This window comes from Maribacter sp. UH1 (assembly GCF_056839145.1).
In genome coordinates this window covers 3833061-3948403 of the sequence record NZ_CM166387.1, presented here as the reverse complement: position 1 = coordinate 3948403, position 115343 = coordinate 3833061, and the positions used below count along the sequence as shown (strand labels likewise).

The 115343-nt window shown below is 33.0% G+C and carries 110 protein-coding genes and 1 tRNA gene (2 of these 111 cut by a window edge); 62 read left to right on the top strand and 49 right to left on the bottom strand.

What is annotated here, in order from left to right:
• A protein-coding gene (locus tag UH1x_RS17070; protein WP_482623178.1) for a BspA family leucine-rich repeat surface protein crosses the window boundary here: on the top strand, positions 1 to 884 show its final stretch. The gene continues 1306 nt to the left of window position 1, outside the view; 884 of the gene's 2190 nt are visible here — the last part of the coding sequence; its start codon lies beyond the left edge, outside the window; it ends in the stop codon at positions 882 to 884.
• A gap of 37 nt (positions 885 to 921) precedes the next feature.
• A complete protein-coding gene (locus tag UH1x_RS17065) occupies positions 922 to 2322 on the top strand; it encodes a BspA family leucine-rich repeat surface protein (protein ID WP_482623177.1) in 1401 nt (466 codons plus the stop codon).
• Between the two features lie 191 nt (positions 2323 to 2513).
• Here UH1x_RS17065 and UH1x_RS17060 read toward each other — a convergent pair whose 3' ends face one another.
• On the bottom strand, positions 2514 to 2945 hold the full coding sequence (locus UH1x_RS17060) for a MarR family winged helix-turn-helix transcriptional regulator (protein WP_482623176.1): 432 nt from the start codon (positions 2943 to 2945) through the stop codon (positions 2514 to 2516).
• A gap of 596 nt (positions 2946 to 3541) precedes the next feature.
• Between UH1x_RS17060 and UH1x_RS17055 the strand changes: the two genes are divergently transcribed.
• The 3 genes from UH1x_RS17055 (at position 3542) to UH1x_RS17045 (ending at position 4603) form a co-directional block, all read left to right on the top strand.
• Positions 3542 to 3877 carry a single-stranded DNA-binding protein gene (locus UH1x_RS17055; protein ID WP_482623175.1) on the top strand — a complete coding sequence of 112 codons (336 nt, stop codon included), beginning with the start codon at positions 3542 to 3544 and terminating at the stop codon, positions 3875 to 3877.
• 75 nt (positions 3878 to 3952) lie between these two features.
• Positions 3953 to 4402, top strand: coding sequence for a JAB domain-containing protein (locus tag UH1x_RS17050; protein ID WP_482623174.1), 450 nt, complete (start codon positions 3953 to 3955; stop codon positions 4400 to 4402).
• Between the two features lie 3 nt (positions 4403 to 4405).
• Complete coding sequence (locus UH1x_RS17045; protein WP_482623173.1) at positions 4406 to 4603, top strand: hypothetical protein; 198 nt, start codon at positions 4406 to 4408, stop codon at positions 4601 to 4603.
• Between the two features lie 107 nt (positions 4604 to 4710).
• Here UH1x_RS17045 and UH1x_RS17040 read toward each other — a convergent pair whose 3' ends face one another.
• Positions 4711 to 5016 (bottom strand): hypothetical protein, encoded by a 306-nt coding sequence (locus tag UH1x_RS17040; RefSeq protein WP_482623172.1) that lies wholly within the window; start codon positions 5014 to 5016, stop codon positions 4711 to 4713.
• A 166-nt stretch (positions 5017 to 5182) separates the two neighbouring features.
• A complete protein-coding gene (locus tag UH1x_RS17035; RefSeq protein ID WP_482623171.1) occupies positions 5183 to 5764 on the bottom strand; it encodes a Crp/Fnr family transcriptional regulator in 582 nt (193 codons plus the stop codon).
• A 468-nt stretch (positions 5765 to 6232) separates the two neighbouring features.
• On the opposite strand from UH1x_RS17035, the gene UH1x_RS17030 reads away from it, so the two are divergent.
• From UH1x_RS17030 to UH1x_RS17020, 3 genes are read left to right on the top strand one after another with little or no spacing between them, the layout of a single operon-like run.
• On the top strand, positions 6233 to 6616 hold the full coding sequence (locus UH1x_RS17030) for a BfmA/BtgA family mobilization protein (RefSeq protein WP_482621765.1): 384 nt from the start codon (positions 6233 to 6235) through the stop codon (positions 6614 to 6616).
• A 19-nt stretch (positions 6617 to 6635) separates the two neighbouring features.
• Entirely contained in the window at positions 6636 to 7664 is a 1029-nt protein-coding gene (gene mobB / locus UH1x_RS17025) for a MobB family relaxase (RefSeq protein ID WP_482626522.1), read from the top strand.
• Between the two features lie 8 nt (positions 7665 to 7672).
• A complete protein-coding gene (locus UH1x_RS17020; RefSeq protein ID WP_482623170.1) occupies positions 7673 to 9100 on the top strand; it encodes a type IV secretory system conjugative DNA transfer family protein in 1428 nt (475 codons plus the stop codon).
• 77 nt (positions 9101 to 9177) lie between these two features.
• Here the strand turns inward: UH1x_RS17020 and UH1x_RS17015 are convergent, their stop codons facing one another.
• The 4 genes from UH1x_RS17015 to UH1x_RS17000 all read right to left on the bottom strand — a co-directional run bounded on the left by UH1x_RS17015 (position 9178) and on the right by UH1x_RS17000 (position 13402).
• On the bottom strand, positions 9178 to 10104 hold the full coding sequence (locus UH1x_RS17015; RefSeq protein ID WP_482623169.1) for a polysaccharide deacetylase family protein: 927 nt from the start codon (positions 10102 to 10104) through the stop codon (positions 9178 to 9180).
• 49 nt (positions 10105 to 10153) lie between these two features.
• Positions 10154 to 11269, bottom strand: a complete 1116-nt coding sequence (locus UH1x_RS17010; protein ID WP_482623168.1) for an alpha/beta hydrolase — start codon at positions 11267 to 11269, stop codon at positions 10154 to 10156.
• Between the two features lie 289 nt (positions 11270 to 11558).
• The gene (locus UH1x_RS17005) at positions 11559 to 12152 is read right to left on the bottom strand and encodes a hypothetical protein (RefSeq protein ID WP_482623167.1); all 594 of its coding nucleotides are present in this window, start codon (positions 12150 to 12152) and stop codon (positions 11559 to 11561) included.
• Positions 12153 to 12277: 125 nt separating this feature from the next.
• The gene (locus UH1x_RS17000) at positions 12278 to 13402 is read right to left on the bottom strand and encodes a helix-turn-helix domain-containing protein (protein ID WP_482623166.1); all 1125 of its coding nucleotides are present in this window, start codon (positions 13400 to 13402) and stop codon (positions 12278 to 12280) included.
• A 358-nt stretch (positions 13403 to 13760) separates the two neighbouring features.
• On the opposite strand from UH1x_RS17000, the gene UH1x_RS16995 reads away from it, so the two are divergent.
• The 7 genes from UH1x_RS16995 to UH1x_RS16965 all read left to right on the top strand — a co-directional run bounded on the left by UH1x_RS16995 (position 13761) and on the right by UH1x_RS16965 (position 20111).
• Entirely contained in the window at positions 13761 to 14351 is a 591-nt protein-coding gene (locus tag UH1x_RS16995; RefSeq protein ID WP_482623165.1) for a TetR/AcrR family transcriptional regulator, read from the top strand.
• Between the two features lie 50 nt (positions 14352 to 14401).
• The gene (gene fabF, locus UH1x_RS16990) at positions 14402 to 15649 is read left to right on the top strand and encodes a beta-ketoacyl-ACP synthase II (RefSeq protein WP_482626521.1); all 1248 of its coding nucleotides are present in this window, start codon (positions 14402 to 14404) and stop codon (positions 15647 to 15649) included.
• 11 nt (positions 15650 to 15660) lie between these two features.
• Complete coding sequence (locus UH1x_RS16985; protein ID WP_482623164.1) at positions 15661 to 16170, top strand: DUF6653 family protein; 510 nt, start codon at positions 15661 to 15663, stop codon at positions 16168 to 16170.
• A 154-nt stretch (positions 16171 to 16324) separates the two neighbouring features.
• Positions 16325 to 18706 carry a TonB-dependent receptor gene (locus UH1x_RS16980; RefSeq protein ID WP_482623163.1) on the top strand — a complete coding sequence of 794 codons (2382 nt, stop codon included), beginning with the start codon at positions 16325 to 16327 and terminating at the stop codon, positions 18704 to 18706.
• Positions 18707 to 18717: 11 nt separating this feature from the next.
• On the top strand, positions 18718 to 19314 hold the full coding sequence (locus UH1x_RS16975; RefSeq protein WP_482623162.1) for a Crp/Fnr family transcriptional regulator: 597 nt from the start codon (positions 18718 to 18720) through the stop codon (positions 19312 to 19314).
• 27 nt (positions 19315 to 19341) lie between these two features.
• Positions 19342 to 19710, top strand: a complete 369-nt coding sequence (locus tag UH1x_RS16970; protein WP_482623161.1) for a DHCW motif cupin fold protein — start codon at positions 19342 to 19344, stop codon at positions 19708 to 19710.
• A 5-nt stretch (positions 19711 to 19715) separates the two neighbouring features.
• Positions 19716 to 20111 carry a cupin domain-containing protein gene (locus UH1x_RS16965; protein ID WP_482623160.1) on the top strand — a complete coding sequence of 132 codons (396 nt, stop codon included), beginning with the start codon at positions 19716 to 19718 and terminating at the stop codon, positions 20109 to 20111.
• Positions 20112 to 20113: 2 nt separating this feature from the next.
• On the opposite strand, the gene UH1x_RS16960 is transcribed toward UH1x_RS16965, so the two are convergent.
• The 10 genes from UH1x_RS16960 to UH1x_RS16915 form a co-directional block, all read right to left on the bottom strand.
• Positions 20114 to 20410, bottom strand: a complete 297-nt coding sequence (locus UH1x_RS16960) for a hypothetical protein (RefSeq protein ID WP_482623159.1) — start codon at positions 20408 to 20410, stop codon at positions 20114 to 20116.
• 60 nt (positions 20411 to 20470) lie between these two features.
• Positions 20471 to 21856 carry a hypothetical protein gene (locus UH1x_RS16955; protein ID WP_482623158.1) on the bottom strand — a complete coding sequence of 462 codons (1386 nt, stop codon included), beginning with the start codon at positions 21854 to 21856 and terminating at the stop codon, positions 20471 to 20473.
• A 39-nt stretch (positions 21857 to 21895) separates the two neighbouring features.
• Complete coding sequence (locus UH1x_RS16950; RefSeq protein WP_482623157.1) at positions 21896 to 22978, bottom strand: adenylate/guanylate cyclase domain-containing protein; 1083 nt, start codon at positions 22976 to 22978, stop codon at positions 21896 to 21898.
• 126 nt (positions 22979 to 23104) lie between these two features.
• Positions 23105 to 23560, bottom strand: a complete 456-nt coding sequence (locus tag UH1x_RS16945; protein WP_482623156.1) for a DinB family protein — start codon at positions 23558 to 23560, stop codon at positions 23105 to 23107.
• Between the two features lie 360 nt (positions 23561 to 23920).
• Positions 23921 to 24262: a hypothetical protein gene (locus tag UH1x_RS16940; protein WP_482623155.1), complete on the bottom strand. Its 342-nt coding sequence runs from the start codon at positions 24260 to 24262 to the stop codon at positions 23921 to 23923.
• A gap of 12 nt (positions 24263 to 24274) precedes the next feature.
• On the bottom strand, positions 24275 to 25366 hold the full coding sequence (locus UH1x_RS16935) for an alkene reductase (RefSeq protein ID WP_482623154.1): 1092 nt from the start codon (positions 25364 to 25366) through the stop codon (positions 24275 to 24277).
• The gene (locus UH1x_RS16930; RefSeq protein ID WP_482623153.1) at positions 25363 to 26988 is read right to left on the bottom strand and encodes a DHA2 family efflux MFS transporter permease subunit; all 1626 of its coding nucleotides are present in this window, start codon (positions 26986 to 26988) and stop codon (positions 25363 to 25365) included. The genes UH1x_RS16935 and UH1x_RS16930 overlap by 4 nt, the downstream gene beginning before the upstream one ends.
• Positions 26989 to 26992: 4 nt before the next feature.
• Entirely contained in the window at positions 26993 to 28027 is a 1035-nt protein-coding gene (locus UH1x_RS16925; RefSeq protein ID WP_482623152.1) for an HlyD family secretion protein, read from the bottom strand.
• Between the two features lie 7 nt (positions 28028 to 28034).
• Positions 28035 to 29384, bottom strand: a complete 1350-nt coding sequence (locus UH1x_RS16920; RefSeq protein ID WP_482623151.1) for a TolC family protein — start codon at positions 29382 to 29384, stop codon at positions 28035 to 28037.
• Positions 29385 to 29434: 50 nt separating this feature from the next.
• A complete protein-coding gene (locus UH1x_RS16915) occupies positions 29435 to 29866 on the bottom strand; it encodes a MarR family winged helix-turn-helix transcriptional regulator (protein ID WP_482623150.1) in 432 nt (143 codons plus the stop codon).
• A gap of 149 nt (positions 29867 to 30015) precedes the next feature.
• On the opposite strand from UH1x_RS16915, the gene UH1x_RS16910 reads away from it, so the two are divergent.
• From UH1x_RS16910 to UH1x_RS16845, 14 genes are all read left to right on the top strand, one after another.
• Positions 30016 to 30948, top strand: a complete 933-nt coding sequence (locus tag UH1x_RS16910; RefSeq protein WP_482623149.1) for a nitrilase family protein — start codon at positions 30016 to 30018, stop codon at positions 30946 to 30948.
• Positions 30949 to 31013: 65 nt separating this feature from the next.
• The gene (locus UH1x_RS16905) at positions 31014 to 31595 is read left to right on the top strand and encodes an LOG family protein (protein WP_482623148.1); all 582 of its coding nucleotides are present in this window, start codon (positions 31014 to 31016) and stop codon (positions 31593 to 31595) included.
• Between the two features lie 63 nt (positions 31596 to 31658).
• Positions 31659 to 32504, top strand: a complete 846-nt coding sequence (locus UH1x_RS16900) for an RteC domain-containing protein (RefSeq protein ID WP_482623147.1) — start codon at positions 31659 to 31661, stop codon at positions 32502 to 32504.
• A gap of 28 nt (positions 32505 to 32532) precedes the next feature.
• Positions 32533 to 33369 (top strand): class D beta-lactamase, encoded by an 837-nt coding sequence (gene blaOXA / locus UH1x_RS16895; protein ID WP_482623146.1) that lies wholly within the window; start codon positions 32533 to 32535, stop codon positions 33367 to 33369.
• A 17-nt stretch (positions 33370 to 33386) separates the two neighbouring features.
• Positions 33387 to 34133 (top strand): amidohydrolase family protein, encoded by a 747-nt coding sequence (locus tag UH1x_RS16890; protein ID WP_482623145.1) that lies wholly within the window; start codon positions 33387 to 33389, stop codon positions 34131 to 34133.
• A gap of 287 nt (positions 34134 to 34420) precedes the next feature.
• Complete coding sequence (locus UH1x_RS16885) at positions 34421 to 34699, top strand: helix-turn-helix domain-containing protein (protein ID WP_482623144.1); 279 nt, start codon at positions 34421 to 34423, stop codon at positions 34697 to 34699.
• A gap of 8 nt (positions 34700 to 34707) precedes the next feature.
• A complete protein-coding gene (locus UH1x_RS16880; protein ID WP_482623143.1) occupies positions 34708 to 35247 on the top strand; it encodes a hypothetical protein in 540 nt (179 codons plus the stop codon).
• Positions 35244 to 35906, top strand: coding sequence for a P-loop NTPase family protein (locus UH1x_RS16875; protein ID WP_482623142.1), 663 nt, complete (start codon positions 35244 to 35246; stop codon positions 35904 to 35906). The genes UH1x_RS16880 and UH1x_RS16875 overlap by 4 nt, the downstream gene beginning before the upstream one ends.
• A gap of 101 nt (positions 35907 to 36007) precedes the next feature.
• Positions 36008 to 36205 (top strand): helix-turn-helix transcriptional regulator, encoded by a 198-nt coding sequence (locus tag UH1x_RS16870; protein WP_482623141.1) that lies wholly within the window; start codon positions 36008 to 36010, stop codon positions 36203 to 36205.
• Between the two features lie 3 nt (positions 36206 to 36208).
• Complete coding sequence (locus UH1x_RS16865; RefSeq protein WP_482623140.1) at positions 36209 to 38800, top strand: ATP-binding protein; 2592 nt, start codon at positions 36209 to 36211, stop codon at positions 38798 to 38800.
• Positions 38801 to 38802: 2 nt separating this feature from the next.
• Positions 38803 to 39474 carry a hypothetical protein gene (locus UH1x_RS16860; RefSeq protein WP_482623139.1) on the top strand — a complete coding sequence of 224 codons (672 nt, stop codon included), beginning with the start codon at positions 38803 to 38805 and terminating at the stop codon, positions 39472 to 39474.
• Positions 39467 to 40027 carry an HNH endonuclease family protein gene (locus UH1x_RS16855; protein WP_482623138.1) on the top strand — a complete coding sequence of 187 codons (561 nt, stop codon included), beginning with the start codon at positions 39467 to 39469 and terminating at the stop codon, positions 40025 to 40027. Before UH1x_RS16860 ends, UH1x_RS16855 begins: the two co-directional genes overlap by 8 nt.
• A 13-nt stretch (positions 40028 to 40040) precedes the next feature.
• Positions 40041 to 41870 carry an Eco57I restriction-modification methylase domain-containing protein gene (locus tag UH1x_RS16850; protein ID WP_482623137.1) on the top strand — a complete coding sequence of 610 codons (1830 nt, stop codon included), beginning with the start codon at positions 40041 to 40043 and terminating at the stop codon, positions 41868 to 41870.
• A gap of 10 nt (positions 41871 to 41880) precedes the next feature.
• Positions 41881 to 42042, top strand: a complete 162-nt coding sequence (locus tag UH1x_RS16845; RefSeq protein ID WP_482623136.1) for a hypothetical protein — start codon at positions 41881 to 41883, stop codon at positions 42040 to 42042.
• 66 nt (positions 42043 to 42108) lie between these two features.
• Here UH1x_RS16845 and UH1x_RS16840 read toward each other — a convergent pair whose 3' ends face one another.
• Complete coding sequence (locus UH1x_RS16840; protein ID WP_482623135.1) at positions 42109 to 42708, bottom strand: N-acetylmuramoyl-L-alanine amidase family protein; 600 nt, start codon at positions 42706 to 42708, stop codon at positions 42109 to 42111.
• A gap of 219 nt (positions 42709 to 42927) precedes the next feature.
• Here UH1x_RS16840 and UH1x_RS16835 point away from each other — a divergent pair, with 219 nt between their 5' ends.
• The 7 genes from UH1x_RS16835 to UH1x_RS16805 all read left to right on the top strand — a co-directional run bounded on the left by UH1x_RS16835 (position 42928) and on the right by UH1x_RS16805 (position 49679).
• A complete protein-coding gene (locus UH1x_RS16835) occupies positions 42928 to 43215 on the top strand; it encodes a hypothetical protein (protein ID WP_482621798.1) in 288 nt (95 codons plus the stop codon).
• A 272-nt stretch (positions 43216 to 43487) separates the two neighbouring features.
• On the top strand, positions 43488 to 45893 hold the full coding sequence (locus tag UH1x_RS16830; RefSeq protein WP_482623134.1) for a TraG family conjugative transposon ATPase: 2406 nt from the start codon (positions 43488 to 43490) through the stop codon (positions 45891 to 45893).
• 34 nt (positions 45894 to 45927) lie between these two features.
• A complete protein-coding gene (locus UH1x_RS16825; protein ID WP_482623133.1) occupies positions 45928 to 46509 on the top strand; it encodes a TrbJ/VirB5 family protein in 582 nt (193 codons plus the stop codon).
• A complete protein-coding gene (locus tag UH1x_RS16820) occupies positions 46509 to 47348 on the top strand; it encodes a hypothetical protein (protein WP_482623132.1) in 840 nt (279 codons plus the stop codon). The genes UH1x_RS16825 and UH1x_RS16820 overlap by 1 nt, the downstream gene beginning before the upstream one ends.
• Before the next feature lie 6 nt (positions 47349 to 47354).
• Positions 47355 to 47972 carry a conjugal transfer protein TraK gene (locus UH1x_RS16815; RefSeq protein WP_482623131.1) on the top strand — a complete coding sequence of 206 codons (618 nt, stop codon included), beginning with the start codon at positions 47355 to 47357 and terminating at the stop codon, positions 47970 to 47972.
• Entirely contained in the window at positions 47962 to 48891 is a 930-nt protein-coding gene (gene traM, locus UH1x_RS16810) for a conjugative transposon protein TraM (RefSeq protein WP_482626520.1), read from the top strand. Before UH1x_RS16815 ends, traM begins: the two co-directional genes overlap by 11 nt.
• Positions 48888 to 49679: a DUF4138 domain-containing protein gene (locus UH1x_RS16805; RefSeq protein ID WP_482623130.1), complete on the top strand. Its 792-nt coding sequence runs from the start codon at positions 48888 to 48890 to the stop codon at positions 49677 to 49679. Before traM ends, UH1x_RS16805 begins: the two co-directional genes overlap by 4 nt.
• Here UH1x_RS16805 and UH1x_RS16800 read toward each other — a convergent pair.
• Together UH1x_RS16800 and UH1x_RS16795 are read right to left on the bottom strand one after the other, a co-directional pair.
• Positions 49672 to 50910, bottom strand: a complete 1239-nt coding sequence (locus tag UH1x_RS16800) for a site-specific integrase (protein WP_482623129.1) — start codon at positions 50908 to 50910, stop codon at positions 49672 to 49674. The genes UH1x_RS16805 and UH1x_RS16800 overlap by 8 nt on opposite strands.
• A 240-nt stretch (positions 50911 to 51150) precedes the next feature.
• Positions 51151 to 51235: transfer RNA gene (locus UH1x_RS16795), tRNA-Ser, on the bottom strand.
• A 158-nt stretch (positions 51236 to 51393) separates the two neighbouring features.
• On the opposite strand from UH1x_RS16795, the gene UH1x_RS16790 reads away from it, so the two are divergent.
• From UH1x_RS16790 to UH1x_RS16770, 5 genes are all read left to right on the top strand, one after another.
• Positions 51394 to 52401, top strand: a complete 1008-nt coding sequence (locus UH1x_RS16790) for a glycosyltransferase family 2 protein (RefSeq protein WP_482623128.1) — start codon at positions 51394 to 51396, stop codon at positions 52399 to 52401.
• A gap of 83 nt (positions 52402 to 52484) precedes the next feature.
• A complete protein-coding gene (locus tag UH1x_RS16785; protein ID WP_482623127.1) occupies positions 52485 to 54401 on the top strand; it encodes a BatA domain-containing protein in 1917 nt (638 codons plus the stop codon).
• Between the two features lie 26 nt (positions 54402 to 54427).
• Positions 54428 to 55687, top strand: a complete 1260-nt coding sequence (locus UH1x_RS16780) for a dihydroorotase (RefSeq protein ID WP_482623126.1) — start codon at positions 54428 to 54430, stop codon at positions 55685 to 55687.
• Between the two features lies 1 nt (position 55688).
• Positions 55689 to 56018, top strand: coding sequence for a hypothetical protein (locus UH1x_RS16775; protein WP_396634762.1), 330 nt, complete (start codon positions 55689 to 55691; stop codon positions 56016 to 56018).
• A gap of 4 nt (positions 56019 to 56022) precedes the next feature.
• Positions 56023 to 56682 carry an alpha/beta hydrolase gene (locus UH1x_RS16770; protein ID WP_482623125.1) on the top strand — a complete coding sequence of 220 codons (660 nt, stop codon included), beginning with the start codon at positions 56023 to 56025 and terminating at the stop codon, positions 56680 to 56682.
• Here the strand turns inward: UH1x_RS16770 and UH1x_RS16765 are convergent.
• Positions 56679 to 57173: a hydrolase gene (locus tag UH1x_RS16765; RefSeq protein ID WP_482623124.1), complete on the bottom strand. Its 495-nt coding sequence runs from the start codon at positions 57171 to 57173 to the stop codon at positions 56679 to 56681. The two genes, UH1x_RS16770 and UH1x_RS16765, sit on opposite strands and share 4 nt — an antisense overlap.
• Positions 57174 to 57175: 2 nt before the next feature.
• Positions 57176 to 57952 carry an MBL fold metallo-hydrolase gene (locus UH1x_RS16760; RefSeq protein ID WP_482623123.1) on the bottom strand — a complete coding sequence of 259 codons (777 nt, stop codon included), beginning with the start codon at positions 57950 to 57952 and terminating at the stop codon, positions 57176 to 57178.
• A gap of 170 nt (positions 57953 to 58122) precedes the next feature.
• Between UH1x_RS16760 and UH1x_RS16755 the strand changes: the two genes are divergently transcribed.
• Positions 58123 to 59577 carry a nucleotidyl transferase family protein gene (locus UH1x_RS16755; RefSeq protein WP_036153740.1) on the top strand — a complete coding sequence of 485 codons (1455 nt, stop codon included), beginning with the start codon at positions 58123 to 58125 and terminating at the stop codon, positions 59575 to 59577.
• Positions 59578 to 59653: 76 nt separating this feature from the next.
• On the opposite strand, the gene bcp is transcribed toward UH1x_RS16755, so the two are convergent.
• The gene (bcp, locus tag UH1x_RS16750) at positions 59654 to 60106 is read right to left on the bottom strand and encodes a thioredoxin-dependent thiol peroxidase (RefSeq protein WP_482623122.1); all 453 of its coding nucleotides are present in this window, start codon (positions 60104 to 60106) and stop codon (positions 59654 to 59656) included.
• A gap of 55 nt (positions 60107 to 60161) precedes the next feature.
• Between bcp and UH1x_RS16745 the strand changes: the two genes are divergently transcribed.
• A complete protein-coding gene (locus UH1x_RS16745) occupies positions 60162 to 60824 on the top strand; it encodes an endonuclease III domain-containing protein (protein WP_482623121.1) in 663 nt (220 codons plus the stop codon).
• A 16-nt stretch (positions 60825 to 60840) separates the two neighbouring features.
• Here UH1x_RS16745 and UH1x_RS16740 read toward each other — a convergent pair whose 3' ends face one another.
• From UH1x_RS16740 to UH1x_RS16725, 4 genes are all read right to left on the bottom strand, one after another.
• Positions 60841 to 60984: a hypothetical protein gene (locus UH1x_RS16740; protein WP_396634769.1), complete on the bottom strand. Its 144-nt coding sequence runs from the start codon at positions 60982 to 60984 to the stop codon at positions 60841 to 60843.
• Positions 60985 to 61056: 72 nt separating this feature from the next.
• On the bottom strand, positions 61057 to 61638 hold the full coding sequence (locus UH1x_RS16735) for an RNA polymerase sigma factor (RefSeq protein WP_396634770.1): 582 nt from the start codon (positions 61636 to 61638) through the stop codon (positions 61057 to 61059).
• 402 nt (positions 61639 to 62040) lie between these two features.
• Positions 62041 to 62184: a hypothetical protein gene (locus UH1x_RS16730; protein WP_170861978.1), complete on the bottom strand. Its 144-nt coding sequence runs from the start codon at positions 62182 to 62184 to the stop codon at positions 62041 to 62043.
• Between the two features lie 74 nt (positions 62185 to 62258).
• Positions 62259 to 62840: an RNA polymerase sigma factor gene (locus UH1x_RS16725; RefSeq protein WP_036153731.1), complete on the bottom strand. Its 582-nt coding sequence runs from the start codon at positions 62838 to 62840 to the stop codon at positions 62259 to 62261.
• Between the two features lie 243 nt (positions 62841 to 63083).
• On the opposite strand from UH1x_RS16725, the gene uvrA reads away from it, so the two are divergent.
• On the top strand, positions 63084 to 65864 hold the full coding sequence (gene uvrA / locus UH1x_RS16720; protein ID WP_482623120.1) for an excinuclease ABC subunit UvrA: 2781 nt from the start codon (positions 63084 to 63086) through the stop codon (positions 65862 to 65864).
• Positions 65865 to 66027: 163 nt separating this feature from the next.
• Positions 66028 to 67239: a hypothetical protein gene (locus UH1x_RS16715; RefSeq protein WP_482623119.1), complete on the top strand. Its 1212-nt coding sequence runs from the start codon at positions 66028 to 66030 to the stop codon at positions 67237 to 67239.
• Positions 67240 to 67305: 66 nt separating this feature from the next.
• Here the strand turns inward: UH1x_RS16715 and UH1x_RS16710 are convergent, their stop codons facing one another.
• Positions 67306 to 68178: an RluA family pseudouridine synthase gene (locus UH1x_RS16710; RefSeq protein ID WP_482623118.1), complete on the bottom strand. Its 873-nt coding sequence runs from the start codon at positions 68176 to 68178 to the stop codon at positions 67306 to 67308.
• A gap of 143 nt (positions 68179 to 68321) precedes the next feature.
• Here UH1x_RS16710 and UH1x_RS16705 point away from each other — a divergent pair, with 143 nt between their 5' ends.
• Positions 68322 to 69359, top strand: a complete 1038-nt coding sequence (locus UH1x_RS16705; protein WP_482623117.1) for an AI-2E family transporter — start codon at positions 68322 to 68324, stop codon at positions 69357 to 69359.
• Here the strand turns inward: UH1x_RS16705 and UH1x_RS16700 are convergent, their stop codons facing one another.
• From UH1x_RS16700 to UH1x_RS16685, 4 genes are read right to left on the bottom strand one after another with little or no spacing between them, the layout of a single operon-like run.
• A complete protein-coding gene (locus UH1x_RS16700) occupies positions 69360 to 70814 on the bottom strand; it encodes an oligosaccharide flippase family protein (protein WP_482623116.1) in 1455 nt (484 codons plus the stop codon).
• Complete coding sequence (locus UH1x_RS16695) at positions 70814 to 72085, bottom strand: glycosyltransferase family 4 protein (RefSeq protein WP_482623115.1); 1272 nt, start codon at positions 72083 to 72085, stop codon at positions 70814 to 70816. The genes UH1x_RS16700 and UH1x_RS16695 overlap by 1 nt, the downstream gene beginning before the upstream one ends.
• A complete protein-coding gene (locus UH1x_RS16690) occupies positions 72085 to 74520 on the bottom strand; it encodes a YfhO family protein (RefSeq protein ID WP_482623114.1) in 2436 nt (811 codons plus the stop codon). The genes UH1x_RS16695 and UH1x_RS16690 overlap by 1 nt, the downstream gene beginning before the upstream one ends.
• Before the next feature lie 32 nt (positions 74521 to 74552).
• Positions 74553 to 74807, bottom strand: a complete 255-nt coding sequence (locus UH1x_RS16685; protein WP_396634779.1) for a DUF4834 domain-containing protein — start codon at positions 74805 to 74807, stop codon at positions 74553 to 74555.
• Positions 74808 to 74894: 87 nt separating this feature from the next.
• Here UH1x_RS16685 and UH1x_RS16680 point away from each other — a divergent pair, with 87 nt between their 5' ends.
• Positions 74895 to 75980 (top strand): transporter, encoded by a 1086-nt coding sequence (locus UH1x_RS16680; RefSeq protein WP_482623113.1) that lies wholly within the window; start codon positions 74895 to 74897, stop codon positions 75978 to 75980.
• An 88-nt stretch (positions 75981 to 76068) separates the two neighbouring features.
• The gene (locus UH1x_RS16675) at positions 76069 to 77187 is read left to right on the top strand and encodes a GTP cyclohydrolase (RefSeq protein WP_482623112.1); all 1119 of its coding nucleotides are present in this window, start codon (positions 76069 to 76071) and stop codon (positions 77185 to 77187) included.
• A gap of 68 nt (positions 77188 to 77255) precedes the next feature.
• On the opposite strand, the gene capB is transcribed toward UH1x_RS16675, so the two are convergent.
• The 3 genes from capB to UH1x_RS16660 form a co-directional block, all read right to left on the bottom strand.
• A complete protein-coding gene (gene capB, locus UH1x_RS16670; RefSeq protein ID WP_036153710.1) occupies positions 77256 to 78515 on the bottom strand; it encodes a cysteate-C-fatty acyltransferase in 1260 nt (419 codons plus the stop codon).
• A 117-nt stretch (positions 78516 to 78632) separates the two neighbouring features.
• Complete coding sequence (capA, locus tag UH1x_RS16665; protein ID WP_482623111.1) at positions 78633 to 79673, bottom strand: cysteate synthase; 1041 nt, start codon at positions 79671 to 79673, stop codon at positions 78633 to 78635.
• A gap of 79 nt (positions 79674 to 79752) precedes the next feature.
• Complete coding sequence (locus UH1x_RS16660) at positions 79753 to 81810, bottom strand: S9 family peptidase (protein WP_482623110.1); 2058 nt, start codon at positions 81808 to 81810, stop codon at positions 79753 to 79755.
• A 125-nt stretch (positions 81811 to 81935) separates the two neighbouring features.
• Here UH1x_RS16660 and UH1x_RS16655 point away from each other — a divergent pair, with 125 nt between their 5' ends.
• The gene (locus UH1x_RS16655; protein ID WP_482623109.1) at positions 81936 to 82262 is read left to right on the top strand and encodes a YbaB/EbfC family nucleoid-associated protein; all 327 of its coding nucleotides are present in this window, start codon (positions 81936 to 81938) and stop codon (positions 82260 to 82262) included.
• A 41-nt stretch (positions 82263 to 82303) separates the two neighbouring features.
• A complete protein-coding gene (locus UH1x_RS16650; protein ID WP_482623108.1) occupies positions 82304 to 82756 on the top strand; it encodes a thioredoxin family protein in 453 nt (150 codons plus the stop codon).
• 432 nt (positions 82757 to 83188) lie between these two features.
• Here the strand turns inward: UH1x_RS16650 and UH1x_RS16645 are convergent, their stop codons facing one another.
• Entirely contained in the window at positions 83189 to 84289 is a 1101-nt protein-coding gene (locus tag UH1x_RS16645; protein ID WP_482623107.1) for an OmpA family protein, read from the bottom strand.
• 192 nt (positions 84290 to 84481) lie between these two features.
• On the opposite strand from UH1x_RS16645, the gene UH1x_RS16640 reads away from it, so the two are divergent.
• Positions 84482 to 84796, top strand: coding sequence for a YegP family protein (locus tag UH1x_RS16640; protein WP_482623106.1), 315 nt, complete (start codon positions 84482 to 84484; stop codon positions 84794 to 84796).
• On the opposite strand, the gene UH1x_RS16635 is transcribed toward UH1x_RS16640, so the two are convergent.
• The gene (locus tag UH1x_RS16635; protein ID WP_482623105.1) at positions 84789 to 85811 is read right to left on the bottom strand and encodes a threonine aldolase family protein; all 1023 of its coding nucleotides are present in this window, start codon (positions 85809 to 85811) and stop codon (positions 84789 to 84791) included. The two genes, UH1x_RS16640 and UH1x_RS16635, sit on opposite strands and share 8 nt — an antisense overlap.
• An 18-nt stretch (positions 85812 to 85829) precedes the next feature.
• On the bottom strand, positions 85830 to 88238 hold the full coding sequence (locus UH1x_RS16630) for a zinc-dependent metalloprotease (protein WP_482623104.1): 2409 nt from the start codon (positions 88236 to 88238) through the stop codon (positions 85830 to 85832).
• Between the two features lie 194 nt (positions 88239 to 88432).
• On the opposite strand from UH1x_RS16630, the gene UH1x_RS16625 reads away from it, so the two are divergent.
• The 7 genes from UH1x_RS16625 (at position 88433) to UH1x_RS16595 (ending at position 96404) form a co-directional block, all read left to right on the top strand.
• Positions 88433 to 89896, top strand: a complete 1464-nt coding sequence (locus UH1x_RS16625) for a circularly permuted type 2 ATP-grasp protein (protein ID WP_482623103.1) — start codon at positions 88433 to 88435, stop codon at positions 89894 to 89896.
• 9 nt (positions 89897 to 89905) lie between these two features.
• Positions 89906 to 90853 (top strand): alpha-E domain-containing protein, encoded by a 948-nt coding sequence (locus UH1x_RS16620; RefSeq protein ID WP_036153684.1) that lies wholly within the window; start codon positions 89906 to 89908, stop codon positions 90851 to 90853.
• Positions 90854 to 90881: 28 nt separating this feature from the next.
• A complete protein-coding gene (locus UH1x_RS16615; protein ID WP_482623102.1) occupies positions 90882 to 91733 on the top strand; it encodes a transglutaminase-like domain-containing protein in 852 nt (283 codons plus the stop codon).
• Between the two features lie 64 nt (positions 91734 to 91797).
• Positions 91798 to 92899 (top strand): peptide chain release factor 2 gene (gene prfB, locus UH1x_RS16610; protein ID WP_482623101.1). Its coding sequence is split into 2 segments (ribosomal slippage): positions 91798 to 91863 and positions 91865 to 92899, totalling 1101 coding nucleotides; the frame shifts between segments, so codons are not numbered across the junction.
• Positions 92900 to 92963: 64 nt separating this feature from the next.
• Positions 92964 to 93308, top strand: a complete 345-nt coding sequence (gene arsC, locus UH1x_RS16605; protein WP_036153680.1) for an arsenate reductase (glutaredoxin) — start codon at positions 92964 to 92966, stop codon at positions 93306 to 93308.
• 87 nt (positions 93309 to 93395) lie between these two features.
• A complete protein-coding gene (locus UH1x_RS16600) occupies positions 93396 to 93911 on the top strand; it encodes a hypothetical protein (protein ID WP_051941757.1) in 516 nt (171 codons plus the stop codon).
• A complete protein-coding gene (locus UH1x_RS16595; protein WP_482623100.1) occupies positions 93912 to 96404 on the top strand; it encodes a TonB-dependent receptor in 2493 nt (830 codons plus the stop codon).
• A gap of 62 nt (positions 96405 to 96466) precedes the next feature.
• On the opposite strand, the gene UH1x_RS16590 is transcribed toward UH1x_RS16595, so the two are convergent.
• Positions 96467 to 96640, bottom strand: a complete 174-nt coding sequence (locus UH1x_RS16590) for a hypothetical protein (protein ID WP_167333102.1) — start codon at positions 96638 to 96640, stop codon at positions 96467 to 96469.
• Between the two features lie 172 nt (positions 96641 to 96812).
• Between UH1x_RS16590 and fumC the strand changes: the two genes are divergently transcribed.
• Positions 96813 to 98213, top strand: a complete 1401-nt coding sequence (fumC, locus tag UH1x_RS16585; RefSeq protein WP_482623099.1) for a class II fumarate hydratase — start codon at positions 96813 to 96815, stop codon at positions 98211 to 98213.
• A gap of 67 nt (positions 98214 to 98280) precedes the next feature.
• On the opposite strand, the gene UH1x_RS16580 is transcribed toward fumC, so the two are convergent.
• Positions 98281 to 99168 carry a hypothetical protein gene (locus UH1x_RS16580; protein ID WP_036153674.1) on the bottom strand — a complete coding sequence of 296 codons (888 nt, stop codon included), beginning with the start codon at positions 99166 to 99168 and terminating at the stop codon, positions 98281 to 98283.
• Positions 99169 to 99322: 154 nt separating this feature from the next.
• Between UH1x_RS16580 and UH1x_RS16575 the strand changes: the two genes are divergently transcribed.
• Positions 99323 to 99787 (top strand): GNAT family N-acetyltransferase, encoded by a 465-nt coding sequence (locus UH1x_RS16575; RefSeq protein WP_482623098.1) that lies wholly within the window; start codon positions 99323 to 99325, stop codon positions 99785 to 99787.
• A gap of 4 nt (positions 99788 to 99791) precedes the next feature.
• Entirely contained in the window at positions 99792 to 100613 is an 822-nt protein-coding gene (locus tag UH1x_RS16570; protein ID WP_482623097.1) for an MBL fold metallo-hydrolase, read from the top strand.
• A 70-nt stretch (positions 100614 to 100683) separates the two neighbouring features.
• Here UH1x_RS16570 and ettA read toward each other — a convergent pair whose 3' ends face one another.
• From ettA to UH1x_RS16555, 3 genes are all read right to left on the bottom strand, one after another.
• A complete protein-coding gene (gene ettA, locus UH1x_RS16565; RefSeq protein WP_396634801.1) occupies positions 100684 to 102375 on the bottom strand; it encodes an energy-dependent translational throttle protein EttA in 1692 nt (563 codons plus the stop codon).
• A gap of 66 nt (positions 102376 to 102441) precedes the next feature.
• Positions 102442 to 102618 carry a CAL67264 family membrane protein gene (locus UH1x_RS16560; RefSeq protein ID WP_091605214.1) on the bottom strand — a complete coding sequence of 59 codons (177 nt, stop codon included), beginning with the start codon at positions 102616 to 102618 and terminating at the stop codon, positions 102442 to 102444.
• A 76-nt stretch (positions 102619 to 102694) separates the two neighbouring features.
• Positions 102695 to 103666, bottom strand: coding sequence for a Gfo/Idh/MocA family protein (locus UH1x_RS16555; RefSeq protein ID WP_482623096.1), 972 nt, complete (start codon positions 103664 to 103666; stop codon positions 102695 to 102697).
• A gap of 72 nt (positions 103667 to 103738) precedes the next feature.
• Here UH1x_RS16555 and UH1x_RS16550 point away from each other — a divergent pair, with 72 nt between their 5' ends.
• Positions 103739 to 105367 (top strand): acyl-CoA carboxylase subunit beta, encoded by a 1629-nt coding sequence (locus tag UH1x_RS16550; RefSeq protein ID WP_482626519.1) that lies wholly within the window; start codon positions 103739 to 103741, stop codon positions 105365 to 105367.
• 176 nt (positions 105368 to 105543) lie between these two features.
• On the opposite strand, the gene UH1x_RS16545 is transcribed toward UH1x_RS16550, so the two are convergent.
• From UH1x_RS16545 to UH1x_RS16520, 6 genes are all read right to left on the bottom strand, one after another.
• Positions 105544 to 107286 carry a carboxypeptidase-like regulatory domain-containing protein gene (locus UH1x_RS16545; protein ID WP_482623095.1) on the bottom strand — a complete coding sequence of 581 codons (1743 nt, stop codon included), beginning with the start codon at positions 107284 to 107286 and terminating at the stop codon, positions 105544 to 105546.
• A 175-nt stretch (positions 107287 to 107461) separates the two neighbouring features.
• Entirely contained in the window at positions 107462 to 110137 is a 2676-nt protein-coding gene (locus UH1x_RS16540; protein WP_482623094.1) for a carboxypeptidase-like regulatory domain-containing protein, read from the bottom strand.
• Positions 110138 to 110267: 130 nt separating this feature from the next.
• The gene (locus UH1x_RS16535) at positions 110268 to 111614 is read right to left on the bottom strand and encodes a M24 family metallopeptidase (RefSeq protein ID WP_482623093.1); all 1347 of its coding nucleotides are present in this window, start codon (positions 111612 to 111614) and stop codon (positions 110268 to 110270) included.
• Positions 111615 to 111711: 97 nt separating this feature from the next.
• The gene (locus UH1x_RS16530) at positions 111712 to 113799 is read right to left on the bottom strand and encodes a vWA domain-containing protein (RefSeq protein ID WP_482623092.1); all 2088 of its coding nucleotides are present in this window, start codon (positions 113797 to 113799) and stop codon (positions 111712 to 111714) included.
• A gap of 93 nt (positions 113800 to 113892) precedes the next feature.
• Positions 113893 to 114963, bottom strand: a complete 1071-nt coding sequence (locus tag UH1x_RS16525; RefSeq protein WP_482623091.1) for an AMP-binding protein — start codon at positions 114961 to 114963, stop codon at positions 113893 to 113895.
• 4 nt (positions 114964 to 114967) lie between these two features.
• On the bottom strand, positions 114968 to 115343 hold the end of the coding sequence (locus UH1x_RS16520; protein ID WP_482623090.1) for a CPBP family intramembrane glutamic endopeptidase. Its footprint extends 545 nt past the window's final position; only the last 376 of its 921 coding nucleotides appear in the window; its start codon lies beyond the right edge, outside the window; the stop codon is at positions 114968 to 114970.

Here is a 115343-nt window from a genome sequence, read left to right as displayed (position 1 = left end):
TTGGATTAACAGATATATTTAATGGGGATATTACTGGTTGGGATATAAGTAATGTAGAAGATATGAATAGTATGTTTCAAGGAGCTAAATCCTTTAACCAAGACATTAGCGTTTGGGATGTAAGTAATGTTAAAGTAATGAAAGCGATGTTTCGTGAAGCATCTAATTTCAACCAGAATATCGGGAGTTGGAATGTGGGTAATGTAGAAGACATGTCATATATGTTTCGTGGTGCATCTGCTTTCAACCAGAATATCGGGAGTTGGAATGTGAGTAATGTAGAAGACATGTCTTATATGTTTAATGAAGCATCTTCTTTCAGCCAAGATATTGGTGATTGGGATGTAGGTAATGTGGAATATATGACATTTATGTTTTCCGGTGCTATTTCTTTTAACCAAGGTATCGGGAATTGGAATGTGGGCAAGGTACAGAACATGCAGGAGATGTTTCGTAAAGCATTTGCTTTTAATCAGAGTATAGGTAGCTGGAATGTAAGTAAAGTGGAAAACATGATAGGAATGTTTAGGGAGTCAATTGCTTTCAATCAAGATATTGGTGGTTGGGATGTAAGTAATACACGTCAAGTTTATGGGATGTTTCGTGGAGCAAGTTCTTTCAACCAAGATATTAGCAACTGGAATCTAAGTCCAACACTAAAGACGTTATCGAATATGTTTCAAGATGCAAGTTCTTTCAACCAGGATATTAGTGGTTGGGATGTGAGTAATATAACCCATATGACTTATATGTATAAAGGAGCCTCGGCATTTAGTCAAGATCTTTCCGGTTGGAATACGGAAATGGTTAGTCAGTGTGATGACTTTGCAACGGATTCTGGATTGACCCCGGAACAGTTGCCAAATGCTGGAGATTGTTTTTAAAAATAAACTATAGCCAAAGCCTTTAATCATGATAATTATGAATCTATTAAAACTGAAACAACTATTTTTTTTAATGACAATTGTCGCGGTAAACTGTGCGGATGACGAATCGGTAAAGAATGATTCCAAGCAAATTCTTGGACTGTCTTTTGCTGTTGAAGATAATGTTGAGTTGAAAGAGACGATAATTGCAACGATTGATGAGGAGAGTAAAACCATTGCTGCGACCTTTCCTTTTGGAACAGACCTGACGGCACTTATACCAAGAATAGTGTTATCGGAATCGGCAAAACTGGGTAAAAACGTGGTTAGGGAAGATTTTACTGCTCCAGTAAGCTACGGGATTGCCACACCGGATGGAAATAAGGTTGTGTATACTATCAAAGCTTCTGTAAAAACATTTTCACCTTTTGTTATGACCTGGAAAACCACTATGGCCGATGAGGACATTACCATTTATACCAATCCTGAAATTCAAACCTACAAGTATGAAGTGGATTGGGGAGATGGGAGCTTTGAAGAAAATTTAACAAGTGATGCTGCTCATCGCTATGTGGAACCAGGGATGCACACCGTTAAAATATACGGAAACTTTCCTGCTCCAATGATGCCTTCGTTAAATTATGAAGTAAAAAATGCGGCCAAATTACAGACCATAGAAAGTTGGGGGAGCATGGAGTGGGAAAGTATGAAGTTTGCGTTTGCTGGCTGTGTTAATCTTACCTACAAAGCTACTGATATTCCAAATTTACGGAAAGTTAGCGATATGATGGCCGCATTTGAAGCAGCAGAAGCTTTTAATGGAGACATCTCTGGTTGGGATGTGCATAATGTCAAAGACATGTCAAATATGTTTTATGGGGCAAGTACTTTTAATCAAGATATAGGAACTTGGGACGTGAGCAATGTAGAAAGTATGTCGGGCATGTTCAATGGAGCAAGGGTTTTTAACCAGGATATTGGTAATTGGGATGTTGGAAGCGTAAAACACATGGGGTATATGTTTCACGGAGCAAGTGCTTTTAACCAGGACATTGGTAATTGGAACGTGGGCAATGTAGAATACATGGGCAATATGTTTCACTTAGCAAGTGATTTTAATCAAAACATTGGCAATTGGGATGTTGCCAAGGTTACGACAATGTCAAGAATGTTTAAGGAGGCAAACACTTTTAATCAAGATATTGGTAGTTGGGATGTAAGCTATGTATGGTTTATGGCAGATATGTTTAATGGTGCAAGTGCTTTTAATCAAGATATAGGTAGTTGGGATGTGGGTTTTGTTAGCCGTTTGAACTTTATGTTCTATGGGGCTACGACATTTAGCCAAGACCTGTCTCGTTGGAATACGAAAGGGGTCACGAATTGTTACAATTTCGCAACAGATTCTGGATTGACCCCAGAACAATTGCCAACTTTAGGAGACTGTTTTTTTTAAGAAAAAGTTAAAAACTATTTTTCAAACTATGAATAACTTATTTTTTTTAAAAAATAATCACTTTTAGAGTTTGGTAAACAAGTAGACCTTTTGAAATATAAAATACCAATTAAATAGAGGATTAGATGGATTTAGCTAATAATTAATTTTGGTCAAATTCAATATTGGCATGATATGCTTTACTGATAAGATTACATTAGATTACTCTCGATTTGATCAAGAACATTGTGAAATTCCACTAATTTGTCTTCTGAGATACTTTTATGGGCTTCATCTAACGTTTTCTCAATAATCGGTAGAAGTTGTTTTTGAATATTCTTTCCTAGTTTAGTCAGGTGTACCAAATTTGATCTGCGATCAGTTGGATGTTGTACTCTTCTTATAAGTTTTCTTTTTTCTAAACCATCAATTAGTTTAGTAACACTTGTTTTAAACCTACCAATACTTTCAGCTAGTTCATTTTGTGTTTTTCCATCTTTATCCCATAAAACAACTAACATTTTAAGTTGATCCGCAGTGATGTCAAAACCTTCTTTTTGAAAATTCTGGTTGATTTTATTGACTAATAGAAGGGAAACATTACGTATTTTATAACCTGTAGTTTCATGTAAATTATTTATCATACTAGATTTAACTTTAGATTTTTGATAAAGATAGAATAACATTTTTAGTGTACTTAATTTAGGTTTTTTATAAGTTTAATGCCTAAGATTTTTTTATAGTTTTTTTAAGCCTAATAATTGTATTTCAAGAGGAAAGTAGTTATTGGGTGACCTTTTTTTGTTATTTGACTTCTCTAAATTTATTGAATGCTTTTTAAGAAATTCATAACTCCTTCTAATAAGAAATAATTGGGATAGTCTACCTCCTTCCATTGTGGAATTCAAATAGTCTTTTAATTCACTTACCGAGCCTCCATCGGCACCTTTTTTTTGTCAGCAAAACAACAACATTCAGTTTTGAACTACGGCATAAACCAGGCTCGTACCTCCCTCTTTTTTATACGTCTTATCAAATCTGAATATTGAATCATAAAGGGCATCAAAAAAAGGTAACAACGAAGGCTCTATGGGAAGTAAATCAAAATATCGAACTATGAAATCATCTCAAAACATCCAAAAAGGAAGTGAGACCAAAAAATCAAAAAAGGAAAACACTCTGGATATAATAAGTAAATCACTTTTAAAACAAATGAATATTAATCTTTAAATCTATAATTATGAGTTCAATTAAAAATCACGTACAGTTATTCGGAAATGTTGGACAAGAACCAACCATTACAAAACTTGAAAGCGGTAAAAAAGTAGCTCGTTTCTCTTTAGCAACAAATGAGAATTACAAAGACAGTAAAGGCGAAAAACAAACAGATACCAATTGGCATACTGTTGTGGCCTGGGGAAAGGTTTCAGAAATCATTGAAAAGTATGTAACAAAAGGTAAAGAGGTTGGAGTTAGTGGAAAACTAAAGACCCGAACCTACGAAACCGGAGATGGCAACCAACGCTATGTCACAGAAGTTGAAGCCAATGAAATTTTATTAATGGGTAGTAAATAAATTAAAAATGAAAGAGGGCATCTCTGTCGAAAGTTCTGCCCTCTTTTTCATTATCAATATCTAAAAGAAATAACAATGAAAGACAAAGTTAACGAAATACAAATTAGTTACAAGGAGCGTGTAAAATCACCTTTTTGGAAAAAGATAAATTCATCACAGGATGCTAGTGAATTAATATATGAGGGTTGGAACAAAAACACTATTGAATTACAGGAATCCTTTAAGGTTGTTCTATTGAATAACAGCAATAAGGTAAAAGGTATTTATCAACTTTCCCAGGGTGGAATTACGGGAACTTTAATTGACCTACGGATATTGTTTGCTGTGGTTTTAAAAACCTTATCTGTGGCTATTATATTAACACATAATCACCCATCAGGAAAATTAGTTCCTAGTGAAGCTGATAAAATAATAACGGAAAAGATTAAAAAAGCTGCAGAACTTTTTGATGTGAAAGTTTTAGATCATTTGATTATTGCACCAAATGGAGATTACTACAGTTTTGCAGATAATTCAATTCTTTAACCTATGGTCTATTTGAATTATAACAATCTGGATGAAGAAACTCAACAATATTTACTTTCCGCTTCTAAAGAAGATGTGGAAAGTAAAGTTGGAGAAAGTTTAAAAAAATATGCCAAAGAGAATCATATAGAATATGAAACTATCTTATATGAAGAAGCTATAAAAAACTTATACAGCTATCAATATGTTTTTAACATTTGAATAATTCATAAAAGACCTTTTGCGATTTCAAAGGTCTTTTGTATTTTAAGTATATATAATAGGTTTTATCCTTATGACAGCAGGGAGAAAAGGTCATTTCAAAAAGGTTAATTTTTAAAATCGTAAGCCCCTAGGGCTTCATAATTTTTCATTTCAAAACTTTCAGAATTAAGCAAGTTTGCAAATTTCATAGCATCTTTGTCTTTCATAAATGTTTCTTGAACTTTTTCAACATCATTTTTACTCCTCCATAGAAATATGTCCATATACCCATCATCATTTTTAACTAAACACCTATATAAAAGCCCTTTGCAACGAGAACAATAGTTTTTATTAAATTCTAAGGAAGCTTGATTAAACATTTCCTCGGTTATTCCAATTTTGAGCTTAAACTTTGTGATTTCTATAATCATAATATTGTTTTTTTATACGTATTACAAGAAAAATCACTATTAAGGATGACTAAGAGTATTAATAGTAATACATTCTCTATGGTACTAAATTTGCTTCAAATTATTATGGGTACAAAAGTACAATCAGATGTTTTGAACCAACAATAAGATAGTTTAAGAAAAAGGATTACTTACTGGCTATTTTTTTACGTACGATGCTCAAAAATTCGGGCGTAACTCCTATATATGATGCAATTTGAACATTAGAGATTCTGTTGTGTAGGTTAGGGTATTTTTTCAAGAAGTATAAATACCGTTCTTCCGCGGTGGAACTAATGGTCTGAAGTATTCTTTTTTGTTGCTCAATAAATGTATTTTCAATTACAATTCTGATATTTCTATCGAATAATGGGGAATGGTCATATAAATGGAAAACATCATTTTTACTAATTTGTAGAATATGTGAAGGCTCTAGAGTTTCTATATATAAATCACTTGGTTCATGGTTATAAAAACTACCATAATCTGTTATCCAACTGTTTTCAGTAGCAAATTGAAGATTATGTTGGTTTCCCTTTTTATCAATTTTGTACATCTTTAGACACCCCTTTACAACAAAAGTAAAATGATTACACTCCTCTCCTTGCTTTAATATAAGTTCCTTTCTTTTTGTTTTTTTTTCAATTATTCGATTATTGATAATTTCAATAGCTTTCTTATCCAAAGCCCAAAAATTTGAAAAATTTCTTATAATAGGACTACCTTTCATCCGTAATCATCTGTTTTTTCAGTAAAGATATTATATGTTGCCATATTAAAAATTTCAATTATTAAATTACTTGGCTTTGGGTAATTATTTTATAAGATTCTCTAAAATCTGACGTACGATTTAATTCGTCATTTTAAAATCATATACAATGCTATAAAAACAAAGCATTTGTCAACATTCTACGTTTCAATTTCTCACTTCAAATAGATAGATTTATAAGGTTTATTATTGATAAAAAAGCAACTGACTTTTTAGTCAGGTTGTTTGGATTTTTGTTCGCTTTTGGCGAACGAAAAGGAAAAGCAAGAGGGTAACACGCGCTGCGATGTTTCGATAAGCCTCTTGTTTTTAAATAACAGAAAATCAGTTATTTAAAAATAAAATCAAGATGAGAAATGAAAATTAAGATTGGTTTTTAGAGTAAAAAGGAATTCAGCCTAGTGAAAACAGAGAATTTTTAGAGTAAAAATGGATAACGGATACGAAAAAGAACAGTTTACTACCATTAGTTTTAAAGACTCCGTTGCTAAAAAATTCAGAATTTTTAGCAAGAAAATGGGAGCGTCCAATTCTATGACTTTATTAATGATGCTAGACTTTTTTGAAACCAATAATCTGTCGCCAAAAGAATCTATTGGTCCAACAGTTCACACATTAGAAAACTTGATAAAAAAAAGAGTAAGTGCCGTTATTGCCATTTTAAGAGATATGGAAAAGAGTCAAACGAAACCTACCGTTGCAATGATGCAGTCACTTTTTGAGGAAGTAACACCAGAACCTAAAAGCAAACCGCTTTTAGTGGAAAAGAAGAGTATTAAAAAAGAAGAGAAAATTCGTTTTCGTGAAAAATAAAATTATAGGATTATTTCATATGTATATCACCATTACACCACAGATATTAGGAGGCGCTTATTCACAAAGTGTTGCCGATTTTGTGACGTATTTAGAAAAGGAAAATCAAGGTTTGGAACAACAAGATATGGAACACTTTTTCAATCAATATGGAGATAAAATAAACACCAAAGATGTAATAAAGGAGATTGATGGAAATGGAGCGAAACTAAAAAAGACAGAACCAAAATTTTATTCCATAACAGTAAGTCCAAGTATATATGAATTAAAGCAATTACAAAATAGCAATAAAGATTTAAAAACATATACTCGTGAAGTAATGAAAAATTATGTTACGTCTTTCAATAGGGAAATCAATGGCAAGCCGATTACTATTAATGATATAAAATACTTTGCCAAAATAGAACATCAACGAAGTTATAAAGGAACAGATAAGCAGGTAAAAGAGAACCAATCTTTTGCCACAAAAATACTTCAGAACAAACAAAAAATTCGAAAGATAGAACGTGGAGAATTAACAGGAAATATTGGAATGTTAAAGCAAAAGATAAATCAATTAGAAAAAGAAGCTCCACATCAACAAAATGGAAAACGGATTATTCAAGGCTTGCAAAAAGATGGCAACCAAAGCCATATTCATATTATAGTGAGCCGAAAAGATGCTTCTAATTCGGTGAGTTTGTCACCAGGAAGTAAATACAAAGCTTCGGATGTGGTGATGAACGGTAAAAAAGTAAAACGTGGTTTTGATAGAGATCAATTTTTTGCAAATGCAGAAAAAACCTTTGATAAACAATTTGGCTACAAACGAAACTATGCGGAAACCTATCAAGCAAAAAAGGATTTTGTTAAGAATCCGAAGCTATATTTTTCTGTATTAATGGGTTTACCAAAAAATGAAAAAGCTATTGCTTTTAAAATATTAGGAAAGTCTGGTCTTCCAATGATGAATATCCCAACAAACAAAGTGCAATTGGCAATAAAAGCCATTAAACAATTGAAACGCGGTGTTGATATAGCTATTAAATCAAGTTCTATAGGGATATGAATTTGTCTATGCCATATATCATACTCTATATCATAGTTCCTGCGCTAATTTTAATTATTGTTCTGTATGTATTCTTTCATAAGGAAGGAAATAAAACTTTGGATAAAAAATATCAAATCCAATTTAAAGTCAAATCTGGTAGATTTAAAATTGACAACATCAAACGTGGAGCTTCCGTAATCGGTTCTGCGGGAAGTGGAAAAACAGAAAGTGTCGTCTTCAATTTTTTGCGACATTTTAGCAAACATGCCTTTAGTGGTGTTATTCATGATTATAAAAACTTTGAGCTTTCCGAAATGGCGTATCCTCTTTTTAAGGCTACTGAAATTCCTTTTTACATTATTTCTTTTGATACAATTTATGACCGAGTAAATCCCATTGCTCCTCGTTATTTAGAAAACGAAGAAAGTGTCAACGAGGTCTCAAGAGTATTGATAGAAAACTTATTGGAACAAAAAGAATCTGGTAGTTCAGGTGCAACTCGATTTTTTAATGATGCCGCTGAGGGTTTAATCGGTGGGCTAATTTGGAAGCTAAAAACTTCATATCCGCAGTTCTGTTCATTACCTCACTTAATCGCGATTTACCAACTTCTAGATACAGATAGTCTTATTGGGTTTTTAGAAAGCAATACCACTTCTAGAGCTATGGCAGATGCTTTTATAAGCGGAAAGGATTCTGATAGGCAAACCGCAGGAGTTAAAAGCACTTTGGCCAACGCTTTTAAAAAGATAAGTACACAACGTATTTTTATGGCTTTATGCACAGATGAAGTCCCTTTAGATATTAATAACAAAGCAAAGTCAGGTGTGATATCTGTAGTTAATAATCCAAAATATGAAACTGCCTATTCTCCAATTATAGCAACTATTATCCACACTATTACAAAACAAATGAGTGTTAGAAATTCCAATCCTTCTTTTTTAATGATGGAAGAAGCACCAACCATTCGTTTACTGAATATGCATCGCATCCCTGCTACGTTACGAAGTTATAATATTGCAACAATTTATGTAATGCAAGACAAAATTCAGAATGATATGATGTATGGTGATAAAGCAAGTAAAGCCATTCTAAGTAATTTATCGTATCAGTTCTTTGGTAAAGTGAATGATCCTGATACCGCAAAGTATTATGAGCGCTTTTTTGAAATTGTAAAAATGAAAACTACCAGTGTTAATAAGGGTTTTAATCTCAATTTTGATACTAGAGTAACTAAAGGAGAAAAAGAGGTTTCTAAGCAAAGAGCGGATGTATTTTTTAGATTGAAACAAGGTGAGTTTATTACTTTTGCAGATGGTAAGGACAAGAAAGTACAAATGATACTTCCGAAAATTGAAAAGACATTACCACAAAAAAGTGTATCTTTTTCTCAAAAGGAGCTTGAATCTAATTTTGAGAAAATATATTGCGATGTGAAGTCTATTTTTAAATAGAAAAAATTAGTTGTTATGTTATTCCCTACGATTAAAAATACCAGATTATATAGATCAAGCTGATGAAAATAATTTAGTTATTGTTTTGCTAATTCAATGATTTTTTTTGGCGTTGTCACATCCCCTTCCATAAAATCATTTCCAAGACCTTCACTAATTCCCCATCTAAAAATCCATGAAAACCCTCTTTTACTATATGTGTTAATTATTGTATTGTATTCTGTCGATTTTAACACTTCTTCTTGAGAAATAAAAGTGTAGCCGTTTTTTTGAATCATTTTAGCTAATTCCTTTAGGTAATCTGCATTCAACAAACTCGCATGGATTAGTAATGTTTGAGGGATATTATGATTGAACAATTCTATCGATTTCGATTCAAAATATAAAAGTTTCTTTTCCATATACTTTATATATTCAACCCCTATTTCTTTCATTAGAACCTTATCTTTTGCTACGAACGCATTATGATAAGATTTTGCAAATAAATAATCGTCATTATCAATAGTTACTGGTGCACTTACATAATTGTTAACTTTTAAAAACCTCTCAAGACTTTTATGAGACAGTGAGTCATATCCAGCATGCAGATAGGGATGACGAAAATATTTAAGCTGTTTTTTGAATTTTTGCAATAATGGTTTAATTATTTTTTCTCCTTTTAAAATATCATTGAAAAAAACAGAATCTGGAACTTTATTATAATCAAGATGAGAAAATGTATGGTTCCCTAAGTCATACCCATTTTCAAGCCATTTAACAAGATTTTTTACTCTACTAGAATCCAATTGATTATTACTGTAAAGTTTTCCTGCATTTACATAGCCTATAGCCGGTATGTTATATTTTTTAAAAGATTTAATCAATTTTGAAGTGATTTCCACATCTAGGTTATTTAACCCGTAGTTAACGGTAGGTAAATCATCAACTGTAATACACATTGTTTTCTCTTGACAGGTTACACTAATACAAAAAAGATATGTGATTAAAAAAAAAGCCTTTTTCATGAAAATTATTTTAGTTGTTAAGTTTTGTTATTAATAAATTATAGCCTTTTTATTTTACAATAGATTTTAAGTCTTGTAATTCTTTAGATTTTGGATAGTATTTTAATGCTAAATTCAAAACCTCTTTAGATTCCTTTATACGACCTTGTTTCTCTAACCTTTTTATGGTCCCTGATAATGTTTGAGCCGCATAGAATGAATTCTCAATTGGTACGATTTCAAATCCATAATCGAATGAAAGATTTTCATAAAATAATTTGATTTCTCTTGAGGGATTTTTTGAATTCCAAAAGTCTCTATAGGGTACATTCCATTTTTTTGAAGGGTAGATTGTTTGGAGGCCATTTTGAATTCCGGTTATTGACATTCCATAATGATTTTGATTTTCAATTACCTCAAATTTGTATTTAATTCTTGGATTTGAATCCGATACCAGTTGTTGATTTAGTTCAATAAATGCTTTTGCTTCTTCTTCGGGTCTTCTTTTTAAATCGTCATCGGCCTTACCTATATAAATTGCCGCTTTCGGATGAAGACTATCTTTAACGGATTTAAGAACCTTTTGAGCTATCGTTTCCCCAGAGATAGTGCGCAAAGATAACTCGGCAGCAAGAACAATGTAACCATTAAATAAGTCAGGTTCATTCCAAAAAGACTCGAAAACAGGACTAAATGTCGGAGACATTCCAATAATTGTTTTACCAGAATTAATTCGGTATTTACTATTAAGATTTGGGAAAAGTTCTTCTCTAAAAAACTTTAGATAATCCTTAGCATTACTATGACCTTTCCCAAAAAAATATTCTCCTTGGCTATTACTTAACTCAAATGCCATATCATAACGCTTATCTGTATTGTTCGGGATGCCCACAATAATACTCTCTGGCATTTCATTTCTTGATGCTTTTATCTTTACAATAGCGCTTGTTATTTCAAATAAATATTCAGCATCCATAACCACAATAATGGGATAACTGTGTATGCTATTATCATAATTAGATGGAAGAGAAATGTAAATATCTCTATCTTCCTTTAAAATTTGGGATGATAAACTAAATCGTTCTCCTATTTCAATTTTTTGATTATTTACTTGGTCTCTACCCTTAGATTCAGATTTGCAAGAGAAGAGGAATAGAACGATTATTAAACTAAATACTATTTTCATATAAGATTTGTAATTCCGAGTTCTGAGCTAATAAACGTTACTTTTTTTAATTAATTCTAGATTACGGATTTTGGTTTAAATATCATGATTTTTAAATGGTTCGAAATTACATGTTTCAAAGTGTATGTATTGAAAAATTGAATTTTGTAGATTACGTTTTCTCCCAGTTATATGTTGAACATTATAAATTCGTAAGTATTCTCATTAATATTTACTCAATCTAACTATTGACGTAAAATAGTAATCTACAAAACCTTTGGATTCTATTATCTATTATGGTGTTTTGATTTTAGAAACTGTATCCTAAGAAGAGCCAAGTATTGGGCACAAATTTATGCTCTCTTATTGTAGTTTCTCCCCATTCTTGCTCTGGTATTGAATTAAAATTATACCTGATTGGTATTAAAACTCTCAAATAAAGATGCTTAATTTTAAAAATATCCATTTTTTGAAAACCGAAATTAACTCCAGCCGTAAGTGTATGGTTTTTTATTTCATTATCCGAGATTAAGTGATCATACTCATCGTATACATAACCAACGTTTGCGCCATAATGCCAGAGTTTTCGTTTGCCAAAAAACCTGCTATAAGTAAGTTCATAAATTCTAAAGTAGCCCTCCACATTATCGCCATCTACGGCTGCGGCTTCATTACTAGATAAGTGCCTCTCTGTCATATCAACTTCTCCAATACTTAAGCTTAATTGGTGCTTTGGGTTAAACCTATAGCCAACTTCACCTGCAAAGTATTTGAACTCATTCATTGACATTTCTAAAAGTTCATAACCGACAAAGATTTTTTTTGTTAGATTCTCTTGTGCGTTTGAAATAATTGTACTGCCCATAAAAAATATTAGAGCAGAAATAAAACTAAGTTTTTTCATAAAAGTTATTTATTAAATTTTCGGCAAAGGTGCTTTATATTCACCCTCTAAACGACCCATATTGAAATATGACACACCTTTGTTTTAATAAATAATGAAGCTTAAAAAATTAAATTGGGAGAATTTTATTTATTCGATGATTTTATAAACTCAGTTGGAGTTTTACCTGTTATTTTTTTGAAGTTTCTATTAAAAGAAGACTTAGAGTTAAAGCCACAATCATATGCTAATGAAGAAACATTATATATTTCATGTTCCTCCTTGGCTATTTTATTTTTAAATTCTTCAATACGAAGTGAATTAATATAATCGAAAAATGAAGTTTTTAAAATTTCATTAATGTACTGGGATAAATAATTTGGATGAACACCAATTTTATTTGCTAAAATATTTAATGATAAATCTGGATCTAAATAGGCTTTTTCTTTTTTCGAATATTCTTCAAGACCAGATTTTATTAATTCTGTTTTTTCTTTATTAATGCCAGAAGTAGAATACCGAGTTGTAGTTTGTTTAGAAGAATCATTAGGTGGCACTATTTCACTTTGTTTTAACACATTGTGACTTTCTAAGACATCAATTTTAGTATTGGAATTTATTTCACCTTTTTTAATACCAAAATACCCCACTAATATAATATATATGGAAACTGTGGTAAAGATTAAGCTTTCATTAGCAAAAATTATTACAAACCAAACAATAGCTAATCCTCCAGATAAAAATTCAAGCCATTTTAAATTGATATATGGAAGTGTAGAAAATTGGTTTTGAAGCGCTTTTTTGTAAGCCTTTATCAAAAATAAACTCCAAATTATATAAGCTAGACCAGATATTATATTAAGAATGTGTTTAAAAACTATAAAATTTTCAAATCCATATCCATCATTTTTAAGAATATCTATTTTTTGTTTTCCAGGTAGAATGAAAAAATTGACAAGATAAATAATGACTAAAATAAAAGGAATGAAATGAAGCCAAGATGGAATCTTAATTCTTTTATGTGTTTTGGTCAGTTCAGAAACATAAAGAAAAAGAAAAGGCCCATGTAATAGAGGAAATGGTATCTGGATACCAGCTAAAAAAGGATATTCTTCAATTGTACCATTATTGGATAAATGAAATAAAATCAAATGAATGAAGACGATGAATAACCAAAAAGACAGAATTGTATCAACATTTTTTCTGTTTTTTTTAAAAAAAATAAGTACACTTAAGAATAATGATAGACTAATTCCAGAAACTACTAACATAACGGCTCATTTTATTACTTACACAACACGTTCATTTTAGGAATGAACTTTTCATTACAATAACCTTCTCCGTTTTCCTAGTAATTGAGTTTACAAAATAAAAATATATTAAAAGATTTCTATTAGCTTTTCAAGTTTTAAATAATTTGAATATAACTCAGGATAGTGTTCCTTGTTTACTTTGCAGATAATGTGATACTGAACAAAGTCGCTAAGTTAAAATATCTTATTCAATCTTTAAATTTTGAAACAATTAAATCTACGTAGTAAACATATTTTGTGTTTTCCAAATTGAATAATGCAATAGTAATTTTATATAAAGCTTGTTTTTTCATATACCGTAGAGTATATTAGCCGAATGATAAGATCAGATAAGACCAGACAATTTATCATTGAAAAAACAGCAAGTATATTTAACAAGAAGGGATATGTAGGCACATATTTGTCGGATATTACAAATGCTACTGGCCTAACTAAAGGTAGTATTTATGGAAATTTCAAAGATAAAAATGAAGTTGCTTTAGAAGCGTTCAGATATAATTACGCCTTTCAAAGTGAGGGTATTAATGATAAAATTAAAGGAGAGCAACGATCTGCCGACAAACTTTTCGCATTTCTAAACCATTACAAAGTAGAATATAAAATTATTTTTGAAAATGGTGGTTGTGCCATTTTAAATACGGCAATCGATGCTGATGATGGAAATGTTATACTAAAAGAGGAAGTTACAAAAGCTATCAAAAATTGGATTACGAGAATTGCTGATATTTTAGATGAGGGTATCCAAAAAAAAGAATTAAAAAAAGTTAATACTATGGAATTCGCAACAAGAATGGTTGCATTAATTGAAGGAAGTATCATGTTATCCAAAACATTAAATCAGTCCAGTATATTATTAAAAAATATTGAATATTTAGAGGGAGAAATTAATAGTTTAATTGTTAAATAAAAAAATTTACAAACCCATATACTCTACGGTATATGATAACATTAAAAAAAATGAAAAGAGTAGTGATAACTGGATTAGGTGCCATAACACCTATTGGGAATAAAGTGGAAAGCTATTGGAAAAACTTGTTGAAGGGTATTTCTGGAGCAGATAAAATCACTCGTTTTGATACCACTAATTTCAAAACGAATTTTGCTTGTGAAGTCAAAAACTATAACCCATTAGATTACTTTGATAGAAAGGAATCAAGAAAATTGGATAGATTTAACCAATATGGACTCATAGCTTGTGAAGAAGCAATTATAGATGCGGATTTACAATTTGAAAATTTAAATAAAGACAGAATTGGAGTAATATTCTCTAGTGGAATTGGTGGTTTTGAAACATTTGAAAACGAAATATTAAATTTCTTTGAAAATGCTAGCCTTCCAAGATTTAACCCTTTTTTTATTACTAAACTAATAGCAAATGGTGTTGCTGGTCTTTTATCAATACGCCATGGTTTGAGAGGGGTAAATTCGTGTCCGGTTACAGCCTGTGCTTCGTCAACCAATGGATTGATTCAGGCGTACAATTATATTAAATGGGGAAAAGCTGACATAATTATCACAGGAGGATCAGAAGCGCCGATTACAAAATCTTCTATCGGTGGTTTTAATGCTATGAAAGCTTTGTCTATGAACAATGAAAATTATAAAACGGCTTCGAGACCATTTGATAAAAGTAGAGATGGATTTGTAATTGGTGAAGGTGCTGGAACTTTAGTTGTAGAAAGTTTGGAAAGTGCCAAGAAAAGAGGAGCTAAAATATATGCTGAAATTATTGGAGGAGCTGAAACGGCTGATGCTTATCATATTACAGGAACTCATCCTGAAGGTCAAGGAGCTTACTTAGCAATGAAACAAGCCATAGAAGAGAGCGCGATATCTGCAGATAAAATCGATTATATCAACGCACATGCTACTTCTACAGGTTTAGGAGATATATCCGAAATTATGGCCATAAAAAAGCTTTTTGCAAAAAGCTTGGATAAGATTGCTATCAGTGCAACAAAGTCTATGACTGGTCATTTATTAGGAGCAACTGGAGCAATTGAAGCTATTGCAACATGTTTAACACTATCATCAAATATGATACCGCCAACTATAAACACAGCAAGTATAGATGAGCGTATTCCTACGAACCTAAACTTTTCTTTGGGTAGAAAAACTGAAAAAAATGTAAAATATGCACTTACTAATAGTTTTGGTTTTGGTGGCCATTGTGCAGCCATGGTTTTGAAAAAATATACATCATAAAATTATAGATAATGACTCTAGAAAGAAAAGTTGCCAAGGTATTTAATTTGACTGACGAAAATTGGTTAAAACATTCTAATCCATGGAGTGTATGGACCAGGTATTCGGTTTTACCCATTATAATTTTTGCGTTTTGGAGTAGGTTGTGGATTGGATGGTGGTGTGTTATTCCAGGACTTATTTCTCTGCTTTGGATGTTTTTTAATCCCATTTTTTTCAAAAAACCAAAGTCAACTAAAAATTGGGCTTCTAAGTCAGTAATGGGTGAACGCGTATATTTAAATAGAGACCAGATTTCTATTCCTAAAATTCACAATAGTCCAATTTATAAAATTCTAAATACAATTTCTTCTATGGGAATGTTATTATCTATTTGGGCTACTGTAAATTACTCAATATGGGGAGCAATACTTGGTGTAGCCCTTGCATATTTAGGTAAGAGTTGGTATTTAGATAGAATGGTTTGGCTCTTTGAAGACATGAAAAACAATAATAAAACATACAAAAATTGGGATTACTAGGTATCTTTTAAAAATTAGTGATTTTATTATTTAAATAACTAATATGGATGAAAACTTTATGATTTGTTAAAAAGAACTTTATTGATTTTGATCAACGAATTTAGGTGCTAATTGGATGTTCCTTTGCCGAAAATCAAATTAATATAAAAGAATCATGAAGAAATTCCTATTTATGCTTATTATTTTTCAAGCTTTGAGTTCATTCGGTCAAAACGGAACAATAAAAGGTAAAGTTTTAGATAAACAATCAGAGCTTCCTCTTATGGGAGCAAGTGTAGAACTATTATTGCCGGATAAACTAGTAGGTGTTATAACTGACTTTGATGGTTATTTTACACTAGATAATGTACCTATTGGAAGACAAGAGATTAGAATTAGTTATATAGGATACGAAACCAATACAATTTCTAATATAGAAGTGAATACAGGAAAAGATATAAATATTACAGTAGCATTAACGGAATCTTTTGCGAAATTGGATGAAGTAGTACTTACCAGTAGCACAAACAAAGTAAAATCCTTAAACAAATTTTCGGCAGTTTCCGCACGTCAATTTGGTGTAAAAGAAGTCGGAAGATATGCTGGAGGTAGGAATGATGTAGCACGATTAGCCAGTAATTTTGCAGGTGTAGCTTCACCAGACGATAGCCGTAATGATATCGTAGTTCGAGGGAATTCCCCAACTGGATTATTATGGCGCGTAGAGGGTATTCCTATTCCAAGCCCTAACCATTTTTCGGCTTTGGGTACAACTGGTAGCCCTGTATCTGCGTTGAATCCTAATCTTCTTAAAAATTCAGACTTCATAACCTCTGCATTTCCTGCCGAATACGGTAACGCTATTGGAGGTGTTTTTGATTTAGGTTTTAGAAATGGAAATAAAGATGAATATGAGTACTCGTTCCAAATGGGAGCATTTTCAGGCTTAGAAGGAACCGCAGAAGGGCCATTGAATAAAAAGAATAACGGTTCATTTTTAGTAGCTGCGAGATACTCCCTTATTGGACTTATTGGAGGCGCAGGTACAAGTGATACTCCAAATTATGCTGATATCTCCTATAATATCAATTTAGGAAAAAGTAAATTAGGTAGCTTTTCTCTATTTGGAATAATGGGCACTTCAAGTATCGATTTAATTGGTGAAGATTATGACGAAGATGACCTTTTTTCGGCAGAAGACGAAAACTCCTATGTTTCCTCCACTATTGGTGTTTTAGGTGCTAAACACTTACTAAGTATTGGAGAAAGTTCATATTTAAAAACGGTTATAGCGGGTGCTTTTAACAATAGTGATTACGAGGAAGATCGAATCATTGATTTAGATACTGATAATGAAAGAATTATAAGATATGCTGAAAGCAATAATGAGGAATCCAGATTAACATTTTCAACCTTATTTAACACCAAAATTAATAATAAATTCACTTTAAGAACAGGGCTTTTATTTGAGAATTTTTCAACAGATTTGAACAGAAAAGAGAGAGATGAGCAAGAGGATGGAAATAATGATGGTGATCCAGATTTAGTTACTATTAGGAATATTAATGGAAGTTATAATGTGTTTCAACCTTATGTACAGACAAAATATAGATTAACTGAAACCTTGACATTAAATGCAGGAATACACACCATGTATAGTGACCTAAATAAGCAATTCGTTATAGAACCTAGAGCATCAATGTCATGGCAGATAAAACCACAGCATACGATTAATATAGGGTATGGTATTCACCATCAAAATGTACCTACACCCTTGCTATTTTTAAGTGAGGAAGTAAATGGAGAGACCTTAAACCCTAATGAAGATTTAGATTTTGTAAGAAGTCAGCATTATGTTTTGGGATATGATTTTAAGCTAACAAGAAGTTGGAGAGCCAAAATAGAAGCTTATTATCAAAAGATAGACAATGCTGCAATTGATGAAACTCCATCTAGTTATTCTTCTTTGACTGAAGGAGCTGATTTTACGTTCTCGTCTGATAATACGAACTTGGTAAGTTCCGGAACAGGAGAAAATAAGGGATTAGAATTAACTTTAGAAAAATCATTTAGTAAAGGTTTTCATGCTTTAATAACGAGTTCTATATTTGAAAGTAAGTATGAAGGTAGTGATGGAATAAAAAGGAGTACTCCTTTTGATAATGGTTATATTGTTAATTTTTTAGCAGGTAAGGAATATAAAATCGGAAAACAAAAGAAAAATATTTTTTCAATAGATGCTCGTTTTGTGTCATCTGGAGGAAAATATTATACTCCTGTTGATTTAGAAGCATCTCAAAATGCTGGCTATGAAATTTTGCAGGATGATTTGGCGTTTAGTCAACAGTACGATGATTACATGAGACTAGATTTAAAACTAGGTTTTACATTAAATAGTAATAAAAAGAAATCATCTCACAAATTTTACATTGACCTTCAGAACATTACCAATAGAGATAATGTTTTTATAAGACAATATAACAGAATTACTAATAATGTTAATCAAATAAACCAAGCAGGTTTCTTTCCTGATTTTGGTTACCGGTTTCAATTTTAAATAAAATAATTATGCATGAACAGGTTATAGCATTTTTTAAAAAATTTATACAATTAGAAGAAAAGGATATTCTTAGAATTGAGGAATTGACAACGGTAAAGAAATTTTCAAAGAATGAATTTATTCTAACACAAGGTAAGGTGTGTTCTTTTGTTGCTTTTATAAATAGTGGGGCTTTTAGAGGGTTTTATTCTGTAGATGGTCAAGAATATAGTAAGCAATTTTTCTTTGAAGATGGTTTTTGTACAGACTATTCAAGTTTTTTAACAGGGAAAAAATCGTTGACTTATTTACAAGCTATTGAAGATAGTACAGTAATTATTTTTGAAAAAAAAGATGTAGAACATATGTATAAAACAATACCAAATTTTGTAGAATTTGGTAAGTTATTGGCAGAAAGTTTATATATAAAGGTGTGTGATATAAAAGCCTCTTTTATTCTAAATACTCCAGAGGAACGATATTCAAACGTAGCAAAAGATCGCCCTCGGGTAATACAAAGAGTGCCGCAATACATGTTAGCATCATATCTTGGCGTTACACCAGAGGCTTTAAGTAGGATAAGAAAGCGTTTAGGTAGGAACCATAGTTATAATGGAGAAGAATAGAACAAAATTGTTATATACAAATAATATATGTTAAGAAATTTAATGAATACCAATAAATTAGTTATTCCGTTTCAAGCTATAGATTGGAAAAAAATTCCAAGAATTGAACATGAAGGCCAAACAGGCGTTGCGTATTGGCAAACAAGTAATTATAATGGTCTTCGCATTCGTATAGTTGAATATTCTAAAGACTATGTTGCTGATCATTGGTGCGAAAAAGGACATATAGTACAATGCCTAGAAGGTACATTTGTTAGTGAATTACAAAATGGAAAAAAAATTGAACTAGTAAAGGGTATGACATATATTGTTTCAGATGAGTTAAGTTCTCATCGTTCAATTGCAAAAGACGGAGTAAAACTGTTAATTATTGATGGAGATTTTTTAAAAAAATGATTGACATGAAAAAAAAATTAACCCTTGGATATCTAGTATGCATAGTTTTTTGTAGTTCCTCACTTTTTGCACAAAATATAAGTAGAAAAGAACTACTTAAGGAAATAGTTAATCAAAGTTTATCATCAGTAGATATTCAAGAGATAACACTAGCAGCAGGTATTAAAGCTCCAAAACATATCCATCCATGTCCTGTGGTTGGATATGTTACTTCTGGGAGTGTTATTTTTGAAGTTGAAGGGCAAGAACAACAATTATTACACAAGGGAGATGCCTTTTACGAGCCAAAAAATAAAACAATTTTGCATTTTGATAATGCTTCCAAAGAAAAAGAGTTGACCTTTGTTGTTTTTTATTTGAAAGAAGGCAATGAAGAAAATATTAGAATGTTGAAAAATTGAAATTATTGAGTATAATCATCAATTTCCTCATATGTTTCTACAGATACTCTTTTTCCCAATTGATGCATAAACTGCATTTGCTCAGGATTTTTTGTACCCCAAAAAGCTCTCCAATCTTTCATAGCGTTCCATCGAGCAATAGTTTTTATTTCCTTGTGATTTTCAAAGTTTTTTAGCATAAAGCTTCCTCTAGCCCCTAGAACAGTTTTATGAATTTTGTTTGTAGTCACTTTCCAAGTTTCAATAAATAATTTTAAGTTTTCTGGCTCTACATGCCAAGTATATACTACTCTTATCATTATAAATTTGGAATAAAAGATTATAAAATAGTTTTATGCTAGCTCTACGATTTTGTCGATTTATTGAAAAGATAAACTCTCCATTAATATGGAAATGTCTTCTGAATGAGAATTGATGATAATCAAATATGTTTTATCCTTCAAGAATTTTATATAAGTAAATTCAGAGCTTACGTCCGGTTTCCATTCTTTTAACTCTTCAAAACTTTCTTTTATCAAATCTAACTTATGCTGGTTTTTATCTGTAACAAGGATAATCTTGGTTATTGGATGGGTCTTCATTTTTTCAATGGTAAGAGCATCTAATTTGGCTTCATATTCATTGATATTCGAGAATCTATGATTCTTCATCAAATTTTTATAAACTTCTTTATTTTCAGAAATTACGAATCGTTGCATAAATATAAAGTCAATATCTTGAATCCAGCTTGGAAATTCTTCATCCAAAACAGTGATATAATCGTTTATGAATTCTTGGTCAATTGTTTTATTTTCATTAAAATATTTTTCAATTAACGGATATATTTTCTGAGCCATATTTGAAATGAATTTGTTTTTATACCAATTTCCCTCAGGGAGTTCTCCGCTTAATTTTTGATATAGATACCCATTAGCAATAGAAGTGGTGATAGCTTCATTAAACAGAAGCTGAGCATAATTTGATGATTTTGAATTACTATTTTTAAACCAAGTTTCTATATCCTTTTTTACAAGAAGTGATTGTTCATCATATACAATATGTGAGGACTCATGAAATAGTACTGCTAAAAGTTCTTCAAAATCTTCAAACCCCTGAGGGATTCCGGCGATTGCAATATTATAAAAAGCTGTAGCACTAAAACCTCTTTTCCGTGCATTAGGTATGGGGTACATGGAAAGTTTAAAAGGAATAGAGAAATCCCAGTTGGATTTGTGAAAGTTTACTGTTTGTTTAAATAGCTTGTCAATGTCCACTTTTGAAATTAACTCACGGGTTTTCTGTATTTGTTGATTGAACTTTAATTTACAAGGTTTAAAAACTAATTCGTCATAAACTGGTTGAAACGCAAGCAAAATTTCATATAGCTTATTTAAATCATGATTAGGAATTATACCAAAGGACTTTCTTTTAAATTCTTTCAGATTATTACTTTCAATAAGGTTTCTGCCTAAAATAAAATAAGTATTGCCTCCTATCTTATTTCCATAAGGGTATTGAGGGTATTCATATTGATAAAAAATATTGATTTTCCCAAAATCAATTATAAGTTCTTTGTATTTTTCTGTGTCATACTTTGAATTATTAAATACCTCTTTGTATGGATTAGATGAATAATTGGACGAAAGGTTGTTTAAAAAATCAAGCGTAGCGTAATTTTTTGAAAACTCTACATTGAAGGTCATTTTTTGAGAAAAACAACTGAAAAAGGATAAGGTAAAACATAAGATGACAAATTGACTTTTCATATATTCTATTTTAAATTACTTAATACTTATTGATGAAATTCAAATGTTAACGGATTGATTATGCTGTTTAGAAATGTTATAGATGTGAATTTTTTTTGTTTTGCCCTTTAACATTCTGGTATCTACATAGTCTATATCTATATTGATTGGGGTACTAAATTCACTTTCAAAAAAGTGCTGAGAAACGAGAAATTTTTTTCCTAGGGTTTTACATAATCCTTCTATTCTAGCTGCAACATTTAAAACGTCTCCATGATAGGCGATCATTTTTTTTATTTCACCTACTTCACTTACCATTACGGGGCCTACATCTGCTCCAGCCTTAAATGATGGAAGTACATCATATTTATTTTGATAATACTCCTTTTTATTATTCAGAACCGTTTCGTAATAAAAAAATAACTCAACTAGATAAGATTTATTCCTAGCTGTGTTTTTCCAATGTAAAACAACTTGGTCCCCTACGTATTGATATACTTCCGCATCATATCTATAAATTACTTGCGTTAAATCTTTAAAACAATCCTGTACTAAAGAACTATATTTAAAATGCCCCATATGTTCAGCTAACGTCGTTGAGTTATCTAAGTCTAGAAACAAGAAAATACGATTATCTTCTTTAGGTTTACGGTATTTACCGATTAAAAAATTCAATAGTGTTTTATGCCCAAGATGTTGGTTGATTTGACGCAGAAAGTTCACTAAAAAGCTAATTAAATAAGAATATAATAATAACAATAGAAAACCATTTTCAGTGGTGACAAAATTAAATGCATTTGTAGTTTTAATTCCGAGTTCTATAGCTTGATTTGAAAAGTAAAATGCGACTTTGTATATAACTATTAAAAATATTATTACATGTAAAATACTCTTTGTAAAAATTTTTAAAAGATACGAATCACGTAATATGTTGTAATCAAACATTATATAATCTATAGTTTCTATAAGAATTCCAGAAATTAATGCAACAGGGAAGCTAACAATTATTAAAAATAAAAGAGAGTCAACAGGATTTTGAAAATCGTTTAAGATATACGAAAGTGAAATCTGAAATGTTATAAAAAAGGATAGCCATACCGTCACAGTTAAAAAAAGGTATTTTATATATCTTGGGCTAATCATATTTCATTTTAATAAGTTTTGCTGATAAGTTTTTATTACAAACCAATTAATGACATAATTCAATCATTTCCTGGAAAGAAAAGTAAATGTTAAAGAATACATTAGACATTATCCGCTATATTTCTTTTAAAGAAATTTTCTAATATTCATCATGTACCCTAAATGTAAGCCCTCATGATAATTATTAAATTCAAAAGCATCTTTTAATGAGCTTAAATGAAACCCTGTTCCTGTCATTCTTTCATTAAAAGAAATAAACCTTTTGGTATAAAAATCTTGTCCTGTTTTTTCAATTAAGGATATCAAAAGCTCTTTGAGTTCCATAATCTCATCTGCAGTAGTTTGTTCAGTTGGCTTTGTTCCTGGCTTATAAAGTTCAAATAATTCTTCAGAGATATATTCTTTGACATTAGACGATTTATATATTAAGGCCTGTTGTGCAACTATTATATGCCCTATATTCCATATTAGATTATTACTAAATCCTTCAGGAATTTTATTCAGTTCTTCCAAAGTATATGTGTCCAAAAATTCTAAAAACAAGTTCCTGCTTGTTTTCCAAGTTTTAAATATTGATTCCATTATATATTATTAGATTATTTGATTTTTAAAAAAGTTTTAAAATATTTTGTTGATAGCCTACCAATGAAGGGGGAACTAATCAAAGGCAGGCATTCAACTACTTTGAAACAACTATTTAAATAAGTTCAATACTTATAATTTAACATATAGGTAGTTGCAGTTAATTAGAAACACTTAAACCAAAACTTATATACATTGTTCCAAAGAAAAAAGAAGGTTCAATTTTAAATTATGTAGAACATAAGAAACATCTTTCAGGCATTTGAAAAAATTTAGTCATAACAAAAGGGTTTGAGTTTACATACATTTCACCTTTATGACAATTCAGACATCTTCCTTCTAATATGTCAAGCATCATACTCAATTTTCATTAATATTAAGCCACTTATTATCATTCATATGTGCAAAGGAAAGTTTGTTTACTCTTTCATTCCCTTCTTTTTTTAACCTAATAACTTTCATATGAGTTTCAAATTCATTTATATGTAATATTTTTATTTCATCTTCTGTTTTCAATGTTTTATTATTATTGAAAACTTCATAGATTTTCTGACATATATTGTGTATATGATTCAATTCACATTTATAGCAAATTATTTTATCATTTTGAAACAACAACTTTCCAATAGATTGGTTAAAAATTTCCAATAAAATCTCAGTATTCTTATTGTTTTTAAAATTATATACAATAATTATAGTCATCGATTAAAAGTTCTAGCCTTCTAATGTTTCATAGTCAATATAACCTGCTTTGCCCCCTACATAATATGAGCTTTCATCAGGCACATTAAAATCGGCTTCTAGCATAAACCGTTTAGGTAGGTCTGGATTAGAAATAAATAATTTGCCAAAAGCAACAACATCTACAATACCATTGAATATTTCAAAATCTGCTTTTTCTAAAGTATACCCTCCATTACCAATGATTTTCCCTTTATAATATTTACCTAATGTTGCACTTACCCCATATATAAAATCAGAGTTTTTGTAAGCTTCGCCATCTTCTATCAAATGGATATAAGCCAAATTATAATGACTAAGTTCTTGTAATAAATAAGAATATAATCCTAATGGATTACTATCACTTATGTCATTAAAAGTACTTAGAGGTGATAGTCGTACTCCGATTTTTTGTAGGCTAAAGTATTTACGGACTTCTTGAATTATTTCGACTAAAAAACGTATCCTATTTTCAAATGCACCACCATATTTATCCGTTCGTTTATTTGTGCTATCTCTTAAAAATTGATCAATCAAATATCCGTTTGCTGCATGGATTTCAATACCATCAAAACCAGCATCAAAAGCATTTTTTGCGGCAATGCCAAATTGCATAATTATGCCCTCAATTTCTTCAATTCTCAATGGTTTGGGAGAAACAAAAGCTTCCATTTTATTTTGAGCCGATGTATGTATTTGCCCTTCTGCTTTTATAGACGAAGGCGCAACAGGTATTTTTCCTCCTTGGTTATTTGGGTGAGATATTCGTCCACCATGAAATAATTGTATGAAAATTTTACTTCCTGCTTCATGTACAGCGTCTGTAACTTTATTCCAGCCAATTACTTGGTTCTTTGTGTATATGCCTGGTGTATTGGGATAGCTTGTTCCTTGCAATGATATTTGCGATGCTTCTGATATAATTAAACCTGCGCTTGCTCGTTGGGCATAATATGTAGCCATTATTGGAGTTGGAACCCCATCTTCAGCAGCTCGACTCCTTGTCATGGGTGCCATAACTATACGGTTTTTTAATTTTAAATCCCCTAAATCAGTGGATTCAAAAAGTATACTTTCTAATTTCATTTTATTTGTATTTGGTTTAAATCTCTTTTGTTTAAATAAATTTTTGTTGCAATGATTACAGGTGCAGCACATAAAAACACCATGGAAATAGCAAAAAAGGTATTTTGAAATGCTAAAACTGCAGATTGTACATTTAATGCAATATCAACAGTGCCAAGTGCTGCACTTTTAGCTTCTATAGGATTATAACCTCTAGAAATAAGTGCCTGTGTAGCTCCTTGCACCCTGTCATTAAAAAGAGTATTGTACGGGGTGGTGTGTTGTAGTAGGTTTTTCCTATGAAATGCCATTTGATGTGCTAGATAAGTGGGCAGAAAAGCCATAGCAAATGAACCTCCACACTGTCTCCCAAAATTGAACAGCCCAGTACCAGTTAATAGTTCATTGCCTTTTAATTCGTTAAAAGCAATAAAGATTATAGGAACAAATAGCAGCCCAAGACCAAGGCCTCTAAGCATCATTGCAGGAATCATATCAGGGAAACCGGATATTATAGTAACATCGGATACAAAGATCATAGAAGTTATAACGCATACCACACCTAAAGCAGCACTAGCAAAAGGAGGGATTTTTTTTGTATCTACAATAATAGCGCTAATAATCAACCCTAAAAGAATGGCAATACCACTTGGAAATAATGTGTAACCTACTGCAGCACTTTGATAACGAAGTACATTTTGAACAAATCCAGGGATAACTGCTCCGCTTCCAAATAAAGCAAAACCGGAGACAAAACTTATTAAAAATGCTAATGAGAAAGACGAATTTCTAAATACAGAAAAGTCAATTAGCTTATAGTTCAGATGATCTCTTTTATTTTGAATAAAAAATAAAGTAAATCCAATTAGTGCAGTAATTGATAATATTGATATTTTTTGTTCTTCAAACCAATCGTATCTGGATCCTTCCTCCATAACGAATTGAAATGCGCCCAGTCCTATTGATAGCCAAACAACATTCAGCCAATTGATTTTAAATTCATTTTTAGAACTTTTGGGTAAAACAAATTTTGGTATTTGATTAATTAAAGGGATTGCACATATGCCTATGATTACTGTGAATAAAAATATTAGCTGCCATATATAGTGATAAGTAAGCCAACCACTAAAGGCAGGAATAACATTAGGTCCTAAAACAATGGCTAAGCTGAAAATTGCTTGTATAGTTCCTTGTTTTTTAATTGGGAATATGGTAAACAGAACAGCCTGAGCAACGGTGTAAAAAGCGGCACTACCTGCACCTAACAACACTCGGCCAACCATAAAAACACCTAAAGATGTAGTAGTACCGCACAAAAAAGCTCCTATAATAAATATGATAAGTGAGTATAGAAATAATTTTTTCCCACCTATAATTTTAGTCAACTGAATGGAGAGTATTAAAGCAATCAACTTAGATATAAAATACCCAATATTCATCCAAACTATTTCGTCTGCTGTTGCACTTAAAAAACCAGCAATTTCATCAATAGCTACAGATGAAGAAGTAGCAACTAAAATATCTAGTGCCGCGCAAACTGTGAACCCTAAAAGTAGGAGCCACTTTTTTTTTGAACCGAGAGAAAGAGTACTCCCTAGGTTAACGGTACTACTTTTATTTTTTGTCGTAGCTAATGTATTCATAGTACTAATTGTTGATTACTTTGATAACTGCACTCATACCTGCTCGTAATTTTTCATCTTTTATTTCATTCTCATTAAAAAGAATTTTTACAGGTATTCTTTGCGTAACTTTTGTAAAATTCCCAGTTGCATTATCTGCAGGAAAAAGTGAAAATTTAGCCCCAGTTGCTGCCGCAATAGATTCTATTTTTCCTGTAAAATGCTTGTTAGAAAATGCATCGATTTTAATTTCGACGTCTTGACCTTCTACCATTTTGGAAACTTGACCTTCTTTAAAATTTGCAACAATCCATAATTCTGAAAAATCTGTTATGGCCATAAGTGGCTGTCCAGGACCAATTACTTGCCCAGCTTCAATCATTTTTCTGGATACTACACCAGAAGCTGGGGCTTTAATCTCAGTATAAGATAGTTTTAACTCTGTGTTTTGAACTTGAACCTCGGCGGCTTCAATAGCTGCATCTATACTACTGATTTTTTGAAAAGAGGCGTTATACTGACCATTGGAGGCATTATATTGTTGCTCCGCAGCTGCAACTTGTGAAGTAACGACATCAAAACTGGTGTTGATATCATCGATTTTAGATTGCGGTATGATGTCGTCATTACGAAGATTTGTAAAGCGTACTAAATCTGTGCTTAGTCTTTTTTTCTTTGCTTTTACTACAGCTATATTGGTAAATGCAGCTCTGGATGCAGATTTAGAAGCTTCTACAGCTGCTAAAGCAGCAGCTTTTTCTGCTTGTATTTGTGCTAAACCTGCTTTGGCTTGTGCGTACATTAACTCTATATCACTTTTATCGATACGTGCTAAAACCTGACCTTTTTCAACGAACTCATTGTCGTCTACTAAGACTTCTAATACTTGCCCGCCAATTTTGGGGTTAACTTGATATATGTGACCTTCAACTTGGGCATTATCAGTTTTCTCATATCTTAAATGCCCAATAAAAAGATAACAGCAGTATATTAACGCAATTAAAAGGATAGATAAAATGATTATTTTCTTCGTGTTTTTTGAATCTTTTGTGTTTTTCATTTCTTTATTACTTAAAAGTTGATTGCCAAATTTTTATTCCTTTTGCTTGTTTTACTTTATACTGAGCTATTATGCATTTGTATTCAGATTCTAATAAGGATAATTGTGCACCAGATAATACTACCTCAGTATCCAATAAATCCAAATTGGTAATTAATTGATTGTCATACTTTTTTCGAGCCTGTTTTACTGCTATTTCGGCTTGATGAATTAATATTTTATTGTTTTCATATTGTTTATAGGCGTTCTCTAAAGTTTCTATGGCAGAAGTTAATTCTGTATTAATTTTTGTATTTATTTCATTTAGATGCCATTTACTGTTCTTCTTTTTTATTTTGGCAATTTGCTGTTCATGCTTTACCTTAAAACCTTGAAATAGTGGAACCGTTACTTTAGCAAATGCAGCATAATTAAATCTGAATTCATCCAGGTCAGGTAAGTATCCATTGTGAAAACCTGTAGTGCCACCTATAGTTATAAAAGGTAGATTTCCCTTATTTGCCAAATTTTGACCACTAACTAATATGGAGTCTACGTGTTTTGCAATAGTTAGTTCACTTCGAATTTCTTTTGTTTTAAGGGTTTTTTCAGTACGTTGTTTTTCAATATTTAAAACTCCTTTTATTGCTAATTCTTTTGCATTAGGAGACCTCCCCATTAATTCTCCTAAATGATACTTTAGATTGTTTAAAGAATTTTGAAGACTTACTTTTTTATTTTGTGCAGTTGTTATTCTAACATTAGTATTCACTTGGTCAAAACTTGTTGCCAGCCCATTGTCTACAAAACCATTAATCCGTTTTAAATTTCGCTGTAAAGAAGTAATAAGTTGATTTTGAACATTAATTGCGTTCTCTGTAAATAAAATTGTTGTGAATAGTTCTGTTGCCGCATATGTAAGCTGCTTTTGTGCAGCTTCTAACCCTTCTTCTAAAATTAACTTTTCAATTTTAGATATATTGATAACCTCTTTTGTTCTTCCGAAATCATAGAGTACATACTGTACTCCGGCATATACATTATAATTGTCGTTAGGAAACAAAGGAAGGACTATGGGGTTATCTCCTATGGGTAAGGTTACCTCTGAGACAGGATCTACGTAAGTAAAAGACCCTTCTAAAATCATTTTAGGATATTTATAGCTTTTAGCGACACCTATGTTGGATTGAGCTATTTCAATTTTGCCTTCAGATTGTTTCAATATTGGATTATGCTCTAATATAATCTTCAATACATTTTGTAAAGAGAGAGAATCAGAAGTATTTTGTCCAAGTATTGTGGAGGTTCCAAAAAAGAATAAAGCCCCAAAAAGAATTTTAGTTTGAATAATTTTTAAAGTGTATTTAATATTTTTCATTTTAGTATAATAGTATTTAGTAGTATAGTGTACTATTTATTTAAATTTTTTTATTTTAAATTTTTCTCTATTTCATTTAAGACCTCATGAAAAACTATCAATTTTTCATTCGATATATTATTATGGGCTTCACTTAACGTATTTTCAATAATTGGCATGAGTTGTTTTTTAATGTTTTTGCCAACTTCAGTTAAATAAATAACATTGGCTCTACGATCTGTAGGATGTGGAGCTCTTTGAATTAACTTTCGCTTTTCAAGACCATCTACAAGTTTAGTTACACTTGTTTTAAATTTACCAACACTTTCTCCTAGTTCATTTTGTGTCTTACCATCACTCTCCCATAAAACAACTAACATTTTAAGTTGTTCTGCAGTGATATCAAAACCTTCTTTTATAAAATTCTGATTTATCTTATTTACCAAAAGCAAAGACACATTACGTATTTTGTAACCACTTGTTTCGTGTAAATTTTTTATCATAATTAAACGGGTTTAATTTATTTTAAGCAAATATAGTATAATTTAGTAGTATAGTGTACTAAATTTTAATATTTTTGACTAATACATATTATTAATGAATATTTTGACTTATTTAGTAAAAATTGTAACCATAATTTAAAGTAATGTATATGAATTTAGCTGTAGCCCAATTTCAACCCAAAGACGGGGATAAGAAGTACAACCTTTCTGTAATTAAAAGTCTCGCAGAGAAAGCCAAATCTATGGGGGCAAACGTTATAAGTTTTCATGAAATGTGTATTACTGCCTATACGTTTACTAAGGACTTAAATAAAGAACAGATATTTAATTTGGCAGAGGAAGTGCCAAATGGAGAAAGTACTCAGGCTTTAATAGAAATTGCTAAGGAATTTGACATACCCATTTTGGCTGGATTAATTGAAAAAGAAAATAATAAAATTTTCAATACTTATATATGCGTAACTAAACAGGGAGTAATTGCAAAATACAGAAAATTACATCCTTTTATAAATAAGTATATGTCATCCGGAAATGAATATTGTGTATTTGATCTTCTTGGTTGGAAATGTGGAATATTAATTTGTTATGACAACAATGTTATCGAAAATGTCAGAGCCACTAGCCTTTTGGGGGCAGAAATAATTTTTGCTCCTCATGTTACAGGTTGTACTCCATCAGCAATGCCATTAAGGGGCTACGTCGAAAAGAAGTATTGGGAGAACAGAGAAACCGACCCTGTATCTTTGAGGTTGGAGTTTGATGGCCCTAAAGGAAGGAGATGGTTAATGCGTTGGTTGCCTGCAAGGGCTTATGATAATGGTGTGTATTATGCATTTACTAACCCAATCGGTTATGATGGAGAGCACTTGAAGAATGGTAATTCTATGATAATTGACCCGTTTGGAGAGGTCTTGTCTGAAATTAAGTCTTTTGAAGATGAAATTTCAATTTCAAAACTTACTAAGGATAAAATATCACTTTCTGGAGGTTGGAGATACAAACAAGCCAGAAGACCAGATCTGTATCGTGATATTGTTGGAGCCAACCATGATTCTAAAACAATGCCAACTTGGATGAAATAAAAAGTTTAAAAAGGTAAAATGGTAGAGTTTTTTAAAACTAGGAATAGTACAATCTGATAAAGAAGATGAAGAGTATTGCTGTATTTTGTGGGTCAAGTATTGGCGCGAATGAGAATTATGGAAAAGAAGCCTTTAAATTAGGTGCACTATTAGCAAAAAAATCTATTACAATTGTTTACGGGGGTGGTTCTGTAGGTTTAATGGGTAAACTTGCCGATGGTGCGTTAAATTCTAGTGGAATTGTAATTGGTGTAATGCCAAAGTTTCTAATAGAGAAAGAAATAGCTCACAAAGGATTAACTCAATTGATTCAAGTGGATACAATGCATCAACGAAAAAGTAAGATTGAAAAAATTTCAGATGGGTTTATTGTTTTACCTGGTGGACATGGGTCTATGGAGGAATTTTTCGAAATATCAACATTTGCTCAATTAGGGCTTCACTGTAAACCAATTAGTATTTTAAATGTTAATGGTTACTATGATGAATTAATAAATTTTTCCAGAAAAACAGTATCTGAAGGATTTACTAAAAATACATATCACAATATGTTAATTGTTGATAATGATACTGAAAAATTGATTGAAAGAATGAAAAATTATGTCCCATCTATTACAGCAAAGTGGGTAACCAAGGATAATATATAATTCTATTATTTACATTAAATAATATTTATTAAAGTGCTAAAAAAATAAAATTGGTGTCTAATCATGAAATCGCACTTAGAACTAATAAAGAATTTGGAATACAAACTTGAATCCTTAGAAGCTGATTCAAGTGATATTCTTTATAAAGCTGAGCAAGGAATAAAATTGTCTAAGTATACATTAGAAAAATTAAGGGATTTAGTGATAAAAAAAACTTTTGAAAATGATTTTTCTGAAATAAACTTCTTTAAAAATTATAAGCCACAAGTTTTTAGTAAACTCATTTATTATGTTAAGCTATTTAATATTGAAACAAAAAGGCCGAGAAGCAGTAAAAAGTCCCAGATAGAATACTTAAATAACCATATCGACAAATTACAAGTATATTTTAATGATAACCTTGAATTTTATCATTATTACCGAAGAGGGGCAACACTTTTAGATGATTTATATTTTTTAAGAGATAAGGCGGATATACGGCTAAATCCTGAAACGTTTCATTTTTTTACTGATAAAGAATTCTCAACAAGTCATGACAGTGCTGTAGCAACAATTTTAGCTTATGATATGCTTATAATCCATCTAAAAAAAGAAACAGATAAATTAGATAATAGTAATGGTATGGAAACAGAAAACGCTTCAATTCAAAAGCAGTCAAGGCTCTTTTGGACCGGTAGTAAAACCGATTTGATTGAATTAATTTATGCCCTACATAGCACCGGAGCAGTTAACAATGGAACTGCTGATATAAAGGAATTGGCGACAGCTTGTGAACAGCTATTTAATGTGGAATTGGGGAATTATTATCATACTTTTATAGAACTTAGGTCTCGTAAATCAAACAATACAAAATTTTTGGATAGTCTAAAAGATGCTTTAATCAATAGAATGAGAGATTCAGATGGCTAATGAAACTTTTAAATTAATATTATTATAAATGAAAACAACTTTAACTGTAATCCTCCTAATTCTTTGCTTTTCTTGCAAAAAGCAGAAAGAATCGAAAAACACTGAAATAGTAAAATCGATTAGTAATGAAATTCAAATGCCAGAATTTCAAGTAATTATTGATTCTTCTGATGTTAACGGGGCAATTTTAATTTATGACCTAAAAAAAGACATGTATTATTCTAATGATTTTGAATGGTCCAAGAATGGCAATTTACCAGCTTCAACTTTTAAAATAGCGAACTCTATAATTGGACTAGAAACCGGTGTTATTGAAAGTGACAGTACTGTCTTTAAGTGGGATGGAAAAAAGAAGTGGTTAAAAAATTGGGAGCAAGATTTAGTGCTCAGAAAAGCTTTTCAATTTTCATGTGTTCCTTGCTATCAAGAAGTTGCAAGAAAAATTGGGGCTAAAAGGATGAATGATTATGTTCAAAAATTAAATTACGGAAATTTAAAAATCGATTCTACTAATATCGATAATTTTTGGTTGGAAGGAAAATCTCGAATTAGTCAAATACAGCAAATTAATTTTTTGAAAAGACTCTACACCTTTGAACTTCCTATTTCCAAAAGAACATATAAAATAATAAAAGATATTATGCTTATTGAAGAATCGGAACAATTTAAACTTAGTGGTAAATCTGGTTTATCAAATGATGGAGAGTACTACAATGGGTGGTTTGTTGGGTATATTGAATTAGAAAACAACACTTATATTTTTGCTACAAACTTAGAGCCCAAAAAAGAATTTAAAACTGATTTGTTCATTAAGAAAAGATTGGATTTAACGCTAGAAGCTTTTACTGCGATGAATGTTCTTTAATAAATACCTAAAAAAGTATGAAAATTTTCGATTCTCATTTCCATATTATAAATCCAAAATTTCCTTTAGTAGAAAATAATGGTTATTTACCTCCTGAATTTACTGTTAAAAACTATGTTGAGCAAGTCAAAAGTTATGGAATTGAAGGGGGTGCAATAGTTTCAGGATCATTTCAAAAATTTGATCAAGATTATTTATTGGATGCACTTAATACTTTTGGAAAAAACTATTTTGGAGTAGCAAATATTCCAATGGAAATGACAGATGATAAATTAAACAACTTAAATGAATCTAACATTCGTGCGGTTAGGTTTAATTTAAAAAGAGGAGGTTCTGAAAGATTAGAAAATATGGTTGAATTAGCAAACAAATTATATGATGCTTATAATTGGCATACAGAACTTTATGTTGACAGCAAAAACTTAAAGGAGCTGAAATCCACCCTTGAGCAAATTCCAAAATTCTCAATAGACCACTTAGGACTTTCTAAAACAGGATTAAAGGATTTATATTATTGGGCAGAAAAGGGGGTGAAAATTAAGGCTACAGGATTCGGAAGGTTAGATTTTGACCCAATTACTGCAATGAAAAAGATTTATTCAATCAACCCAGATTCATTAATGTTTGGAACAGACTTACCATCTACAAGAGCAAAAACACCGTTTACATTTAATCATTTAAAAAGCATTATTGATAATTTTTCAGATTATGAACAAGAACGCATTTTATACCAAAATGCATTTGACTGGTATATAAATAACTAGCCTCAATATCTCCCACTACAAACCCACCTTGGGGAATCATGGCATAAAGAAGCTATTCATAAAATTTGCTCAAAATTGTTAATTTGATTTTCCCTTGAATAAGTAAATTCACATTAATGTAATCTATTGAAAATGAAATTTTAAAAGAAACCCATAGTGGGTTTGTCTATTGAATAAAGTAGAATTATACTTACCAAATTTGTAGGACGAAAATCAAATCAATTCAAAGTCGTCTTTAAAAATTATAACAATTGGCGGCTTTGTTTTCTAAAACCAGTTCTACAAATATGGCAGCAACAATTATTACTACGGAAGACCTTCGAGAATTCAAAATGGAACTACTCGATGACATTAAACAACTACTCAACAATCAATCTGGTCATTCCTCTAAAAAATGGCTGAAATCTCCAGAAGTTAGAGACCTTTTGGGTATTTCTCCAGGTACATTACAGAACTTAAGAATCAATGGTACCCTACCCTATACTAAAGTCGGTGGCGTATTGTACTATGATTATCAAGAAATCATACAAGTGCTAGAAAAGAACAGGATTCACAATAAATACTAAATCGTGCTTTGGAAGATATTAACTATATCAAACACCTCAATGGTGTCTTTGTGCAATTTTCTAAAGACACGCGCTTAAATCCAACACATATTAGTTTGTATGTAGCCTTATTTCAGTTGTGGAACAATAGTTTTTTTAAAGTTGAATTCTATATCAACCGAGAGGAAGTAATGGATTATTCTAAAATTGGTTCTAAGTCTACCTACCATCGTTGTATTAAAGAATTAAGTCATTGGAAATACTTGCTGTACACACCATCCCATAACCCATTTAAGGGAAGTAGAATCAAGATGTTCGATTTTGGGACAAGTACTGAACAAGCTCAGTACCCAAGTCGTACCAATATCGAGACAAGTACTGGACAAGCATTGGTATCTATAAACAAACATATACAAACTATAGAAAACAATAAAAACTTAAACAAACGGCAAAATTTTAAAAATTTAAATTCTCAGAATTCTGAAACTGAAAGCGAACAAAACACAACCGTCCCATATCAGGACAACCTAAAGACCAGTTCGGATAAAGATTACGATGAGCCTTTATGAATAATATAAAACCACATATCATTGTTGAAGGAAGTGTACAATATTCACTTGGGAAGTTTGATGGTAAAAATGTGCTTTACGACTTTGATAAAATGCTCATCTATCTCAATGCAAAAGGGAAGCTGTTATTTGGCAAAAACTTTAAAATTTATAAAGAAGACCGAGAGATACTTTTCAAGCTGTGCAATTACTTTATCAAAGATGAAGCGAATTGTAAAAAGCTAAATATTGACCCAAACAAAGGAATCCTACTTTCTGGTCCAGTTGGTTGTGGTAAGACTAGTTTAATGAAATTATTGCGCCATATTGTTCCTCATCAAAAACAATATAAAATTATCCCCACCCGAAACATTGCATTTGGTTTCAACCACATAGGCTATAAAACCATTGAGGATTATGGCGATGGTCAATACTTCTGTTTTGATGATTTAGGTGTTGAACCCATAGGGCGGCATTATGGGAAAGATTGCAATGTAATGGGTGAAATATTACTGTCTCGCTATGAATTCTTTCTACAAACTAAAATAAAAACACACGCTACTACAAATCTTAATGCCGCTGAGTTGGAAGAGCGCTATGGTAACCGGGTACGTTCTCGAATGAGACAACTATTTAATTTGATTGCTTTTGATAGAGGGAGTAAGGATAAGAGGAAGTAACGAATGAAATAAATCTATTAATAGTGGTAGAAAATATTTAAATTGCAAAATCTTATATAGAATTAATAAATTAAACTAATTCACTAATTAAATAGCTTAAAATGACTATAAATCGTATTAAAGTTGTATTGGCAGAAAAAAACAGAAAAAATAAGTGGTTAGCTAAAGAACTTGGTAAAAGTGAATCTACAATTTCTAACTGGTGCACAAACGAAAGTCAACCATCTTTAGAGACATTGGTAGAGGTCGCAAATGTATTAGATTCAGATATTAGAGAATTATTATTTCCAACAAAATAGAATATGTCTAAAATATCATTCAAAGTATCAGCTAGAACAGCAAGACTTATTGGGAGAGAAAATATTGCTACATCAAAAGGGGCTATTATTGAACTAGTTAAGAATGGTTATGATGCTGATAGCGATATTAGTGTAGTATATTTTGATAATAGACATTCTACAATCAAAAATGAGATTGATATTGATTATTATAATATTCTACAAAAAAAAGGTATTAATGCCAGAATTTTAGAAAGTATTTACGATTCAAAAAATGGAAAATATATCATAAAAGAGGAATTAGATGATGAGTCAAAAAAACTATTTCGTAAAGCTCTTAATAAACTTAGTTCACTTTATATAATTGATTCTGGTGAGGGAATGACTCAAAATATTATCAGAGATTATTGGATGACAATAGGAACTGACCACAAAGCTATAGATGTGTTTACTAAATCAGGAAAAGTTAAATCTGGTGCAAAAGGTATAGGCAGATTCGCATTAGACAAGTTAGGTAGTAAATGTGAAATGATTACAGTTTATAATCCAGAAAATCATAATCCGGATACTGACGAAAATGGAAAGATTTCAAATTTCAGTGGATATAACTGGAAAGTGAATTGGGAAGATTTTGAAGGAAATTTTAAAACTATCGATACGGTAAAAGCTACTTTGACAGGTATAAGTTCTAAAACAATTAAAGAAGAGATTAATACAGAAATTCCTGAATTGGATTTAGATGAATTGAATACGAAAGTAAATTTTGAATTTGGTACGATTTTAAAAATAACAGATTTAAGGGATAATTGGGAAGACTATTATGTTGAACAGGTATATTCTGACCTTGAGGTATTAGTGCCTCCAAAGGAAAGTGGAGAATTTCAAATTTTCTTGTTTTCCACTTTGTATCCTGAAAAATATGGAGAAGTAGTTGGCTCTGTTTGTGATGATTTTGACTACAAGTTGATAGCATCCGCTGATGACAAGCAAATGGTAACTATAAAAATTTTGAGAGATGAATATGATTTAGATTTAATTGACCCTGACTTTTTTAAAAGAGAGGAAATGCGTTCAAAGCCATATACAAAAGCTGATTTTGTTCGAGGCTATTGGGAAAAGAAAATAACTTTTTCTCAATTATTACCAGGCTTTTCAGAAAAAGATGAGGAGAAAGTTTTTAATAACATTGGTGTTTTCAACTTTACATTTTACTATATGAAAAAGGGATATAGTAGCGCTGATATTAAAAGATTCTACTATAATTCTTTTATGACTAATAATCGAAGAGCATGGTTAGATAAGTTTGCAGGTGTAAAACTCTTTAGAGATAATTTTAGGGTTAGGCCTTATGGAGAGGTAAGAAACACATCTTTTGATTGGTTAGACTTAGGGTTACGTAAATCTCAAAATCAGGCAGGTATAGCCAAAGAAGAAGGAGGATGGAGAGTCGAACCAGAAAATGTTTCAGGTGCTATTAAAATATCCCGACTAACTAACGTAGACTTTGAAGATAAATCAAGTAGAGAAGGTTTACAAGAAAATAAAACTTTTCAAATATTTAAAAAAGTATTAGCAAATATAATTTTAATATTAGAAGAAGACCGAGCTTATATAGCAAGAGCTATGGATAGTTATTACAAAGAAAAATATGAAGATGCTATTAATAGAGAAAAAGCTGAGGCATTGGCCAAATCTATCTTAAAAAAAGAGAAAGAAAAAAAGGAAAAAGAAAAAAAAGGAGATAATAGTGGTTCTAAAGACCAAGGTGGTAATCAAAAAGCCAATGATTCGTCAAATGAATCTGTCGTATTAGCAGAACTAAATAGAGAAAAAGATGAAGAAATTGAAAAGCTTAAGGATGAACAGAAAGTCCTAAGAGGACTTGCCAGTAGTGGTATTGTCCTAGCATCATTTAGCCATGATTTAAGTAAATTAAACGATGTACTTGATTCAAGAGTTGAAAAACTAAAAAAAATTGTTTCGACTAAATTCACTGAAAAAGATTATGTGAATGTCGAAGACCGAAAAAATCCATTCGCCCGTCTTGAAAAAATGAAAAAACAAGATTTAAAACTTCAAAATTGGTTGAAATTTTCATTAGGAGCGACACGTAAAGACAAGAGGAAAAGACCACAAATTTATCTTCATAAATACTTTAAAGATTTAAAAGATGATTGGCAAATAATTTTGGAAAATAGAGCTATAAATTTTGATATTTCTAATATTGAAGAAATTGATTTAAGAGTTTTCGAAATAGAATTTGATAGTATTTTTAATAACCTATTGGTTAACTCTTTTGATGCGTTTAAAAATTCAAAAGAAGATAGAGCCAGGAAAATAAGTGTGATTACAAAGGCTACACAAAAAGAGATTGTTATTGAATATTATGACAATGGACCTGGTCTAAGTGAAGACATTGAAAATCCTGAGAAAATTTTTGAACCTTTATTTACTACTCGTAGAAATCCATTTACAGGAGAAGAAGAAGGAACTGGATTAGGGATGTGGCTAATTAAATCAATTGTAAAAGAAAATGACGGAAAAACAGCTCTGTTATTTCCCAAAACAGGTTTTGGAATACGACTAACATTTCCAGTTAAATATAAACGTAATTAATCATGTATAAACTTTTATTTATAGACGAAGAAGATGATGATATTGAGGATTTTAAAGATTATATTGAAGAAAGAGATTTAGAAAATCTATTTGAAGTAAAGTCAATTTATCCCCTAGGTGATTTAGAAGAAATGATAGATGAAGTTATCGCCTATCATCCTGATGCAATTGTCACGGACTATATGCTCAATGAAATTAAAACTAGTATAAAATATAACGTATCATATAATGGCACCCAATTGGTAAAGGCTTTTTTAGAAACGAGAGAAGAATTTCCCTGTTTTGTATTGACTTCATTTGATGATACAGCAATTGGAGAGAGCGACGATGTTAATATTGTATATATCAAAGGGATTTTACATGGCTCAGAGAAAGGTACTAAAGCTAAAGCAACTTTTTTAGACAGAATTAAGAATCAGATAATTCATTACAAATCAAAACTTGAAAACGCTGAAACTCGAATTATTGAATTACTTGAGAAATCTCAAAAAGAACCTTTAGATGCTCCTGAAAATGATGAATTAATAAAACTGGATTCTTTAATTGAAAATGCATTAGACAAAAAAAGTAATATTTCTAAAACTGCAAAACAGCAGATTAAATCAGAGCCATTATCTGAGTTATTGAAAAAGGTTGACGAATTAACTAAATCTCTTAGTAAAAAAAATGACTAAGCTTTTATTTAGAAATAAGGAGGAAACACCTTTTCGTACATACAAGGGAAGAGAGTATAAAAATTATCGTACTTACAAACCATTTCTTCGAGAGGATTTTAAAAAGAAATGTGGATATACTGGATGTATAGATGACTGGTTTGGAGGAACAACTTCATTCCAAATAGACCATTTTCAACCACAATCAATTTACCCAGATTTAAAGGTAAAATATTCAAACCTTATTTATTCCTGTTCTTATGTTAATAGAGCAAAAAGTAATGATGATGGGAATTATTTAGACCCTTGTAATTCGGACTATAATGAACATTTTTTTAGAAATGATAAAGGTGAAATTTTTGCTTTTAAATCTTCTCCTAAAGCTGTTTATATGCATAAAAAACTCAAATTATATCTGAATAGGTATAGTATAATATGGACATTGGAACGGTTAGAGAATAGTATGTATCAACTTCAAAAATTAATTGAATTAAATGATAATGAAGAAGCAAAACAATTATTTGTGGAGGTAGGGATAATGTATAATAATTACAAAAGATACTTGAGAGCTTAAGCTTTTAAAATTTATGAATAAAGAGATTTTTAAATATTTAGAAAAACATTATGAAGACCCAGAAAAGGTCAATAGATTAATTGTGTCCAATTTTATTTATTCTAATAAAATTGAAAAAACTGAAAATGAAGAATTTAAAAAATACATAATAAATGAAAAATCTCCATTATATCCTGAACTTGAAGAGTTTCTATTAGTTCATAGAATATTAAATATTGAAGAACTAATTAAGATTTTTGAGTTTGTTATTTCTCCCTTAGACAGGGTTATTACTGGGGCTATTTATACACCTGACTATATCAGAGAGTATATATTAGATAACATATTTAAAGGAGTACAAAATTTTGATAATGTCCAAATTTGCGATCCAGCTTGTGGTTGTTCAGCTTTTTTATTGAATGCATCTATTTTAATCAAAAAAAAGACTAATAAATCTTATAAATTAATATTCGAAGAGAATTTATTTGGTTTAGATATTCAGGGGCACTCTATTGAAAGGTCTAAATTAGTTCTTACCCTCTTTGCTCTTTCGGAAGGAGAAGATTTTAGCAAAATAGTATTTAATCTATTTACCGGGAATGCGCTTAATTTTGATTGGTCAGTATGTATTGAAAATTTTAATGGGTTTCAGTACGTAGTAGGAAACCCTCCATATGTTTGTTCAAGGAATTTAGATGAGGAATCTAAAGAACTTTTAAAAGATTGGTCAGTATGTTCCACTGGTCATCCAGATTTATATATTCCTTTTTTTGAAATTGGATTATCAATTCTAGATGATCATGGAAAATTAGGTTTTATTACAATGAATACTTTCTTTAAGAGTATTAATGGAAGAGCGTTGCGAGAATATTTTAAAGAGAATACTTTCCAGATTAAAATATTAGATTTTGGTAGTGAACAAGTTTTTAATTCTAAATCAACCTATACATGCATTTGTTTTATTTCTAAAGAGGAACAAGAATATATCGAATATTCAAAACTGAATTCAAAAGAATTAAAAGAAAAAATAACTTTAAGTAGAATTAAATACACCGAGCTTGATAGCTTCAATGGATGGAACTTGCAAAGTAGTGATGTAATCAATAAGATTGAATCTATTGGTACGCCTTTAGGCGATAAATTTAGAACGAGAAATGGAATAGCAACTTTAAAAAATAAAATCTACATATTCTCTCCTATTTCTGAAGATGATAATTACTATTATTTACAGAATGGACAAGTATATCCAATAGAAAAAGAAATTTGTTCGGATATAATAAACCCTAACAAACTAGCAAAAGCAGGTATTACTAAAAAAAATCGACAAAAGATTATTCTGCCTTATAAACGTTCATCTAAAGATATTGAAGTAATCGAGGAAAATTTATTCAAATTAAGTTACCCTAAAGCTTATGAATATTTAGAATCTGTCAGAGATATTTTGGCAACTAGAGATAAAGGGAAAGGAGCTGATTATAAAACGTGGTACGAATTTGGTCGTAACCAATCTTTAGAGAAGATGGAGTACAAACTCTTTTTTCCTCATATTTCTTCTACTATACCTGACTATTTAATAAACAAAAATAAAAACCTTTTGTTTTATAATGGATTAGCTCTAGTCGCTAAGAATAATAGGGATTTAGAATTTATGAAGAAAATTATGAGTTCTAGACTTTTTTGGTTTTATGTAACTAAATCTAGTAAACCGTATGGTTCCGGATATTATTCGCTAAGCAGAACGTACATAAAGAACTTTGGATTATTTGATTTTTCAGAAGAAGAAATGGATATGATTATAAATGAAAAAAATAAAAGTAAGTTAGATGAGTTTATTGAATCAAAATATGAAATAGAATTATCTTAAATAAATTATTATGGCACTAGAAAAAAAAGATTTAAAATTTATTATTGAATCACTTGAATACACAAGACTGAAATTTGAAAATTATGAACAATATCCTTCCTATGAGTATAAACAAAGTAGAGTTAACGATGTTAATGAAGTTATAGGGAAAGTTAAAGAACTTCTTAAATAGATTTTAGCATAGCTTTTATAAGCTCTTTCAAGCTCTTAACTATTTCAACAAAAAATTCTTTCATAATCAAGTATTTAAATAATTAGTAACCCCCATCAAAATAGCCAATGCCATAGCTCTAAAATTTTTAGATTTCAAAAAGTAATCAACTTCATCAATATTACTCATGAACCCCATTTCAAAAAGTACTGCTGGATAAAAAGTAGTTTCCCGAAGCACTTGAAAATTGGCAAACTTCACACCTCGCTTTTTAAATCCTAATTTCTGAGTACTTTCATTCAATATAGATAATCCTAATTCAATAGCTTCTTTGGTAAATCGCGAATCAGAATTATGCACATAAATTTCAATTCCCAAAGCATTTGGGTTCTCAGCATGGTTACAATGCAAGGAAATAAACAAATCTGCATTTAATGCTTTAGCCAACTTCGTTCTACCCTTAAGAGAAATTAAAGTGTCTTTATACCGAGTTAGATAAATATCCAATCTATCCTCAATAACGGTTTTATTAAGCTTCAATATTTCTTTGGCAATATTCAATACCACCTCTTTTTCCTGAATGTTATTTACACCAATTGCACCAGTATCTTTTCCGCCATGTCCAGGGTCAATTACAATAACTTTTTTCTGGCCAAAAATGAAACACATTTTCAGTAGTAAAATCACAAAACTGACGTTTTGGAGCATCTTTTTCCAGTTTATTTTCATAATCGCGTGGATTTTTTCTATCAATTTTCATAAGATTTAAACCCCTTTGTTTTCAATTGAAATCAAACGAATTCAAACAATATTATTTACATAAAATATTGATAATCAGTTATTTGAATTCAAATATAATGTATTTTTCATACTATAAAAATGAAGCAAAATTTAAACCATTTTAGTATGAAAAAATCACTCTTTTTAACCGCCTTGTTACTTTTTATTTCAAACACCTTATTTGCACAAATTGGAGGTATTGAAGATTCTGTAAATGATGTTTCCGATACCATAAGAACCATTTTCCCAATCATATTGGGTGTCATCTTTCTAATAGGTTTCCTATTTAATGCAGGTCATTTTTTCGGTGAAAATGCAGACCTCAAAAAAGGAATAACCAGAGTACTGGTATTTGTACTCATCGCTGGAGCTGTAGTTGGCATTTTTACCTACCTAATCGGTATCGTAGTGTAATATGAAACGCTTCGAGGTCTATAAAAATATTAGAAAGCGAGCGGTGATTATGGGCTTACCTATTTCGCTATTCGCGCTAATGATGACATCCGTTATTGGTTCATTATTACTCATCATTTTTTCTTTTAGTTTTTTTGTAATCATCTGCGTATTTCTCGTCAATACAACTTTATATGTGGCGTTAACACATCTCACTAAAAATCCAGCCCTCTTACACTTTAAAAAAGTATTTCCACAAACTATCAGTAACAAAAAAGAGACTCATTTATATTATGAATAAGATTAATCTATCCGCATATCATCCTATTTTAGATATCAAAGAACATACTATTTTCGCCAACAATGGGAATGTAATATTGGGTTATAAAGTTGATTTTCCCGAAATATATTCCTTATCGGAAAACGACTTCGAAGATATGCATGGGGTATGGTTTCAGGCTTTTAAATCATTGCCAGTAAGTACGATTATTCATAAGCAGGATATTTATCAAAAGACGGCTTATGATGCCAATGCTATACCTAACAATAGTTTCCTAGAGAAAGCAACCAATGACTATTTCAAGGGGCGAGAATATATAGAACATACCTCTTATTTATTCTTTGTACTTCCACTCAACAAAGCTTTGAATGCTTCCAAGTTTACAAATCCTTTTCGTAAGGTTGAAAAAGGCATCCATAAGAAATTAGACCATAATGTAACCGAGTTTATCGCTTCGGTGAACGATGCCATTTCCTTTATTAATAACAGTCGAAAGGTATCTCTGAAACCATTAAATCAAGATGAAATTATAGTGCTCACCAACATATATTTCAATGGTTTTAATGAGGGTTTTGATACGGATATACAACTCAAAAAATCTAATATAGAAATAGGGGAAAACTATTTTGACGTATTGGCTATAAATAACGAACTCTGTTTTGGTGATGTGGTACAGAGTAGTAAAACCAATGATAAATTTACTTCGGATGATTTTGTGTTTCATCAAGGGTTTATTGACGGATTAGGATTGAGCCTTAATGAAAACCATATTGTCAATCAAATTATCTATTTGGATGATAAGCAAAAATGGCGCAAGCTACTCGATAAGAAAATTGAAGAACTCAACAAGAGTTCCAATTTCGGAACACAGAACAAAGTCATCTTAAAGAAGATTGAGGACATTGTTGCTAAAATCAATGAAGATGATAGTTCTCGTATCATTCGTGGACATCTAAATTTCATCTTTTGGTCTAATGAAGTATCAGAGTTAAGTAGAATAGCTTCCAAAATAAAGACAGAATTCAAAGAGTTAGATATTGTTCCATACTACCCGAAAGGAGAAGAACGCAAACATTATTTCCTGAATTCCTATTGCTGTTTTACATCCAATTTTTCTAATGAAGATTTGTATGTAACCGACTTAAAACACGCCTTGTGTTTATACATCAATAATAGTAATTACAAGTCAGATGCAACAGGTATCATTTTTAATGACAGGCAGCATAATATTCCTGTTTTAAAGGATGTTTGGGATGAGCGAAAGAAACGTATTAAAGCCAGAAACTTTGCCATTTTCGCACCTACAGGCGAAGGCAAATCCTTTTTAGCGAACAATATACTTCGTCAGTATTTTGAAAGCGGCGTCCGGCTAGTCATTATCGATTTGGGTGGCTCGTATTCTAAGTTCGCAAAATTGTATCCAGATAAACATATTATTCTTCGCTACGAACAAGGAAAAAATCTAGGTATCAATCCTTTTTATATTTCTCGGGAAAGTGACCTGACACCCGAACGGTTAGAAGATTTAGGCGTTTTCCTATTGGAGCTAATGGCTTCAGGAAAAGTAGCTACAAAAGCAGAGGAAGTCGCTATCAAAAAAGTCTTGTTACATTACTATAAACACATCCGAAAAGGACATTCTTTAGCTTCGTTGTATCAATTTATCGATGATAAAAAAGATACGCTCATATCTGAACTTAAAATACAAGAAGACTACTTCAATATCTACAACTTTTTACACATCCTATCTGAATATGTAGATGGTGGTTTGTACAGTTTCCTTTTTAACGTAAGCGAAGACCAAACCTACAAGATTGAAGACAAACGGTTGATTGTTTTTGAACTCGATGAAGTCAAGGACAACAAGGAAATCCTTTCAGTTATGTTGAAGCTTATTAAATCGGCAATACAACGTACAATCTGGAGAAACAGAGCCGAAAAGGGCATCATTCTGTTTGATGAATTTGCGAAACAACTCAAATTCGGAAACGTGCTAGAAAGTGTAGAATTTTACTATCAAGCCATTAGAAAACAGAATGGAGCTATTGGCATAATTCTACAATCTATAAATCAGCTGCCTAACAATTCAACATCGGCAAGTATTCTGGAAAACACCCAAGTTGTGTATAGTCTTAATAACGAAAAAGGATATGAAGAACTTCAAAAACGATTGAACCTTTCTAGCCATGATTTAAACCAATTAAAATCCATTAGAAACAATCTTACTGGAGCAAGAAAGTACACCGAAATGTTTATCAAAATTGGAAAAGAAAGTAACATTTTCCGATTAGAAGTTCCAAAGGAGGTCTACGCAGCATATCTCACAGACGGTCAAGAAAGCGACCGCATAATGCGGATTTATGAAAAAACAAATGATATGGAAAAAGCCATAAATACATTCATAAAACAACAGCCATAGGCTGATTTAATATTAATCTTTAAAATAAATACTCATGAAGAAAAAAATCAAAATCTTAGGGATAGCGTTAACCTTTGCCCTTTTAATGCCAGCAGGCGCTGCCTGCCAGGGAATGCCAGTATATGATAATACCAACTTTATCAGTTTTGCAAAATCCTTGATTGAATCTGCAAAACAAACCTCACAGTTATTAAAATCAGTTGAGTTTTTAAAAAAACAAAAAGAGAATATCGAGAAGGTAAACAATGTCATAAAACAATTAAAGGCGGTGCGTGAATTAGCAAGGAATAATCAGAAGCTATTTGATATTGTACAAGACGATTTGCGAGAGATTCTCAATTCACCATACATCAAGCCAGATGAAGTTAATCGGGTTTCGGAATCCTTTAATTCCATTATCGAAAGTTCTTTAGAAGGTTTGGAATTTATTGACCAGGTACTATCAAGTGACAATCTAAAAATGACAGATGCCGAACGTGCCGAAGTTCTAAATGCAAAAGAACTAGAATCCAAAGAAATGGTAGCAGAAATTGAAGCTAAAACCAGACGTTACAGAGAGATTATTGCCTTTAGAAGAATGCAGGATAAAATCAACAATAGAGAAACCAATTACTAATGGCAGGTATTTTTTTAGGCATAGGGTTAGAATATATTGATGCTGTTTTTACCACCATCAAGAACAGCGATTTTTCTCAGTACGCCATTACTGGAATGAAAACGCTGGCCATTCTATTCTTTCTTATTAATATTCTAAAAAAATATAATGAAGGTGTCGCCAATGATGAGGGCTATACTTGGGGGCTTACGCCTTCGGAATTAGCAAAGAATTTTGCAGTCGTTATACTAGTTATTTTTTCTACACAGGTATTGGGTGTTTTTGATAGCGTTTTAGTCGCTATTGAAGCTCAATATCGAGACACGGCTCCTGCGCTCCTCCCGTTACAGATGCAAGACATCGATTTGGAACTAGATGTGGGCGCATTGGAAGCCGCCAAAAAAGCCTTAGCTATGTTATACGAAGCTTTGGTTACACCTTTATACGGACTTAAAGTATTGTCCTTTATTATTGGAATGTTCCTCTGGTTACTAGATTTATTCATCTATCCTTTATTTCTAGCAGAACGTTATTTCTTATTAGGAATCATGCAAGCTTTTTTTCCTTTGGTAATCAGTCTAGCCGTATTCGAAAAGTTCAGAACACTAGCCTATAACTTCTTCAAACTCTACGCAGGGGTTTATATGCTAGTACCTGCCTTTTTTCTGGTAAATGTATTTGTAAACAATCTCTACACAGAAATCAATACTAATTTCTGGTCCGATTTATTCGGAACGGATTGGGGAAGTGACTTTTTTGCTCCCTTACTGCAATTTGGCTCAATAGGATTCATCGTCTTACTCAAATTCAAACTCTATCGCAGAGCTACATCTTTTGTATTTAAACTCTTTAGCGCCTAATCAATTATGAAAACACCTTATAAAAATATTTACAACGTACTGAAGCTAAATCGTTTCATTGTACTAGCCGTCATCACAGCAGCTGCTCTTACTTGTATCATTTCTGTGCTACTAGTTGTAAAACTCCATAAAGAAACAGTTAACAACGCTTTTGTAGTCAATACCGATGGACATGTAATTCCATTAAAGCTCGTTTCTCAAAAGGAAAATTTAGAAGTAGAAATACTGGCACATTTAGAGCTTTTTCATACTTATTTCTATAACATAGATGCCAGTAATTACGAAAAGAATCTAGAGAAAGCATTATGGTTAGGAAATAGTTCTGTGGATGCTTTGTACAGACAGAAAAAAGCAGATGGGGTTTACAATCGGCTATTGCAATATTCATTGGTTCAAAAGGTGCTGAAGATTAAATCTAAAATCGATATACAAAAAGAACCGTATCGCTTTGAAACTACAACCGTTTTTGAAATTAATAGAGGTTCAATAACAGACACTTATGAATTAAACACTACAGGAAACCTTATCCATATAGATAGAAACTTCCCAAAAAACACCCACGGATTGTTGATGACCAACTTTTTTGAAAACACCCTTAAAAAAATGGAGAATTATGAAAATTGAAAAGAATAAAATTGTCTTTGCGGCAGTCATTATATGTGTGGTGCTTTTTATCGGGTCGTACTCAGTAATCATGCTTGGTGAAGATGAAGAACCGGCCATTGAGAGCAATCAAATCCCTGTTCCTGAATTGGAACGCGACCAGAAAGAATACCAATCTAAATTAGAGGCTATAGATGACCTAAAAGAAGTAAGACAGACAAATGCACCAAGCATCTACGATGAACGCTTATTTGATTCCACGGGAGTTTATGACCCTGATTTATTGGACAAACAAAAGATGCGAATTGTAGATAGCATATACAATGAAGGGCGTATCAGTTATTCCGATAGAGGTTTTAGAAAATTGAAAACCGAAGCTTCCCCAAAACAAATCATAAGAGATACTATTCCTCATATCGAGGAAAAAGAAACCATTGTTATGGCCAAGGAATTGGGATTAGAACATCAACTGTTTTTCGCTTCAAATCCCATTAAAAATGAAACACTAGAACATCAAAATACGGATGAAACCATTTATGTTCGAGTGGATGGTACGCAAACCGTAAAAAAGGATTATCGCCTACAAATGCGCCTTACTAAAGATGCAGTCATCAATGGTATATCCGTTCCCAAAAACAGTCCGGTTTATGGCTTTGTAAGCTTTAAACCCAATCGAACAATATTGACAATAGAAAACATCAATCATAAACCTGTAAAGCTAAAGGCCTTTGACCTACAAGATGGTAGTGAAGGTGTTTATATCGAGAATAGCTTTCGAGCTGAAGCTAGACAGGAAGTTGTGGGTGATTTAGTAGATGACATCAATATAGTGGGAGTTCCACAAGTAAGTGGTATCAAAACAATATTCCAACGAAACAACCGAACTGTAAAAGTTACGGTAACTGATAATTATCAACTTATTTTAAAACCAACGCTATGAAAACATACATTATAACCTTGCTAGTTATCTCCTCAAACTGGATAACAGCGCAACAATTACTAGATACAATTTACGCCAATGACAAAAAGAATGTAGCATTGTTTTTTTCAGAACCTATTCGTCAGGGAATAACAGGAACATCCAATTTTGTGTTTACATACAATAGGGAAAAAGAGCAATATTTTGGTTTGCTGCAAGCGACACCTGGAACAGAAAGCAACCTCTTGACTATTACCAATAATGGTAAAGTCTATTCTTATATCTTAAAATATAAAGAGCAGCTTTCAAAGTTAAATTATTTTATTCCTGAATTTGAAAGCATAGGAAATGAAAAGTCTGAAGAAATTAAACAGAAATCTATTGTTAAGTCTACAAATGAAAACAGAGCTAAATATTTTCAAAAGTTTAGTGATTACCTATTGAAATCAAAGTACGACCCCATTGCTACTAAACGTAAAAAGGGTATCAAATTACAATTACAGAAAAGAGTTTATAATGCTACTGAAGTATACATGGTATTTGAAATCAAGAATAAATCTGGAATTGATTTTGAAATTGATTACCTAAATGTTTACAAAGTAAATGGAAATAAAAAGAGAAAGGCATCTTTCCAGCGCCTATCTCAAGTAGTGATTTACAAATACAAGATGCCAATTATTGTCGAGACTGGAGATTATAAACGATTTGTCTACGTCCTGCCTAAATTTGTTCTTGGGGATGATGAAAAGTTGATGGTTGAATTGAAGGAATTGAAAGGTAGTAGGAAAATTATTTTGAAAACTAAATAACTTCATTTAAATCCTTATTAAAATTAAGTTTTTCTCGTAGTACTTTCATATCATCACTAACCTTTCTATCTAAAATTTTTGCATAGTGTTGTGTCGTTTTTAAAGATTTATGACCAAGCATTTTACTAACAGACTCAATAGGCACACCATTGGTAAGTGTAACTGTAGTGGCAAAAGTATGACGTGCCAAATGAAACGTTAAGTTCTTATTTATTTCACATAAATCTGCTATCTCCTTTAAATAAGCATTCATCTTTTGATTGCTCAAAACTGGTAATAATCTATCGTCAGACGATAAATGAGAGTAGTTACCATATTTTTTGATTACAGCTTCTGCTGTTGGAAGTATTGGAATATTACTACGAGTATCCGTTTTAGTTCTTTTGATTTTAATCCACTTATCACCATCAATACCAATAACTACATCATCTTTAGTTAGCTTTTTGACATCTGCATAAGCCAAACCGGTAAAGCAACAAAAGATAAAAATATCTTTAACTTGGTCTAAGCGGTCAGTATGTAATTCCTTTTCCACCATTTTCTGAATTTCTTCTTTAGTCAGAAATTCTCTATCAACGATTTTCAATTTAGCTTTCCAATGAAGGAAAGGGTCTTTATCAATCCAATCATTAGCATGAGCTATTCTTACTATTTTTTTAAAATTAGTTATGTATTTAATGGCTGTGTTATGGCTACAATTTCTTGTGGTTTTTAAATAATATTCAAATCCACAAATAAATTTATGGTCAACCATTTTAACCAGAATATCTCGAGCTTTATATTCTTTCCTTATATATTCAGATACATGTTTTTTAGCAGTTTTATAGCGTTCTGCTGTACCAGCAGCAAAGTCTTTTCCAATAAGTTTATTAACTTTTATATTATGTTCTTCAAAAATTTCCAATAACATCCGTTTGTTCGAGTCTTTACCTAAGTAGGCATCTCTAAGAAGAATAGCAGTAATAGGTTTTTCATCTGACACAAATCGCTGTTCAATAGAATATATCTTATTCCTTATAGTAGATACATAACGATTTATTTCTTGAGATTCTTGAGAATTACCTCTAACGACACTAGCTTCAGAGTTCCAGTTATCTATAAGTACTTTACGGCGAATGCTAAGTTCTGCGCGTTGACCGTCTAAAGTAATTCTAAGATAGATATTAGCTCGCCCAGAATTATCTGCTTTAAACTTTTTGATATAAAAAAGTAGAGAGAATGAATTATTCATGAGTATTTGTTGTTATTTCTTCTTCAATCTACAAAAAAAACAACAAAGCATATTACTTATAACTATCTTATTTACAGTATTTTAAAAATCATTCGGAGTCAGTTGAAGGTGTCTCCAACTGACTCCGAATTAGCCCCTTTTTCTTTACTGTTTTATACCTCTAATTGATACTTTATAAAATTTAAAAAGCCCATAAACATAATGTTTACGGGCTTTTAGTAGAATTTAGTAAATTCTCAGCGGAGAAAGAGGGATTCGAACCCCCGGAGGTGTGACCCTCAACAGTTTTCAAGACTGCCGCATTCGACCACTCTGCCATTTCTCCTGAGTGCCTCATCAGGTATTCCCTGAATGCGGGTGCAAATATATAAAGGTTTTCTTATCTAATAAAGCCTTTTCTTAATTATTTTTTATCTCTGTGATTTCAAAACTTTTTCAAAGAAATGAAAAGGTTGAATTTCAGTTATTTATTACCTTGCCACGATGACAAAACCGCTTGTAAGTATCCTTATTCCATTTAAAAATGTTGATGAATATTTTGAAGAATGCTTAAAATCCATCCAAAATCAGACCTATAAAAACTGGGAGGTTGTTGCCGTAAACGATAATTCAAGCGATGATAGTCTAGCAATTGCTAAAACTTTTGCAGCCAATGATGATCGATTTAAAATATTTTCAAATGACGAATCCGGCATTATAACGGCACTTAGAAAAGCATACGCACATAGTAGTGGCAATTTTATATCAAGAATGGATGCTGATGATCACATGAGCCCAGAACGAATAGAAGTCATGGTCAATTCTCTAGTACAACAAGGAAAAGGAAGTCTTGCTGTAGGGAAGGTAAAATATTTTTCAAAAGCAGGAGTAAATGACGGTTACGACCGATATGAGAAGTGGTTGAACAAATTAACCGCTACCGGTGATAATTTTAAAGAAATATATAAGGAATGCGTAATACCCTCCCCTTGTTGGATGGTACATAAAGAAGATTTTGAAGCTAGCGATGCTTTTAATGCTAATCGTTATCCTGAAGATTATGACCTTGCCTTCCGTTTCTATGAATTAGGCTTAAAGTGCATACCCTGCACCACTACCCTACATTATTGGCGAGATTACGACAACAGAACATCGCGAACCAGCGAGCACTACGCACAGAATTATTTCTTGGAAATTAAGTTGCACTACTTCTTAAAATTGGAATACAAAACAACAGACCATCTAGTGGTATGGGGCGCTGGTAAAAAAGGAAAAACGATTGCCAATCTGCTTGTAGAGAAAAATATTGCTTTTCAATGGGTCTGTGATAATGAAAAAAAAATTGGGAAAGATATTTACGGTATCCGCCTGAACCACTACTCTAACTTAAAAGAATCAAAAAATTCCAAAACCATTATTACCGTTGCTAATGAAGATGACCAAACTATGATCAAATCGTTTTTTAAAGAATTAAAACAAAAGCCATCGGTAGATTATTTCTTCTTTTGCTGATTATAGACGAACAAAAATATTAGTTGATTTCTCACAAGCTTCTAATTTCAAAATAATTATCTTTGCTATAATCAAAATTAGGAATGCAATTTAAATATCCAGAACTTCTTTGGGGTCTTTTACTACTACTCATTCCTATATTAATTCATCTATTTCAATTACGCAGATTTAAGAAAACACCGTTTACTAATGTAAAGTTCTTAAAACAAGTAGTTTCTGAATCTAGAAAAAGCAGCACTTTAAAAAAATGGTTACTGTTATTTACCAGAATGGGCTTACTAGCTGCATTAGTTTTTGCATTTGCCCAACCATTTATGGCTAACGATAATGCCCTACAAGAAAAGGAAAACGTTTTTTATATAGATGATTCTTTTAGCATGAACGGGCAAATTGACAATGGTAGCCTATTTAAAAATACCATTCAAGATTTTATAACCAACATACCTTCTGATCAACGTTTTACCTTATTCACCAATAAACAGGTATATAAAGATATTGATATAAAAGATATTCAAAATGACCTTCTAAATCTCTCCGTAGGTTCAGAGCAATTAGGTATTTCTGAAATTATTTTAAAAGGAAAAACCTATTTCAGTGATAATACCACTTCACAAAAAAACTTGGTGCTTATATCAGATTTTCAACAACGTCTGGGCAATTTAACTAATGTAGATTCAACCAGCACCATCAACGTGCAGTATATAAAACCTGGTAATACAATTATCAGCAATACGGCTATAGATACGGTTTTTATAGCGGAGCGTAGTAATGATAACATAGAGGTAGTAGCACAATTAACTACAAATTCTGAAGAAAAGACCATACCTGTGTCTTTATTTAATGATGCTAAGCTAATAGCAAAAACAGGCGCTAATTTTGATCAAAACAAAAAAGCGGATGTACGCTTTACCATAAATGCAAAAGACATTATCTTGGGTAAGGTAACCATTATGGATACGGGGTTGGATTATGACAATCAATTCTTCTTCAACATTGACGAAAAATCGAAAATTAAGGTTTTGGTAATTGGCAATACTTCTGCGGATTATTTAAAACGCATATATACCGATGAAGATTTTAGCTTTACCAGTAGTACGTTAGCGCAATTAAATTATAGCACTATTGAAAATCAGGATTTAGTAGTTCTAAACGAAATATCAAAATTACCAAGCTCGCTTATTACCGCGTTGAAATCTTTAAATACCAACGGAGGTAGTTTTGTATTCATACCTGCTACAAAAGGCGATATTGACTCTTACAATCAATTATCTAGTGCTTATAATGCAAGTAGGTTCTCTACTGAAATAGAACAAGAAATACCCATCGCCATTGTAAAAACTGCGCACCCGTTATTTGAGAATGTATTCGATAAGAAAGTAACGGATTTTCAATTCCCTAGTGTTCAAGAACGCTATAGAATTAGCACAAAAGCTCCGGTGGCATTGTCTTATCAAAATAACGAACCCTTTTTAATAGGGTCAAAAAACGCCTATTTCTTTACTGCGGCTTTAAGTAGTGATAATTCAAATTTCAAGAATTCGCCCTTAATTGTTCCTGCTTTTTACAATATGGGTATGAATAGTTTAAAACTTCCACCATTGTATGCAAGTATTGGTAGCAAAACGGAAATAGAATTACCCCTTACTTTGCAACAAGATGATATCATTAAAATAGCTAATGATAATAATGAGTTTATTCCTCAGCAACGGGTATTACCTAAAAAGGTTCAGGTTAATTTTATAGAAAACCCCAAAGAAGCCGGTATCTATAAAATTATACATAATGATAAAACGATAAGACACATCAGCTTTAATAATGACAGAAAAGAGAGTGAATTATTATATACTGCGCTCCCAGAAAATAACAGTAATACATCAGTATCAAATTTCTTTTTAGAAAGTCAAAAAGACAATACCATTAACGAGTTTTGGAAATGGTTTGCTATTTTAGCACTGGCTTTTGTTTTAATAGAAACGGTACTGCAAAGATTCTTAAAATAACCTATTAACATACCACCCATAACCCTATGAATATACTTTTAAAATCAGTGACTATAGTAAATGGGAGCAAGAAGAACCTTCATTTAAAAAAGAGGGATATTCTTATTAAAAATGGCGTTATAGATGCTATTGAGACTACTATTGAGCCTGCCGGTAAAACAAAAGTTATAGCCATAAAGGATTTACATGTTTCAATTGGTTGGTTTGATAGCGGAGTTAGTTTTGGAGAGCCTGGTTATGAAGAAAGAGAAACTATTGAAAACGGATTACTAACTGCTGCAAAAAGCGGATTTACAGATGTTATTTTAAATACGAGTAGTAACCCAACACCAGATTCCGCATCAGATATTGTATACTTAAAAAATGCCGCCAAGGATCAATTAACAAGGGTACACCCATTAGGGAATTTGACCGTAAAAGGTGAAGGTGAAGTACTGGCAGAGCTTTACGACATGAAAAATGCCGGCGCCTTGGGTTTTTATGATTATAAACATCCAATGGCAAATGCCAACCTTTTAAAAATCGCCCTACAATATGCTCAAAATTTTGACGGAATGGTGTTTTCTTTTCCGTTGGATAAAAGCATTTCGGGAAAAGGAATTGTCAACGAAGGTGTTACCAGCACAAAATTAGGCTTGAAAGGAATTCCTGCTCTGGCGGAAGAATTACAGATAGCACGAGATTTATTTGTTTTAGAATATACGGGAGGAAAATTATTTATACCTACCATTTCTACAGCAAATTCAGTGAAACTTATAGCCGAGGCCAAGAAAAAAGGATTACAGGTGTTTTGTAGTGTAGCAGCTCACAACCTTGTTATTACCGATAGTGCCTTAGAAAATTTTGACACACAATTTAAAGTAATGCCACCACTGAGAACGGCAGCAGATATTAAAGCACTTCAAAAAGGAGTGAAAAATGGAACAATAGATTTTGTGACATCTGACCACACTCCTCTAAATATAGAACTAAAGCATGTAGAATTTGACAATGCTGATTTTGGAACAATAGGACTAGAAAGCATATTCGGTATGCTAAATGAACTTTTTAATATTGAAGAGACCATTGCCTTGCTAACTAAAGGGCGTTCTGTTTTTGGAATGACAGAGCCACAGCTAGAAGTTGGACAAGAAGCAAACCTTTCGCTTTTTACTACAGATGACACTTATGAATTTTCACAAGATCAGATCTTTAGCTCCAGCAAAAACTCCATCGCAATTGGCAAGCAAATGAAAGGAAAAGTAGTAGGTGCCATTGCAAATAATCAATTAGTTTTAAATAAATAACATGGAGAAATCTCCCGAAATACCAGGCAGAACTACAGCAATAGTTGCCTATTTAACCATCGTTGGGGCAATAATCGCCCTATCTATGAATAACGAACCACAGTATCGTTTTGCAAGAATACATACCCGTCAAGCATTTGGTCTACACTTAATGTTTCATGGCTTTGCTATATTTTCTAGTGTATGGTTCAACCAATATGCGCTTTATGGCTTATACCTGTGCTACATTGTACTTTGGGTATATGGCTTTATTGGTGCATTGAGCAACAAAGAACAAATTGTGCCTATTGTAGGTCCGTATTTTCAAAAATGGTTCACTTTTATTAAATAATATAATGACAACAGCTCCCCTATCTTTAGAACACATTATTAGACCATCTAGTCTTACAGATAAAAAACCGCCAGTTTTATTTATGCTGCATGGTTACGGTAGTAATGAAGAAGACTTATTTTCCTTTGCACCAGAATTGCCAGAAGAACTATGCATTATTGCTGTTCGCGCTCCTTATATTTTACAACCTTATGGTTATGCATGGTATGCCATTAATTTTGATGACGAAAAAGGAAAATGGAGCGATGATGACCAAGCTATAGCATCCCGTGATAAAATCAAGACCTTTATAGAAGAGGCTTGTTCTACGTACGGTTTGGATGAAAACAATGTAAACCTTTTAGGCTTCAGTCAGGGTACAATTCTTAGCTATGCCGTTGCATTATCATATCCTGAAAAAGTAAAAAACATTATTGCATTAAGCGGATACATCAACGAATCCATTTTAGTAGATTCTTATAAGGAAAACAACTTTGACAACCTTAATTTCTACAGTTCTCACGGAGATATGGACCAAGTGATACCCGTAGATTGGGCAAGAAAGGCACCAGAACTTTTAAAGAACTTGGGCATTAAACATGTATATGAAGAATTTCCTGCAGGGCATGGTGTTGCACCGCAGAATTTCTACGCTCTTAAAAAGTGGATTTCGGATAAAATTTAATTGCTTCGCGTATATAATAAGTGATCTACCAAAGTAAAGTCTACCCCAAGATCATCTTTTAGTTCGTACTTGATCAATAGTTCTCCCCAATATTTTCCATCCGAGAAATCGGTAAGAATCCATTTGTGGTTTAGAACCTTTATTTTATTGATTTTAAAATCGCTCTGCATTCCCTCGTAAGGCACTAATGGGTTATCCCCTTTTTGCGCATTGGTTTCCAATAATTTATCGGCAACGTATCCAGCAGGGTCTTGCAAGTCTAAATGCTCAAAATAAGCTAAGGCATCATCATTGTTTTCTAATGAAAAGTACTGCATATCCAATACTTTCAAAGATGATCTTTGAACTGAGTCTTTCAACAGTTCTACCTTACTTTCCAATTTGGAAATTTTTTCTGCATTTGCTTCTGCCATATTTCCACTACTTACAAATAAGTACAGGCATATTAAAGACACAAATAAAAAAAAGTAAAGAAATATTCTGCTTTTCATAGTTAAATGCTGATTGTTAAATTATCGTAGGCCAAATGTACATTATTCGGCAATATTTTTTCTACCTCGTCATGAAAACCAAGCAAATGGCTAATGTGAGTAAGGTATGCTTTTTCTGGCTTAATTTCTTTTATGAACGCAAGGGCTTCCTCTAAATTGAAATGAGAAATATGAGGCTCTATACGCAATGCGCTAACTACAAGAACCTTAGTACCTTTTATTTTTTCTTTTTCTTCTGGCAGTACCGTTTTTACATCTGTCAAATAGGTAAAGTCTCCTATTCTATAGCCAAATACCTGTAACTTATTATGTAATACATTTATAGGAGTCACATCTTTGTTACCAATTGAAAAAGGTACATTGTTTTCTATAAGATTAATATCTACGGTAGGTGCGCCCGGATATTTGTTTTTTTCTTGAAATATGTAGTCAAATCGTTTTTTCAATGATTTTACTACTCTACTATGAGCATAAATTGGAATATTACCTTGCCTGAAGAAAAAGGGGCGAATATCATCTAACCCGGCAGTATGATCAGAATGTTCATGGGTATACAGAATACCATCTAAATGATTTACATTCTCCCTAAGCATCTGCTGACGAAAATCCGGACCACAATCAATAACATAATCGTAATCATCCCATGAAAGTAAAACCGAAACCCGCAATCTTTCATCCTTTGGGTTATCACTTAAACAAACCGGATGCTTACTGCCAATTATGGGAATACCTTGAGAAGTTCCCGTTCCTAAAAAAGTAACACGTAAATTGTTAGTCATGTATTACAAATTTAATTCCTTTTTAATAAAATTGGTTATTGAAAATTATAAGATCGCTGTATTTAAAAGGGAATAAAAACAATAACCGAAACTTATGCCATTTTTTTGCGGCTATTGCACATTGTAACAACCATTCTTTATAACTTTGTTAAAAGCTAAACAGGTAAAAAATGGCATCGGTATTAAAAAGAGATAGTGTTTTTGAAAATATTCCCTCTATTAAAGCAAAAACCCTACGCATAAATCTGAATCCGGATATATACGGAACTTTCGCAGAAATTGGCGCCGGACAAGAAACCGCACGTCATTTCTTTAGATCAGGTGGTGCTTCTGGTACCATTGCAAAAGCAATGAGTGCTTACGACAAAGATTTTAGTGATGCTATTTACGGTATTGAGTCTGATGGACGCTATGTAACACAGGCAAGATTAAAAACCATGCTACATTATGAAATGCAATTGATGGAAGAGCGTATTAGTCGTGATAACCACCCAGAAAGGTTATTCTTTTCATATGCAAATACTGTAGCCACAATTGATTTTTCTAAAAGATATAAAGGTCATGGTTGGATCGGTATTCGTTACCAACTAGACCCAAATCAAAAAGAATATGACGAGATAATTCTTCATATTCGTTTTAAGCAGAACGAAGCAAGACTACAACAAGAGACATTGGGTATTCTTGGGGTAAACTTAATTTATGGTGCTTTTTACAAGTATCATAAACCTAAAAAAATGTTGAAATATTTATATGACCATATAGATAAGGATACGCTAGAGATTGATATGATCAACTTCTCTGGACCAAACTTTAAAGAGGTTGATAACCGTTTAATGAGCTTACAGCTTATTAAGAATGACATGACAGATGCTGTAATGTTCGGTCCTGACGGCAATAACCTATTACCTGCTGCTGTACTTTACAAAAAGAACATATTGGCATTACGTGGTAGTTTTAGACCCGTTACCAAAGTGAATTTAGATATGTTTGAAAAGTCTTATGACATTTTCATTCGTGATAAAGGTGTTGATCAAAACAATACTATCGTTATTTTTGAAATAACACTATCTAACCTTAAAGCATCCGGTGAAATTGATGAGCAAGATTTCATGGACAGAGCAGAATTACTTTGTTCTCTTGGTCATTCTGTAATGATTTCAAAATTCCAGGAATATTACAAATTGGTAGAGTACTTTAATAACTATACCAAAAATAGAATTGGTTTAACCATGGGTGTAAACAACCTGGTAGACATATTCGATGAAAAATACTACCGTCATTTAAGTGGTGGCATTTTAGAGGCATTTGGTAAATTATTCTTTAAAGATTTACAGGTGTATCTATACCCAATGAAAAATGCTGATACCGGTCAAATCATGACCAGTAATAACGTTAAAGTGCACCCACGTATGAAAGAATTATATAAATTCTTTAAGTACAACGGTAAGGTAATGGACATCATAGATTACGAACCAGAGGTAATGCATATTTTCTCTAGGGATGTTCTTAAAAAATTAATGAACAACGACGAAGGTTGGGAACAAATGCTACCAGAAGGAATTGCTGAAATCATTAAACAAAAACAACTGTTCACTAGAAAAACAGAAGACCAAGAAACAGAATAAACATTTGATTTTCAATATATAAGAAACGAAAAACGCCCATTTGAGATGGGCGTTTTTTTATATAATCAACTAAATATCAATCTAATAGCTGCGCTGCATGATCTTTAGTTTTTACTTTATCAATTACTTTTGTAACTATACCTTCACCATCTACCACAAAGGTTTTTCTATGGATACCATCATACTCACGACCCATAAATTTCTTTAAGCCCCAGACACCAAATGCATTGATAACGGTATGGTCTTCATCTGCCAATAATGGAAAAGGAAACTCATATTTCTCTTTAAATTTAGCTTGTCTTTTTTCAGAATCTGCACTTACCCCTAAAAGTTCATACCCTTCAGATTGTAATTCTTTATAATTATCCCTTAAATTACATGCTTCAGCAGTGCAACCAGGAGTGCTTGCTTTTGGGTAGAAAAAAACAATTAGTTTTTTACCTGAATAGTCCTCTAATTTAATAGTATTTCCATCTTGATCTTTAGCAGAAAACGATGGCACTTTATCACCAACTTTTAACGTATTCATAAATGAAGTTTTATAAATTTGTGTTTAAATATTTGCAATCAAAATTAAACAATTAATGACGAAAGCCGAAAAAATAGCATTTACAATTTCTACTCTTAAGGAGCTATATCCAGAAATTCCTGTGCCATTGGACCATAAAGATCCGTATACTTTATTAATTGCCGTATTAATGTCTGCTCAGAGTACAGATGTTAGGGTAAATAAAATTACTCCCCTCCTATTTGCAAAGGCAGAAAACCCTTATGACATGATTAAATTAAGCGTTGATGAAATCAGGGAAATCATAAAACCGGTAGGCCTTTCACCAATGAAAGCCAAAGGAATTCATGGTTTATCGCAAATTTTAATTGATAAACATAATGGTGAAGTACCACAAGAATTAGCATATTTAGAAGAATTACCAGCTGTAGGTCATAAAACGGCAAGTGTTGTTATTTCACAAGCTTTTGGTATACCGGCTTTTCCTGTAGATACTCATATTCATAGATTATTATATAGATGGGGATTTACGAACGGGAAAAATGTGGTACAAACAGAAAAAGATGCAAAACGTTTATTTCCTAAAGAAATTTGGAATGATCTTCATTTACAAATTATCTGGTATGGTAGAGAATATTCACCTGCAAGAGGTTGGGATTTGGAAAAAGATATAATTACGAAAACAATTGGGAGAAAAACGGTACTTAACGACTACTATAAAAAGAAAAAAACCCGCTAAAAGCGGGTTTTTATTATTAATTCAAAAATACTTCGAATTCTAAATCTTCGTGTTCAAATTCATAGAGGGCTTGTGAATAGCTCAATAAGAAGTTGATTGTCTTCGGACAAACTTTGTTAAATCCGGTCTGTTCTTGGTAATCTGAGTAAATTTTTTCCATACTTCCTACGTTGTTACAATAAAATAACGCAGCAAATTTGGAAATATTGTTTATTCTATTTTCTACTCCAAATTAATTCGTAAGAACTATGTTGTTTTTTTCAATGATTTTTCTAAGATTAATTAAAGCATAACGCATTCTACCTAAAGCAGTATTAATGCTAACACCAGTGTTTTCAGAGATTTCTTTGAAACTCATATCTTTATAGATACGCATTAAAAGAACTTCTTTTTGATCATCTGGCAACTCTTCAACCAATTGTCTTAAATCAGTATCGATTTGATTTTTTATTAATTGTTTTTCGGCATTTAACTTATCATCACCAATTACAGAGAAGATATTAAAGTCATCGCTACCTTCAAACATTGGCATTCTTTTGTTTCTTCTAAAGTGATCTATGATCAAGTTATGAGAAATTCTCATTACCCAAGGTAAAAATTTACCTTCTTCACTATACTTACCTCTTTTTAAAGTTTTAATAACCTTAATAAAAGTGTCTTGAAAAATGTCTTCTGTGATATCCCTATCTAAAACCTTAGAATAGATAAAACTAGTAATACGTTGGTTGTGTCTGTTAATTAAAACTTCAAGAGCACCTTCGTTACCGTTGATGTAATCTTTAACTAATTCTGAGTCTTCAATTTGTAGTTTCATACGAGTTACTTTCTTTAATTGGTTAAGATTGGGTTAATCCTTTTAGTTAATTGGTTTGTTTTTTATTTCTGATATAAAACTAGAGAAAAGGGGGGCTGTAGGAAAAAGTATGTTGTCAAAACACGTATTTATGATGTGAAACATCGAAAAAGTATATTTCTGCACAATAAATACAATTTCAGATAGTTCAGCGGAGAAATGTAGGAAAGACAAAAATGAGCTAAAAGCCCTTTATTATTAGCCCTGCATTACTATACCTATATATAAGGTAAGACAGAAAAGCTTGTTCTCCTACAAGGAATATGACGCTCACTAGCAATAAATGACAGTACTAAACCCATTTAAAACAAAAAAAAACCCTTGGGCAATGCCCAAGGGTTTATATATAATTGTAAGATTTTTCTAATTCAAGTTACTCTCAAACTGCAATCCGTCTACTTCTGTAATATTTAAAGACTTAGAATAAGAAAGCAAAAACTGAATTGTTTCTGGCTTAGCTTTAACTAACTTGGTCTTATTCTGGTCTTTCGTGTATATTTTTTCCATGCTACGTGTTGTTTAGGTTCATCTAAAGAACGACACATCGATGAAGATAGTAGATCCACTCGACCTAAGACCTATTAATTCGTTAAAACTATATTATTGGCCTCTACCAACTTTCTAAGGTTAATTAAGGCGTAGCGCATTCTACCTAAAGCGGTATTAATACTAACACCTGTATTATCAGAAATTTCTTTGAAACTCATATCCTTATATATGCGCATCTCCAGAACTTCTTGCTGATCCTCAGGTAATTCTTTAATCATTCTAAGTAAATCAGAATCTATCTGTTCTTTGATCAATTGTTTTTCGGCATTCAATTTATCGTCTCCTAGCAATGAAAATATATTATAGCTTTCTTTACTATTATACATTGGCATTCTATTGTGCTTTCTAAAATGATCGATAACAAGGTTATGCGCAATTCGCATTACCCAAGGTAAAAATTTACCTTCTTCATTATATGCACCTCTTTTAAGGGTACGTATAACTTTCATGAATGTGTCCTGAAAAATATCTTCGGTTAACTCGCGGTCACCTACTTTAGAATAGATAAAGCCTGTAAGGCGAGAATTATGACGATTGATTAAAGCTTCTATAGCTCTTTCGTCTCCTTGAATATACTGTTTTACTAATTGGGAATCTTCAACTTGTACTACCATAACGTTACTTGTAGGGTTAAAAAGCAGCCCCAAATTCATAATGAATAAGGGTCTAATGGTTAAATTCTAACTTTTAAAAGTAATGTTGCGTTATAGGCTAATGGTATTTTAATGAGATCCCAAAGATATAAAAAAATAAATAGTCTTATAAAAATGTGAAAATTTCTTCATTATTTTTAGATAAACGGCATTTTTTAGTTCAGAAAAAAGGCAAAGCGTATCTTTGTAATCTTAGATATTTGTATGCCTACACTCGCCGAAGTAAATCCGAAAGAAAACATTATTATTAAGGGAGCAAAACTGCACAACCTTAAGGATATTGATGTCGTAATACCTAGAAATAAACTTGTTGTAATAACGGGATTATCTGGTTCTGGTAAATCTAGTTTAGCTTTTGACACCCTATATGCCGAAGGTCAAAGACGTTATGTAGAAAGTCTTTCTTCTTATGCCAGGCAGTTTTTAGGTAAGCTAGACAAGCCAAAAGTAGATTATATAAAGGGTATAGCCCCAGCAATTGCCATTGAGCAAAAGGTGAACTCTACCAACCCAAGATCTACAGTAGGTACCACTACTGAGATATATGATTATATAAAACTATTGTATGCACGTATTGGCAAGACCTTTTCTCCTATTTCTGGTAATGAAGTAAAAAAACATACTGTTACAGATGTGGTAAACCATGTAAAGAAGTATGAAGAGGGAACAAAACTTTTGCTTTTAGCGCCTATTATAATTCGTGAAGATAGAGATGCACTAAAATCCTTGGAGTTATTCTCTAAACAAGGTTATGCGCGTATAAAATATAATGATAAGGTACTACGTATAGACCAAGCTCCTGAGGATATTGGTAAAAAGTTCGATTTGGTAATTGATAGAATCATAACTAAAGATGATGAAGACTTTCATAACAGATTGGCAAATGCCATAGATACAGCCTTTTTTGAAGGTAAAGGCGAATGTATGATCGAAGAATTGGAAGATGGAAAACAAACACCTTTCAGCAATAAGTTTGAATTGGACGGTATGACGTTTTTAGAACCTAATGTTCATCTTTTCAGTTTCAATAATCCGTATGGTGCTTGTCCTAAATGTGAAGGCTATGGAGATGTCATTGGTATAGATGAAGATTTAGTAGTTCCAAATACGGCTTTATCGGTTTATGAAAATGCAATTTTTCCATGGCGAGGGGAAAGCATGAGTTTTTACCGTGATCAATTGGTAAACTCTGCTTACAAATATGACTTTCCTATTCACAAACCTTGGTTTGAGCTTACCGAAGATCAAAGACAATTAGTATGGGATGGCAATGCCCATTTTATAGGTCTGCATAAGTTCTTTGGAATGTTAGAAGAGAAAAGCTATAAGATACAGAACAGGGTGATGCTTTCTAGATATAGAGGAAAAACCAAATGTAATGTCTGTAACGGAAAACGATTACGAAAAGAAACCGATTATGTAAAAGTTGGCGGCGCTTCAATTTCTTCATTAGTAGGTTTGTCAATTGAAAAGCTAATTGTCTTCTTCAATGAGCTACAACTAAATGAAAGTGATGCCACGATTGCAAAGCGACTTTTAGTAGAAATAAACACAAGATTAGGATTTTTAGATAAAGTAGGATTAAACTACTTGACCATAAATAGAAAATCTAACACCTTATCCGGTGGGGAAAGTCAGCGTATAAATTTGGCTACTTCATTAGGTAGTAGCTTGGTGGGTTCTATGTACATATTAGATGAACCTAGTATTGGCTTGCACCCAAGAGATACTGAAAATCTTATTGACGTATTAATATCATTACGAAACTTAGGTAACACGGTAATTGTTGTTGAGCATGATGAAGATATTATGAAAGCGGCAGATATGGTTATAGATATAGGTCCTGAAGCTGGTACTCACGGTGGTGAGGTTGTTGCACAAGGAACCTTAAAAGAAATACTCAAATCAAAATCGCTTACAGCACAGTATCTAAATGGTAAGATGGAGATCAAAGTACCAAAAGAAAGAAGAACATCTAAAAATCATATCACTATAAAAGGTGTAAGAGAACATAACCTTAAAAATATCAATGTTACTTTTCCATTAGATATGTTGACCGTTGTTACAGGAGTATCCGGTAGTGGTAAAAGTACTTTGGTGAAAAAGTTGCTGTATCCTATTATATTAAAAGAGACAGGTGGTTATGGAGAGAAAGCTGGTCAGCATACATCGGTAGAAGGTAAATTCAACCATATTAAACATGTGGAGTTTGTTGATCAAAACCCTATTGGTAGATCTTCACGGTCCAACCCGGTTACCTATATAAAAGCATATGATGATATTAGACATTTATATGCCAATCAGAAACTAAGTAAAATAAGAAATTATCAAGCAAAACATTTTTCGTTCAATGTTGATGGTGGTCGTTGTGAAAAATGTAAAGGTGAAGGCGAGATTACTGTAGAAATGCAGTTTATGGCAGATGTTCACTTGGAATGTGAAACTTGTGGCGGTAAAAGATTCAAGAAAGAAGTTCTAGAAGTAACATTCAACAATGCCAACATAGATGATGTTCTTAATATGACCATTGATGATGCCATTCAGTTTTTTGAAACTGGGGAGCAAACTAGAATTGTCACCAAACTAAAACCATTGCAAGATGTAGGCTTAGGCTATGTAACTTTGGGGCAATCTTCCTCTACCCTATCCGGCGGTGAAGCACAACGTATTAAATTGGCATCTTTCTTAATTAAAGGAAGCACAAAAGATAAAGCATTGTTCATTTTTGATGAACCTACAACCGGATTACACTTTCATGATATTCAAAAATTATTGAAGTCTTTTAATGCTCTTATTAAAAAAGGACATTCAATTGTAGTAATCGAACATAATATAGATTTAATAAAATGTGCCGATTACATTATTGACCTTGGACCAGGTGGTGGAGAAAATGGGGGGCAATTATTAGCAGAAGGTACTCCAGAAGAGGTTGTAAAAAACAAAAAATCTTATACTGCGAGCTACTTAAAAGAGAAATTAACTTAATTTCCAATCCTTTAAAGGATTAACAAATCACAACTAAACCATTGATTATCAATATTATAATCGATGGTTTCTTTTTTTGGCACACTGTTTGTATACTACTAAGGGAATGTGAATAATTACATTTAGAACAACTGCCTAAGGGGCAGATTTAAAACCTTATATTATGAAGAACTTAGTACTACTTTTTACAGCGATGATTTTGAGCACCACAGGTGTTTTCGCTACAGGTATTAACGAAGATAAGGTTGCAACCAGCAATTCTTATAGATACGACAACTCATTTATTTTTATAGAAAACGGAATTACATTTTCTGTTTACCCAGATGGTGAATTTGATTTCTATATAGAAAATCAGGTTTCAGGAAGAAAAAACGGAGTAACATTTAACTCTGGTTATGATTATAGTCCGTTTGCACAATATGATGATTATGGTGCAGTAATTCAAGTTGAAAATGTACCTATCTATTATGACTATTACGGTCGTGTAAGTCAGATTGGTGATGTAGATATCAACTATAGAAACAATAGAGTTCGTAGCGTTGGTAATATGAATGTATATTATAACAACCGTGGTTTTTATGATTACCATACTGGTTACATCAACATATACAACAGAAGTTATGTATACCGTCCATTTCACAGATGGTTTGTAAGACCTGCAGTAGGATTTAGCTTTGTATATAATAGCCCTTACAGAAGATATTATACCCCTGTAAGATACTCATATTATAGTCCTTATAGAAACAATTTTAGAAAGGCTTATGTACATGTAGGTAAACAATACAGATACAACAAGGTTAGAAATAACAGAGCTACCGTATACAGAAATGATAAGAGAGTTGCGGTAAGAAACAACAACTATAGAAGTAATAGAACTGTTGCCAAAAGAGATAACGGTTTAAGAACGAACAGAACGTTGGCATCTAATAATACATCTAGAGCTAATAGAAGTTCAACTGTAAATAGGTCAACAACCGTAAGACGTAGCAATACTAATAGTGGTAGAACAACACAAAATAGAACAGTTACAAGAAGTACTAATAATGGTACGGTTAAAAGAAGTAATAGCTCTTCTGTGCGTACGTCGCCAAACAGAACGGTTACTAAAAGAGAAGTAAGCCGTACACCAAGAAGTACCACTGTAAAAAGAACTACTACTACGTATAAAAAACCGGTAAGCAGAAGTGCAAACACTAGAACTGCAACAAATACCAGAACGCAACGTAGTACTGTATCTAGAAAAGCGACTAGTAGTCCGTCTAGAAGTGCGGTAAGCAGAAGTTCTAGTTCAAGATCAAGATCTGTGAGTAAAGCTCCTGCTAGAAGCTCAAGTTCAAGAACAAGTTCAGCGACTAGAAGTAGCAGAAGAAATTAAAATAAGTTTTTAGGTTGGTTAGTTGTTAAGCGCCGTAGTGATTTAATCACTGCGGCGCTTTTTCTTTTATAGCTTATTACTTTCTGTAAATAGTTTTATGAACTTTTTAGGAAATTCAGTTTTAATATGAATTTCTTCATCAGTCATAGGATGCTTAAAACAAAGTGACCTTGCGTGCAAATATAACCCCTTACCTTTCAACTGCAGTCCATCTAAAAAGTAATCGGCATCACCTAAAATCGGGTTTCCGATAGCAAATAGATGTTTGCGCAATTGATGCCTTCTACCTGTATGCGGACTCAACCTAACCAAATTTAAAAACGAGAAGCGTTTAGAAACAACGGTTTCTATAACTTCAAAAGAAGACCTGGCAGGCTTATCATCTATTTCATAATCAATAGTTCCGTTATTTTTCATTTTGCCAATAGTAACCGCAAAATATTCCTTTTTAATATTCTTATTTTCGAATAACTGATTCAGTTTAGTAATCACACTATTTGTCTTTCCTACTAAAAGTAAACCCGTTGTGGCATAATCTAAACGGTGAACCGGTTGAGGGCTAACAGCGTCATCAGCAGGACTCTTTTGTAAATTTTGAGGAAGTGCATTGGCTACGGTCTTAAATCCGTTACCGCTTACCAATATTCCAGCAGGTTTATTGATAATTGCCAGATACTCATCTTCATAAACTACATCAAGTTTTAACACGAGTCTTGTCTTAACTTTGTTTTCTGATGGATGTTTATAAATTATTTTCTCTCCGCCAATTATCATAGTCGCAGTAGATGCAACAACACCATCAACCAATACCAATTCTTTTTTAATAGCCTTCTTTAAAGCAGATTTCGTTGATATACGCTGAAATACCCCTACTCCATACTCCTGTAATCTTAAAGGAGATATTTGTTCAGGTACAATATGTGTTTCTTTTAGATACATAATAATGCGTCAAAGTTAAATAGGATTTATCGGATATCTAAATGAATCATTTTAGGACTACTAAAAAATTGAAGTGAGTTAATGAACATGAATATATAAGATTAATTTTCGAATGACATTCAATCAACCAATAAACGTATCTCATGAAGAAAATCAATCATAAAATTCTTAGACAGCTAATTATTCTAACGTTGATTGTTTTTCTAGGTGGATTGATTATTAAATATATGCTTCCTTACATATCTGGAGTCCTTGGTGCACTTACCCTTTACGTAGTATTAAGAAAATGGATGTTGAAATTAATCAATAAAGGAGTTAAAAGAATGTGGGCGGCAATGCTACTCATTTTTGCGGCATTTGTTGGTATTTTCATTCCCTTGACAGGAGCTGGTTTTATGTTGAGCTCAGAGCTAGGCAACTTGGCTGACAAATCTGAACAGGTAACAAAAGCTTTTAAAGATCAAGTATCTAAAATAGAAAAATATATAGGTTACGATATTTCATCAACAATTGACCCCCAACAGGCATCTGGTTGGTTCACAGACAATATGCAAGGTTTTGCCAATAGCACTTTTAATATTTTTATCTCTCTAGGTATTTTACTATTCCTATTATATTATATGCTGAAAAGCCCGAAAGAACTAAAAGAATCTCTATTAGAATATATTCCATTAAGCAATAAAAATTTAGTAACATTAGGTAAAGAAATAGATAGTGTAGTACGTTCTAATGCTATTGCCATACCTCTAGTTGCTATAGCACAAGGAATTATAGCATTGATAGGATTCTATATTTTTGGAGTAGAGAATCCGCTTTTCTGGTTTGTAATTGTAACCATTGGCTCTATGATTCCTTTCATCGGAACATTTATAGGGATCTTTCCGGTATTTGTATTAAGTCTTGCTAGTGGAGAGGACTTTCAAGCTTGGGGCGTACTAATATATGGCGTTACCGTGGTAGGAATGACCGATAACTTTATTAGGCTTTTTGTTCTTAAAAAATTAGATAGCACACACCCGTTAATCACATTAATAGGCGTTTTAATAGGTATTCCCCTTTTTGGTTTTGTTGGACTGATTTTTGGTCCGTTGATAATCAACCTATTTTTAATAATCGTAAAAATATATAAACAGCAATACGGTATTCAAAAACCGAATAGGCAACGTGCACAACAAATGTAATTATCGGCGCAAGTATTTACTTAGAAAACCATAAACATCTTCAGATATTTTAAAACGATAAAGAACACCTACGTAGAATACCATCATTAAAATACTTTTAAGAACAATATTAAGTAGCGGATGAAAATCAAAGCTAAAAGCAGAAAAAATAGCCGCTTCAACAACCAATAACGCAAACACCTTTAAAGTCTCATTTGTAAATGGCAACATTTTAAATTTAGATTTCACATATCCTAATTTTAAAGTATTGTATATAAAAAAGGCGCTAAAACTAGCAATGGCAGCACCATTTATTCCATACTTGGGAATTAGCCAAAGATTAAATAAAATGGCAAGAAGAGCCAACAAAACTCCGAAAAATAAAATAGACCGATAGTAATCAGAATTGAATAGAATCGAATTATTGTTTCCCAGCAAAGCATCATACACCTTCACCAATCCAACCCAAAAGACGATCATGTATCCACCGGAATACTTTTCTGGCAGCAACTCATAAAGTTCATTCAAATTTAGTAGGATGAGAAGAAAAAGAATACCAGAAACAATGAATAAGGTCAATGAGCTTTTTTGATATAATTGTGCAAGCGCAGGCTTATCGTTATCGTTTAAATAAGTTGCCGTCAACGGGTATGTTATTTGATGCATTGCCCTAGATGGTACCGCAATGGTTGATGCAATAAACCCAGCTACAGCATAGAAAGCTACATTTTCAAGCTCAAGAAAGTTATTCAGCATCACCTTATCAACCTCCATAAGAACAATAGCAGTAGATCCACCCAAAATAATAAGAGCGCTATACTTAACTATGGTCTTCCAATTTTCAGGAAGTGTAAAATTCAATTTAGGTTTACGCACCGTGTATGCATAGAGTTTCATGATTACAGCACGTACAAGATAGAAACCTACTAAAGCATTAATAAAAAAATCAATATCTATGATTTTGAAATATAAAAGAAGAAGCAAGATAGTCTGACCTATTCTACAAAAGATTTCTTTCATAAAATTGCCGAACATAGATTTCATTTTAATTCTTGCCCAGGCATAAAAAACTTCAAAATATGCCATTGCCATACCCACTAAAAAAATATGCCAGACATAATCCCTAACCACATCATTCTGTCTAGAAAGCAGGTTTCCAATAGTGTCATTAGCTAAAAAGCTTAGTAACGCAACAGGCACAATTAACACTAAGGGAAGTAAAAGCATTAAAGTAAGAAATGAATTCTGAGTTTGATCATTCTTAAAACTGGAGTAAAATTTTACCAAACTATTGGGTACACCAAATGCCAAAATAGGCATAAGTACAGCAGATACAGATAAGATGACCTGTATTAAACCATAATTCCCTGGCTGCATAAAATTGGTGTATAAAAACAAGGTATTGACCGCCCCAATTGCAAAACCAAAATAGGTTACAATTGTATTATTCAACGACTGTTTTAGTACGATACCCATTAAATATATTCGACCAATTTTCGGGTGAGTTCCCTTCTACTGTATTGCTTTATACTACCAGAGGTTATTTGCAATTCTCCTTGTTGAAATTGCTGAAACCAACTTAAAAGTACGTTTTTCAACTCAATATCATCAGAATAGTCAAACATCTGTCCGGTTTTCGTTTCCTTAACAATACCAGCAACTTCCCAATTTTTAGGACCTATACCCAATATAGGTCTTTTTGCCGCCATATACTCAAACAGCTTACCAGGTATAATACCAACGGTATCGACCGAGTCTATTTCTACCAATAACAATACTTGAGATGATTTTTGATATGCTAATGCCTCATGATGCGTAACATAGCCAACAATCTCAATATACTCTTGCAAACCAGCTTCAGATATTGATGCAAGTATTTCTTCACTTACTACACCAATAAAACGTAGTTGTAATGCCTTCTTAAAATCCTCATTTTCCTTTACCAAAATTGACAAAACCTTCCACAGGTTCATTGGGTTTCTGCCACTTAATAAGGAACCAATATGTGCAATAGTAAACTTAGAATCTAATTTATAAGAAGAAGCTATTTCACCATCATATCCGTTAGTTATGACCTCTATTGGCTGATTAGTAATTTGTTGAAATTCTAGTTTTGTTGTATTGCTCGTAACTATAATTTTATCGGCAATATTCAAAACATCAGACTCTAGTTGTTTGTGCTTTTTTTCTGCTGATGAAGACAGTTTCAGTTTCTTATGATAACCGATAGTTGTCCACGGATCACGAAAATCTGCAATCCAATTTAAAGCTTGAGACTTCTTTAAGTAATAACCAATAAGGTGAACACTATGCGGAGGACCGGTAGTAATAATAGTTTCTATTCCTTCTTTTACCAAAATATCCTTTAAAAAACCAACAGAAGGTTTTACCCAAAATTTTCTTGCATCAGGTATAAATAGATTACCCCTAACCCACAATAAAACCTTCTCTAAAAAAGATTGATTTTTGGTTTGAATAATTCCAGAACTTATACGCTTTGTTTTCTTACTAGAAAATACAGAGGCTATACGGTAGGGTTCCCTTATAGAATGCTTATAAATTTTTAAATCATTTGGAATATCATGAGAAAAAGATTCATCTAAAAGCGGATAATGTGGATTCTCAGGAATATACAAAACCGGTTCAATATCAAAATCTCTTAGGTACTTTACAAACTTTAACCAACGCTGAACTCCAGGTCCGCCAGCGGGTGGCCAATAATAGGTAATGACCAGAACCTTTCTCATTATGCTTCCTCTTCTTTCTTAGATCTCCAAAAAGAAAAACCGAATCCGCCGATAATTACAAGACCCAATAAAATAGTACTGGCTAGAGTAATTTTACTTCCTGTAGCCACTACCTCTGGTTCAAACTTAAATTCAATTTTATGTTCTCCTGAAGGAATTTTCAAAGCTCTTAGTACATAATCAACTTTGAAGTAATCACTTTCTTTTCCGTCTATATAAACATTCCATCCATTCTTATAATACATTTCTGAAAAAACAGCGACACCTTCATTACTATTTTTAGACGTATACGTTAAATGATTGGGTTCATAATCAATTAAAGAAATTGAAGCCGTAGAATCTACTTGATAAGACAATGGATAAATATCAGAAAACTTAGAAGAATTAACAACGGCTACATTCTTAGTATCCAAACTATCTAAAGCCATTATTTCAGCATCTGCATTGGCAACAGGTTCTAGTTGAGAAATAAACCAAGCATTACCATTTGCATTGGGGTTTTCAATAGGAAAAACATTACCCTCCTGATCTTGTCTAATAACATATTTAATATTCATCATATTCAAGACGGATAAGTTGCCATTGTACACATGAAAATTAAACAAGTCTTGCATACCGGCAGGTTTAGCCGCATGATAACCTGTTATACTCTGGTGGAAGTAAGCAGTTTTAGCCGAATCAAATCCGTCTGTTTGATCAAAAACACGGAATACTCCGTCATCCTTAGCAATGATTTTATCAGCAGTAGATTCTTGGAAAGGTTCTAACATTTTTCGTTTAGACACGAAATTATCATTGTTTACATAACGTAAATCAACCCCTACTAAATCTACCACAACCAAAATACCAATTGCAATGATCAAGAAATTCATTTTTAATTTCCCTTTTAAATACAGCCAAATTAATAATGCAGTACCCAAAGCAAAAGCTAAAGAACGTAATAGATCACTAGTATAAACACTCTTACGATCTAGTCTAAGCATTTCTGGCAGTTCTTCTAAACCTGTCATTCTAAGACTATCATCGTTGGCACCAACAAAATGAAAAGCGCCTTTGAATATGAATAGCACTACCCCAAGACCTAAAATAATAGCTGATGCAATAGTTAGGGATTTTATTTTATCCGCTTGTGGAACTTTGTCCTTAAACAATTTTTTTAAAGCCAAAATGGCTAAAACAGGTACACAAAGTTCTAATACAATCTGTATAGAAGACACTGCCCTAAACTTATCATATAGTGGAAAGTAATCTATCATGAAATCGGTTAAAGCACTAAAGTTCTTTCCCCAAGATAAAACCAATGACATTATTGATCCGAACAGCAACCACCATTTGTGCTTGCCTTTAACCAAAAACAATCCTAGAACAAATAAGAAGAATATAACCGCACCTAAATATGCCGGACCAGAGGTTCCCGGCTGTTCTCCCCAATACAAAGGTAAACCACTTACAAAATCCAAAGCACTTGATCTTGCCAAGCCCTTATCGATCAAATAATTATATGATTTAGAATTCTCACCCAAGTTCTCTTGACTTGCTCCACCAAAAAGACGGGGAACAAATAAGTTTAAAGATTCCGTAATACCATAACTCCAATTGGTAATATAGGCTTTACTTAATCCACCAGTGTCTGCTTTTGGTGAACCATCTGGGTTAATGGTCAATTCGCTTTTACCACGTGTACTCCAGTCAGCATATTCTTTAGTAGCCATTAACCCTGTTGCATTGGCAGCAATCCCCAAAGTCACCGCTAACAATAGTATGCCAACAGAAACAAAATAGTGTTTTAATTTTTTATCCTTTATTGCATACACCAAATACACCACACCCAAAATGAGAACTAGCAGCATAAAGTAATAGGTCATTTGATAGTGGTTAGCTGTAATTTCAAGAGCCATTGCCAAGGCTGTTAAAACAAATCCCCAGAGGTATTTCTTTCTAAAAACTAGAACAATCCCAGCCAACAATACTGGCAAATAAGCCATAGCATGTGCTTTTGCATTATGTCCAGCACCTAAAATAATTATAAGGTAAGTGGAAAAACCAAATGCCAAAGCACCTACAACTGCAAGTCTATAGTCTACTTTTAGGCAACAAAGAAGAATATAAAAACCTATGAAGTAAAGAAAAAGGTAATCTGCAGGTCTAGGTAAAAATCGAATTAATCGATCTAATTTTTTGATGTAATTATGCGGATAGTTTGCACCAAGTTGGTATGTTGGCATGCCACCAAATGCACTATTGGTCCAATACGGTTCTTGGTCGTTAGATTTTCGAAAATCATTCTGCTCTTTTGCCATACCCGTATACTGGGCAATGTCATGCTGGTACATGACTTTACCTTGAAGCACAGGGCTAAAATATGCCAGTGCAGCAATGATAAAAAATACGACAACAAAAAAATGGATGAAAAAGAATTTTAAGCCTTGCTTCATTTGCTAAATAAGTAGTGTTTTGGCAAAGATAACTAGTCTAGCTCTTCAAAATCAATGTATTCACCTACTTTTTCTGAATCGTTCTTTTTTCGAGATGGTTTTTTATTGATAATAACACTTTCATCTTCCTCTTGTTGAAAAGGACGTTGATTATCAAAAGCTTCCCTAAAATGAGATTCTGTTTTCTTGGCTGCGTAGTTCAATATTTTTGGTGCAAACAACTTCGCCAAAAATTTCAGCAAGTAATACACCAAAAGAATAATTAATATAGTTTTTAAAAAAGCCATTTATTCTTACTTAAGATATATCAAAAATACAATTATCACGTTGTATATAAAGAATCATACTATTAAAATAAATATAAAATCGTGTTCATGAATAGTCTTTTTGCCTACTCTAAATCATATCAATACGTATTAACCCTATTATTTCTTCTACCGCTGGCGGGTATTTCACAGTACACAGATGTTATAAATTCTAATAGACCAGGAGTATCTGTAAGTGCTTATGCCGTTGGAAAAAACGTGGTGCAAGCAGAAATGGGACTGTTTTATGAGCAAAAAGATCATACACTTTTAAATACAGAGTCTAATATTTGGGGTACCGACGTATCATTACGCTACGGATTACTATTTGAGAAACTAGAACTGAATTATGAAGGCACTTTCCAAAACCAAAATATCACTTATTTAAATTTTGATGTTACAGGGAAGCGAACAGATTTTACCAGAAATAGATTAGGATTAAAGTTTCTTGTTTACGATCCGTTCAAAAATCCGGAAGCAAATAAGCCAAATCTTTACAGCTGGAGAGCGAACAACAAATTTCAATTTAAAAATCTTTTGCCTGCCGTTTCTATTTATGGCGGCGCAAACTTTATATTAGGAGACAATCCTTTTTACATTGGTGAACCAACTATTTCTTACCGTGGTATGATTGCAACCCAAAGTCGTTTGACACCAAGGTTTGTTTTAATTACCAATACAGCTTACGATCGCATTACAACAGATGACCCAGAATTAAGCTATACTATTTCGTTATCTCATGCTTTTAGAAACCCAAAATGGAGTGTTTTTGTTGAACACCAAGGTATAAATAGTGATCGTTATTCAGATTTATTGATCCGTGGTGGAATTGCACATTTACTTAAAGAAAATTTTCAATTGGATATTAACATGGGAGCCAGTTTAAAAAATACTCCTACTCGTATTTTCTTTGGAATAGGTGGTTCGTATAGAATGGATTTCCATAAAGACAAGCTTAAACCAATTGAAGATCAAGAAGCTGACCAAAATGGCGGAGCCATTGACAAGAAGGCAATGAAAAAGAAAAAGAAGGAAAAGAATGAAAAAGGAAGCGGTGCAGAAGACATTGACCTTGGTCCTTCTAAAAAACAACTTAAGAAATTAAAGAAAGCGGAAAAGAAGAAAAAGAAAGAAAGTGGCGAGATAGACTTTTAATTAGCCACTACCCCACCCTATTTTTCACAATCAACCACTTTAATTTGTTGATTAATATCACTAATATTGGCACTTCTAAAGAAGTTCAATGATCACATTACATGAAGCTAAAACAAAGCAAGACTTAAAACGCTTTGTAACCTTTCCGTTTTCGCTATATAAGGACAATAAATATTGGGTACCACCAATCATTAATGATGAGCTAGAAAGCTTTGACAAGGATAAAAATCCCGTTTTTAAGGATGCTGAAGCTTGGTTCTTTCTGGCTAAAGATGGAGACAAGATTGTAGGCCGTGTGGCTGCAGTAATCAATCACCTAGAAATAAATCAACAAAACGTAAAGAAAATGCGATTTGGCTGGTTCGACTTCGTTGATGACCCAGCAGTTTCAAAAACACTTTTAGACAAGGTTGCCGAAATAGGAAAAGAACACAATTTAGAATATATGGAAGGTCCCGTAGGATTTTCAAATCTAGATAAAGTTGGAGTTCTAGTAGAAGGGTTTGACCATATTGGCACCATGATTACTTGGTATAACCACGCTTACTACAAAGACCATTATGAAAATTTAGGCTTTGTAAAGGAAAAGGAATACATGGAAAACAAGTTCCCTGCAAAAAATGCAGATCCCGCTTTGTTTACCAGACTGAATGATTTGGTAAAAAAACGCTACGGACTTAAAGAAGTCAATTTTACCAAAACTAAAGAAGTCATGCCCATGGCAGATGAAATGTTCGACCTCTTTAACGCAACATATGCCAACCTTTCTTCATTTGTTCCTATTACAGAAATACAGAAAGCATACTTCAAAAAAAAATACATCAGCTTTATCAATCCAGAATATATAAAGTTTGTAAAGGATAAAGATGATAAGCTAATAGCCTTTGCCATTGTTATGCCTGCTTTTTCCGAAGCTTTACAAAAGGCAAAGGGAAAGTTATTTCCGTTCGGTTTGTTCCATTTATTAAAAGCTAAGAAAAACAGTAAGGATGTTATTTTCTATTTAATAGGTATAGATCCAGAATATCAAAATAAAGGTGTCACGGCTGTAATATTCAACGAATACCATAAAACATTTAGCGAAAAAGGTATAGATATGTGTTACAGAACACCTGAATTGGAAGAAAATTTAGCTATTAAACAGATGTGGAAACACTTTGACCCTAAAGTCTATAAACGCAGAAGAACGTATAGAAAATCGCTTTAAAAAAAGAGAAAAATAAAAAGCCCGAAATCAAATGATTTCGGGCTTTTCTAATATAATTCAATAAGAAATTACTCTCCCATTGCGGCTGCAACAGCAGCAGATAATCTTTTGTAAGTACCATTCTGCAAACGCTCTCTAATAGCTGAGAATGCCGCCAATGTTTCTTCAACATCTTGCAACGTATGTGTAGCAGTAGGTATTAAACGCAAAAGAATAAGTCCTTTAGGAATTACCGGATACACAACAATAGAACAGAAAATACCGTGATTTTCACGTAAATCCTTTACTAACGCCATTGCCTCAGGAATACTCCCATTAAGGTATACCGGTGTTACACAACTAGTAGTTGTACCAATATCAAAACCTTTTTCTTTTAATCCGTTTTGTAATGCATTTACGTTCTCCCAAAGTTTAGCTTTAAGCTCTGGTTGCGTACGTAACATATCTAAACGTTTCAATGCTCCTTTTACATAAACCATTGGTAATGATTTAGCGAACATTTGAGAACGAAGGTTATATTTTAAATAATCTATAATTTCTTGGTCAGCGGCAACAAAAGCACCAATACTGGCCATAGACTTAGCAAAAGTTGCCAAGTAAACATCAATACCATCTTGCACGCCTTGTTCTTGACCTGCACCGGCACCAGTTTCACCTAAGGTACCAAAACCGTGTGCATCATCAACCAATAATCTAAAGTTGAATTTATCTTTTAAAGCAACAATCTCTTTTAAGATACCTTGCTCTCCACGCATACCGAATACACCTTCAGAGATAACCAAAATACCTCCACCAGTTTGCTCGGCTAATTTTGTAGCACGCTCTAAGTTCTTTTCTAAACTTTCTGGATTATTGTGAACAAACGTAAAACGTTTACCCATATGCAAACGTACACCGTCAATAATACAAGCGTGACAATCTACATCATAAACTATAATATCATCTTTAGTAACAAGGGCGTCAATTACAGACATAAAACCTTGGTACCCAAAATTTAATAAGTAAGAAGCTTCTTTTTGAACAAAAGCAGCACATTCTTGCTCTAATTGCTCATGAAACTCCGTATGACCACTCATCATTCTTGCTCCCATTGGGTATGCAGAACCATATTCAGCTGCAGCCTCACCATCAACCTGCTTTATCTCTGGAAGATTTGCCAACCCTAAATAGTCATTGATACTCCAGGTAATAACATCTTTACCCTGAAATTTCATTCTATTAGAAATAGGACCTTCCAACTTAGGGAACACAAAGTACCCCTCTGCTTGTGAAGCCCATTTACCTAAAGGGCCTTTATTCGCTAAAATTCTATCAAATAAGTCTTTCATTGTTTAATTTGGATCTGTCTGCAAAAGTAAATAATTTTGATAAAAATTCATAAATTATTTACAACGCAAAAAAGTGGGCTATAAACCCACTTTTAATACTACTATATTTTGTATTAATTATTTTATGTATTGGATCTCTTGTGTCTCTTCAACCGTTTCGGTATTTAAGAAACCTTGATCTTCCATCCACTGGTCGCTATATATTTTACTCATGTAACGAGAGCCATGATCAGGAAAGATGCAAACTACATTACTATTTTCGTCAAACGTATTTAATTCATCTAACTGCTTAATAGCCTGCATTACCGCACCACTTGTGTACCCAACAAAGATACCTTCTGTTCTAGAAATCTCTCTAGCCGTATGTGCACTTTCTGCATCGGTTACCTTAATAAACTCGTCTATAGCGCTAAAATCCGTAGCTCCAGGAATTAAATTTTTACCTAAACCTTCTATTCTATATGGGTAGATTTCGTTGGTATCCAATTTACCGGTTTCGTGATATTTTTTCAATACAGAACCAAACGCATCAACACCAATAACTTTGATATTAGGGTTTTGCTCTTTTAAAAAGCGAGCTGTACCAGAAATAGTACCACCAGTACCACTACAAGCAATAAGGTGTGTTATTTGTCCGCCAGTTTGTTCCCAAATTTCAGGACCGGTAGATTTGTAATGCGCTTCCATATTCAGTTTATTAAAATACTGATTGATGTATATGGAACCTTTAGTTTCTTTATGCAATCTTTTAGCCACTTCATAGTACGATCTAGGATCATCTGCACTTACGTGAGCCGGACAAACATATACCTTAGCACCCATGGAGCGAAGCATATCTATTTTATCTGGAGATGATTTAGAACTAACCGCTAGTATACAATCGTACCCTTTAATGATACTTGCCATTGCAATACTAAATCCTGTATTTCCTGAAGTTGTTTCTATTACTGTGCTGCCTTCGGTAAGAATACCTGCTTTCTCTGCCTGCTCAATAATATGAATCGCAATTCTGTCTTTAGAAGAGTGACCTGGATTAAATGCTTCTACCTTGGCGTAAAAATTACCAGTAAGGTTTTTTGCAATTTTGTTTAACTTAACTAGTGGTGTATTACCAACTAGTTCTAATATATTGTTGTAAGCCCTGATCTCATTTTTCATAAGGGGGATATCAATGTTTAGTTAATATATAAACGAAATTTGTTAAAATTTCTGATGCAAATTTACAGTTTTTTTTCCACTATGCGATTTTCCCTTCTAAATCTAAAAGAAATGCATATTCCTTAGCTACCTCTCGTAAAGACTCAAACCTACCCGAAGCACCGCCATGACCTGCCTCCATGTTTGTATTTAACATCAACAGATGATCATCTTTTTTTACTTCCCTTAGTTTAGCCACCCACTTTGCGGGTTCAAAGTATTGTACTTGAGAATCGTGCAATCCTGTTGTTACCAGCATATTTGGATATTCTTGAGCAACAACATTATCATAGGGAGAATATGATTTCATATAATCGTAATATTCTTTTTCATTAGGATTGCCCCACTCATCATACTCACCTGTCGTTAAGGGTATGGAATCATCTAGCATAGTAGTAACAACATCTACAAAAGGTACCGCTGCAATAACGCCGTTGTAAATATCGGGTTGCAAATTAATTATGGCTCCCATTAACAGACCACCGGCAGAACCGCCCATTGCATATAAATGCTTGGAACTGGTCATTTTTTGTTCAATCAAAAATTTAGAACAATCGATAAAATCTGTGAACGTATTTTTCTTTTTCAAAAGTTTACCAGTTTCGTACCATCTACGTCCTAAATATTCACCTCCTCTAATATGAGCAATGGCAAAAACAAAACCGCGATCCAATAAACTCAACCTAACGGTAGAAAAATAAGGATCGATCGTAGAACCGTAAGACCCATACGCATATTGTAAAATAGGCGTATTTTCATCTAAAACGGTATCTTTTCTATAAACGATGGACATAGGTATTTTTTCACCATCTCTCGCGGTAGCCCATAAACGTTCTTCTTTATAATTTTCTTTATCGAACAGCCCTCCTAGTACCTCTTGTTCTTTTTTGATTTCCTTTGCCTTAGTTCGCATATTAAAATCGATTACCGAACTAGGTGTTGACATAGAGTTGTAAGAATACCTCAAAACCTCAGTATCAAAATCAGGATTACTACCCACATAAGCAGTATATGTTTCACTCTCAAAAGGTAAAAAATACTCTCCCGTTCCATCCCAACGAATAATTCTAATTTTATTAAGTCCGTTTTCACGTTCAGAAAGCACATAGTATTCTTTAAAAATATCTATATCCTCTAAGAGCACATCTTTTCTATGTGGAATAAATTCTTGCCAATGCTCAGAAGAAGTCTTGTCCTCTGAAGTTTGCATCAATTTAAAATTCTCTGCTTTGTCCTTATTGGTTAAAATATAAAAGCTATTTTCATAATGAAAAATAGTGTATTCTAATCCGCGTTCTCTAGGCGAAAATATTTGAAACTCCCCATTGGGCGTATCCGTAGATAGAATTTGAAATTCAGAGGTTAAAGTACTGAACGAACCAATAACCAAGTATTTCTTAGATTTTGTTCGATATATAAATGTGCTAAACGTATCATCTTCCTCATGAAAAATCAATACATCTTCAGAAGTTGGAGTACCTAATTTATGCTTGTAAATTTTGTCTGAACGGAGAGTAACCGGGTCTTTACGAGTATAAAAAAATGTCTCATTATCATTTGCCCAAACTCCGCCACCTGTAGTATTTTCAATTTTATCATCTAGAACAACTCCTGTTTCAAGGTCTTTGATCTGTAAAGTATATTGTCTTCTAGAAACTGTATCTACACCAAAAGCGGCCAATTTATTGTTCGGGCTAATAGCTATACCACCAAGACTAAAATAATCATGGCCTTTAGCCATATCATTACAATTGAACATGATTTCCTCTTCAGTATCTAAATTATTCTTAAATCTAGAGTATAAAGGATATTCACCTCCAATGACATATCTAGTGCTATACCAGTAATCGTTCAATTTATAAGGAACAGAAGAATCGTCTTCTTTAATCCTACCTTTCATTTCCTGAAATAAATCTTCCTGAAAAACTTTGGAATGCTTGGTTAAGGCATCATAATACTCATTCTCAGCTTCTAGATAAGAAATAACATCTTTGTTTTCCTTATCATTCAACCAATAATAATTGTCTACCCGTACATCATCATGAATAACCAATTCTTTAGGAACTTTTTGCGCCTTTGGCGGATGCTTAACACTCATACAAACTTCATTATAAAATAAGACGGCAAAAATAAGACTAATTAACAGACCCCCGTTTTATTACAGTTAAAAACTAAAATGCCCCTATTTTTATTATTTTTACAACCTAAATTAAAAATGAAATTATGTTCGGAGATATGATGGGTATGATGGGAAAGCTTAAAGAGACCCAAAAAAAAGTAGAAGAAACCAAAAAAAGATTAGATACAGTTTCTTTAGAAGAAAAGTCTAATGACGGTTTAGTTTCTGTTACCATAACAGCGAATAGAGAAATTAAGAAAATAGCAATAGATGACAGTCTTTTGCAAGATAAAGAGCAACTAGAAGATTATTTAATTCTAACTTTAAATAAGGCTATAAAAAGTGCAACTAACGTTAACGAAACCGAATTAGCAGCTGTTGCTAAGGACGGAATGCCCAATATTCCTGGCATGGATTCGTTATTTAAGTAAGATTGGCAAGTTATTTGTAGTAAACCTTTTAAATATTAATTATGAAGTATTTTATTTTATTATTCATGATTCCGCTTTTTGCATCAGCACAAGCTGACTTTAACAGCGTAGATGATTCTAAATGGCTTACCAATTACGATTCCGCTATTTCTAAAGCTAAAAAGCAAAAGAAAAATGTACTGGTTTATTTTACGGGTAGTGACTGGTGTCCGCCATGTAAAATGTTGAAAACTGATTTGTTCGATACTAACGAGTTTCAAGAATTATCAAATAATTATATACTTCTATATATAGATGTACCTAGAAATAGAGATTTAATATCAGAGAAGCAAATGGTTCACAACAAAGAATTGTTGACGAAACTGAACAAGAAGAAGGTGTTTCCTATGTTTAAAATTATAGATGCTAAAGGAAACGAACTAGACAAATTATCTGGCTACAGTATGAACGGTGTTATAGATTCCCACCTAAGACTTTTAGAAAAGAACAAATAAAAAAACATTACTAATAAATAAAAAGGGCTTACATGATGTAAGCCCTTTTTGTTTATATACACCCCTGTAAACCAGTTTTAAAATAAAGCTTTGACAAATTTCAATTGTCTTTAACATAATAACATAGATAACCTCAACGCTTACAACTTCATTACAAAGCTTAAACTCACCTACTGTATCTTATATCTATAATTTACGAACAATATATCCAACTACACATCTGGCTAACTAAACCAAATCTTCGTACCATAGCTTTAATACTATTATTGTTAACCATGAAGCTATTTACTAAGAATCTTTATGACCATAACCTATTGTGCATAGGTTACAATAGACCGTAAAAAAAAGCATTGTACAATAAGAATGGCAACTTTACCGCATAAAAAAAGGGCTTACTTTATGTAAGCCCTTTTTCACTGAATAACTTAATTACTAGTTATTAATTAATCTAAATTGAGTTCTTCTGTTTGCAGCGTGCTCTCTTGCAGTACAAGAAACACCGTCACTACATCTGTTTAATAATTTAGTTTCACCGTAACCGTTAGCTACTAAAAGACTAGAGTTAACACCTTTAGAGATTAAGTAATCTGCAACCGCCTTAGCTCTTCTTTCAGAAAGGTTTTGGTTAGAAGCTGCACCACCTTGAGAATCTGTATGAGAAGCTAATTCAACTTTAACACCAGGGTTTTGAGCTAATACAGGTAACAATCTGTTATCGATAATGCTTTTTGCCGCAGAAGTTAATGTAGCGCTACCAGAATCCCAGTTGATAGGTAATGCTTGGTACTCAACTAATGCACATTCTACTTCTTTCCATGTAGTTAAACCACCTTTTTCTTTTAAAACTTCTTTAGTAAGCGTAGTAGTTTTAGCAGGAACTATTTCTTCAACAGTATAAGCATCTTTGTCTAATACGGTTTTAGTAATTTCTCTGTACTCAGCAGGAATAATTTTCTCAACAACAGTTGCAGGAGAAATCAATACTGATTTAGTGTAAGATCCATTTTTAGAACCTAATGGAGAACTCGTAGTAGATGCATCATTTGCAAGAACTTGAGTTGAAACTGTTTCAAATTGTGCAGGATACCCTTTGTAACACCAGTATCTACAATCATCTGGATTTCCAGACTCACAATCAGGAGCGGCAACACCTAACTCCCATTGAGCATAAGCTGGCTTTATTTCTAATGTTTGTGTGCTAGGAGAAAAAGAAGCAGGGATCACCTGTAAAGAATTTCCACCTCCTTTAGATACGTACGTTACAGTTTCCGTTCCCCACTTAGCAGGAACTACTGTTAGTACTTTTTCTTCTTCTCTCACTAATACACGTTCTGTAATTGTCTTAAATGTAGCAGGAATCGTTTTTAAAATTTTGTACGACGGATTCGTTGTAATCGTAGTTGTTTCATTTACATAAACATCTGGAGTTGTACAACGAACGTAACATTTACCAGGTTCTGGATTCGATGGCAAATCTTGTGCCATTACAAAAGAAGCTGAAAATGCAACTGCTAGGAATAATACTTTTTTCATTTTGATAAGGATTTTAATAGTTAATATTTGGCAATTTATGTTAATATTTTAACATTTGAATAAGAATTACCTTACTTTTTGTAATCTTTCTCTTAATCAAAAGTTAAACGGATTAACTTCTCAATAGTTTAGACACAGCATTATTTAAAAAGTCACTAAAAAGCAGAGAAAATATTATTTATCTTTAGTGATATGATTAAGATTGACAAAAAAGAAGATGGGTTTTATCAGTTTATATTAAAGTCTGATAACGGTAACACATTATTGAAGAGCGTATCGTTTAATACTGAGAACGAAATAGATAGCACTTTAAATGATATTAAATTACTGAAGAACACCAATGGTAAATTGTTTGAACGCAGAACAAATACCGATGGTAAATTTTTAGTCGAATTAAAAAATTCTAAAGGAAAAATAATTGGCTCCAGCGGACTTTATTCCTCTGAAGCCGGTATGGAAAATGGCATTTTAAACATATCTAACAGCTTAGATATAGGTATTAAATAGATTTTAATTGATTTAATAATTCGTTGTGCATGTCATCTGTATAATCTAAATGGGTAACCATTCTTAACTTTCCTTGACCCATTCCTATAATCAAAATGTCTTTATCTTTTAAGGTATTTACAAATTGTTCACTGGTCATAAAAGCTTCATCTATCTCAAAAATGACAATATTGGTCTCTATAGGCTCTACCTTTTTAATAAAAGATTTTGCGGCTAAGGCTTTTCCTATTTCTTTTGCCTTTTTATGATCTTCAACTAATCTGTCAAAATTATTATCTAAGGCATATATTGCTGCAGCAGCCAAAAAACCTGACTGGCGCATACCACCACCAAAAATCTTACGAATACGTAGCGCTTTATCCATATGCTCTTTAGTTCCAATCAACAAAGAACCTACCGGGCAACCCAAACCTTTGCTTAAACAAACACTAATAGTATCGAAAAGTTGACCATATTGCAATGCAGTCTCATTCTTTTCTACCATAGCATTCCATAAACGGGCTCCGTCTAAATGGTAACCTAACTTATGTTCATCACAGACTTTTTTGATTTTCTGTAATTCTTGAAAATCCCAACAAGTACCACCTCCTTTATTCGCAGTATTCTCTACACATACTAGAGAAGACAACGGACTATGATAAAAATCCGGAGGATTAATTGCAGCTTCTACCTGTGTAGCTGTCATTGTACCCCTGTCACCATCTACCAACCTACAAGAAACACCGCTATTAAAACTTACTCCCCCACCCTCATAATTATAGATATGCGCATATTTATCACAAATCAATTGTTCACCAGGCTGCGTATGTAATTTAATTGCTGTCTGGTTGGTCATAGTACCACTAGGAAAAAACAACGCAGATTCCATTCCAAAAAGTTTGGCCGCTTTTTCTTCCAAAGCATTTACTGTGGGGTCTTCTTTAAATACATCGTCACCAACCGCTGCAGACATCATAGCATCTAACATGCCTGGCGTAGGCTTTGTTACCGTATCACTGATAAGATTAATTAGCATAAAAACTGTAAAATTGAATTAATGAAAACAACTTGTTCCTATTGGTGAACCATCAGGAATCTTTGGTGAAGGTATCACTTTGAATAATTCTGGATGCTCACTAAATGTTTTTATTCTTTTCACCATTTCTGCACTAATTGCATTTGAACCTGAATCCTTATTAAATTGAGTACGCAACTCTTTTAATTTTTGAGATGCTATAGCATTTACCTGCGGATGCACATTCGTATGCCCTGCCAAGTTCATGACATGAAACAATACCCTAAAATTGATAATTGTCTGTGCTTCGTTCAGGTAAGCATCTTTCTGTTTCTTATAAATAGTTGATGCTATCAATTTATCTAACACCTCATCTAAACCAACATTATCCGTATCAATTGACTTTTGCTGAATAAGTCTAGACGCTTTCTCTGGATGTAACAAAAATTTCAATGTCATATCAGAAACAGTTTCAACAGCTGACAATGCATCAAAAGAAACCCCTGTTTTACCATTAATAGATTCTCTTGTTCTAGGTGTTCCAAAAGATCTTGGAGGAAACAAACTAAGTTTATCTTTAGGTATTGCTATTTCACTAGCATCTAAAGTCTTCAAAACACTTTTTAATGCTTCCTCTTGCATCGCTTTATCTGCAATTGCAACAACTTCTTGTCCGTCACCTTTCACTGCATAATTATATTCTAATCCACCTATAACTTTTGCCACACCTTCAGTTTGGTATCTATGAAAGAAATATAACGGAACAAAAACATCTTCTAAAACAGAATATGGCGTACCATCTTGGATATTATCAACAGAGAAATTATTGATAGCCACTTTACGCAACTTAAGCATATCATCTAACTCCTTACTTACATCTGTACCATTATCCCATAAATGAGCTAGTACATGTGCACTACCCTGCGGACGTGCATCTTGATCGGTAATGTAACGTAGTCCATCAGCTTTAGCTTTATCTAAAATCTTATTTAATTCCTCTTTCTCGTTATTTCCTTCATTAAAGCTCTGATAAGAATAGGCAACAGTTACTTTATCCCAATCTCCAATACCTACTTCATAAGCTTTAGAAAAATCTACCTTACCATCAACTAAAGTAAATTGCGGATGAGGATAATCCATCACAGAAGCTTTACCAGTTGTACTTGCCGCATAATTATGTGCAAAACCTAAAGTATGTCCAATTTCATGAGCCGATAATTGACGAATACGAGCAATAGCCATTTCCAACATTGGCTGGTAATTGTCATCTCTTTCAGCAAAAGGTTTATTCATTAATGTTTGAGCAATTAAAAAATCTTGACGTATTCTCAAGCTACCTAAACTTACATGCCCTTTCATAATTTCGCCAGTTCTTGGATCTGTAATGCTACTTCCATAGCTCCACCCTCTTGTAGATCGGTGCACCCATTGTATTACATTATACCGAACATCTAAGGGGTCAGCATCATCTGGTAACATTTTTAATTGAAAGGCATCTTTATATCCAATTGCCTCAAAAGCCTGGTTCCACCAACGACCACCTTCTAAAAGTGCGGAACGTACGGGTTCTGGCGTACCATTATCTAAATAGTAAATAATTGGCTCAACCGCTTCACTAACTGCAGCAGTAGGGTCTTTTTTCTCTAAACGGTGTCTTCTTATAAATTGCTTTAAAATATTAGATTCAACAGGAGTTGCATAATCATAATAATTAAAAGGAGATGATCCTGACCTTGGATCAAAAACGCGCTTTTCATATTTATCATCTGGCAGCTCAATAAAGGAATGATGCTCTGCAACGGTAATTAAATCTGCATTTGGCGTTACGCTTTTAATATACCTTCCTTTTGCTTGTCCTTTAAAAGTCATGGTAACATCAAACTCTACATTCTTTGGAAATGCTTTGGTTCTATCTAAAGCAAATGCACTTTTAGATTTATCTAAGCTATAAGAACCCTGTTCTGTTCTTTTTAAACGATTAGAAACACCGTGGGCATCTTGCATTAAAAAATCGGTAATATCAATAACATACGTACCACCCTTCTCCTCTATGATAGGAAAACCGAATAAAACTGATTTTGCAAAAGCCTGCTCAACAGATTTGCGCTCTAATTCATTATCGGTAATCGCCCTATATTTCATATTTGGCTGTACCAACAATAGCTTGTTCCCAGCTTTCTTAAAAAATACTACTTGCTCATCTCCTAATTGACCTCGATCTAAACCAATGTCATTACTACCAATTCCACTACTTAAAGAGTAGACATATAAAAACTCTTCATTTAAATTGTCAACCTCTAAAAAGATTTTATCAGTATCTCCATCGTAATAAAAATCATAAAGCCCCTCGTACTTAGTAAAGTTCTTCTTTTGATCACTAAACTGCGCAGATAACATATTAACAGATAGTAATACAAGCCCAACCAGTAGTGCGTAATTCTTTCTCATTTTCAATTAGTTTTCTCTAAAAGTATAGAAAAACTTACGAATGAAAAACAAGAGCAGCCAACTAAATTATAAATACGGTAGTTGTTAAAAATGCTGTCGAATTATTACAGAATAAAGAAAAAATCTACCGATTATTACAAAAATGTCATTTGTTTATTACTTTTTATCATGTACCTTTTAACAAAAGAATATATATGACCAACATTGAAAATCAAATTTTTTCTTCTTATCAAAGAAATCCAGATTTATATGATGAAATATATGATAAGAATGGAAAAATAAAGGAGGTATACCAAAAACTATTTAACCTTTATGGCGAACATTCTATTATTGATTATGTATCATTGAATAACAAAGCCAAGTCTTCTTTTTTCAATCAAGGAATTACTTTTCAAGTATATGGTGATAATAATGTACAAGAAAAAATTTTTCCTTTCGATTTATTCCCTCGAATAATAGACCCGGTCGACTGGGATATCATAGAACGTGGATCCATACAAAGAAGTAAAGCCTTAAACTTATTTCTTTGGGATATTTACCATGATAAAAAAATTCTTAAAGATAAAGTAGTACCTATAGAACTAATTACCTCTTCTGCCAATTACTTAGATCAAATGAATGGTGTAAATCCGCCCGGTGGAATTTACAATCACATTTCAGGAACAGACGTCATAAAACATAATGATGGTAAATATTATGTACTTGAAGACAACATTCGTTGTCCTTCAGGAGTAAGTTATGTTATATGTAACCGAACTGCATTGAAAAAAGCACTATTTGGCGTGTTCAACCATTACCAAACCCATACCGTTACTAACTACGCCGAAAACTTATTAGAACTATTAGAATCGGTTAAACCTAAAGGGGTTGACATACCTAATGTAGTTGTCATTACACCAGGTATGTACAATTCTGCATTTTACGAACATTCATACCTAGCAAAAACCATGGGTGTTGAATTGGTAGAGGGTCGTGACTTATTTGTAGAAAATGATTTTGTGTACATGAAAACTATAAAGGGACCAGAAAAGGTTGATGTGATCTATAGAAGAATAGATGATCAATTTATAGACCCCTTAGAATTTAATCCGGATTCCGTACTTGGCGTACCTGGTTTGTTCGCTGCTTATAAAAAAGGGAATGTAACATTGGCTAATGCTCCAGGTACGGGTGTTGCAGATGATAAAGCCGTTTACACTTACATGCCAGAGATCATTAAATATTACTTGGACGAGGAACCTATTTTAAACAATGTACACACTTACCACTGTAGTAGACCAGATGAATTAAAATATGTACTAGAACATATACATGAATTGGTTATTAAACCAGTTGATGAAGCTGGTGGTTACGGTATTTCTATAGGTAACAAACTCACCAAAGAAGAAATTGAAAAAGTAAAAGCCGAGGTTAAGGCTAGCCCTAGAAAATATGTTGCCCAGCCTATAATGTCTTTATCTGTTCACCCAACATATATAGATGACACAGAATCTTTTGAACAACGACACGTAGATTTGAGAACGTTTACTGTACTTGGCAAGGATAAAGAATTTGTTTTAAAAGGCGGATTAACACGAGTAGCATTAAAAAAAGGAAATTTAATTGTAAACTCTTCGCAAGGAGGGGGATCAAAGGATACCTGGGTATTAAAAAACTAAAGAAACTATATGTTAGCAAGAGTTGCCAATAATCTATTTTGGATGGGGCGTTATATTGAACGTTCTGAACACGTAGCAAGATATTTAAATGTAAATTATTTCTCTTCACTAGATGCACCAAATCTAAAATCTCAAGATCGCCAATTTGTATTGCGTTCTATGTTATTTATGGTAGGTGATCCTGAAAAGGACCCTAATAAATTTCTGAAGGAAGAAGATGTATTATATAAAATAGGGCTTGATCCAAATTACAGCTCATCTATAATAAACAACATAAAATTTGCAAGAGAAAATGCCAATAGTGCTCGTGATCTAATTTCAACAGAGCTGTATGAAGCAATTAATAAATTTTACCATTTTGTAATCAACTACCCTAAAGAAGTATTTGTAAAAAACGGACTTCATGAATTTACTACTCATGTGGCTGAAATGACAGATATTCTAAGAGGGAAAATACGTGGTACGCTATTACATGATGCAACCTATGCTATCATTTCCATGGGTATAAACATTGAGCGAGCCACTCAAATTACTAGAATGATCAATGCAAAGTATAATGATGCATTATTATCTCAAGATGGTGAAAATGAAAGGTTCAGAAAAAGTTTTGAATGGACAACATTATTAAAATGTGCAGAGTCTTATGATATGATGCGCAGGTTCTACAAAAAGACCCCAACAAGTATCTCGACATTGGAGTTTTTGATCCTAAACCCTAACTGCCCTAGATCCGTAATGAACTCTTTAAATCAGGTGAACCAACATGTAAAAATGCTTAACCCAGAAAAGAGATACAATAAAGATTCTACCGTCTTTTTAATTGGTAGGGTAAGATCAGAATATGAGTTCAAATATATTGAAGAAATAGATGAAGACATTAAATCTTTTATAGAAGATATTCTAAAAAGTCTAGTTGACATAAGCGACAAGGTAGACGAGGAATTTTTTAACTATTAGACCATTAAAATAAGGTATATTTGCTCTTATGCCGAGAGAATTTGAGATTACCTATAATGCGGAAAATGTTTATGATGATTGGGTGTATGATGCACATTGGCAATTTTTAATAATTCCCGTTGAAAATGAAAGTCAGTACGAGGTCGAAATCGAGTTTGAAAACTCTTTATTTGCCTATACTGAAGAATCTATTAACGGCTTTGGTTTTAAAACCCTTCGCATACACCCAAAGAAGAAATTTAAAAAGATTTCTTTTGAGGCAAAGTTTAAGTTCAAAAAAGAAGAAGTTGACCCTTATAATTTCTATATAGAACCTGATATTTCTATTGCATATAAAGAGTTGCAGGATTTTAATTTTAAAATAACCCATGAGCGTTTTCTAAAATTAACCTCTTTTACAATTTTGGAAAGTTTACAAGAACAGTTGTTTAAATTCAACAATTCTCTCTCTATTTTTGATAATCTTGAAGCACTTAATCATTGGATTTATAAGTACATTAAGTTTACCACTGGCGTAACAGAAGTAGGTACCCCACTTAAAGATGTCATTGCTAAGAAAAAAGGAGTTTGTCAAGATTTTGCCCACCTATTTTGTGCATTATCCAGAACCAATGGTGTACCCACCAGATATGTTTCTGGATACCTTGATCAAGAAAGCGGTTTTGTTGGTGATTCACAAATGCATGCTTGGGTAGAATCATTTATTCCTGCAATTGGCTGGAAAGGATTTGACCCCACAAATAATATTTTGGCAAACACCAACCATATAAAAGTATCTCACGGAAAAGACTACAATGATTGTGCACCGTTAAAAGGCATAATTCATACGGTCGGGCAAAATAAAACCTCCCACTCGGTAACTGTTCAAAGCCAACAATAAGTATTCTCAAGATATCTCTAATCATTATTTAAAAGAGTATTATTTTTACCCAAAATATAATTATATGAACGTAAGTACAGACCACTACAAAGGTCTTATAGATCGCCTTGGTGCGTTAAGGAGGTATCTTTGACATTGATGCCAAATTAATTGAAATAGAAAACGAGCAAGAAAAAACCTTGGCACCTGATTTTTGGGACAATCCTCAAGAAGCCCAGGCACATATGAAGTTTATTCAGGCTAAAAAACAATGGGTAGATGATTATAATGCAGCAGAAGTTCTAATTGCAGATCTAGAAGTACTCATTGAATTCCAGCAAGAAGGAGAAGTTACCGAAGCTGAAGTTGAAAGCCAGTACGAAAAGGCTTTGAATACTTTAGAGAAGATGGAATTTAAGAACATGCTTTCTGAAGAAGGTGATGAATTACCAGCTGTGCTTCAAATTACCGCAGGAGCTGGTGGTACAGAAAGCTGCGATTGGGCAGCAATGCTTATGCGTATGTATATGATGTGGGCAGAAAAAAACGGTTATAAAATCAAAGAGCTCAACTATCAAGAAGGTGATGTTGCCGGTATTAAAACCGTTACATTGGAAATTGATGGAGAATATGCTTTTGGTTGGCTAAAAGGTGAAAACGGTGTACATAGATTAGTACGTATTTCTCCGTTTGATAGTAATGCAAAGAGACATACGTCATTTGCATCTGTATATGTGTATCCTTTAGTGGATGATAGCATAGAGATAGATGTGAATCCTGCAGATATAACCATTACCACAGCAAGGTCTAGTGGTGCTGGTGGACAAAATGTAAATAAGGTAGAAACCAAAGTTCAATTGACCCACCACCCTACCGGAATTCAAATTTCATGTTCAGATAGTAGAAGTCAGCATGACAATAGAGCCACGGCTATGAAAATGCTAAAGTCTCAATTGTACGAGATAGAGCTACGTAAAAAAATGGAGGCACGTCAAGAAATTGAATCCTCTAAGATGAAGATTGAATGGGGTTCTCAAATCAGAAATTATGTTATGCATCCTTACAAATTGGTAAAAGATGTAAGAACAGGTCAAGAAACAGGAAACGTTGACAATGTAATGGATGGGGACATAGACCAATTTCTTAAAGCCTATCTAATGATGATGGGACAAAAAGATGAAGAATAAAATAGATATCCCTACTTATTTTTAAATCAAGTAGGGTTATCAACATTTAACGTGAATACAAATTATGATTAAAATATATCACAATTCTAGATGTAGTAAATCTAGAGAAGGGCTTAAAGTACTTGAAAATTCTGGCAAGAAATTTGAAGTAGTAAAGTATTTAGAAGACATACCAACAAAAGATGAGTTAAGAAATGTAATTAGCTGTTTGGGCATTAAGCCCATTAATCTAGTGCGTAAGTCAGAAGCAATCTGGAAAGAAAAATTCAAGCATTTACCATTAAATGATGAAGAAGTATTAGAAGCGATGATCACATACCCTAAATTAATTGAAAGACCAATTGTTATAAATGGCAACAGTGCGGTCATTGGTAGACCGGCTTCTAACATAGATCAATTATTAAAATAGAATTCGCTATAATTGATTGGTTTATTATCTTAACAAACAATTAACCATTTTCAGTTAAACCTTAGTATAACTTTATAATCTAAACACATGAAAAAAGTAATAAAATGTAGCAATCTAAAGGTATTAGCATTGCTATTAATTCTATTAGGAAGTTCTGAAATTTACGCACAGTACGGTTATGGCAATAACGGTTATGGATCACGTGGCGGTTACGGTTATGGTAATCAAAGAAGTTCTATACCACAGGCACAAACACCTGCTGAGCCACCAAAACCTAAAACTGCTGAAGAATTGGTAGATGGTGAAATGCCAAGAATTACAGAAGCCCTTGCACTTAATGAATTTGAACAGGCAGTATTAAGTTCTGTTTTAAAGAAATATGTACAAGAACGTATAGAAGCTCAGATATTAAAGCTACCGCCAGAAAAAATGGCTGAAGTATATGAGAATATTACTAAAAGGCAAGACGAAGAATTAAAAGCAGGTTTGCCATTAGAGAAGTATGAAGCTTTTGTTGCACTACAAAAAGATGGTGTTTCAAAAACTTTGAAGAAAAATAAAAAGAAGAAAAAAGAAAAACGAAAGAAATCAAAATCCGACTAAATGAAACAACTTTTCCCTTTACTTCTACTCCTATTACTATCAAGCAATTATATACATAGTCAAAGACCGGGAGGAGACCGGGAAAGAGGTCCAATTGTCATTAGCGGAAAGGTTCTGGACAAAGATGATAACCTTCCCTTAGAATATGCTACACTAGTACTACAAAGTGTAAACAACCCAGATCAAATTACAGGTGGTATAACAGATATAGACGGAAATTTCAAAGTAGAAACCACTCCTGGCAAGTACAACATCTCCATTGAATACATTTCATACAAAACATACAAACTACCCAATCAAACCCTAACAAAATCTACAGATTTAGGCACCATTAAACTTGCTTTAGATGTTGCTCAATTAGAGGCGGTAGAAATAGTTGGTGAAAAAACTACGGTAGAAGTTCGGCTAGACAAAAAGATATACAATATTGGTAAAGATTTAACCAATAGTGGTGCAACCATTACAGATGCCTTAAACAATGTACCATCTGTTGATGTAGATGTTGAAGGTGCTATAAGTCTAAGAGGTAATGAGAATGTTAGAATCCTAATCAACGGAAAACCATCTGCATTAGCAGGTTTTGGTTCCACCGATGCCCTTACGCAACTTCCCGCAGATGCTATTGAAAAAGTTGAGGTTATTACAAGTCCGTCTGCAAGATATGATGCTGAAGGTACAGCTGGTATATTGAACATTGTACTTAAAAAAGAAAAAACACTTGGTTTCAATGGCTCCGTAAACACAACTATAGGTTACCCTGTTAATAGTGGTATTTCTGTAAATGCAAATTTACGTACAGATAAGTTCAATTTATTCAACACTACGGGTTATAGCTATAGAGACGCACCAGGAAATGCATTTTATGACAACACCTATTCTTCTGGCACCTATGATAGAATTATTGAAGACAGAGAATACAATAGATTAAGAAAAGGATTCAACACAAATTTAGGTTTAGAATATTTCTTGACCGAGTCATCTTCTATAACCGGTAGTGTTTTCTATAGAACTTCTAAAAGTGAAGATGAAACCGCCAATACAAACCAAAGGTTTATAAGCAATGCATTAGATAGTGAAACATTTAGAAGTGAAGATGAAAGCGAAGATGACAATAACTATCAATTTTCTTTGAATTATGTGAACGATTTAGATGATGATGGTCAAAAGCTAACCGTAGACTTACAATATTCTAAAGGAGAAGAAGAAAAATTCAACATCATTCAAGAAAATAATACATTACCAAATGATGATTTAATTGTTTTAGAAAATGTTTACGAAGAAGAAACCGATAACGAGTACTTAATTCAAGCTGATTATGTACTACCAATGGGTGACGCTCAATTTGAAGTTGGCTACAGAGGAACTTTTGAAGAAACAGGCACTGACTATCGTTTAGATTCCTTAAACCAAGCAACAGGTTTGTTTGATATTAATGAAGATCTTACCAACCTATTTACTTATACAGAAAATGTAAACGCATTATACACGCAGTATGGTAACAAATTTGGAAAGTTTTCTTTCTTATTGGGATTAAGATTAGAAAATACCCAATTGAAAGGTGAGCTATCTTCTTTATATGACAGTAGTGAGCTAGAAGAACAATTAGGCGTTGATGTAGAAGCTAATTTTGATAATAATTATCTAGGCTTGTTCCCAACAGTAAATTTCATTTACGAATTAGCTGAAAATGAAAATATCTCTTTGGGATATAATAGAAGAATAAATAGACCAAGAGGAAGGTTTGTAAATCCTTTTCCTTCAAGATCAAGTAGGACAAATATTTTTCAAGGTAATCCAAACTTAAACCCGGCATTTTCAAATGCTTTTGATTTAGGTTACTTAAAAAGGTGGGATAAAATAACTTTAACTTCCTCTGTATACTACCAAAGAGAAACGGATTCTTTTGAGCGTGTTCAAGAAGAAACAGGTCAAACCACTACAGATGGTATTGAAATTATTAGATCTATACCTATCAACCTATTTACAAATGACAGAATAGGTGTTGAAGCAGGTGTATTATATAGCGCAGCAAAATGGTTACGTTTAAATTCTAGCTTTAATTTTTTCCAGTTTTCTACTGAGGGAGATTTCAATGGTGTAGATTATGGCACAACAAATACAAGTTGGTTTGCTAGATTTAGCTCAAAGGTTTCACTACCAGCTAAAGTAGACTGGCAAACTAATGCATTCTACAGAGGACCGTCGTCTACGGCACAAACTGAAAACGGAGGTATATTCTCATTGAACTTAGCCTTTAGTAAAGATATTTTGAATGATAATGGAACACTTTCACTTAATGTAAGCGACTTATTAAACTCTAGAAAAAGAACATCTTTTACAGAAACGGAGTTCTTCACTTCAGACAGTGAATTTCAATGGAGACAGCGCCAAATAACTATGGGCTTTGTATATCGTTTCAATCAACCAAAGGAGCGTAATAAGGGCAACAGAGGAGGTAACAACGATGATGACGGTGATGAAATAGAAGGATAGAATTAGAAAACAAGACATAAAAAAAAAGGAGCCAATAGGCTCCTTTTTTTATTATACTTTATCTATGCTTCTCTTGCGGCTTTTTTCTTGTCGCGTCTTTCTTTCAATAACTCCATAATGTTACCACCTAACCAGTAAGGGACAACAAATAATAACAAAAACATCATTAGCCAAAAACCTATAGTTAATATGGTTAAAAAAGCTAAAAATCCTAAATATTGGTCAAAATCAAACATATCTTCTTACTTATATATTACAAAGATACCATAAACGAATTATTTTTTGCAAACGTTCTGCAAAATTAATTTTACTTTTCACAACAAAGTTGTCACAATAAAAATAAATGTAAACCTTATTTTTGAGGCTATATTAATAAATTAACTTAAGATTCATATAAATTATAAGATTATGGAGTTCAGAATCGAAAAAGATACCATGGGTAATGTTAAGGTTCCCAAAGACAAATATTGGGGAGCGCAAACAGAACGCTCTAGAAATAATTTCAAAATTGGTCCTTCGGCGTCAATGCCTTTAGACATTGTTTACGGCTTTGCATATTTAAAAAAATCTGCTGCTTATGCTAATTGCGAACTTGGCGTATTAGCATCAGAGAAAAGAGATTTGATAGCTCAGGTTTGCGATGAAATTTTAGAAGGCAAGCATGATGATCAATTTCCATTGGTTATATGGCAAACTGGTTCGGGAACACAAAGTAACATGAACGTAAATGAAGTGGTTGCCAATAGGGCTCATGAAATTGCCGGTAATGTTATTGGTGAAGGCGAAAAAACAATTCAACCAAATGATGATGTAAACAAATCGCAATCATCAAATGACACCTTCCCTACCGGTATGCACATTGCTGTCTATAAAAAGATAGTTGAAGTTACCATACCTGGTGTTACTCAATTAAGAGATACTCTTCAGAAAAAATCTATTGAATTCAAGAACGTAGTTAAGATAGGTCGTACGCATTTAATGGATGCTACTCCCCTAACCTTAGGTCAAGAGTTTTCGGGATATGTTTCTCAATTAGACCATGGTTTAAAAGCACTGAACAATACACTTGCCCATTTAAGTGAACTTGCTTTAGGAGGAACTGCTGTAGGTACAGGTTTAAATACTCCTGAAGGATACGATGTTTTGGTTGCCAAATACATTGCAGATTTTACAAGTTTACCTTTTATTACTGCTGAAAATAAATTTGAAGCTCTTGCTGCACATGATGCCATTGTTGAAAGTCACGGCGCATTAAAGCAATTAGCGGTTTCATTAAATAAAATAGCCAATGATATTAGAATGATGGCTTCAGGTCCTCGTTCAGGTATTGGTGAAATCATTATTCCTGCAAATGAGCCAGGTAGTTCTATTATGCCCGGAAAAGTTAATCCTACGCAATGTGAGGCGTTAACTATGGTTTGTGCACAAGTTATGGGTAATGATGTTGCCGTTAGTGTTGGTGGCACTCAAGGTCATTATGAATTAAATGTTTTCAAACCAATGATGGCTGCAAATATTTTACAATCAGCACAATTAATTGGTGATGCTTGTGTAAGTTTTGAAGAGCATTGTGCAGCTGGTATAGAACCAAATCATGGTGTAATTAAAGAGTTATTGAATAACTCCCTAATGCTGGTTACTGCCTTAAATACTAAAATTGGATATTACAAAGCCGCTGAAATTGCAAATACTGCGCACAAAAATGGTACAACGTTAAAAGAAGAAGCTGTTAATCTAGGTTATGTTTCTGCTGAAGATTATGATGAATGGGTAAAACCGGAAAATATGGTTGGTAGTTTAAAAGACTAATTACAACTTTTACAAATAAAAAAGGCGACCAATTGGTCGCCTTTTCTATTATATATTTTTAAAACTATTACTTCAACATGAATTTAGAAGTACCCAATAATTTTAATTGATCGTCATATACGTTTACCATGTAATTACCATCTTTAAAATCACCAGAAGGCTTACTGATATAATCACATACATCTAAAGATTTGTTCTCGTAGTAGAAACCAGTTTGCTTACTATAAGTAATAGAAGCTCCATTATCATTTGTCATAGAGTTGCTACCACCAAGTACATTACCTTGAGGATCTAAAACCTCTAAGAAAAATTCTCTATCACCAGCTTGTGCAATCACGTTGTCAGCTACAGTAAAACAAATTTTGAATTTATCAGTTGCTTTAGCTCTTTGTGTAGAAACCAATTTACCACTGTTACGTTCTTTTACGGCATCAACATTGAATTTAGATAGGTTCAACGCAGAACCTTTTTCAACTACTTGAGCCAAGTTTGTGTTTTGTACTACTAAAGAATCATTAAATACAGTTTGCTTCTCCAATTCAACGTACGTACTGTCACGTTGCATAGCTATAGCAGTATTAGAACGTGTTAAAGAATCTACTTGCTTCAATAATTGCTCTCTTTCAGCTTTAAGAACACCTACTTGTCTTCTATATCTAGATAAAGATCCAATATCAGCTTTCATAGTTTTTACAGAGTCAATATATTTTGCAATATTATCTCTTGCGCTTACCAACTCCTCATTAGTGGCGTTGCTTTCTAGAATAGCCTTATCATACTCAGATTTTAAGCTATTTAAATCTTCAACTACCAATTCTTTTTCTTTGGTAAGTACTACTTCAGTCTTCTTTTTGTCTTGATAAAGACTAACTGTGTAAATGATAGTACCTAAAAGCACAACACCTAAAAGAGCGGTCAAAACCTTTAAGCCATTGTTGTTTTTTGTTTCAGTCATAATGTTTAATTTAATAAAGTGTCTGTTTGTTCAGTTTATATACGTGGTAATTCAAATTTTAGATTTTTTAATGTTAAATTAATTTATAAACCTTGGAAGTGACTATATAATATGACATACCTTAGTTAACAAGTTAAAAAAACACCTTAAAACCATGCTTAGCATTGTGCCTTACGAGCCTAAATATACTCAAAACTTTAGAGATTTGAATATTGCCTGGATTATTGAATATTTCAAGGTCGAAGAAAAAGACAGGGAGTTATTGGAACATAGTCAATCTACCATTATTGATAAAGGCGGATATATCTTTATAGGATTATGGAATAATGAACCCGTAGCATGCTTTGCATTGATTAAAAAGAAGGCCAATCGTTATGAATTGGGCAAGATGGCAGTTGACAAAAACCATCAAGGTTTAAAAATCGGACAAAAAATGTTAGCCCATGCCATAGAATTTTCAAAGACTAAAAAATGGGAAACACTAGAATTATACTCTAGCACTAAATTAGACCCCGCACTGCATATATATAAGAAATTCGGTTTTAAAAATGTGCCTTTGGAAGATAATTTAGAGTACCTTCGATCAAATATTAAAATGGAACTAACACTTTTAACGTAACATAATGAAAATAAATAAATTGCTTGTTTTACTAATATTGGGATCTATGACATTTGCATGTAAAGATGCCAAGAAAGCGGAGAGCGACGTGGATACTACAACCGAAATTGAAGAAAGCAAATCGGTTACCGAAATAATCAACGAGCGCAAATCAGCAGATATTAAAATCACTCCCATAGAACATGCAACGGCAGTCTTAGAATGGAACGATGTTGTCATTTATATTGATCCAGTAGGCGGAGCTGTTGCTTTTGAAGGTCAAAAGAACCCTACCCTAATATTGATTACCGATATACACGGTGATCATTTAAACGTAGAAACCATAAATGCCCTAGACACTTCTAACGCCACTTTTGTAGTACCACAGGCGGTTGCAGATGAATTACCTAAAGAATATTCAGAACAATTGGAAATTATGGCAAACGGCACCACTAAAGAACTTAACGACATCACCATAGAAGCCATACCCATGTACAACTTAAGAAAAGAGGCTTTAAAATTTCATGAAAAAGGACGCGGTAACGGTTATGTTCTTAATATTGATGGTCAGCGTATTTATTTCTCTGGAGATACCGAAGATATTCCTGAAATGCGTTCTTTAAAAAACATAGACAAAGCTTTTATATGTATGAACCTACCATATACTATGACAGAGGAAAGTGCTGCTGCTGCCGTTTTAGACTTTAAACCTAAACAAGTATATCCTTATCATTACAGAGGCAAGCCAGATGTTAGTGATGTTGCAAAATTTAAGCAATTAGTAGATGCAGGCAACCAAGATATTGAAGTGATACAATTAGATTGGTACCCTAATGAAGAATACTAATTTAAGCTGTTAGCTGTTAGCTGAAAATAAAAAAGCCCGCAATTGCGGGCTTTTTATATATAAATAATTATTATCTAATCAGTTTCTTATATTTAATTCGCTTTGGCATAAGGTCTCCACCTAATCTCTTCTTCTTATTCTCTTCGTAATCAGAGAAAGACCCTTCAAAGAAATATACTTGAGAATCACCTTCAAAGGCTAGAATGTGTGTACAGATACGATCCAAGAACCATCTATCATGCGATATTACCACTGCACAACCAGCAAAGTTTTCTAAACCTTCTTCCAAGGCACGTAGCGTATTTACATCCAAATCATTGGTAGGCTCATCCAAAAGAAGAACGTTACCTTCCTCCTTTAAGGTCATAGCTAAATGTAAACGGTTACGTTCACCACCAGATAACATATTCACTTTTTTATTCTGCTCACTACCTGAGAAATTGAATCTGCTTAAATAAGCACGTGAATTCACTTGCTTACCACCCATCATCACCAATTCTTGCTCATCACTAAAATTCTGCCAAATGGTTTTTTCAGGATCAATATTAGAATGACTTTGATCAACATATGCAATTTTAGCCGTTTCACCAGTTTCAAACTCCCCTTTATCAGGAGTTTCTTCACCCATGATCATCCTAAAGATTGTAGTCTTACCGGCACCGTTTGGTCCAATAATACCAACAATACCAGCTTGCGGTAATTTAAAGTTCAAATCCTCATATAGCAACTTATCGTCATAAGCCTTACTTACTCCCTTTGCTTCAATAACATTGGTACCTAAACGTGGTCCGTTAGGAATATAAATTTCAAGTTTTTCATCAAGCTGTTTCTGATCTTGACTCATTAACTTATCATAATTCTTAAGACGTGCTTTCTGTTTGGTTTGTCTGCCTTTTGCTCCTTGACGCACCCAATCAAGCTCTCGCTCCAGTGTTTTCTGCCTTTTAGAAGCTGTTTTACTTTCTTGAGCCATACGCTTAGACTTTTGATCTAACCAAGAAGAGTAATTCCCTTTCCAAGGAATACCTTCTCCCCTGTCCAATTCTAAAATCCAACCGGCAACATTATCCAAGAAATACCTATCATGCGTTACGGCAATTACCGTTCCTTTATAAGACGCCAAATGATGCTCTAACCAGTGTACAGATTCTGCATCCAAGTGGTTAGTAGGCTCATCTAACAATAATATCTCTGGTTCTTGAAGCAGTAATCTACATAAAGCCACCCTTCTTCTTTCACCACCGGACAATACAGCAATTTTTTTATCTGAATCTGGAGTACGCAGAGCATCCATTGCAATTTCTAACTTAGTATCAAGTTCCCAAGCGTTTGCAGCATCAATTTTATCTTGTAACACAGCTTGTTGATCCATCAACTTCTGCATTTTGTCTGCATCTTCATATACCTCAGGAAGACCGAACATATCATTTATCTTATTGTATTCATCAAGAATGGCAACTGTTTCTGCAACTCCTTCTTTTACAATCTCTAATACGGTCTTGTTTTCATCCAGTTCAGGTTCTTGCTCCAAGTACCCAACTTTGTAGCCTGGAGAAAAAACAACATCACCTTGAAAGTTCTTATCTACTCCCGCAATAATTTTCAGTAAAGTAGATTTACCAGAACCATTTAAACCTAAGATTCCGATTTTGGCACCATAGAAAAAACTTAAGTAAATGTTCTTTAAAACTGGGGTATTAGCGTTCTTATAGGTTTTCGTAACTCCTGACATGGAGAAGATCACCTTCTTATCGTCTGACATAAAATTATAGTGTTTAGTGAAAATTAAACCCGATCAGGAGAATTCACTGCCGGTTCTAAAAATATATTATACTCTACCTTTAAGTGCGTTAAACACCCAAGCAATAGCAAAAAAACCTATACCTACGGATGCAAAACCCCAACCAGCAACATCATCATAGCGAAAAGCACCTAATGCAATTAGGGCCAGACCTACAAAAATCATAATAAAAGTTGCCCAAGTGAGCACTGTATTCTTGTTCATTTTCGAGTCTATTAAAATTTAAGCGAACATCAAATATCGTAAATTTTAAGATATTTGTCCACAATTACCCCTGCTATTATTCAAACGGAAACACAATTCCTGTCTTTTTACGAACGGAATCCATAATACCAATTAGATCAAGACTATTTTGGTGACTCCATAAGTCACTCTCCTTTTTTCCAGAATTTAGACAATCATGTACTTCCTCAATTTCATGCACATACCCTTTACCTCTCTTTCCTACTTCATTTGAAATCGTTTCCCCATCTTTTTCTAAAGTATAGCCTGTAGACTCATGCCATCTGGGGTGAATAAAAATAGAGCCTTTGTTACCGGCAATTTCAGATTTCTTTTCTGAATTTGAATTGAGTCCGCTATATAAGATAGCTTGTACATTGTCATAATTGAAAATCATACTGCACTGTATCTCCACTCCCGTTTTATAGAAGTTGGCCGTTGCCTTAATATCCTTTGGTTTACCTAACATTAAATAAGCTAAAAATATGGGGTAGATACCTATGTCCAATAAAGATCCACCGGCAAGATCAGGGTTCAACAATCTTCCTTCCTCATCCCTATCAAGTGCATAAAAAGCAAAATCTGAATGTAAATATCCAATGTCGCCAATAGTTCCATTATCTACCAATTCTTTTACTTTAACAATCGTAGGGTTAAACCTAGACCATAAAGCCTCCATCAAAAAAACATTATTCTCCCTGGCTTCAGCAACCATTTTTTCTACCTCCGCTTTGTTTACACCCATTGGTTTTTCACATAAAACGGCATTACCAGCTTTCATTGCGGCAATACTTAAATCTGCATGTGACGTATGTGGCGTTGCCAAATAAACAACATCAACCGTTCCGCTATTAAACAATTCTTGATAACTACCATAAACATTTGGCGCACCATATTCATTGGCAAAAGTCTGTGCTTTCTCTAAACTTCTAGATGCAACGGAAACTAATTTACCACCATCTATCAAAGCCAAATCCTTTGAAAAACTATGAGCAATGTTACCTGCCCCAACAATACCCCACTTTATCATACTTTTTGTTTTTGTTGCATGAACACCAAAATTAACTCCTTATCTTTATCAAAAGAAAAGAAAGAATATAGAATGGATTTAAAATTCAATCAAAACGAAGATAGGAATAAGTTGTTATTATCAGACCTTAGAAGAAAGTTAAACGAGGTTTATTTAGGCGGAGGAAAAGCCAAAATAGCCAAGCAGCATGACCAAGGTAAAATGACGGCCAGAGAACGTATTGATTATCTTTTAGATTCTAAATCTGAACGAATAGAAGTTGGAGCTTTTGTAGGTGACGGCATGTATCAGGAACATGGCGGTTGCCCTTCTGGCGGAGTTGTTATCAAAATTGGCTATGTTCAGGGAAAGCAATGTATTGTTGTGGCCAATGATGCAACAGTAAAAGCCGGAGCATGGTTTCCTATTACCGCAAAAAAGAATTTAAGAGCACAGGAAATAGCTATAGAGAACAAGCTTCCAATTATTTACTTAGTAGATAGCGCGGGAGTATACTTGCCATTGCAGGATGAAATCTTCCCTGATAAAGAACACTTTGGGCGTATTTTTAGGAATAATGCGATTATGAGCAGTATGGGTATTACCCAAATATCCGCTGTTATGGGTAGTTGTGTAGCTGGTGGTGCATATTTACCGATTATGAGCGATGAAGCGTTAATTGTAGACAAAACCGCAAGTATATTTTTAGCTGGTAGTTACTTAGTAAAAGCTGCTATTGGTGAAAGTATTGATAATGAAACTCTTGGCGGAGCAACTACGCATTGTGAAATTAGTGGAGTAACTGATTATAAAGCGAAAGATGATGCTGCCGCATTAGACACCATTAAAAATATAATGGATAAAATCGGTGATTTCCCTAAAGCGGGATACAACCGTAAGAAAAGTGTAAAGCCAAAAGAGAATCCGGATGATATCTACGGAATACTACCGAGCTCCAGAGCCGAGCAATACGATATGATGGAAATCATTAAGCGATTGGTAGACAATTCTGAATTTGAGGAATATAAAGCTGGCTACGGACAAACCATTCTTACCGGATATGCACGAATAGACGGATGGGCTGTTGGTATTGTTGCCAACCAAAGAAAAGTAGTAAAAACTAAAAAAGGTGAAATGCAATTTGGCGGAGTAATTTATTCTGACTCTGCAGATAAATCAACCCGATTTATAGCGAACTGTAACCAAAAGAAAATTCCGTTAGTCTTTCTACAAGATGTAACCGGTTTTATGGTTGGTAGCAAAAGTGAACATGGCGGCATTATTAAAGATGGCGCTAAAATGGTTAATGCGGTAAGTAACTCCGTCGTTCCAAAATTCACCATCGTCATAGGAAATAGCTACGGAGCAGGAAATTATGCCATGTGCGGTAAAGCTTATGACCCAAGATTAATTGTCGCTTGGCCAAGTGCAGAACTTGCTGTAATGAGTGGAAACTCTGCAGCCAAGGTATTATTACAAATTGAAAAAGCTTCTTTGAAAAAGAAAGGTGAAACCATTACTGAAGAAAAAGAAACCGAGCTTTTCGATAAAATCAAGAAGCGTTACGACAATCAAGTCTCTCCTTACTATGCAGCTTCAAGATTATGGACCGATGCTATCATAGATCCAAAAGACACCCGTAAATGGATATCAATGGGGATAGAAGCCGCTGATCATGCACCTATTGAGAAACCTTTTAATATGGGCGTTTTGCAGGTTTAATGTAAACGGAAGTAGTTAAGAGATTATCAATCTATATAAATTGAAAAAATACCCACAATACATTTAAAACGTATTGTGGGTATTTAAATATCTAAATGTTTATCCGTTTTACTAATTATCTAAAAAAATAAAAAGCTCGGAGCAGCCTGCTGGCATTTAAATCACGATTATCGAGTTTAATTAGCAACCATACTTACAGCATTAGATACTGAAAACAATTGCTGATTTACATTACGTAGACCCAGTTTAAAGACCTTCGTTTCTTTTCGTTGCGATGCACTACCGTAGTTATAATATACAGTGGCTTTCAAATACGTTGGAGTCAAGCTTTTATTACCTAAATACGTAGCATTAACCAACCAATTACCACGAAGCGTATCATCTATTAAATACTCTTCACTAGAGAAACCTGAACGTTTTTCAATTTGAATTCTCTCCGCATCTGCCGCTAAAGAATGCTCACTTTTATAATATCGCTTTTCGGGATTTACAAATTGCAATTCAAATTCAGCCTCACTATCACTCCATTCAAAAACTAATCGTGTTCCTTTAAAATCATCATCAAGCTTAATTTCATTCACCTTATCAGTTGAAACTAAATCAGCGCCTTTTAAGGATATCAAATTATTTAAATCGCGATCCATAATGGTTTTTACTTGCTCTTCTTTTTCCATTAATTCTTCTGCCAATAAATAATCATATCGTAGATACATAGCTGCCGCTTTTTGATTTACACCAAGCTCCCTATAACTATTGGCTAAATCTAAATAAGATTGGGCATAATCCGCTCTAAGTGTATATACAGCTTCATATAATTTATTTGCCTCCTTAAACTTTCCTTCTGCTTGATATATGTATGCCAGAGATTTCAATGCTAACGGGTTTCCACTTAGAACTTTATCATTCTCCTGAATAATCATCTCTGCAAATTCTTGATTCTTCCATCTGTTAGAAAAATAATCATAGGCATCTAGAACGTAATAATAAGAACTACTATATTTTTTGATTTGCTCTTCATAAATAGCCTTTGCCCTTTCTTCTGTATTCGCACTCAAAAGTTCATTCATGTACAAAGGTTTATCTTCCTTAAAATCAACCGAGCTTAATGCTGAATTATCGTATTTGTTATTTCTTAATTTTGCTTGATCATAAGGCTTACCGTCTTTGTTACCAGAATATAATAGCGTTTTGGTATTAATAACAATTACACCACCAGCACCTATTGACCCATATCTCGTGGTCATTGCTAAATTATTTAAGACAGCTAATCTTGCTATAGATGCAGGTGCAATCCACGTAGGTGCGTCGGTTAATATTTGACCATCAACATCATATACAGCTGGTGATGCTTGACTGATGGAATTGAAACCTCTGATATAAACACCTCCGCCACGCTGACAATCACCAAAAACCCTTACGCTAGCAAACTCATTTCTAACAACATCTAAAATGCAAATTCCTACATCATTGATTTCGTCCTCTTGTAAAAACCTAATTTTTCCCGGTGCAGTCTCACTATCCAGAATTCCGAATGCCGTTTTAATTAAATTTGGTTTGTATTTATACTCTTCTTCTAATTCACTTTGAGATTTCCTATTACTACCTTTTACGGTAACTTCATCCAACTTCTCTATTTTTTGATTCATTTCTATATTCAACGTCCGAGTAACGTCTTCTATCATAATCTGTACATCATTTAGACCTGGGTATACATATAACAACACATCTCTAGGTTTAGTAGTTATCTGGTAATATCCATTTGCATCGGTTGTGGTTGCTACATCAGAATTTTTAATAGAAATCTTGACATTTTCTAAAGGTGCATCCAATTGAGTAACCTTACCTTTAACAATATTGCTTTGAGCATGAACACCGCTAGCGAATGACGCTAATACTAAGAGAATTAGAAAGTTTTTCATAGAATAGAGTTTTTAAAAGTTATACTTTAGATTAACATCAAAAATTAATCCATACCTAAATTTGTAGGAATTAATTTACATATTATGAATATATTTAACATTTTTATTGAAAAAATTATATTTTATAACATATTTAAATCAACTGTTTGCCAATGCTTCACATTGTAAATAAATTTTAATTTAACTTATCTACTCCTAAAGTTGGTAAATAAAATAGGTTTTGATTCACATTTTTTAAGGACAATCTATAAATTCTAATAGTACTTTCTTCGTTATAAGTACCGTAGCCGGTAAATGCGGTCACTTTTAAATAGGTAGGCAAACCACTTTTATTACCCTTATAATTTATATTTACAATCCATTCTCCTTTAATATCACTTTCAAGAAAGAACTCTTTGCTCGATGAATATTCTTGCTTACCAAAATATTCATTTTGATTGTTTAGAGATGTATTCGAAACAAAATAACGATTTTCTGGATTTACGAACTGAAGGTCAAATTCAGCCTCATCATCGTTCCACTCAAAAAGAAGTCGTGTATCTATACCTTCGCGCATAGCCGCCACTTCTTTCAAATCTTCTGAACTTATGGTATAATCGGTTTTATGCTGCAAAAAGTGATTGAACTCAGTTGTAATTATTGGATGTAATCCTATAGTATCTGCCACTAGAAAGGAGTCGTTCAATAGCTTAGTGTACCTACTATACAAATTTGCTGCCTTTTGCACCTCATCTACCTCAACATAACTATTTGCCATATCCCGATACGATTGCGCATAATTAGGTCTTTTTACAAAAACACTGGTATATAGTTTGTTTGCTTTTTCAAATTCACCTACTCGTTGGTACGCATACGCCAATGCCTTCATTTCATTGATGTTATTCTCAAATAGCGACTGATGATTAGAAATGATATCATTGTTGAATTTTTCTTGCTTCCAATTAGCTGTAAAATAAATATAGGCATCAAGAAAAAAATAGGCAGAACTACTATAAAGCTTCTCATTTTCTTCATATACTTTCTTAGCCGCTTCAAATTTATTACAAGCTAAAAGAGCTTGAAGGTAGCTTGGCAAATTTTTATTGGATTGTTCCTTATCTATTGCATCATGCTGATAAATATTACGTTGTATTAATGCTTGATCAATGTTTTTACCTTTTTTATTAGCAAAATTGGAAACGTGAGTACTTATTGCAATTACACCTCCTGCAGCAACTTGCCCATATCTTCCAACGCCAGCAAGACCAGGTATTACCGCTATGCGCTCAATTACATTCAAATCCAAGAAATAAGGCACTTCTTCATAGATTATACCATCAACCTCGAATATAGCAGGTCTCAAATTATTTATTGACCCGCTTCCCCCTCTTATAAAAACAACAACTTTGGTAAAAGAACATCCAAAACAAGGATTTTCAACTTTTACGTTCCCTACCCGAACACCCGCTATTTTACCGTCGATAGCCGCAAGGATATTCGGGGCAGTTAAATTTAAACTCTTGCCATCTACAATAGTTATAGCATGACCAAATGTTTTTTTGTCAAGAGTTCCATAAGCAGTTTTAGCGAATTCATCATTCGTTAAATATTCAGAGAACATTTCTGCCTCGGTTTTCTTTAAGCGTGCTCTTTCAGTAACTGTTACTCCTGCTAATTCTTCTACCTTGAAGTTCATGCTTACATTTATATTATGTATGGTTTCTGCAACTTCACGCTCTACCTTTTCAAAACCTAAATAATCAAAACTTATGACATCACCTATTTGTGCCATAATGTTATACCTACCATAGGCGTCTGTTTGTGTCTGTTTTAATGACTCCGTTATTTGAACAGTAGCATTTTCAATAGGCTCACCATTATTAAAAACAAAACCTGTAATTGATCTATGTGTTTTAATAGGGTTGGTATTTATTATTGGAGTTTTAAAAGAATTTTGAAGAGTTTTGTTTCTGGAATAATCTGAGATTTGAGAAATGTCTCCATCACTCAAAGTAGACGTATTCAAATAAAAAGTCATTGCATCTCCCCTAAACGTTTTCCATTGCCCTTGACTCACATATCTTCTGTACGAAGTACTTGGTCTATAGTCTGCAGCCAAAACCAAGCCAACGCGCTTACCATATACTTCCAATAATTCTAGACCAATACTAAAATCTTCATCTACAATAAGATTGTACGGCTTTAAATCTACAATTACCTCTCCAGGAGAATTGCCAATCATTGTAGTAACGTTCTTTTTCAATAATTTATCTTCAGGATAGATGGTACCCCCCTTGTAAATATTGATACGTACCAAAACGCTATCAGAATAATTCTCGTTCACATAAAAATGAAAATCCTTTAAGAAATGTTTCTTCTTATCTACACTTATTCTTGTTACCAACTCAGCGCCCAATGAACCATCCCCTTTCCAGTACCCGTACTTATTTTTACTTGGATAGGAAAAACCTATAGCATCATTTATTTTACCTTTTAAATATTTAGCGGTAACAATGGCCTCGTTTAATTGCATTGCCTCGGGCTGCATGACAACTTTTTGAAAAAGTGTATTATTAAAGTTTACCTCGGAAATTTTGAACTGAACCGTTTTATAACCTACAGATGAAAATTGTAGAATATCGCTACTAGAAAAATCAGCTTTATCAATCTCTAGATAAAATTCCCCATCAAAATTACTTACGGTACCTACACCTTTATTAACTATTCCAATATTTACAAAAGGAAGCGTCTCTTGTGTTTCCGCATCCAGTACTGTTCCTTTATATTGATGTTGTCCAAAAAGTCCCAAACTTAGTGTACATAAAAATGACAAAAGGCAATACTTTACATGAAGTTTAGTAATCGATATCATTTGGCTGGTTATTTAAAAATTGTTAAGGTATTCTTAAATATATGAATAACAGCCAATTAAATCAAGTGCCTAATATTAAAAAAATAAGATTTTTATTACATAACGAATTATAAATCTTACAAATAGAAAATTAATTCCCCTGATGCCCTTTTGCTCTTGGTATCAACAAAAGTTCTGTCTGTCTACCATTAACATACCTAAAACCTTCTTCACCATAAAAGCCGGCTTCTTCAAGCATGATACGTATATCTCTATTCCATTCTGGTATGTTAACCGTGGTATTTAATTCAATAGCATACACCGTGTTTGGATTTAAACCATAATTTTCACCGTCGTCACGCATAACACCGCCTTGGGAATCCCACATACCAATTGTTGTACCTGCAGAATGACCATATAAGCCTAGTGGATGCGTGTATATTGATGGTTTTAAGCCCGCTGTTTTAGCCTCCTTCAATGATTTTGCTAGAATATCATTCCCAGACCTACCCTTAACCATATTGTTGGTCAAAAAATCTTGTACCTTATTACCATTTTTTAATCCGTTCACCAAGAAGTCAGGCGCATTAGTTTCTTCTGGCTTAAGTACATATGCCAATTCTTGACAGTCTGTATTTAAACGCAAATAAGTAATACCAAAATCGCAATGCACTAAATCTCCCGGTAGAATTACCATATCATCAGGCTTATTTGCAAAAGAATAGAATTCGCTTTTTTTACCCTTCTCACTTCTTTGAACGTCCACGGTTGGATGAAACCAAGTTTCCAATCCTAAATCAGTAACTTTTTGTCTCATCCACCACACCACATCCGAGGTTGTTGTAACACCAGGCGTAATTACTTTCTCAGAAAAAGCCTCCGCAATAATATCATGTGTAATATCTACCAATTGGTTATAAATGATCATTTCTCGCTCAGACCTTGTTTCAATCCAACGAACAGCTAGTTGTTCTGCTGAAGTCACTTTTGAAATATATTTCTTAGGCAGATTAGCCATAAACTCTTCATAATCTGTCTTTACCAAGCCATCTGCAATATTGTGGTCTGTAGAATAATTAAGTCCGATTTTCTTCGGATTTCTTTCGGATATCAACTGCATTAATCGAGTCCACTGATTTGGTTCTTTCTCCTTATCCCAAGCAGAAACAATATTTTTACCAACGTTGTAACGGGCTACAGCCAACTTCTCTATAGTGTTCTTCGCCTTATTTCTGTAAAACAATAGAATTGTTCTTCTACGAGCATTCAACCACGTAGCCGGGAGCATAGTCTTAATTACGGGATCTTCATTGTATTCTCTTGAGATAACCACCCACATATCTAAGTCTGCGGCATCCATAAGTTCAGGCAACAAATTATTGAAACGGTCGTCTAATATTTCATCTATAACCTGAGCTCTTTCTTTTTCATTTAGAATTTGCTGAGCGTAAATTTCCCCTATAAAAATTAGGCATACAAAAAGGAATAGTTTTTTCATGAGTGTTGTTTGGTTTAAGCCTTGAAAATACAAAATAACACACATTCGAAATAAACTATTCCTCGAAAATCAATTGATTTTTATAACCTGAATAAAATCAATAGTTGTCTGTTACCAATTTCTCATCAATGCTTTTAACCAACCTAATAAATTCTGCTCTATACCCATTTTTATCTTCACCTCTGCCATTCTCTGCCAATTCAATTACGTCAGTAAACGAAGATTTATTATTAAATGCGGACTTTCTTAATTGCTGACCGAATAAAGCAACAGCTGCAGAAAATTGAAAGTCTTTAGACATTTCTTTAGTATTCGAATTTTGAACATGAACCAGTTCAATACTTTTATTGCCATCTGGCTTTTTATATCTAAATTTTACCGTGAACAACTCATCAGAAAACCTAGTATTGTCAGTAGCATTAGTATATTTTAATTCTGGAATTTCTTTATCATATTCTGATGTTACTCCTACCTCTATTATCTCATACAAAGCGGTCACCTTATGCCCACTTCCTAATTCACCGGCATCTTTAGTATCATCAATAAAATCTTCATCTGCCAATAATCTATTTTCATACCCTATTAATCTATACGATTTTACCTTAGCAGGATTAAATTCTACCTGTAATTTTACATCTTTTGCAATAGTAAATAAAGTACCGCCAAACTCCTTACCAAATAGTTTTTGCGCTTCTTGCATAGTGTCTATGTAACCGTGATTTCCGTTCCCCTTATCTGCTAAAGTTTCCAACTTAGAATCCATATAATTACCCATTCCGAAACCTAGCACGGAAAGAAACACTCCCGATTCACGTTTTTCAACAATCAAATCTTCCATGTCTTTGTCGCTAGACAGCCCAACATTAAAGTCTCCATCTGTTGCCAATATCACTCTATTGTTACCATTCTTCTTAAAATGTTTCTCTGCCAATTTGTAGGCTAATTGAATACCCTCTCCACCGGCTGTAGAACCGCCAGCCTCTAAATTATTTAAAGCGCTCATAATCTTCTCTTTATTGTTACCAGATGTAGGCTCTAATACAACACCAGCTGCACCAGCATAAACAACAATTGAAACCCTATCTTTTTCTCTTAACTGATTTACTAATAATTTAAATGCGGATTTTAATAGTGGTAATTTATTATCTGATGACATAGAGCCAGAAACATCAATTAGAAAAGTAAGGTTAGATGCCGGTAGTTCTTCATTCAAGTATTCTTTCCCTTGCAAACCAATTCGCACTAATTTGGTATTTAGATTCCAAGGGGTTTGTGCTACCTCAGTGTTGACAGAAAAGGGATGTTCATTTGTTGGTTGCGGATAGTCATAATCAAAGTAATTAATCATTTCTTCAATCTTAACTGCATCTACAGGAACCTCTTTTCCATTATTTATAAATCTTCTAATGTTACTATACGCTGCTTTATCAACATCTATTGAAAATGTAGATAAAGAATTAATACCTACATTTTGAAACTGATTTTCAGTAATTTGCGCATAATTCTCATCTTCCTCAATAACATAATTACCTTTTACCGTTTGTATAATAATACAACCGTGTTTAGCATTTTTACCATATAGATTCTTCGCTTCAGAAGCTTTAAGTTTTATTCTACTATTAACATCTTCACTCTTAAGACTTTGAACAATTGAATTATATCGCTTTTCTATGGGAATACCATCAACTATATATAAAGGGCTTTTAACCTTTCCCTTCTTTTCTTGGAAAATTGGTCCACTTATTGCGACACCAGTTACCCTACCTTGCAATATGCTATTCATATTATTTTGAGAGTTTCGCTTTCTAGTTCGATTTCCTCTAACCCTTGTCACCGAACCTGTTGAGAAAGAACGTTTAGAAGTTGCATAACCTACGACCACAACCTCTTCAAGAGCTTCATGATCTTCTTCAAGTGACACATTAACAACTACTGATTCTCTGATCTTTACTGTCATATTTTTACAGCCTATATACGAAAACACTAATTCAGCTCCTTCTGATACTGTTATAGCATAGTGTCCGTCAAAATCTGTTTGTGTACCATTAGTAGTACCTTTTTCCATAACATTTACACCAGGCAGAGGGTCCCCTGCATAATCAGAAACAATACCGCTAATATTCATTTGTTGTGAAGACAATAAGAAACTAGTAAATAGAAATAAAAGGAAAGTTACATTTTTCATAATAGCTGGTTTAAAGTTTATACTATAAACCTATTAAGAAGTCAGCCATATTAAAATATAGAATGAGTGAATGGGAAGGTGTGCTGAGTGAAGTTATGACTTCAGTAAGGTCATGGTTTCTTTCCGCTTAACTTTTCCGCTATCAGTACGTAAGAATACCGGAATAGTTTTAATTACACGTGGCACTTCGTACTTAGATAAAAGAGCACTTGACGTAATTTTTTTCAACACATCGTTTTCATTCACTGCACCCTCAATAACCAGCACTAATTGCTCCCCTAGTTTTGCGTCTGGTAAAGAAGTAATAAAAAAAGGTTGATCAATACTATTCGAAAGTTTACCCTCTACCTGCTCTGGACTAAGTTTAATACCACCGGAATTAATTACATTATCAAATCTGCCCAACCATTTAAATTCTGTCGTAGAAACCAATTCAATAACATCTTTAGTTACTACAGTTTCATCAGCAATCTTTGGAGCATTAATCACCAAACAGTTTCGGTCGTCTTTAGATATTACAACATTTGGCAAGACAGAAAAAGGCATATCATCACTTACGATATTATTCAAAGGCTTAACTGCAATATGCGTTATAGTCTCTGTCATACCATAGGTCTCATAACTAGCATTTGAAATTCCTTTTATTTCCTTTCTTAGAGAAGTAGAAATAGGAGCGCCACCAACAATTAATGTATGCAATAGGGAAAGCTTACTTAACGAATTAGCAACTTGTAAGGGTACCATAGCGCCAAAATCAAAAGACCTGTTTATACCTTCTAACGGATTTGAAGTAGGTGGAACGAAATGAATATCTAACCCTAATACCATAGCTCTAACTAACATCATTTTACCTGCAATATAAGTAGCAGGCAAGCACAACAATGCAGAAGAACCAGGAGATAAATTAAAATAGCTACCTGTTGCTAAAGCACTATTCTCCATATGGCTCTTTTTTAAGGCGATTGTTTTTGGAGTACCGGTAGAACCAGATGTATTTACCGAAATGGCAGGTGAATTATCTATCCAATCTAAAAGAAATTCGCCAATGTGCTTTTCAAATTCTTCTCCTTCTTTAATTAGACCATAACTTACTTCTGTTAAATCGGCAAAAGAAATAGACCTTCCATTAATGGAAAAACTTGGATGTACTAAAGCTTTATGCATTGTACTAATTATCTAATTTAAAAAACTCTTCTTTAGATAACACATCGCCAGTAAGTTTTTCTTTCCAGTTAGTCCAACCATATTTTTTTGAAAAGATGATTAATAAAATAGGGAATACTATAAATACCGGCACCAAGACATCCCAACCTAGAATTGGGTCAGAAACATCCCTATACAATGAATCAGTTTGAAAAGCAGTCCAGTCAGCAGTCAACAATAACGCTCCAATTAAATTATTAGCGGCATGAAAACCCAAAGCAAGTTCTAAACCTTCATCCATGAGTGTTATAATACCAAGAAAAAAACCAGTACCTATATAATATATCATTATACCGTAACCCAATTTCTCTACTTCAGGATTTCCCAAATGCATTAATCCA

What these genes read in the sequence shown, in the direction of transcription:
- UH1x_RS16625 (WP_482623103.1), top strand. Translation starts at nt 88,433, where the DNA reads ATGACCAACATTGAAAATCAAATTTTTTCTTCTTATCAAAGAAATCCA.
- UH1x_RS17045 (WP_482623173.1), top strand. Translation starts at nt 4,406, where the DNA reads ATGGTCTATTTGAATTATAACAATCTGGATGAAGAAACTCAACAATAT.
- UH1x_RS17050 (WP_482623174.1), top strand. Translation starts at nt 3,953, where the DNA reads ATGAAAGACAAAGTTAACGAAATACAAATTAGTTACAAGGAGCGTGTA.
- UH1x_RS16855 (WP_482623138.1), top strand. Translation starts at nt 39,467, where the DNA reads ATGACTAAGCTTTTATTTAGAAATAAGGAGGAAACACCTTTTCGTACA.
- UH1x_RS16940 (WP_482623155.1), bottom strand. Translation starts at nt 24,262, where the DNA reads ATGACTATAATTATTGTATATAATTTTAAAAACAATAAGAATACTGAG.
- UH1x_RS16900 (WP_482623147.1), top strand. Translation starts at nt 31,659, where the DNA reads ATGAAATCGCACTTAGAACTAATAAAGAATTTGGAATACAAACTTGAA.
- UH1x_RS16835 (WP_482621798.1), top strand. Translation starts at nt 42,928, where the DNA reads ATGAAAAAATCACTCTTTTTAACCGCCTTGTTACTTTTTATTTCAAAC.
- UH1x_RS16960 (WP_482623159.1), bottom strand. Translation starts at nt 20,410, where the DNA reads ATGATAAGAGTAGTATATACTTGGCATGTAGAGCCAGAAAACTTAAAA.
- UH1x_RS16530 (WP_482623092.1), bottom strand. Translation starts at nt 113,799, where the DNA reads ATGAAAAATGTAACTTTCCTTTTATTTCTATTTACTAGTTTCTTATTG.
- UH1x_RS16745 (WP_482623121.1), top strand. Translation starts at nt 60,162, where the DNA reads ATGACGAAAGCCGAAAAAATAGCATTTACAATTTCTACTCTTAAGGAG.
- UH1x_RS16685 (WP_396634779.1), bottom strand. Translation starts at nt 74,807, where the DNA reads ATGGCTTTTTTAAAAACTATATTAATTATTCTTTTGGTGTATTACTTG.
- mobB (WP_482626522.1), top strand. Translation starts at nt 6,636, where the DNA reads ATGTATATCACCATTACACCACAGATATTAGGAGGCGCTTATTCACAA.
- UH1x_RS16965 (WP_482623160.1), top strand. Translation starts at nt 19,716, where the DNA reads ATGAAAAAAAAATTAACCCTTGGATATCTAGTATGCATAGTTTTTTGT.
- UH1x_RS16785 (WP_482623127.1), top strand. Translation starts at nt 52,485, where the DNA reads ATGCAATTTAAATATCCAGAACTTCTTTGGGGTCTTTTACTACTACTC.
- UH1x_RS16575 (WP_482623098.1), top strand. Translation starts at nt 99,323, where the DNA reads ATGCTTAGCATTGTGCCTTACGAGCCTAAATATACTCAAAACTTTAGA.
- UH1x_RS16730 (WP_170861978.1), bottom strand. Translation starts at nt 62,184, where the DNA reads ATGGAAAAAATATACACGAAAGACCAGAATAAGACCAAGTTAGTTAAA.
- UH1x_RS16950 (WP_482623157.1), bottom strand. Translation starts at nt 22,978, where the DNA reads ATGATTAGCCCAAGATATATAAAATACCTTTTTTTAACTGTGACGGTA.
- UH1x_RS16595 (WP_482623100.1), top strand. Translation starts at nt 93,912, where the DNA reads ATGAAACAACTTTTCCCTTTACTTCTACTCCTATTACTATCAAGCAAT.
- UH1x_RS16815 (WP_482623131.1), top strand. Translation starts at nt 47,355, where the DNA reads ATGAAAACACCTTATAAAAATATTTACAACGTACTGAAGCTAAATCGT.
- UH1x_RS16630 (WP_482623104.1), bottom strand. Translation starts at nt 88,238, where the DNA reads ATGAGAAAGAATTACGCACTACTGGTTGGGCTTGTATTACTATCTGTT.
- UH1x_RS16830 (WP_482623134.1), top strand. Translation starts at nt 43,488, where the DNA reads ATGAATAAGATTAATCTATCCGCATATCATCCTATTTTAGATATCAAA.
- bcp (WP_482623122.1), bottom strand. Translation starts at nt 60,106, where the DNA reads ATGAATACGTTAAAAGTTGGTGATAAAGTGCCATCGTTTTCTGCTAAA.
- UH1x_RS16555 (WP_482623096.1), bottom strand. Translation starts at nt 103,666, where the DNA reads ATGATAAAGTGGGGTATTGTTGGGGCAGGTAACATTGCTCATAGTTTT.
- uvrA (WP_482623120.1), top strand. Translation starts at nt 63,084, where the DNA reads ATGCCTACACTCGCCGAAGTAAATCCGAAAGAAAACATTATTATTAAG.
- UH1x_RS16640 (WP_482623106.1), top strand. Translation starts at nt 84,482, where the DNA reads ATGATTAAGATTGACAAAAAAGAAGATGGGTTTTATCAGTTTATATTA.
- UH1x_RS16725 (WP_036153731.1), bottom strand. Translation starts at nt 62,840, where the DNA reads ATGGTAGTACAAGTTGAAGATTCCCAATTAGTAAAACAGTATATTCAA.
- UH1x_RS16890 (WP_482623145.1), top strand. Translation starts at nt 33,387, where the DNA reads ATGAAAATTTTCGATTCTCATTTCCATATTATAAATCCAAAATTTCCT.
- UH1x_RS16845 (WP_482623136.1), top strand. Translation starts at nt 41,881, where the DNA reads ATGGCACTAGAAAAAAAAGATTTAAAATTTATTATTGAATCACTTGAA.
- UH1x_RS16885 (WP_482623144.1), top strand. Translation starts at nt 34,421, where the DNA reads ATGGCAGCAACAATTATTACTACGGAAGACCTTCGAGAATTCAAAATG.
- fumC (WP_482623099.1), top strand. Translation starts at nt 96,813, where the DNA reads ATGGAGTTCAGAATCGAAAAAGATACCATGGGTAATGTTAAGGTTCCC.
- UH1x_RS16550 (WP_482626519.1), top strand. Translation starts at nt 103,739, where the DNA reads ATGGATTTAAAATTCAATCAAAACGAAGATAGGAATAAGTTGTTATTA.
- arsC (WP_036153680.1), top strand. Translation starts at nt 92,964, where the DNA reads ATGATTAAAATATATCACAATTCTAGATGTAGTAAATCTAGAGAAGGG.
- UH1x_RS16600 (WP_051941757.1), top strand. Translation starts at nt 93,396, where the DNA reads ATGAAAAAAGTAATAAAATGTAGCAATCTAAAGGTATTAGCATTGCTA.
- UH1x_RS16910 (WP_482623149.1), top strand. Translation starts at nt 30,016, where the DNA reads ATGAATTTAGCTGTAGCCCAATTTCAACCCAAAGACGGGGATAAGAAG.
- UH1x_RS16680 (WP_482623113.1), top strand. Translation starts at nt 74,895, where the DNA reads ATGAATAGTCTTTTTGCCTACTCTAAATCATATCAATACGTATTAACC.
- UH1x_RS16925 (WP_482623152.1), bottom strand. Translation starts at nt 28,027, where the DNA reads ATGAAAAACACAAAAGATTCAAAAAACACGAAGAAAATAATCATTTTA.
- UH1x_RS16825 (WP_482623133.1), top strand. Translation starts at nt 45,928, where the DNA reads ATGAAGAAAAAAATCAAAATCTTAGGGATAGCGTTAACCTTTGCCCTT.
- UH1x_RS16770 (WP_482623125.1), top strand. Translation starts at nt 56,023, where the DNA reads ATGACAACAGCTCCCCTATCTTTAGAACACATTATTAGACCATCTAGT.
- UH1x_RS16765 (WP_482623124.1), bottom strand. Translation starts at nt 57,173, where the DNA reads ATGAAAAGCAGAATATTTCTTTACTTTTTTTTATTTGTGTCTTTAATA.
- UH1x_RS16775 (WP_396634762.1), top strand. Translation starts at nt 55,689, where the DNA reads ATGGAGAAATCTCCCGAAATACCAGGCAGAACTACAGCAATAGTTGCC.
- UH1x_RS17020 (WP_482623170.1), top strand. Translation starts at nt 7,673, where the DNA reads ATGCCATATATCATACTCTATATCATAGTTCCTGCGCTAATTTTAATT.
- UH1x_RS17015 (WP_482623169.1), bottom strand. Translation starts at nt 10,104, where the DNA reads ATGAAAAAGGCTTTTTTTTTAATCACATATCTTTTTTGTATTAGTGTA.
- UH1x_RS17060 (WP_482623176.1), bottom strand. Translation starts at nt 2,945, where the DNA reads ATGATAAATAATTTACATGAAACTACAGGTTATAAAATACGTAATGTT.
- UH1x_RS16655 (WP_482623109.1), top strand. Translation starts at nt 81,936, where the DNA reads ATGTTCGGAGATATGATGGGTATGATGGGAAAGCTTAAAGAGACCCAA.
- UH1x_RS16675 (WP_482623112.1), top strand. Translation starts at nt 76,069, where the DNA reads ATGATCACATTACATGAAGCTAAAACAAAGCAAGACTTAAAACGCTTT.
- UH1x_RS17030 (WP_482621765.1), top strand. Translation starts at nt 6,233, where the DNA reads ATGGATAACGGATACGAAAAAGAACAGTTTACTACCATTAGTTTTAAA.
- UH1x_RS16615 (WP_482623102.1), top strand. Translation starts at nt 90,882, where the DNA reads ATGCCGAGAGAATTTGAGATTACCTATAATGCGGAAAATGTTTATGAT.
- UH1x_RS16915 (WP_482623150.1), bottom strand. Translation starts at nt 29,866, where the DNA reads ATGATAAAAAATTTACACGAAACAAGTGGTTACAAAATACGTAATGTG.
- UH1x_RS16760 (WP_482623123.1), bottom strand. Translation starts at nt 57,952, where the DNA reads ATGACTAACAATTTACGTGTTACTTTTTTAGGAACGGGAACTTCTCAA.
- capA (WP_482623111.1), bottom strand. Translation starts at nt 79,673, where the DNA reads ATGAAAAATGAGATCAGGGCTTACAACAATATATTAGAACTAGTTGGT.
- fabF (WP_482626521.1), top strand. Translation starts at nt 14,402, where the DNA reads ATGAAAAGAGTAGTGATAACTGGATTAGGTGCCATAACACCTATTGGG.
- UH1x_RS16930 (WP_482623153.1), bottom strand. Translation starts at nt 26,988, where the DNA reads ATGAATACATTAGCTACGACAAAAAATAAAAGTAGTACCGTTAACCTA.
- UH1x_RS16650 (WP_482623108.1), top strand. Translation starts at nt 82,304, where the DNA reads ATGAAGTATTTTATTTTATTATTCATGATTCCGCTTTTTGCATCAGCA.
- UH1x_RS17010 (WP_482623168.1), bottom strand. Translation starts at nt 11,269, where the DNA reads ATGAAAATAGTATTTAGTTTAATAATCGTTCTATTCCTCTTCTCTTGC.
- UH1x_RS16935 (WP_482623154.1), bottom strand. Translation starts at nt 25,366, where the DNA reads ATGAAATTAGAAAGTATACTTTTTGAATCCACTGATTTAGGGGATTTA.
- UH1x_RS16955 (WP_482623158.1), bottom strand. Translation starts at nt 21,856, where the DNA reads ATGAAAAGTCAATTTGTCATCTTATGTTTTACCTTATCCTTTTTCAGT.
- UH1x_RS17040 (WP_482623172.1), bottom strand. Translation starts at nt 5,016, where the DNA reads ATGATTATAGAAATCACAAAGTTTAAGCTCAAAATTGGAATAACCGAG.
- UH1x_RS16850 (WP_482623137.1), top strand. Translation starts at nt 40,041, where the DNA reads ATGAATAAAGAGATTTTTAAATATTTAGAAAAACATTATGAAGACCCA.
- UH1x_RS16905 (WP_482623148.1), top strand. Translation starts at nt 31,014, where the DNA reads ATGAAGAGTATTGCTGTATTTTGTGGGTCAAGTATTGGCGCGAATGAG.
- ettA (WP_396634801.1), bottom strand. Translation starts at nt 102,375, where the DNA reads ATGTCAGACGATAAGAAGGTGATCTTCTCCATGTCAGGAGTTACGAAA.
- UH1x_RS16975 (WP_482623162.1), top strand. Translation starts at nt 18,718, where the DNA reads ATGCATGAACAGGTTATAGCATTTTTTAAAAAATTTATACAATTAGAA.
- UH1x_RS16700 (WP_482623116.1), bottom strand. Translation starts at nt 70,814, where the DNA reads ATGGGTATCGTACTAAAACAGTCGTTGAATAATACAATTGTAACCTAT.
- UH1x_RS16970 (WP_482623161.1), top strand. Translation starts at nt 19,342, where the DNA reads ATGTTAAGAAATTTAATGAATACCAATAAATTAGTTATTCCGTTTCAA.
- UH1x_RS16755 (WP_036153740.1), top strand. Translation starts at nt 58,123, where the DNA reads ATGGCATCGGTATTAAAAAGAGATAGTGTTTTTGAAAATATTCCCTCT.
- UH1x_RS16995 (WP_482623165.1), top strand. Translation starts at nt 13,761, where the DNA reads ATGATAAGATCAGATAAGACCAGACAATTTATCATTGAAAAAACAGCA.
- UH1x_RS16635 (WP_482623105.1), bottom strand. Translation starts at nt 85,811, where the DNA reads ATGCTAATTAATCTTATCAGTGATACGGTAACAAAGCCTACGCCAGGC.
- UH1x_RS17065 (WP_482623177.1), top strand. Translation starts at nt 922, where the DNA reads ATGAATCTATTAAAACTGAAACAACTATTTTTTTTAATGACAATTGTC.
- capB (WP_036153710.1), bottom strand. Translation starts at nt 78,515, where the DNA reads ATGAAAGACTTATTTGATAGAATTTTAGCGAATAAAGGCCCTTTAGGT.
- UH1x_RS16980 (WP_482623163.1), top strand. Translation starts at nt 16,325, where the DNA reads ATGAAGAAATTCCTATTTATGCTTATTATTTTTCAAGCTTTGAGTTCA.
- UH1x_RS16805 (WP_482623130.1), top strand. Translation starts at nt 48,888, where the DNA reads ATGAAAACATACATTATAACCTTGCTAGTTATCTCCTCAAACTGGATA.
- UH1x_RS17000 (WP_482623166.1), bottom strand. Translation starts at nt 13,402, where the DNA reads ATGTTAGTAGTTTCTGGAATTAGTCTATCATTATTCTTAAGTGTACTT.
- UH1x_RS16545 (WP_482623095.1), bottom strand. Translation starts at nt 107,286, where the DNA reads ATGAAAAACTTTCTAATTCTCTTAGTATTAGCGTCATTCGCTAGCGGT.
- UH1x_RS17005 (WP_482623167.1), bottom strand. Translation starts at nt 12,152, where the DNA reads ATGAAAAAACTTAGTTTTATTTCTGCTCTAATATTTTTTATGGGCAGT.
- UH1x_RS16695 (WP_482623115.1), bottom strand. Translation starts at nt 72,085, where the DNA reads ATGAGAAAGGTTCTGGTCATTACCTATTATTGGCCACCCGCTGGCGGA.
- UH1x_RS16715 (WP_482623119.1), top strand. Translation starts at nt 66,028, where the DNA reads ATGAAGAACTTAGTACTACTTTTTACAGCGATGATTTTGAGCACCACA.
- UH1x_RS16705 (WP_482623117.1), top strand. Translation starts at nt 68,322, where the DNA reads ATGAAGAAAATCAATCATAAAATTCTTAGACAGCTAATTATTCTAACG.
- UH1x_RS16985 (WP_482623164.1), top strand. Translation starts at nt 15,661, where the DNA reads ATGACTCTAGAAAGAAAAGTTGCCAAGGTATTTAATTTGACTGACGAA.
- blaOXA (WP_482623146.1), top strand. Translation starts at nt 32,533, where the DNA reads ATGAAAACAACTTTAACTGTAATCCTCCTAATTCTTTGCTTTTCTTGC.
- UH1x_RS16790 (WP_482623128.1), top strand. Translation starts at nt 51,394, where the DNA reads ATGACAAAACCGCTTGTAAGTATCCTTATTCCATTTAAAAATGTTGAT.
- UH1x_RS16645 (WP_482623107.1), bottom strand. Translation starts at nt 84,289, where the DNA reads ATGAAAAAAGTATTATTCCTAGCAGTTGCATTTTCAGCTTCTTTTGTA.
- UH1x_RS16570 (WP_482623097.1), top strand. Translation starts at nt 99,792, where the DNA reads ATGAAAATAAATAAATTGCTTGTTTTACTAATATTGGGATCTATGACA.
- traM (WP_482626520.1), top strand. Translation starts at nt 47,962, where the DNA reads ATGAAAATTGAAAAGAATAAAATTGTCTTTGCGGCAGTCATTATATGT.
- UH1x_RS16580 (WP_036153674.1), bottom strand. Translation starts at nt 99,168, where the DNA reads ATGACTGAAACAAAAAACAACAATGGCTTAAAGGTTTTGACCGCTCTT.
- UH1x_RS16875 (WP_482623142.1), top strand. Translation starts at nt 35,244, where the DNA reads ATGAATAATATAAAACCACATATCATTGTTGAAGGAAGTGTACAATAT.
- UH1x_RS16860 (WP_482623139.1), top strand. Translation starts at nt 38,803, where the DNA reads ATGTATAAACTTTTATTTATAGACGAAGAAGATGATGATATTGAGGAT.
- UH1x_RS16870 (WP_482623141.1), top strand. Translation starts at nt 36,008, where the DNA reads ATGACTATAAATCGTATTAAAGTTGTATTGGCAGAAAAAAACAGAAAA.
- UH1x_RS16710 (WP_482623118.1), bottom strand. Translation starts at nt 68,178, where the DNA reads ATGTATCTAAAAGAAACACATATTGTACCTGAACAAATATCTCCTTTA.
- UH1x_RS17055 (WP_482623175.1), top strand. Translation starts at nt 3,542, where the DNA reads ATGAGTTCAATTAAAAATCACGTACAGTTATTCGGAAATGTTGGACAA.
- UH1x_RS17035 (WP_482623171.1), bottom strand. Translation starts at nt 5,764, where the DNA reads ATGAAAGGTAGTCCTATTATAAGAAATTTTTCAAATTTTTGGGCTTTG.
- UH1x_RS16800 (WP_482623129.1), bottom strand. Translation starts at nt 50,910, where the DNA reads ATGAATAATTCATTCTCTCTACTTTTTTATATCAAAAAGTTTAAAGCA.
- UH1x_RS16525 (WP_482623091.1), bottom strand. Translation starts at nt 114,963, where the DNA reads ATGCATAAAGCTTTAGTACATCCAAGTTTTTCCATTAATGGAAGGTCT.
- UH1x_RS16820 (WP_482623132.1), top strand. Translation starts at nt 46,509, where the DNA reads ATGGCAGGTATTTTTTTAGGCATAGGGTTAGAATATATTGATGCTGTT.
- UH1x_RS16920 (WP_482623151.1), bottom strand. Translation starts at nt 29,384, where the DNA reads ATGAAAAATATTAAATACACTTTAAAAATTATTCAAACTAAAATTCTT.
- UH1x_RS16620 (WP_036153684.1), top strand. Translation starts at nt 89,906, where the DNA reads ATGTTAGCAAGAGTTGCCAATAATCTATTTTGGATGGGGCGTTATATT.
- UH1x_RS16780 (WP_482623126.1), top strand. Translation starts at nt 54,428, where the DNA reads ATGAATATACTTTTAAAATCAGTGACTATAGTAAATGGGAGCAAGAAG.
- UH1x_RS16660 (WP_482623110.1), bottom strand. Translation starts at nt 81,810, where the DNA reads ATGAGTGTTAAGCATCCGCCAAAGGCGCAAAAAGTTCCTAAAGAATTG.
- UH1x_RS16535 (WP_482623093.1), bottom strand. Translation starts at nt 111,614, where the DNA reads ATGAAAAAACTATTCCTTTTTGTATGCCTAATTTTTATAGGGGAAATT.
- UH1x_RS16735 (WP_396634770.1), bottom strand. Translation starts at nt 61,638, where the DNA reads ATGAAACTACAAATTGAAGACTCAGAATTAGTTAAAGATTACATCAAC.
- UH1x_RS16740 (WP_396634769.1), bottom strand. Translation starts at nt 60,984, where the DNA reads ATGGAAAAAATTTACTCAGATTACCAAGAACAGACCGGATTTAACAAA.
- UH1x_RS16690 (WP_482623114.1), bottom strand. Translation starts at nt 74,520, where the DNA reads ATGAAGCAAGGCTTAAAATTCTTTTTCATCCATTTTTTTGTTGTCGTA.
- UH1x_RS16590 (WP_167333102.1), bottom strand. Translation starts at nt 96,640, where the DNA reads ATGTTTGATTTTGACCAATATTTAGGATTTTTAGCTTTTTTAACCATA.
- UH1x_RS16540 (WP_482623094.1), bottom strand. Translation starts at nt 110,137, where the DNA reads ATGATATCGATTACTAAACTTCATGTAAAGTATTGCCTTTTGTCATTT.
- UH1x_RS16560 (WP_091605214.1), bottom strand. Translation starts at nt 102,618, where the DNA reads ATGAACAAGAATACAGTGCTCACTTGGGCAACTTTTATTATGATTTTT.
- UH1x_RS16865 (WP_482623140.1), top strand. Translation starts at nt 36,209, where the DNA reads ATGTCTAAAATATCATTCAAAGTATCAGCTAGAACAGCAAGACTTATT.
- UH1x_RS16945 (WP_482623156.1), bottom strand. Translation starts at nt 23,560, where the DNA reads ATGGAATCAATATTTAAAACTTGGAAAACAAGCAGGAACTTGTTTTTA.